Source organism: Dyella tabacisoli, from assembly GCF_003350925.1.
GTDB classification, from domain to species: domain Bacteria; phylum Pseudomonadota; class Gammaproteobacteria; order Xanthomonadales; family Rhodanobacteraceae; genus Dyella_C; species Dyella_C tabacisoli.
On record NZ_KZ857177.1, the window covers coordinates 298,340 to 413,682 of the forward strand.

Consider the following 115,343-nt stretch of genomic DNA (forward strand, 5'->3'; position numbering starts at 1 on the left):
GGGGTGATTTCGTCCTTGAATTCGCCGGCAGCGATGGCGGCGAGCGCGCGGCGATGGCTTTCCACGGCGAACGCGTCTTGCGCTTCGCGGCTGACCTTCCAGCGCTTGGCCACGTTCTCGGCGGTGATGCCCATGCCGTAGGCGATACCGATGTTTTCGTCTTTGAAAATCGCCGGGTTCATGGCGATCTTATGGCCCATCATCGGCACCATGCTCATGCTCTCGGTGCCACCGGCAAGCATCAGGTGTTCTTCACCGAGACGGATGCGGTCGGCGGCCATCGCCACGGACTGCAGGCCGGACGAGCAGAAGCGGTTGATGGTGACGCCGGGCACGGTATCGGGCAGGCCGGCCAGCAGCACGCCGATGCGCGCCACGTTCATGCCTTGCTCGGCCTCGGGCATGGCGCAGCCGATGATGGCGTCGCCGATACGGTGCGGGTCGATGCCTGGCGCTTGCGCCATCACGGCGCGAATGACATGGGCGAGCATGTCGTCGGGACGGGTGTTGCGGAATACGCCGCGCGGCGCCTTGCCCACCGGGGTGCGGGTGGCGGCGACGATGTAGGCGTCTTGCACTTGCTTGGTCATTTCGTTCTCCGTTGCCCTCGCGCTAGGCGCGGATGCGGGCGAGTGATTGGGTCGCGGAGTGGGGGACAACCATCCCCACCCTGGCCCTCCCCTTGCCGGGGAGGGAGTGGGGCGCAGTCAGTTCCTGAGCGGCTTGCCGGTGGTCATGGTGTGAGCGATACGGGCCTGGGTTTTCTCGGTTTGCGCCAGTTCCACGAAATGCTTGCGCTCCAGCGCGAGCAGCCATTCTTCATCGACCTGTGAGCCGCGCTCGATCTTGCCGCCGCACAAGGTGTCGGCGATGCGCAAGGCAATCTCGACATCGTGTTCGGAGACGAAATAACCGGCTTGCATGTTGGTCAGAGAGGCATGGAACGTCGCTGCACCGACATCGCCGGAGACCGGGATCGTGCGTGCCGGCAACGGCGGGCGCCAGCCGCTTTCGGCCAAGGAATGAGCGACCTGCTTGGCGATATAGAGCAGCTCGTAGTTGTTGAACACCACCACGTCGCTGTCGCGCAGCAGGCCAAGTTGCTTCGCCTCCAATGCGCTACCGGAGACCTTGGCCATGGCCACCGTCTCGAAGACTTTTTTCAGTGCCTCGAACGGGTCATCTGGATTGGCCTTGGCAGCGCGCACGGCGAGTTCTTTCAGGCCGCCACCGGCGGGCAGCAAGCCAACGCCGGCCTCGACCAGGCCGATATAGCTTTCCAGCGCAGCCACGGTACGCGCCGAGTGCATCTGGAACTCACAGCCGCCACCGAGCGCGAGACCGCGTACCGCCGCAACCACCGGTACCAGCGAGTGCTTGATGCGCATGCTGGTGCGCTGGAAGTTCGCCACCATCTCGTTGAACGCGTCGAGCTTGCCCGCTTGCAGCAGACCCAGCGCGCCCTTGAGATCGGCGCCGGCCGAGAACGGCTCGCTGGTCTGCCACAACACGACTGCCTTGAGCTTCTCTTCGGCGACACCAATGGCGTGCTGGATGCCGTCGAGCACTTGGTCGTTGACCGTGTTCATCTTGGTCTTGAACGACAGAATGCCGACGCCGTCGTCGCCGAGGGTCCACAGACGCACACCGTCGTTTTCCCACACGGTGGTGCCTTGTTCGAATTTTTCGCCGAGGATCGGGTCGGGAAACAGTTGGCGCGCGTAGACCGGATGCTGCGAGCGCGGCTTGTCGATCTTGGCGCTGGCCGAATAGGAGCCGGCCTTGCCATGCACGCCGCTGCGGCCGTCGGTGACCCATGCCGGCAGCGGTGCCTTGCTCATGGCTTTGCCGGCGGCGATGTCTTCGGCGATCCAGCCGGTGACCTGCTGCCAGCCGGCAGCCTGCCAGGTCTCGAACGGGCCGAGTTTCCAGCCGTAACCCCAGCGGATGGCGAAGTCCACATCGCGCGCGGTATCGGCGATATCGGCCAGGTGATAGGCGCTGTAATGGAACAGGTCGCGGAAGCTGGCCCACAGGAACTGCGCCTGCGGATCGGCGCTGGCGCGCAGCTTGCCGAATTTTTCCGCTGGATCTTTGATCGCCAGGATCGCCGCTACTTCGTCCGAAGGTTTTTGCTCGGAGACGCGGTAGTCGCGCTTGGCGACGTCCAGCACCACAATGTCTTTACCCGCTTTGCGGTAGAAGCCGGCGCCGGTCTTCTGGCCCAGCGCGCCCTGATCGATCAGGCCTTGCAGCCACACCGGCGCCTTGAAGTATTCGTGCCACGGATCGTCGGCCAGCGTATCGGCCATGGTCTTGATGACATGGGCCATGGTGTCCAGGCCGACCACGTCGGCGGTGCGATAAGTAGCGCTTTTCGGCCGGCCGACGGCGGGGCCGGTCAACGCGTCGACCGTGTCGAAGCCGAGCTTGAACTGCTCGGTGTGATACATGGTGGCCAGCATCGAGAACACGCCAATGCGGTTGCCGATAAAGTTCGGGGTGTCCTTGGCGATGACCACGCCCTTGCCCAGCGTTGTGGTCAGAAAGGCTTCGAGCCCCGCAAGCACGTTACCGTCGGTGAGCTTGGTCGGGATCAGCTCGACCAGATGCATATAGCGCGGCGGGTTGAAGAAGTGCACGCCGCTGAAGCGATGGCGCATCTCTTGCGGCAACGCTTCGGCCAGGCTATTGATCGACAGGCCCGAGGTGTTGCTGGCAATGATCGCGGTCTTGGACAAATGCGGAGCGATCTTCTTGTATAGATCCAGCTTCCAGTCCATCCGTTCGGCGATCGCCTCGATCACCAGGTCGACATCTTTGAGATGGTCCAGGTCATCGTCGTAGTTCGCGGCAATGATGGCCGCCGCGCGGTCTTTATCCGCCAATGGGGCAGGGGACAACTTCTTCAGATTCTCGATCGCCTTGAGCGCAATGCCGCTCTTGGGGCCATCTTTGGCGGGCAGATCGAACAGCACGGTTTCGACGTCGGCATTGGTCAGGTGCGCGGCGATCTGCGCGCCCATAACGCCGGCACCGAGTACCGCGGCCTTGCGGATGCGTAGCGGTGTTGTAGTCATTGGCTTCTCCGATATTGCGGACACGAATGGTCTGGGGTGAGTAATTCTGGGTGAGTAATCAGGGGTGGCTCAGGCCGGCGGCGGCAAAGCGGATCAGGTGCGAGGCGGCCTGTTCGCGATGGGTGCGCTCGGTCACATCGCTTTTGCGCTGGATCATGCCGAAGCCGGACATGGCGTGCGTTAGCGCGCCTGTCACCAGATCCACGCGCCAGTACAGCTCTTCTTTGCTCAGATGCGGCAGCAGGCGGGCAAATTCAGCGGTGAACTGGCGCATTACATGGCCGTAGTTTTCCGACAAGAACTTGCGCAAGGTGTCGTCGTGCTCGGCGAAGGCGCGCGCCAGCACCCGCATGAACAACGAGCCGTTGCCGTCGTGCGAAAGCTCCAGTGCCGGGCGGATAAAGGCGCCCAGCACATCCTCCAGCGTGGTTTCTTCGAGCCCGGCAATACGGGCCAAGCCCGCCATGCGGCGGCCGTTGAGCTCGTCGAGGCGGCGGCGGAAAACCTCTTCGATCAGCCGGTCTTTCGAGCCAAAGTGATAATTCACCGCCGCCAGGTTCACCCCGGCCGCCGCGGTGAGCTGGCGCAGCGAGGCGCCATCGAAGCCATGCTGGGCAAACAAGACCTCGGCGGCGCCGAGAATGCGTTCTTTGGTCGACTGCGGAATGCTTTGCACGTTCGGGTCCCGTGGTGGGGATAAAGTGTCAAACGATCGTTTGAGACTATCCGACCTGATTCGCCTCCGTCAAACGAACGTTTCAGGCATCGGCCCGGGTATTAGGCGGTGACTTGCGTATCAGTTAGAATCTGTCAGACTTTCATGGGCTAAATCCACGTTCTATGACGTATTTAGCCCCGAACCAGCCGGCTTAAAGATCGGCCATCACATTCTCATTTCGTTTTCCCGGAGCAGATTGACTATGGCGCTGGAGCGCACCCTTTCCATCATCAAGCCCGACGCCGTTGCCAAGAACGTGATCGGTGAAATCTACGCACGTTTTGAAAAGGCCGGCCTGAAGGTCGTCGCCGCCAAGATGAAGCACCTGTCGCGCAAAGAAGCCGAAGGCTTTTATGCCGTGCATCGCGAGCGCCCGTTCTTCAACGCGCTGGTCGAGTTCATGATCTCCGGCCCGGTAATCATCCAGGCACTGGAAGGCGAGAACGCCGTGCTCAAGCACCGCGATCTGATGGGCGCCACCAATCCGAAAGAAGCCGCGCCGGGCACGATCCGCGCCGACTTTGCCGACTCCATCGACGCGAATGCCGTACACGGTTCCGATGCCGCCGACACGGCGAAGAACGAAATCGCGTATTTCTTTGCCGAGACGGAAGTCTTTACACGCTGAGGTTTTGACGTTGTGAACCAGGTAGTGGACCAACCCACCGAGAAGGTCAACCTGCTCGATTTCGATCGCCAGGGTCTGCGTGATTTTTTCGCGCAGCTCGGTGAGAAACCCTATCGCGCCGAGCAGGTGATGAAGTGGATCTACCATCACCTGGAAGACAACTTCGAAAACATGACCGACGTAGGCAAGACGCTTCGAGCCAAGCTTGAGGCGTCTTGCTATATCGGCCCGCCAAAGACCGTATTCGACAAAGCCGCCGCCGATGGCACGCACAAGTGGCTGCTAGGCATGGATGGCGGCAACGCCATCGAAGCGGTGTATATCCCCGAGCCCACCCGCGGCACGTTGTGCGTGTCTTCGCAGGTTGGCTGTGGCCTCAATTGCCAGTTTTGCTCCACGGCGACGCAGGGCTTCAACCGCAATCTGTCTACGGCCGAGATCATCGGCCAGATGTGGGTGGCGGCGAAGTACCTGGGCAACATCACGCACCAGAATCGCCGCATCACCAATGTGGTGATGATGGGCATGGGCGAGCCGCTGTTGAATTTCGACAACGTGGTCAAGGCGATGAGCCTGATGCGCGATGACCTCGGTTTCGGTCTGGCATCCAAGCGCGTCACGCTTTCCACGGCGGGCCTGGTGCCGATGATCGATAAGCTCTCCGAGACTATCGACGTATCCCTGGCCGTGTCGCTGCACGCGGCCAACGACGAGTTGCGCACCGAGCTGGTGCCGCTCAACAAGCGCTACCCCATCGCCGAATTGATGGCTGCGTGCAATCGCTGGTTGGCGCGTAAGCCACGCACGTCGATCACCTTTGAATACACCTTGATGAAGGGCGTCAATGACCAGCCCGAGCATGCCCGTCAGCTAATCAAGCTGATGCGCCGCATGGCTAATTGCAAGGTCAACCTGATTCCGTTCAACCCGTTTCCCGGTACGCGTTTCGAGCGTTCCGATGCGACGGTTATTCGCGATTTTCAAACCCAGTTGCTCAACGCCGGTGTGTTGACCATGTTGCGTCGCACGCGCGGTGACGATATTGATGCCGCTTGCGGTCAGCTAAAGGGGCAGGTGCTGGATCGCACCCGTCGCCAGGCCGAGTTTCGCAAGCGTTTGGATGAGGGGGTCATTCATGCGGTTTGATCGGTTTCAGCTCCACACAAAATTCATTTTTGCGAGCTTGATCCTGCTATTGGCTGGTTGTGTCAGTACGGGCGGCGAGTCTTCCAGCAGACTGACGCCTGCCAACAAATCCGATCAGGCTGAAAGTGCCGCCCGCGTCCATACGGACCTGGGTCAGCAATACATGCAGAACGGCGATTTGCAGTCGGCGCTGGAAAAACTCACCAAGGCGCTGCAATTCGATCCCAATTACGTGCCGGCCCACACCGTTGTCGCGGTGTTGTACGAGCGTATCAACGATATGCCTAATGCCGAATTGCATTATCGCAAGGCGGTTACGCTAGACCCGAGCAAGGGTGCGGCGAATAACAATCTAGGTGCGTTCCTGTGTAAAACAGGCAGGAACGCCGAAGCTGTCGCGTATTTCCAGAAGGCGGTGGCTGACCCGTTCTATCAGACACCGGCTGTCGCCTGGTCCAATGCAGGCAACTGCTTGATGCGTAGCAACGACTACGCCGGGGCCGAGGCTGACTTTCGCAAGGCGATCGATGTCGATCCGCAAAATGCCGATGCGCTGTACCAGATCGCCAACTTGCTTTACCAGCGCGGCGACGCTTTCCGCGCGCGAGCTTTCGTCCAGCGCTTCGATGCACTGGGGCAGCCCAGTCCTGCTGCGCTCAAGCTCGGCCATGACGTCGAATCTCGTCTGGGCAACAGGGATGCTGCCCTCACTTATAGCAAGCGCCTGCAAAGCCAGTTCCCGGATTCGGAGCAGGCGCACGCCCTCGATGCAACTGCAAGCCCATGACCTCCAAACAGTCATCATCGATCGATCGCGCGAACCTCGGCGCGGATAAGCCGGCTCTGGATCAACCCATCATTGATCTGCCCGATATGCCAGGGGCTGGCGTAGAGACCTTGTCGTTCCACGTAGCGGCGAGTCATTTCGGCGCGCGCTTGCGTGCGGCCCGCGAAGCGCGCGGGCTGGATCTGAGCCATTGCGCGAATGCCTTGAAGTTGCCGTTGCGGGTGCTGCGCCAGCTTGAAAGCGATGATTACAGCGGTATCGACTATCAGGTCTATTTGACCGGCTATATCAGCAAATACGGCCGTTATCTCGGTGTCGACGAGATAGCCATTCAAGCGGAGCGCGCGCGCCTCAAGCCGGACGAGCCGGCCCTGGTCGCCACCGGCGGTATTTCGCATTCGCGTTACCTGCTGGAGCATTACGCGCGTGCGGCGACTTATGTCGTACTGACCGCGGCAATCGTGGTGCCGACGATTTGGCTTGGCGTGCGCGGCACCCTGGATCGCGACGTCAGTCATCTGGCGCCGCTCGATGCTGCGCCGGTCGCGCAGCAGGAGCAGGTATTGCCCGCGGCTACATCGTCCTCGGGTACGGCGGTCAGCACGGCCGTACAGACGCCGCCCGCCGCTCCGGTGCATGCCGACGAACAGCCTCTGCTTGCTTCGATGACGCCGTTTCTTGGCGGCGACAGCACGCAGCCGGCCAAGCCGACGGTGCCTGATGCGACGACGACCGGTGCCGGTGCGCACAGCTTGACGCTGAACCTGCCCAACGCCAGTTGGGTCGAGGTTACGACGCCAGCCGGCTCGCGCCTGGAATACGGCCTGCTTCCGGCCGGTAGCGCCAAAACCTACCGTAGCGACCAGCCGCTGGAAGTACGTCTCGGCAATGCCAGCGGCGCCGAAATCACGCTCGATGGTCAGCCATTGGCGTTGGATGGATACCGTCGGGCGAACGTTGCCCATTTCCGCATCGAAGTGCGCGACGGCAAGGCAACACCGGCTGCTTTCTAAGCTGGGCATTCGCCCAACGTTGTAGAGCGCAATCGGTTATGCTTGCGCACTGCCTGCTCGTGAACGAGCAGGCCGGGCTCGGCTTTTCCTCTTCCCCGCAGCAGTGCATCCCATATCAGAGCAGCCGATATAGGTGATGTCAGGTGCGCGGCCTCTTGAATGGTGATGGCATGTCATTTGAAGCATACGACGACTACGAACAGAGCGAACGCGTACAAAAGTGGCTGCGCCAGAATGGTTTGTCCATCGTCGTCGGTATTGCGCTTGGTTTAGTTGCCATCTTCGGTTGGCAGCAATGGCGCAACCACAAGTCGGGACATCAGGCTGAAGCGGCGCAGATTTATCAGCAAATTCAGAACGCGCTGTTGACCAATAAGGCCGATACCGCCGACGCGCTTATCGAACAGATGTACAAAGACTACGCCGACACGACTTATGCCGTGTTCGCCGCCAGCGGCCGCGCGCAGCGCCAGGCGCAGGCCAAGCAATGGGACAAGGCATTGGCGTCGCTAGGCTGGGCCGAGAGTCACGCTACCGACCCGCAATTGAAGTCGCTGACCCAGTTGCGGATGGCACAGGTGGCGCTTGCGCAGGGCAAGCCGGCGGATGCGCTGGCTACGCTTGATCGCATGCCGGCAAAGAGTTACGAAGTCCTCAGCCAGGAACTACGCGGCGATGTGCTGGTCAAGCTTGGTCGTGCCGACGATGCGCGACAGGCTTATCAAGCCGCCAAGTCGGCGATGGGCGAGGACGCGCCGCAAAACGGCGCCTTGCAGACCAAAATTGATGATCTGGCTACGGCCGGAAAGCAGGGTGCATGAAACCTGATGTAATGAAGCCGGATGCTATGAAGCCTGACGTTATCAAGAGCGGCGCGAAGAAGGGCATGGTTATGAAGCGGGCTTTGCTGATCGCACTGACATCGCTGGTCGCCCTTGCCGGCTGCCATTCATTCAAGAAAGAAAACGTCCAGCCGCCGACGCCGCTCGACAAGAGTTTCAAGCCCACTGTGCAGGTCACCCGCTTGTGGCGCAGCAGCGTCGGTGCGGGTGCCGGCGAGAGTGGTATTCGCCTGCGTCCTGCCTACGCCGATGGCGTGCTTTACGCGGCCAGCACCGATGGCAAGCTCGCCGCGTTCGACGCGCAGAGCGGCAAAACGCTGTGGACCAAGAGCGACCGTACCCACGGCTGGTTCGGCTGGGGCGACAAAAAACGCGCGGATGTGTTCTACGCCGGCGGCCCGATGGTTTCCGGCGACCTGCTGGTTGTCGGCACGCTCGACGGCCACGTCTACGGCCTGGGCGCGAAAGACGGCAGCCCTCGCTGGCAGGCCAAGGTGTCCTCGGAGGTCGTAGCTTCGCCGGTCATTGTCGGCAATCTGGTGGTTGCACGTACCACGGACGGCCGTTTGTACGGCCTGGACAGCAGCACCGGCGAGCGCCGCTGGGCCTACGATCAAAGCGCCGTGCCGCTGCTCAGCTTGCGCGGTAACGGCCCGCTGCTGGCCGCCAACGGCGTGGTGTTCTTCGGCAGCGACAACGGCAAGTTGGTCGCGGTGCGCATGGACAACGGTGAAAAGCTTTGGGAACAGACCCTGGCCAGCGGCGAAGGCCGTACCGAGATCGATCGCCTGAACGATGCCGACGGCGGCATTCTGCTTGACGGCAGCACGCTGTACGGCGCCGCCTATCACGGCAATTTGATTGCGGTCGACGGCCCCAGCGGTCGTCCTCTGTGGACGCGTCCGTTCTCCACCTTCACCTCGCTCGATACACTCGGTAACGCGTTGTACGGCGTCAATGAGTCATCCCAGGTGTGGGCGTTCGACAAGAACGGCGGGGCCGACATCTGGAAGAACGATAGCCTGAAGTACCGTTGGCTCACCGGCCCGGCCATTCAGGGCAACTACCTCGTCGTCGGTGACATGGAAGGTTATGTGCACTGGCTGCAAAGTGGTGATGGCGCACTAGCTGCGCGAGAGAAGCTGTCGAAGAAGCCCATCCGGGCACAGCCATTGGTGGTAGGTGACACCGTATACGTTGAAGACGAGAAGGGCCGTATTGGCGCCTATCGTCTGTCTGCGCATTAATTAGGACCGATGTTTCCATCATGCTGCCCGTTGTCGCCCTGGTCGGTCGCCCCAATGTCGGTAAATCGACCCTATTCAACGTTCTGACGCGCAGCCGTGATGCTTTGGTCGCCGATATGCCAGGCGTCACTCGTGATCGCCACTACGGTGTGTGCCGTTCTGGCGAACGATCCTTCGTGGTGGTCGATACCGGCGGTTTGTCCGGTGTCGATGAAGGCATCGATGCCTTAACCGCGCAACAAGTGCGCCTGGCGATCAGCGAGGCGCAGGTGCTGGTGTTTGTGGTCGACGCGCGCGATGGCTTGCTGCCGCAAGATATCGGCATCCTCAACGAGTTGCGCCGTAGCGGCAAGCCGATCATCGCGGCGGTCAACAAGACCGATGGGCTGGACGAGCAGAACGCCCTGGCTGAATTTGCCTCTTTCGGTCTCGCCGCGACGCTGCCGTTGTCGGCCGCACATAACCGCGGCACCGATGATCTGATCGCCCTCACGCTGCCCCTGCTGCCGGTGGAAACCGAGGAGTCGGTCGAGCAACGCGAGGACGGCAGCATCCGCGTGGCTATTGTCGGCCGCCCGAATGCCGGCAAGTCGACCCTTATCAATCGTTTGCTCGGCGAAGATCGGCTTATCGTTTCCAGCGTGGCCGGCACGACCCGCGATCCGATCCGTGTCCCGTTGGAGCGCGACGGTAAGCGGTACACCTTGATCGACACCGCCGGCGTTCGCCGCCGTGCGCGCGTCGAAGAGGCGGTAGAAAAATTCAGTGTGATTAAAACGCTGCAGTCGATGGCCGCCGCCCAGGTGGTCGTGCTGATGATCGACGCGCGCGAAAACCTGGCCGACCAGGATCTCACCCTGATCGGCCATGCCCTGGACGAGGGTAGGGCGCTGGTCATTGCCATCAACAAGTGGGACGGCATGGATGCTTACCAGCGCGAGCAGTGCCAACGTGCACTGGAGCGTCGCCTCAGTTTTGTGGAGTGGGCGAAACAGGTATTTATCTCTGCGTTGCACGGCTCAGGCTTGCGTGAGCTGATGCGAGCCGTCGTTCGAGCCCACTCGGCGGCGACCAAGGAGATCGGCTCTTCCGAGCTGACCAAGACATTGGAACGCGCCTACGAAGGCTATCAGCCGCCGTTGGTGCGCGGGCATGCGCCGAAGCTGCGCTTCGCCCATCCGGGTGGCCTCAATCCGCCCACCATCGTGATCCATGGCAGCCGCACCAAGCACATTGCACCGGCTTATCGGCGTTACCTGGAAAACTTCTTCCGCCAGCGCTTCAAGCTGGAGGGGACACCCATCCGCATCGATTTCCGCGATGGTGAAAACCCCTTCGCCGGCAAGAAAAACGTGCTTACCGAAGCTCAGCAGCGCAAACGTCAGCGTCTGGTTCGCGAGATGAAAAAGCGTCGCTAGGCTTATCGCCGCAGCAGCACGCATGATGTGCTGCCGCGTGGCTTCGATCGTCCTACACTGCCGTTCTTATGACCGAGTCACTGAACCGCGAAACTTGGCTGGCCAGCCTGCGCCAGCAGATTGCTGAACTTTCTCCTGCTGATGCCTTGTCTCGCCAGGCACAAGGTGCATTGCTGATCGATGTGCGTGAGGACGATGAGCGCGCTGCGGGTACGCCGGTAGGCGCGGTAGGGTTATCACGCGGTTTTCTTGAATTGCGCATCGAGCAGATCGAGCCGAATCGTTCGCGCAGCATCCTGACTTTATGCGGCAGTGGCCAGCGCTCGCTATTGGCCGCGGAAGCGTTGCTGCGCATGGGCTATCACCATGTCAGCTCGGTCGCCGGCGGCATGACTCGCTGGAAAAGCGACGGCCTGCCGATAGCGGCTGGCGAGCTGGATGCCGATGCGGCCGAACGTTATGCGCGCCAGCTACGTTTACCCCAGGTGGGTCAGGCCGGTCAGCAGAAACTCGCCCAGGCAAAAGTTGCCTTGCTGGGTGCCGGTGGCCTCGGTGCGCCGGTTGCGCTGTATCTGGCCGCTGCCGGGGTGGGGCTGCTCACCCTGGTCGACGACGATCGCGTCGAACGCTCCAACCTGCATCGGCAAGTCATTCATGCCGACGCGCGTGTCGGCATGGCCAAGACAGAATCGGCGCGGCTCGCCTTGGCTGCGCTCAATCCACGGGTGCAGGTCGAGGTTCGCACTGAACGGCTACAGGCCGATAACGTCGAACGACTACTGGCGAATCACGATGTCGTGGTCGACGGCGCCGATAATTTCCCGACGCGATATCTGCTCGCTGCTGCGACACGGCGTTTGATGTTGCCGATGGTGTACGGCGCGGTCGAGCGTTTTGCCGGGCAGGTCAGTGTGTTCGACCCGCGGCGCAACGATTCACCTTGTTATCGCTGCCTGTTCCCAGAACCGCCTTCGGCGGCCGAGGCACCCAATTGCAGCGAGGCCGGAGTACTAGGCGTGTTGCCGGGCATTATCGGCTTGCTGCAGGCGACCGAGGTGCTGAAGCTGATACTCGGCTTGGGTGAGCCGCTGGTTGGCCGTCTGTTGAGCTTCGATGCACTGAGCATGCGTTTTCACGAAGCGCGCTTGCTGCGCGACCCTCGCTGCCCCGGTTGCGGTGCAACGGCTCATTTCGGCGGTTATGAGGACATTGCCCGGCTTTGCGCGGCAGCGGGTTAAGCAAAGTCAGAAGGGAGCAGCGAATACATGTGCGCATCTTGCCATTGACCGCGGACGCTCAGTCGCTGCCGTGCGATCCCTTCAAAATATGCTCCAGCCCGCTCCGCACAGCACCGGCTGGCCAGGTTTTCAACGGCGACGACGATTTCCAGGCGCTGTAATTCAAAGTATGCGAAGGCATACGGGGCAAGCATTCCGATCGCCTTGGCGGCACTTCCTCGGCCTTGCCGGGACTGGCGAACCCAATAGCCGATATTTGCCATTCGATGTTCCGGCCGGAATTGGTTGATGGCAATGCATCCAATCAGCTCCCCGTTTTGTTTGTCGGTGATGGCAAGGGCACATTCGTCGCCGCGGCCTTGCCAGCTTTCACGGGTTAGTTCTATCCAATGGCGAGCATCTTCGGCCGAATAGTCGGGTATGCACCACGCTAGCCAGCGGCCGATGCTTTCCATCGACTCCTGTACGGCGTTGACCAGTGCTGCGGCATCGTCTTCATGCCAAAGACGCAGATGCAGATTTCCGCGATTCAGTCCGTAGGCAAGCAAATCTGGATGTTGTGCGGACATGGGCTATTTGTGCCTGTACGGGTGAGCCACGATAATGCAAGGTTTACGGGGCCAATATCACCATGAGCGCACGCATTCTCGACGGTAAACGCATCGCCCAGGAACTGTTGGAGCGGATCGGCAAGCGGGTCACTGAGCGTAAGGCGCAGGGGCTGGCCGAGCCGGGACTGGCCGTCGTATTGGTGGGCGATGATGCGGCTTCTTCCGTTTATGTGCGCAACAAGCGCAAGGCTTGCCATCAGGTGGGCTTTCGTTCGTTCGATTTCGACCTGCCGTCGAGTACGACGCAGGATGAGTTATTTGCGCTGATTGACCGGCTGAATGTCGATCCGGCCGTGCAAGGCATTCTGGTGCAATCGCCCTTGCCTGAGCATATCAATGAGGATGCCCTGGTCGATCGCATTGCGCCGAACAAGGATGTGGACGGATTCCAGGCGGTGAGCCTCGGTCGTTTAGTCTTGCGCCGTTTCGGCTTGCGCCCATGCACCCCCAAGGGCGTGATGACCTTGCTCGGCCATACCGATCGGCCGGTACGCGGCCAGCATGCGGTGGTGGTCGGGGTCTCCAATCATGTCGGACGTCCGCTTGCCTTGGAGTTGCTGATCGCAGGCTGTACCACCACCTGTTGTCATCGCTTTACCCGTGATCTGGAAAGCTTTGTGCGCCAGGCCGACATCGTGATCGTTGCGGTAGGCCGCCCTGGCTTGGTGAAAGGCGAATGGATCAAGCCGGGCGCGGTGGTAATCGATGTGGGCATCAATCGTCTCGATGACGGCCGTCTGGTGGGTGATGTCGATTTTGCGGCTGCCGCCGAGCACGCAAGCTGGATTACCCCGGTTCCTGGCGGTGTCGGCCCGATGACGGTGGCCACCTTGATGGAGAACACGCTGGAAGCGGCCGAGGCGGCGGATCTACTGGTGTAAAGCGGCGCGTTGCCGCTTGGGCTGGGGTGCCTTGGTGATGATTTGCCGCAGCCTGCTGGCATCGAAACGAGGCGGTGCGTATAATCCTCTCTTTGCAGCGGGACTTTTCGCATGCGGATCCTCGCCGAGGCTCTCACCTACGACGATGTTTACCTCGTTCCGGCCCATTCGGTCGTTCTACCGCGCGATGTGGATACATCCGCACGGTTGACCCGCAATCTGCGCTTGAACATTCCTATCGTGTCCGCCGCCATGGACACGGTCACCGAAGCCCGGCTTGCCATCACCATGGCGCAAAGCGGCGGCATCGGCATCATCCACAAAAACATGACCGCCGAGCAGCAGGCCGAAGAAGTACGCCTGGTGAAGAAATTCGAGGCTGGCGTGATCCGCAGCCCGATCACTGTCGGGCCGAATACTTCGATTCGCGAAGTGCTGCGGTTAACCCGTGCCCACAACATCTCCGGTGTGCCGGTGGTAGACGGCGAACAGCTAATCGGCATCGTCACCAGCCGCGATCTGCGTTTCGAGCGCAAGCACGACGATCCGGTGCGCAACATCATGACGCGCCAGGACAAGCTGGTCACGGTACGCGAGGGCGCCAGCCAGGACGAAGTGCTGCAGTTGCTGCACAAGCACCGTATCGAAAAAGTGCTGGTGGTCAACGACGACTATCAACTGCGCGGTCTGATTACCGTCAAGGATATTCAAAAGGCCCGCGACAATCCCTACGCCGCCAAAGATCGCCACGAGCGTTTGCTGGTAGGCGCGGCCGTAGGCGTCGGTGGCGACACCGAGCTGCGCGTAGCCGCCTTGGTCGATGCCGGCGTGGATGTGTTGGTGGTCGATACCGCCCATGGCCATTCGCAAGGCGTGATCGAACGTGCCGGCTGGGTCAAGAAAAACTACCCGCAGGTGCAGGTCATTGCCGGCAATATCGTTACCGGCGAAGCCGCACGCGCCTTGCTTGATGCCGGTGTCGATGCGGTCAAGGTCGGCGTGGGTCCCGGTTCGATCTGCACCACCCGCGTGGTTGCCGGTGTCGGTGTGCCGCAGATCACCGCGATCGATATGGTCGCCACCGCATTGAAAGACGAAATTCCGCTGATTGCCGACGGCGGTATCCGCTATTCGGGCGACATCCCCAAGGCGCTTGCCGCCGGTGCTTCCACCGTGATGCTGGGCTCGATGTTTGCCGGCACTGAGGAATCCCCAGGCGAGGTGGAGTTGTTCCAGGGGCGTTCGTACAAAAGCTATCGCGGCATGGGTTCCATCGGGGCGATGGCCTTGGGCTCCAAGGATCGCTACTTCCAGGATGAGGCCGACGCCGACAAGCTGGTGCCTGAAGGCATCGAAGGCCGCGTGCCGTACCGTGGGCCGTTGCGCAACATCATTCATCAGTTGATCGGTGGCCTGCGTGCCTCGATGGGCTATCTGGGTGCGGCGACCATCGAAGACGTGCGGCAGAAAGCGCAGTTCGTCAAAGTCACTTCGGCAGGCGTTACCGAGGCACATCCGCACGATATCCAGATCACCAAGGAAGCGCCGAACTATCGGCTCAATTCCTGAGATGGAATAGCCAAGGGAGCCGGGAAAGGAGTATCGCAAAGCCGATCTCGATTCCCGGCTTCAGTCGTATAGCCGCATCCACTTTTTGAAATCGACGCGGAGTGGTTTTCCATTCCCCCATCTCCATTCCCGATGCCCAGCCCCATGACCCAAATCCATAGCGACAAAATCCTCATACTCGATTTCGGCGCTCAGTACACCCAACTGATTGCCCGGCGTATTCGCGAATTGGGCGTGTACTGCGAGATCTGGGCCTGGGATCACGAGCCGACCGAAATTCTGGCCTATGGCGCCAAGGGCATTATTCTTTCCGGCGGTCCTGAATCGACCACCCTGGAAGACGCGCCGAAAGCGCCGCAGGAGGTGTTCGATGCCGGTTTGCCGATACTCGGTATCTGCTACGGCATGCAGACCCTTGCTGCACAGCTCGGTGGCGCCACCGAGGCGGCCGACGCGCGTGAATTCGGCCATGCCAAGGTCGATATCGTGGCATCGGATCGCCTGTTTGCGGGTCTTAGCGATCATCCGGGTTCGGCTCAGGCGTTAGACGTCTGGATGAGTCATGGCGATCATGTCTCTGTCGCGCCGCCAGGCTTTATCGTCACCGGTCGCACCGACCGCGTGCCGGTGGCGACGATGGCCAATGAAGACAAGCGCTGGTATGGCGTGCAATTCCACCCCGAGGTGACCCACACCAAGCAGGGCGGGGCTTTGCTCAAGCGCTTTGTCACCGAGATTTGCGGCTGCCGCACGCTGTGGACGGCCGCCAATATCATCGAAGACCAGATCGAGCGCGTGCGTGCTCAGGTCGGCAACGATCAAGTGTTGCTTGGCCTCTCTGGCGGCGTCGACTCCTCGGTCGTGGCGGCGCTGCTGCATCGGGCCATCGGCGACAAGCTGACCTGCGTATTCGTCGATACCGGCTTGTTGCGTTGGAAAGAGGGCGATCAGGTGATGGCCACCATGGCCGAGCATATGGGCGTGAAGGTGATTCGCGTGAATGCCGCCGATCGCTATTTCAGCGCGCTGGCCGGGCATTCCGATCCCGAGGCCAAACGCAAAATCATCGGCCGCTTGTTTGTGGAAATCTTCGACGAAGAATCGTCCAAGCTCACCACGGCCAGTGGCGGTCAAGTGAAGTGGTTGGCACAAGGCACTATCTATCCCGATGTGATCGAGTCGGCTGGCAGCAAGACCGGCAAGGCTCACGTCATCAAGAGCCATCACAACGTCGGTGGCCTGCCTGAGCATATGAAACTCAAGCTGGTCGAGCCGTTGCGCGAACTGTTCAAAGACGAAGTGCGCCGCATCGGCGTCGAGCTGGGACTGCCTCGCGAAATGGTTTACCGCCATCCATTCCCCGGTCCGGGCCTGGGCGTGCGCATCTTGGGCGAAGTGAAGCCCGAATACGCCGAGCTACTGGCGCGGGCCGATGCGATCTTTATGGAGGAGCTGCGTCTTTGGGATCTCTACGACAAGACCAGCCAGGCATTCGCAGTGTTTCTGCCGGTGAAATCGGTGGGTGTGGTCGGTGACGCTCGTGCCTATGAGTGGGTCATCGCCTTGCGCGCGGTGGAAACCATCGACTTCATGACCGCGCACTGGGTGCATCTGCCTTACGATTTCCTCGGCAAAGTCTCCAATCGCATCATCAACGAATTGCGCGGCGTTTCCCGCGTGGTTTATGACATCAGCGGCAAGCCACCCGCGACGATCGAGTGGGAGTAAGGGTGAGTTATTTTCCTATATAAATCATCAACTTAGAATGATGCTCAAAGAATAGTTGATTGGAGCGTAGCTACTTTAAGTTGTTGATTTTGAAGATCGTCGTGAATGAGTTCCCGCTTTTTAGCGCCCCCAGGCGGAGAATTTGACGGTAAAACTGACGGGACGTGTGAGCTCCTTTGGCTAGGCTCGACTGTTGTCGACATGGCAATACCGTCCGTGACGGTAGTGATTGATCTCAGAAACATAGGTTTCATGCGGGTTCGCGGAGATATGTAGACCTCTTGGTAGGTGACGGCAATCGGCCGTCTCTACTAGGAGACCTGTTACATGCTTACGGACCTTGCCTTACGGAACCTCAAACCACGCGCCGCCCTTTACAAAGTTGCAGACCGCGACGGCATGTACGCGGCTATTTCTCCGTCAGGAGCTATTTCCTTTCGCTACGACTATCGCCTCAATGGCCGACGCGAGACGTTGACCATTGGCCGCTATGGTTTCGATGGCATCTCTCTCGCTGCTGCTCGGGAAAAGCTCCGGAATGCCAGGCGGTTGGTAGGTGAGGGCATCTCGCCAGCGCTACAGAAGCAGCGGGAGAAAGCTCGCGGGCCTGAGACCCAGACGTTCAGCGATCATGCGAATCGATGGCTTTATGGGGCCACGATGGCTGAGTCGACGCGCTCGATGCGCAAGAGCGTATTGGATCGCGACATCCTGCCGGCTTTCGAAAAACGCCTTTTGAGCGAGATACACGGAGAGGATCTACGTTCACTGTGTATGCGGGTAAAAGCGCGAGGTGCTCCAGCGACCGCCGTTCAAATTCGCGACATTGTGAAGCAGATCTATGGCTACGCGAATACACATGGGGAGAAGGTAGCAAACCCTGCTGATAGCGTGGGTGCGGCGTCCATTGCGACGTTCGTGCCGAAGGATCGTGCCTTGTCGCCGCTAGAAATTCGCCTGATGTCCATTCAATTGGACTCTGTGGCCACTTATCCGACGATCCGGCTGGCACTACGCCTGATCCTGCTGACGATGGTGCGCAAGAGCGAACTGATTCAAGCCACTTGGGATGAGGTCGATTTCGAGGCGGCGACCTGGACGATTCCGAAGCAGCGGATGAAGGGGCGAAAGCCCCATATGATCTATCTGTCGCGGCAAGTTCTCGATATCTTCGTTGCGCTCAATATCTGTGCGGCGGGCTCAAAGTTCGTGTTGCCATCGCGCTACAACGCCGATCGCTGCATGTCGAATGCGACCTTGAACCGGGTCACACAGCTTGTGGTGGAGCGAGCCAAAATCGCGGGCTTAGCTCTAGAACCGTTCACCGTCCATGATCTGCGCCGCACCGGATCAACGCTGCTGAACGAAGTGGGCTTCAACCGGGACTGGATCGAAAAGTGCCTGGCTCATGAAGAAGGGCGCTCCTCGTGTTCGATCTACAACAAAGCCGAGTATGCCGAGCAACGACGCCACATGCTGCAAGAATGGGCAGACATGGTTGATGTTTGGATCAACGAGCAAACCTACGTGCCGAAGCTTATGCCGGAGAACGTGGTGCTACCGGTGCTGCGTGTGACCGTGTGAGAGGGGGATAGCGTGAAGATCCCAGGGCGCGTGGTACTGGCGATGGAAGGCGAATGGTTTATATTTTCAACAAAAAGATCACTTAAAGTGATCTAATTCTTCATTTATCAAACCGTTGAGTCTTGGCAGAAGTTCGAGAAAGTTATATTTTGAGCACTATGGGTGACCAAAATTCAGGGAAATTAAACCGTCTGCTAGCTGAGCTAGGTGATACGCGCTTGGTGTCCAGTCGCTGGCTACGGGCGCATGGCTATTCCAATAGCCTCGTCGCGCGCTATGTGGGCAGCGGCTGGCTCGTGTCGCCGTCTCGTGGCGTGTACATGCGCCAGGGCGGGCGCCTGCAGTGGAATGGGGTGGTGCGCAGCCTGCAGGCCGGGGAGGGGATGCCGCTCCATGTGGGGGGGCGATTCGCGCTGACCTTGCAGGGACACGAGCATTACCTGCGCTTGGGCGACGCCGGGACAATCACGCTCTATGGGGCGGAGCGGCCGCCAGGCTGGGTGAGCAAGCTACCGTTGCAGGAGCGCTTTGCGTTCCTGGGCAAGGGGCCATTCGATCTGCCTGCCATGCCGTTCACGGCCGAGGTGTCGGAGTCCGCGCTGTCTGGGCAGGGGCTGGCGTGGTATCAGGTCGGCCCCGGCACCGATGCGCTGGTGTGCTCGACCCCGGAGCGGGCCATGCTGGAGCTGTGCGACGGCGTGTCGGACGCGGCGTTGGTCTACGAGGCCGACGCGCTGATGCAGGCCATGACCACATTGCGCCCGCAGCGCGTCGGCCTGCTGCTGCGCCACTGCCGCAGCATCAAGGCGAAGCGGCTGTTCCTGGCGCTGGCCGATCGCCATCGGCATGCGTGGCTGGCGCACGTGCCGCTGGAGGACGTCGATCTGGGCCGGGGCAAGCGCGCGCTCGTGCCTGGCGGTCGCCTGCATCCGACCTACCAGATCACCTTGCCAGGAGACCTCGATGAGCACCTGGTTTGACCATTGGGATCGGCGCTACGTCGACCGGGTGCGGTTGCTGGTCGAGATCCTGCCGGTGCTCGCGCAGGAGCCACGTTTCGCGCTCAAGGGCGGCACGGCCATCAATCTGTTCGAGCACGATCTGCCACGTCTGTCCGTGGACATCGATTTGGCTTGGCTGCCGGTGCACGACTATGCCGAGGATGCGAGGCTGATTGCTGAAGCCCTTGGGCGATTGGCCGATGTGCTGCGCGCCCGTCCGTTGCAACTGCAGGTCCAGACTTCGGCAGGCGAAGGTGCAGGAACGGTCACTCGGCTGGTGGCTAGCCGCGGCCGCGCGCGCGTGCAGATCGAGACGACGCCGGTAATGCGCGGCACCGTGCATCCGGTGCGTCGCATGGTAGTGCGCCCCAAGGTAGAGGAGGCATTCGGCTTCGCCGAAGTGCAGGTGATGGACTTCGCCGACCTATATGCCGGCAAGATCGCGGCGGCACTGTCGCGGCAGCATCCGCGCGATCTCTTTGATGTGGGTCTATTGCTGCAGGACGAGCGGGCGGACGAAGCGCTCTGGCGCACCTTCCTCGTATACCTGACGTGCAGCCCCAAACCAGCCTGGGAAATGTTGGCGCCCCGGATGCCAGCGGATTTCGAGGCCACCTTCGAGGCTCATTTTAAGGGCATGACGACCGAGCCCATTGAGGTCGGGGCCTTGCTGCAGAGTCGCGAGCGTTTGGTGTCGCGCGTGGCATCGTGGCTGGATGAGCCGTCGTGCGCGTTCCTGCGGTCCGTGGAGAGCGAGCAGCCGGACTTTGGCCTGATCGGGCTTGCGCATGCGGCGGAGTTGCCGGGTGTGCGGCGTAAGCTGCACAACCTTGCGCAGCGCACGGCAGGCAAGCGTGCGGCGGATCGCCAGGCGCTTGAAGAAACGCTGGCGCGGATCGCTGGTACCAGATGACGAGTGAGATCGGCGCGATGGTTCATGATTTTATATTGGCCTATGGGTTAGGCAAACGCATGGATTGCACGATGATGCTCTGTGCCGACAGGCAGACAGCGCGTGCACCGTCGCCCTGGTGGGCTGGGAACGGAGCCGATCATGAATGACAACGATACGGGCACAGCGCCGATAGAAATCGACAAAGTTCGCGCATCCAAGGCGGGCCATGCCTTTCATGAAGCTTGGGCCGCGCGTACCGCTCTTGAGCTCTTGCCGCCGTCGACCGACCTTACCGCGATCACGCTCGAGGGATTCGATGAACGAGACGAGCAGAGCTTGGGAACCGGTGCGGTCGAGATTGCCGATCTCGTTCGGTACCACGGTGCCACCGATGTTGCTCAAGCGCATCGAGTCTCGGTCGTTCAGTTCAAGTACTCGATCGCAAGCGCCGACACGGCCGTTCGAGCGGTGGACCTTGCATCCACGCTTGCCAAATTTGCCGTGACCGATGCCGAGCTTCGGGCGACGCATGGCGACGATCATGTTCTCGCCGTGGTGCGCTATGAGTTTGCGACGAACAGGCCCATCCACCAGAACCTTGGGAAGGCGATCACCGCGGTTATCGCGGGCACGCAAGAAGCCGGTGATGTAGCCCGTCAAGCCGGCCAGATCGCAGAAGCGCTGAAAGACTATCCCCATCCCTTTTCTGATCTGCTGCGACGATTGGAATTGGTCGGCAGCAAGGGGAGCTTGACCGAGGCGGAGCGAGCGATTTCAACCATCCTCGCCGCATGGAGCGAACCAGGGGATCCGGATGCGGAGAAACGCCTGCTCAAGTTGCGGAATCTCATCAGGATCAAGGCCGGTCCTGGTAGCGAGACGGACAAACGCATTGATCGCGTAGCGGTTTTGGCTGAGCTGGAAGTGGAGCATGAGGACCGCCTATATCCCACGCCGGACGCGTTCCCCGAGGTTGAGGTCGTCATTCAGCGCGACGCGCTCGACGACCTTGCAATCCTCGCCCGTGAAGCGGGTCTTCCTCTCATCGTCCACGCCGCAGGAGGCATGGGTAAGACCGTTTTGATGCAAGGCCTCGCGGATCGATTGCAAGCCGATGGACCCGTGGTGCTCTTCGATGGCTTCGGCGCCGGTCGCTGGCGGGATCCCGCCGACGGTCGGCACCTCCCGGAAAGGACACTTGTCCACCTTGCCAATCTCATGGCCGGGCAAGGACTGTGCGACATTCTGTTGCCTCTGGCGGATGTCACGGGCTTGCTAAGGGCATTCCGCCGACGGCTCGCGCAATCGGTGGAAACGGCTCGGCGAACTCGCGGCGATGCCTGTGTTTCACTGGTGCTCGATGCGATCGATCACGCCGGGCTTGCCGCGCGGGAAACGGTGACATCATCGTTCGCACACCTGCTCATGCGCAGCCTAAGCGTTGATCCCATCGATGGCGTTCGTGTCGTTGCATCGTGCCGGACTGAACGGCTCGCGCTGGCGACCGGCAATGCCTCACACCGTCTTTTTACTGTTCCACTGTTCACTGACGCGGAAGTACGTTCCCTCGTTGAACGACGCGTGCCGGATGCATCGGCCGACGAGATCGCCGCGCTGCTGACGCGGTCCGGTCGCAATCCGCGCTGTCTCGACAACCTGATTGCGACCGGACGGCCGTTTGATCCCGTGTCTTTCCCGGACGCCCCGGAAGAGCCGCACGATCTGCTCGACGCGTTGCTTCGCAAGCGTCTTGCCGACGCGCGCGAAACGGCACGCGCGCGTGGTGCTAGCGATGCGGACATTGACCTCCTGCTCACGGGCATCGCCTTGCTGGCGCCGCCCGTTCCCATTCAAGAGCTTGCTGCGGCTCACGGCTTGATCGCGGAGCAGGTGGAGAGCTTCGCGGCTGACCTCGCTCCCTTGCTTGAGCGAACGCCACACGGCCTGATGTTCCGCGATGAACCGACCGAGACCCTGATCCGATCGAGCTACGGCGCGAGTCAGGCCGGTCGAGATCGCGTTATCGCCGCGCTCCAAGAACGTCAGCTCACCTCAAACTATGCCGCCAGGGCACTGCCCGCGTTGCTTACCTCGCTACGCGATGCCGACCAACTCATCCAACTGGCCTACGACCTGCGCGTTCCCCGGGGCGCTTCACAGGTAAGCACACGCGACATCCGGCTATCGCGGATCACGGCCGCGATAGCCCAGGTGGGCGAGCTGAACCGGCGCGACGATCTTCTGCGCCTACTGCTGGAAGCGTCGCTCGTTGCAGCGGGTCATGAGCGATCCGATCGCTTCCTATACGAGCATCCTGATCTCGCCGCTGTGGCTGGGGATCCCGAAGTCTTGCGACGGCTTTCCGCAACCACGGTCGGCTGGCCTGGGGGAAAACACGCCGCGCTAGCACTGGCCAACGCATTCGCAGGCGACCGAGATGAGGCCCGTCGTCACGCTCGGCGCTCAATCGATTGGCACAATTGGGCTGCGCATTCCAAACGCAGCGCGCGCTTTAGCGAATCGAGCACCTCAAGGCAGTGGGACGATATTGGCTTCGCCTATGTCGAGATGCTGGCGGGCAATGACGTGCGCGTTGCCGAGTTCTTCGCCCGTCGAGACGACGCTGTGGCCTTCGCCAAGTTTCAGGACTTGTTCGAGCTTCTGGATCGACACCAGCGTTCGGCCCATCCGCCCCAGACGCGCATCGCAACGCGGCTGTTGCGCTGCCGACTGCCATCTCGCGCACTCTACGCCGCCGCGCTTCCCTTTGTCGGCCGTGATCCCGCCTACGCCAGAGGACTTGTTGCGGCACTTGCGGCGGCATCTTCTGCGAATGGCAAAAGGGAGGGCTTGGCGATGGCCAGCGTGCTGGCATCGGCACGGGCGATAGAGCTCGGCATGGAGAGCGAGGCAGCCAGCATCCTCGCGGGAGCGGCACTTACACCGCCTAGCGTGTATGACTATTCCAGTCAGTATTCGAGCGACCGCGCGATTCACGTGACTGTCCTGGCTGCTGGCGCTCGCGCCGCCTTGAGCCGGAAGCGCGCCACCTTGATGGACATGGTGCCGGCGGAATTCATCGGGTTGGTGCCTGCTAGCGCGCGATCGCGGGGCGCAGCGACGTTCAGTCGGGTGCTTACCCAGAAGCTGGCGGCTCCGACGTACGATGGAACTCGGCGCCGACGCAAGAGGCGCGGTGACATCGACGAGGAAAAGCGATCGGACTACGCGCGTGCGCTCAGCGGCCGGATCCTGCCGATGCTGAACTATGCGCAGGATGTCGCCGACATCATTCGTCCGCCGAGTGGAACGACACGGGACGAGATGGTGGCGGCCGCCTTTGACCGACTGGTCCGTGATGTCGAGCAGTCATCCAACTATCCGTATCGGGATGAGAAGGCTTATCTCGCGCGAACCGGATTTCGAGTGATGTTCGACCTTGCCGACGCGCTAGGTGCGCTCAACGCCGCACTTGCGAAGCGTATGGTCGAGTGGGCAGCGAGTGCACCGGGCCTGTTCACGCCGGAACTGACCCATGTGGTAACTCGACTATCGCGCCTCCCCCCGTGCCATGATGCTGCGCTCCTCCTCGCTGGCCAGATCGAGCGCAAGATCCAACTCGACACCGATGTCGGATCCCGCATTTCATCCTACGGCAATCTCGCTCGCGCAGCCTGGCGAGTGAGCACCGAGGAGGCGGCGGCCTATTTTCGTCGTGCGCTCGATCTTGCCGAGGCCATTGGATCGGATGACTTCGATCGTACCAATCACTTGCTGGAGCTGACCGGCCACTATTCGGGGCCCGAACTGTCGCCGGCGGCGGCGCACACTCTGGCACGTATCCTCGAACTGAATCAGAACGAGGACGGCAAATTCCCCTGGACGGAATACGCGGAATCGATGGTGCCGATGGCTGGTCGGGCGACATTGGCGACGCTGGCACGGTTGGACGATCGCGACGCTGCGCGGCTCGGACTGTCGCTCGGTCCCGCGTTAACGGTTCTCGTTCGTGATGCGAAGCTTTCTGTTGAAGCGGCCGTCGCTCTGTTTGGATTGGCTGCTCCAATCGAAACGTGGACGTGGCGGATCGCGGATTTCGCGTCGGAGGTCATAGACCGGCTACCTCAACAGCGACGGGAATGGCTCTTCGATCTCCTTCTGGTCGAGATGGATCGCGAGGATCAACTGTCGCCTGGACGGGAGACCATCGAAAGGCTCCATGACCTCGTTGAGCGCAGCCTGCCTGTCGCTTCTCCTGCTCGAACACGCATCGCGGGCCTGCTCGCTCGCCTTGGACCCACATCCGAATCGCGGACGGTCCTGTTGCCGTCCACCGTGCCGGAGCCACCTCCCGTCTTCCCGGTGGACCTCACGGACTCAGACAACATCGACCGTCAGATACTCGACCAGGAGATTGACCAGTCGGGGCGGCGCTGGCCCGTTCGGACACTGATAGATTTGGCCAAGCAAGCCAACTCTCCGGCCGAGCGCCTTGGGTTCGTTCGTGCTGTCGTGGAAGCAACGGCTGCCACGCTTGCCGACAAGATCCACGCCCTAGACGACTACTTGGAGGCGTGGGGTAAGTCGTCGGCGGCGATGCGTGATGCGCTGCCTGCCTTGGGACTGCGCCTGGCGACCAAGCATGCCGCCGAGCTCGCCAGTTCAAGCACCGACGCGTGGGGCGGCTGGCGGGGGCTGGAGCAGCATTTTCATGCCGATCGCGCCACCCTTGTCGAGCACGTAGTCGCCGCGCTCCGGAGCACGGCGGATAACCTTGGTGGTAACGCCTGGCTCGCCCTTGCCGCGCGACTGGCGCCTGACGTCAGTGCCAGCGCCATGGCGGAAGGCCTCGAACGGTTTCTGGCCAATACTGGTGAGAAGCTGCCGCCCGAAGTTGGGGATGGACCGTGGGACGCGCGTTTTGCCGTTCCCGTTGACGAGGCGACATTCGTCGCCGGACTCGTGTGGGCGAGGCTTGGCCATCCCATCGCTGCCATGCGCTGGCGCGCAGCCCATGCGGTGAGGCGCCTGGTGGTGGCGGGGCGCTCCGATGTGGTTGAACGACTGATGGCGCGCTTTGGGTCTGCGCCGAGCGTGCCGTTCGGCGATGCGAAGCTGCCTTTCTATGCCATGCATGCGGAGCTCTGGCTGTTGATTGCGCTCGCTCGCGTCGCGAAAGACGCGGCTCCCGCATTGGCCTCGCATCGCGCCTTCTTCGAGCGAATTGCCTTTTCTGCTGAGTTTCCGCACGTCGTCATGCGTGCGTTCGCGATAGACATACTGCGCGAGCTTGCGCATGCACTGGCACCCGAGGAGCGCGAAGCACTTATCGCCAAGCTCGACGCGGCCAATCAGTCGCCCTTCCCAGCGACCCCTCGCGCCGATTATCGCGAGCTCCGGTATGCCCCCAGGCCAGATGCCTCGCCGCAACCTGAGGATGGCTTCCATCTCGACTACGACTTCAACAAATATCAGGTCGAGCGTTTGTGCCGCGTCTTCGCTTGTCCAGGGTGGGAGGTGGAAGATCGCATCAGCGCATGGGTGCGACAGTGGGACACCACCGTTCGCGGCATGCACGATTGCCCACGTAGCGGGAGCCATGACGCCTCTTGGTCGTCGGGCTATGTTCCGAACCGAGATCGATACGGGGGATACCTCGGATGGCACGCGCTCATGCTGGTGGCGGGTGAGTTGCTCGCGACACGAGCGGTGGTCGGCGAGGATTGGGACGGTGATGCTTGGGCCGCGTTTCTGATGGAATACACCCTGTCAAGAAACGACGGTCTCTGGCTGGCCGATCTCACCGATCCCTTTCCGCTCGACCTCACCCCGGAGGCGGACATGCCTATGCCGGAGAGCGGTGAGCGCAACGCCGTCCGCGAAGACAGTAAGCTGCTCGCGCCGTTGCTCGGCGTGCTGGACGGCAAGGTGGCGGCGGATTGGCTTCCGGTCGCAGGACGTTGGTCGATCGGGCGAGACACCACGGTCACGCTGCAAAGCGTGCTGGCGAACGCTGGCGATGCGCGAGCGGCGGTCATGGCCGTGCTGTCAGCGGAAGCCTTCTTTCGATGGTTGCCTGACGATGAAGATGAGATCGCTCGTCAGTTCGGCGATGGCGGTCACACGGTTCAGCCGTGGGTCGCGAAGACACCGAACACCGAGCGCCAACTCGATCGGTATGATCCTTATGGCGGCGCCACCGCACTCGATCGGCCTTTCCCAGCGGATTGGACGCGAGACCTGTTGGGGACGGTCGCGGATGATGAGGTGGTCCGCCGCTGGTCAGTCGACGGCAGAACCGCCTATCGTGCCGAAGCCTGGGGTGCGGAGGGCGGTCGGGGTGAGTACGCGTGGAGCGAGACGGGATACCGTTTGCTCGTCAGTCCTGGCACATTGCTTGCCCTGCTCAAGGTTTCCGAGCGTCGTCTTGTCGTTGCATTGACGCTCCAGAAATACCATCGAGGGAAGTCGAGCGGACGTGCCGGGGACACCAGCGGCTTTACCCATCGGTCGCTGGTAATCGTCATCGACGAACGCGGCCAGATTTGGTCGCCACGAGGCCTCTCTCGACAAGCTAAGGAAGCGCTTGCGACGCTCGATCCCGATCGGCGGCGCGATTTCTATCCGCGGTTCCGCGCGATCGCTGGCCTGCCCGATGAATGGCTAGCTCGGCGCAACGATCCACCGATGAGCGAAGAGCAGTATCGAATCATCATCGAACGTCTATCGTCTGACTAAGAGGGCGGTGTCACCCCTCACGCGAGCCCGCCCGAACAGGGCGGGATTTTCGTAGGTGGACATCCGGTTTTGAAATGCCGCCGCGCGGGGGGCTTGCGCGCGTCGAGGGGACGCGCGTCTGGGCGCGGCACGCCGATCGGTCGCCGCTGGCGCGGGTGAGGTGTCAATGGCGCCCCACCGCCATGGGCGGCGGGGTGGGCACGCCCCGACCTGCCGCAGCCGGTTGTGTCAAAGCATGCCGTCCTCGACCGCTACGCCATGTTGCACACGCAGACCTACGGCGAGGCAGTCGATGCGACAACACTGATTCCGCACATGCTGGAAGCATTCATGGCAGGCGATCGGGGTTCAGACGGGGGGGAGGGCTGTTGCGACGGAAAATAGGAAAGTAAAGGCGGGTATCTAAAAAGTTACAATTGCTCCTGTGAATCCGCCAAAAATATGGAGGGCATGTGCTTCAAATCGCGACAGGAAAGCTCTTTTCGAACGCAGTGGGGAGAGAAAACCGCTTGCGAGGCATGCTCTACACAAACGCGATTTTTGCGCGAGAGGAATCGATAGACACTGCTGCTGGGTGTCTTTTGCCGTCATCAAGTTATTCGATTCGTCCTCACGTTCTGATATACGAATTCCTTGAACGAATGGAGGGTGAGGGGGAAGCGGCTGGCGTGCTGGTTTCATCGACCGTCGATCCCTACCTTCAGGATTTTTCGGTAGTTGTTTCATTTGCGTTGAACTGCACGTGCACGCCAGACGTTGATTTGGCACGGCGGCTAACAAGCGGCGGACGTGGGCTGGCCACGAGGGTCGCTCCGAAGGAACTTGTTCGCCGGTTCTTCGACCAGGAATATTGGTGCCGACCGGAGGACAATGCGTTCCTCAGCGACTTTACCAACAGGCTGATCGGATTGCCGCGAAGCACCTTTCTTGGTGTGATGCGGGCGCTTCGTACCTATGTCAATGGGATGCACCGCATCGCAGATGATCTGGAGCTTGCATACACGCTACTGGTGGCTTCCGTGGAGTCGCTTGCTCAGGACTTTGACGGTCATGAAAGTGACTGGGACTCGTTTGATGAGCGAAAGCGCAAAGCAGTGGATGAGGCATTGTCTGCGGCTGACGAAGTCACGGCCCAGCGCGTCAGAGAAGCGCTTTTAAGCGTTGAGCATGTCGCCTTGGGCCGTCGTTTCCGGGAGTTCGCGATTGCACATACGACGCCCGCCTATTTCCGTGAGTCGTCCGGGGGAGATGGACTTCGGCTGGCTAGATCTGATCTGGCGGAAGTTCTCGGCTTGGCTTATCAATCACGGTCAAAGTACGTGCATCAACTCCGGCGACTGCCGGACATGGTGACCATGGGGCACGGTTACGCGGAAACCGCACTAGATGGACGCTCAACGCATCTAACTTTGCAGGGCTTGGCTCGCTTGATGCGCAGCATCATTATTGAATTTGTGATGAGGCAAGCGCCAGTCGACCGTGAACCATACGACTATCATCTGGAACGAAGCGGCATTATGCAGATGCAGTTGGCTCCTCAGTACTGGGTCGGGCGTGCAGAGGGGGATATTACAAAGGCTGGCAGGGACAAGCTGGAGGGATTTCTTCAACAACTAGCGTCTTGTCTCCTCAAACAGCCTGGCGCGGTCATCACTGATATGCGCGAAGTGCTGACAAAGGTTGCTGAGCTCGCAGCCACTATAAAGAAGCCTCTTAGGCTGCCGTATTTGGCTTTACATTTCTTGTTCAATTGGCATGTGTCAGAAAATGACTCTGCTGCGACATCTCCCGCTCTCAAGGCATTGATCGAAAGTGAACTCGGTGAACCCGGTTCTGAATCGCTGATTGCCCACAATTTGTCTGGCCAAACGATTGACTGGCCTTGGAGGTACATCGGCGGACCGTGGATGGCTATCTACGGCGTCGAGCGGCCGCGAGCGGCTTGCGATTCCCGAGAGTTTTCGAGACAGGAATCATCCTTGATCTGGCTGAAAGGTACCGCCTGGTTGGTGACATGGATGCTTGTAGGGCGATGGTGGCGCTGGCGGTCGAAAACCATCCTGGACATGCGGGCCTGTTGGCGTTCGAGAGAGATTTTCAAGACGTGAGCCCGATCCGCTGGGGCCATGTCATGCTCCCGACGTCTAAGGAGCCTATGAACGAACCATCGGCATCGGTGTGACAAGGATTTCCTGTTTTCGGTATCCTTCGAGATGGTTGACAATACGGTTGCTAGAGTCGTCGCTCTGCAAATTGCCCCATCTCCCGCGTCGGCAAAAAGCCCGCGCGCGTGACGGTAAAGACGACGGTAAAGGCCCATATTGAGCACAGCCAAATCCTTTTACCACGGGGGTTTGGGCGGTCTGTTGATGATCGAATGGGAGTGAATCCAGCTCAACGATGTATTGATGTATTGAAATGACAGACGAAAACATAAGTCAGCCAGCGCCGTTCTCAGAGCAGGATGGGAGCTATATGCGGCGCGCGCTGCAGTTGGCCGCGCATGCGCGCGACGCCGAAAATGAAGTGCCCGTGGGCGCGGTGCTGGTGCAGGGCGACGACATCATCGGCCTGGGCTGGAACCGTAATATCACCTTGAACGACCCCACCGCGCATGCGGAGATTCAAGCGCTACGCGCCGCTGGCGAGAAGCTGGCGAACTACCGCATGCCTGGCGCCACCCTGTACGTGACGCTGGAGCCATGCGCGATGTGCGCGATGGCCTTGGTGCACGCGCGTATCGGCAGGGTCGTCTATGCCGCTACCGACCCCAAGACCGGCGCCGCCGGCAGCGTTTTCGATATCTTGATTTCCGAGCGCCACAATCACCGCATTGAAGTGCAGGGCGGGCTGTTGGCCGAGGAATCGGCTGCGATGCTGCGCGACTTTTTCCGTTCGCGGCGTTAAGTCACATCGATGCAAGCACCGATGCGCATGGTTGCTCGATCTTCAAGCTGAGTAGGGCATCGGCACGGGTCTGGCCCATGTTGAGCGCTGCGATGGGCTTGCCCTGTCGGGCAGCGGCGAGCACAAACCGATAGCCGGAATAAACCATCAGCGATGAGCCGACCACCAGCATGGCGTCCGCGCTTTGCACGGCCTGCATGGCTGTTTCGACACGCTCACGCGGCACGTTCTCGCCGAAGAACACCACATCGGGTTTCAACAGGCCATCGCAGTAAGGGCAGGGCGGTACCTGGAAGCTGGAGAAATCCAGCTCATCGAGATCGGCGTCGCCATCGGGCGCATCGTTAGCTTCGAGCCTTGCCCAGTCGGGATTCAGACGCGTCAATTCGGCCTGAAAAGCTTCACGGGGCAGGCGAGTTTCGCAACTCATGCAACGCACGCGATCCAGGCGGCCATGTAAATCGATGACGTTGTTGCTGCCTGCGGCTTGATGCAGGCGGTCAACATTCTGTGTCACCAGACATGGCAGAGTGCCGGCCGCCTCGAGTTTGGCCAGGGCATGATGGCTTGTGTTGGGGCGTGCGCGTCCAAACCGGCGCCAGCCAACCAGGCTGCGTGCCCAGTAACGCTGGCGGGTTTGCTGCTCGCCCATAAAGGCTTGGTAAGTCACCGGCTGCGGTCGTTTCCAGCCGCCTTGGCTATCGCGATAATCGGGGATGCCGGAGTCGGTGCTGCAGCCGGCGCCGGTCAGCACGAAGAGCCGGGTATGGCTCTGAATGAAATCACGCAGTCGCTGCCGATCTCGTTCGAGGCCACTGTCCAAAAGGGATGGCAGGTGGAGATTCATGCCGCTCGCGCGTCCAGCATGGATAGCGCGCCAACAATGCCATCGGGCGCTGCAACTTGGACCACGCGCGATGATTCCGCAGCGAAATCGGTATCCGCTTCGTGTGCCCAGGTCACGTGGTAAGGCATGTAAATACCCCAGCCGCCCATCTTTACCACCGGTGCGATATCCGAACGCAGCGAGTTACCCACCATGACGAACTGCTCAGCACGGACCGCGCATTCGGTGAATACACGTTGATAAGCACGTTCGTCTTTTTCCGAAACGATCTCGATGCGATGAAACAAATCGCTCAGCCCGCAACTGTCCACTTTTTGTTCCTGATGAAACAGGTCGCCCTTGGTAATCAGCACCACGCGATGCCGCGTCGCAACCGCCTCGACTGCCGCGCGAATGCCGGGCAATAATTCGACCGGATGAGAAAGTACGTCTTTGCCGATGCTGATGATGCGATGCAGGTCGGCGGCGCTGATACGCGACTCAGTGATTTCGATCGCGGCCTCAAGCATCGACAATGTCATACCTTTGGCGCCATAGCCGAACAGCCTAAGGTTGCGACGTTCAGTGGCCAGCAGTCGATCATGCAGATGCGTGTCGGTCAGATCGACATAGCGCGCCAGGATCCGTTCGAATTCGCCATTGGCAGCCTGGTAGTAACCCTCGCTATGCCATAGCGTGTCATCGCCATCAAAACCCACCAACTCAATCACGTGAGGTATCTGCCGTTTGAAGGGGAGCGCACACGATAACGCATGGCTTAAATACGTGGTGAGCGAGCATCGCAGGTCAGTACTGCGATGGGCATTGCTTTACACGAGCGAGTCAACCTGATAAAAGGCCAAACGTTTGGTTTTGTGCCGGTTCGGCACAGTCAGGCACAGGGGGAAATCTATATGCCTACGCAGATGGTTGATTTGGATCAACCTCGCAGGAAGGCCGTGGCCGTTATGCGGGCGAGCCTTAGCGAGAAGGATTGGCAGCGCAACGCGTTATTCGTTGAAAGCTTGCGACAACTGATCGCTCAACACCCGGTCGCCAGGCATCCTGCTATCGAGACACTCAATAGCGGCACGCTCGGTCGCACTACGATGCAACGCATCCATCTGGAATATCGCCACGCGATTGTGCAGATATTCACCGACGCCTTGCTGGCCGCTCAACTGCAAAGCCGTCAGCTTGAGCCGCGCCTGCACCCCGGTGCCAAGTTGGCGCCGCGGTTTCTGCTCACGCTCAATGATCTGGATGAGTTCGGCTTTCGCCCTGGGCTTGACGCCGAAGGTTACTACCGTGGCAATCCGGCCTATGCGCACTACCCGCTCTTTGAACGTGTGCTTGATGACTATGGAATAACGCCGCAGGCACGGGCGTCCTATAAGCCGAGCGAGTCTGCGCAAAGCGTGCGTGAATATCTCGACCAGAGCTACGGCAACTATCTCGATGTCGTGGTGCTTTTAGCGGCAGCCGAGGAGGAGGTCATCCTTTTCAGTCCGCCCTTGCGCGAGGCGACGCGAGCGCTAGGCATCGACGTTAACGACGGTTATTACTTTGTCCATGGCATCAGCGAGGACGAGACCGCGGAAGCCGCCGATGACGATCACGAAAACGATCTGTGGCTGATCCTGACCCAGGCACTCACTCCCGATCAATATTCCCGAGTGCAAGCGCTTTGCCTACGCTATTGCGATCTGTGGGCTGAATTCTGGACAGTTCAGTTGACACAGGCCAGGGTATCGAATGTCGCGCCGAGTGAGGCTGTCTTGGCTGTGGCGATGTAATGCGATGGCTCCAGGCAGGGGTCGGTACAAGGCATATCTTGTTTATCGGCTCTTGCGATCGCCTTTCTTGCGGTGTTGATCTTCACCCGGCAGTGCGGCGTTGTGAGCTTGTCTCAGAGCTGGTTTGTAGCCTCGGTTTGTAGCACCGGCCGCGCCATATAGTCAATCCCGCATGGCCTATTAGGCGGTGTAGGATGGTCTGCGTTCGTTAGCGCGAATGGTGTGCGGCGCTATCCCTATAAGCCGAGGCAGATCCCGATCCGATCTATGCACTCCCCACCGCTTAGCCATCCGCTTCAGTCGGGACAGCAGCTTCAGCATCTGCAGAATAAAGCGTTTGCCTATTTTCAGTTCGAAACCCATCCGCTTAACGGGCTGGTGGCAGACAAGACCGCGCAGAACTGGCCGGCCAGCATCGCGGCCACGGGACTGGCGCTGACCAGCTATCCGGTTGCGGTCGAACGCGGCTTGCTGAGCAAGCAGGCGGCGATCAAGCGCACGCTGACCACGCTGCGGTTTTTCCGTGACAGTCCGCAAGGCGAAGAGCCTGATGCGACCGGCTATCGCGGCTTCTACTATCACTTTCTCGATATGCAGAGCGGTCGTCGTGCGTGGCAGTGCGAGTTGTCCACGGTGGACAGTGCCTTTCTGTTTGCCGGCATGTTGGCGGCAGCGGCGTATTTCAATGACGACACCCCGGCTCAGCGCGAGATTCGTGATCTGGCCCATGCGTTATACGCGCGTGCCGACTGGCCATGGATGCAGGCCGCGGACGGCACGATCGGCCACGGTTGGCGTCCTGAAAGCGGCTTTATTCCACATCGCTGGCAAGGCTATGACGAGGGTCTGCTGCTCTATGTGTTGGCGCTCGGCTCGCCGACCCACCCATTGGCGCCGAGCGCCTTTACGGCATGGGCCTGCACCTATGAGTGGAAGCGTTGCTACGATATCGATTACCTGTATTGCGGGCCGCTGTTCACGCACCAGCTATCGCATATCTGGCTGGACCTTCGCGGTATCCAAGATGTGTTCATGCGCGGCAAGGGCATTGATTATTTTGAGAACAGCCGACGCGCGACGCAGATTCAGCAGCGCTATGCGATCGACAATCCGCTTGGGTTCAAGGGTTATGCCGCCGAGTGCTGGGGCATTTCGGCCAGCGATGGCCCCGGGCCGATGACGCTGAAGATCGACGGTGTCGGACGCCAGTTCTACGACTACGAAGGCCGCGGTGCACCGTATGGCCTCGATGACGGCACACTGGCACCGTGGGCGGTAGTGGCATCGCTGCCGTTTGCGCCGGAGATCGTGCTGCCGACCGTGCACCATTTCATCCACAGCTTGCAGTTGCACGAGCAGCATCCTTACGGCTTCAAGGCGAGCTTCAACCAGACCTGGGTCGACCCTGCGGGCGGTGGCGCATCCGATGGCTGGGAGTCGCCGTACTTTTTCGGATTGGATCAAGGCCCGATCCTGCTGATGGTGGAAAACCATCGCAGTGGAATGCTATGGCAACTGATGCGCGGTTGCCGCTGGGTAGTCGATGGCCTGCAGCGCGCCGGTTTTGAAGGCGGCTGGCTGGCCAAGGCGACGAAGTCTCGATCTTGATCTGCATGCGCGAGTCGCGCATAAGCAAGGCGGCACGCGGATTTTTCGACATCTTTATACCTATTTGTTGTGGAGCAGGGAGTAGGCGCAATGAAACTTGGCATGGTGGGTTTGGGGCGTATGGGCGCCAATATGGCAGAGCGACTGCTGCGCGGCGGCCATGAAGTCGTCGGCTTCGATCCGAATGCTGACGCGCGCAAGGCATTGGAAGCGAATGGTGCTGGCTCCGCCGATTCATTGCAGGCGCTGGTCAAAGCATTACCGCTGCCACGGGTGGTGTGGCTGATGGTGCCGTCGGGCAAGATCACCGATGACACCGTGGATGCGCTGCTGTCATTGCTGGCCCCAGGCGATACCGTGATCGATGGCGGCAATTCCAATTACAAGGACAGCATGCGTCGAGCCAAGCTGTATGCCGACAAGGGGCTGCACTACGTCGACTGCGGTACCAGTGGTGGTGTGTGGGGCCTCAAGGAGGGCTACAGCATGATGATTGGCGGTGACGAGCAGGCGGTGGAGGCTTTGCGGCCGATCTTCGAGACGCTGGCGCCAGGCAAGAATCAGGGCTGGGGACGAGTCGGCCCGGTCGGTTCGGGCCACTTCACCAAGATGGTTCATAACGGTATCGAGTACGGCCTGATGCAGGCATACGCGGAAGGCTTTTCGATCTTGCAGCACAAGCAGGAATTCGGCCTCGATCTTCATCAGATCGGCGAGATCTGGCGCACCGGCAGCGTCGTGCGCTCATGGCTGCTCGATCTGACCACCGATGCGCTGGGCAAGAATCCGACCATGGCCGGCATTGCGCCGTATGTAGTCGATTCCGGCGAAGGTCGCTGGACCGTGGACGAGGCCGTCGCTCTCAATGTGCCTGCGCCGGTGATTACGCTGTCGCTGATCGAGCGGCTACGTTCGCGTGACACCGAATCGTTCTCGGACAAGCTGCTGGCGGCGATGCGAAACGAGTTCGGTGGACACGAGATCAAAACCGAGCCGAAGTAACGCGTACCACCTTGGCAGCGGTACGAGGGCACCGGGTGGCTATCGGGCCAGCAATGCCTTCGCTCGCGCTACCACGTTATCGACCGTGAAGCCGTATTCGCGCAGCAGGGTTTCGGCGGGAGCAGACGCGCCGAAGCGTTCGACGCCGAGCATGTCGCCACGGTCTCCGACGTAGCGTTGCCAGCCCTGGGCGACGCCCAATTCCACGGCCAGCCTTGCGCTCACGCTAGGCGGCAGCACTTCGTCGCGATAGCTTTGCGGCTGGGCTTCGAACAGTTCCCAACTAGGCATCGATACGCAACGCACTGCGATGCCTTCACTGTGCAGGCGTTCGGCAGCAGCCAGAATCAGGCCGACCTCGGAACCGCTGGCTAGCAAGATCAGCGCAGGCAATGGATTCTTGGTATCGCTCTTCGGGTAATCCCGCAGCACGTACGCGCCACGGCGCAGGCCCTCGGCGCTGGCATGGAGAGTACGGTCGAGCGTGGCGACATCTTGGCGGGTCAGCGCCAGCAATACCGGGCGGTCGCGGGTTTCTAGCGCAACCTTCCACGCTATCGCGGTTTCGTTGGCATCGGCGGGGCGAATCAAGGTGAGGTTGGGGATGGCGCGCAGGCTGGCCAGTTGCTCGACCGGTTGATGGGTGGGGCCGTCTTCACCAAGCGCGATGCTGTCATGAGTAAAAACATGCAAAACGTGCAAGCCGGTTAGTGCGGCAAGCCGGATCGCAGGGCGCATATAGTCGGAGAAAATCAGGAAGGTCGAGCCATACGGTATGAAACCGCCATGCGCCGCCAAGCCGTTGGCGATCGCGCCCATCGCATGTTCGCGCACCCCGAAATGCAGGTTGCGCCCGGCGTAGCTCCAGCCGGCACTGTCCGAGCCCTGGGTGTCCTCATTCACCGCCACGATCGGGTTGAAGTCGCCAAGCCCTTTCAATGCGGTATGGGTGGACGGGTCCAGATCGGCCGAGCCGCCACCGAGCGCCGGCAGTTTCGCAGCGATGGCATTCATCACCTTGCCGCCGGCGACACGGGTGGCAAGGCCTTTGGTATCGGCAGGAAATACCGGGATATCAGTATCCCAGCCGGCGGGAAGCTCGCCAGTCAGTCGGTCCTGCAGCTCCTTCGCCAAGGTAGGGTATGCCTTTGTATAGGCATCTAGACGTCCATTCCATTCGGCCTCGGCCTTGGCGCCACGGGTGATTGCCTGGCGAAAATGCGTCAATGCTGCTTGCGGCAGCAGAAAGGGCGGCTCGACGGGCCAGCCGAGTTTCTCCTTGGTCTTTTTTACGCCATCGACGCCAAGCGGTGAACCATGCGCCTTGTAGCTGTCTTGCTCGGGCGAACCAAAGCCAAGATGCGTGCGTACCAGGATCAGCGATGGGCGGGTGGTGTCGGCGCGGGCGGCCTCCAATGCCGCATTGATGGCGGCAAGATCGTTGCCGTCGGTCACGCTGATGGTTTGCCAGCCATAGGCCTCGAATCGTTTGGCGCGATCTTCCGAAAAGGTGATATCGGTGGCGCCGGCCAGCGTCACGTAATTGTCGTCATATAGGCAGATCAGCTTGCCGAGCTTGAGGTGTCCGGCCAGCGAGGCGGCCTCGGAGGCCACGCCTTCCATCAGGTCGCCATCGCTGACGATGGCCCAGGTGTGGTGATCGATCAGGGTATGGCCGTCGCGGTTGTAGCTTGCGGCAAGATGCGCTTCGCCAATAGCCATGCCGACGGCATGGGCCAGGCCCTGGCCGAGTGGTCCGGTGGTCACTTCGACACCGGGAGTGTGGCCTCGCTCGGGATGCCCGGGCGTCTTGCTGCCCCACTGGCGAAATTGCTTGAGGTCATCCAGCGACAGCTCGTAACCAGTCACATGCAGCAGGCTGTACAGCAGCGCCGAACCGTGTCCGGCCGACAGCACAAAGCGATCACGGTCGATCCAGTGCGGGTTGGCCGGGTGATGCTTGAGCTGGCGCGTCCACAGCGCATAGGCCATCGGCGCGGCCCCCAGCGGCAGGCCGGGGTGGCCGCTGTTGGCCTGTTGCACCATATCCACCGACAAGAACCGAAGCGTGTTGATGCATTGCTGATCGAGTGGGTCGGACATGGCTATTCCTTCAATGGGTCAAGCGGCGCTGGCGTGCTACGCCAGCGCCGCGTCAACAATGCTTTGCGCTTCCTTCAGAATGCTTTGCAGATGCTCTTCGCCGTTGAAACTCTCGGCATAGATTTTGTAGATCGCCTCGGTGCCGGATGGCCGCGCGGCAAACCAGCCGTTGGCGGTGATCGCCTTGATGCCGCCGATCGCGCTGTGGTTGCCCGGTGCTCGATCAAGCACTTGTTCGATCTTTTCACCGGCCAGTTGGTCGCTATGCAATTGATCGGGCGACAACTTGGCCAGCTTGGCCTTTTGCTCGGGAGTAGCGGCGGCTTCAACACGATCGGCGGCCGGGCTGCCCAATTCGCGGGTCAGTTGCTCGTACAACTCGCCGGGATCCTTGCCTTGGCGTGCGGTGATTTCAGCCGACAGCAATGCCGGTACCAGGCCATCCTTGTCGGTGGTCCACACCGTGCCGTCATGGCGCAGCAGTGAAGCGCCGGCGCTTTCCTCACAGCCGAAACCAAGCGAGCCATCGAACAGGCCCGCCGAGAACCATTTAAAGCCGACTGGCACTTCGTACAGTTGGCGGTCGAGCCGTTTGACCACGCGGTCGATCAGCGCGGTGCTTACCACCGTCTTGCCGATCGCGATCTGCTTGCCCCACTGCGGCCGATGCCGAAACAAGTAGTCGATCAGTACGGACAGATAATGATTGGGCTCCATCAATCCGTTGCTGCGGGTGACGATACCGTGGCGGTCATGATCGGTGTCGCAGGCGAAGGCGACATCGTAAGTACTCTTCAACCCGATCAGTCGCTGCATCGCAAACGACGACGATGGGTCCATGCGAATTTTGCCGTCCCAGTCCAGCGTCATAAAGGCGAATTGCGGGTCGATCACGTTGCTGACCACCGTCAGGTCAAGCTTGTAGCGCTCGGCAATCGGTGCCCAATAATTCACCCCGGCACCACCCAGCGGATCGACACCCATGCGGATGCCGGCGCCACGGATCACGTCGAAGTCGATGACGTTGCCGAGGTCGGCGACATAGGCATTGAGGTAATCGTGCTCGTGCGTGGTGCCGGCTTGGCGAGCCTGTGCCAGCGACACGCGCTTGACCTCTTTCAAGCCGCCTTCTAGCAGGGCATTGGCGCGGTTTTGCACCCAGTTGGTAACGTCGGTGTCGGCCGGGCCGCCGTTGGGCGGGTTGTACTTAAAGCCGCCGTTATCCGGTGGATTATGCGATGGCGTGATGACGATGCCATCGGCAAGCCCGGTTTTACGGCCACGGTTATAGACCAGGATCGCGTGCGAAATCGCTGGCGTCGGAGTGTATTCGCCACGGCTGGCAATCATCGTTTCCACGCCGTTCGCGGCTAATACTTCCAATGCATTCTCGAACGCCGGCTGTGACAGCGCGTGAGTATCGATGCCCATGAAGAGTGGGCCGTCGATGCCTTGATTTCGACGGTATTCGCAGATCGCCTGACTGATCGCCAGGATGTGCCACTCGTTGAAGCTGCGCTCGAACGAACTGCCGCGATGACCGGAGGTACCAAACGCAACCCGCTGTGCCGGAACGCTGGGGTCGGGCCTCAGGTCGACATAGGCGGCCAGCAGTTTGGACACATCGACGAGAGCCGATGTCGGTGCCGGTTTGCCGGCAAGAGCGCTGATTCGCTGGCTCATGCGATAAATCCATCGCGCAGATGGCGATAGCGGCGGATCAAGGTATTGGTCGAACTGTCGTGGTTGAGTTCGGGCTCGTCTTTTGCAATGAGTTCGGCAATGGTGGTCTTGGCCAATTGCTTGCCAAGCTCTACGCCCCATTGGTCAAACGAATCGATATTCCAGATCACGCCCTGTACGAACACACTGTGCTCGTATAACGCGATCAGCGTACCCAAGGCGTGCGGTGTCAATTTCGCGGCGAGGATGGTGCTGCTGGGTCGATTGCCATCGAAGGTGCGGTGCGGCACCAGGCTTTCGGCGGTGCCTTCGGCTCGTACTTCTTGGGCGCTTTTGCCGAAGGCCAACGCTTCGCCTTGGGCAATCAGATTAGCCATCAAAAGATCATGCTGGTCGCCGCCGTGTTGCGCGGGCAGAGGGTTTAGCGGCTGGCCGAAGCCGATAAAGTCGCACGGTACGATGCGCGTGCCCTGATGAATCAGTTGGTAGAACGAATGCTGCCCATTGGTGCCCGGCTCGCCCCAGTAGATCGGCCCGGTGGCGTAATCCACCTCGGCACCGTCCAGCGTGACGTGCTTGCCGTTGCTCTCCATCGTCAGTTGTTGCAAGTAGGCGGGGAATCGTTTCAGGTACTGCTCGTACGGCAGCACGGCAACGGTGGCGGCATCGAGAAAGTTGTTATTCCAGATGCCCAGCAAGCCCATGAGCACCGGCAGATTGTTTTCCCAAGGGGTCTGGCGGAAGTGCTGGTCCATGGCATGAAAGCCGGCCAGCATCTCGCGGAATCGATCCGGCCCAATCGCCAGCACGGTCGACAGGCCGACCGAGGCATCCATCGAATAGCGGCCACCGACCCAGTCCCAGAAGCCGAACATATGCGCGGTATCGATACCGAATTTGCTGACCTCCGCGGCATTAGTGGAGACAGCGACGAAATGCTTGGCGATGGCCTGGTCATCGCCAAGCGTCTGCAGGCACCAACTGCGTGCGGCATGCGCGTTGCTCAGTGTTTCCAGTGTGGTGAAGGTTTTCGAGCAGACGATGAATAGGGTTTCGGCGGCATCCAGGTCGCGGGTGGCCTCGGCGAAATCGGTGCCATCGACATTCGATACGAAACGGAAAGTCATGTCGCGCTGGCTATAGTCGCGCAATGCCTCATAAGCCATGACCGGGCCCAGATCCGAGCCGCCGATGCCGATGCTGATGACGTTGCGGATGCGCTTGCCGGTGTGGCCGGTCCATGCGCCGCTACGGACTTGTTCGGCGAACGCGACCATGCTGTCGAGTACCGCGTGCACGTCGGGTACTACATCGTGGCCATCAACCAGAATCTGCTCGCCGGCCGGCGCGCGCAACGCGACATGCAGCACCGCACGTTGTTCGGTAGTGTTGATCTTGTCGCCACTGAACATCGCCGCGATATGTTGTTGCAAGTCGCAGCTCTCGGCCAGTTCGCGCAGCAGGCGCAAGGTCTCGGCGTTGACGCGTTGCTTGGAGTAGTCCAGATACAGGCCAACACCTTCGGCGGTCAGTTGCTCGCCGCGTTTGGGGTCGGCGGCAAACAGCTCACGCAGATGCTGCCGACCGATCTGCGAAAAGTGTTGTTGCAGTGCCTGCCACTGCGGTTGCGTGGTGAGGTTGGGGCGGCTCATCGTGCAGTGGATCCTTGTGACTTTATTTTTGGCGCGGTCGATTTTTTGGCGGTAAGCAGGAAGTCGTCGAGCGTGTATTCGCACAGCTCGCCGATGCAGGCGATGTCGATGTCGGGGGCAGGGCTGATCTCAGCCGTGGCCGCAGCCGCGTAATGTCCTTGATGAACGAATACCGTGGTCAGTTTTTCGCCGAGACTTTGTTTCATCTTGGCCAGCAGATTCGGTTTGTCGTCGACCATTACGTAGTGCGTGGCCGGATAACGCCGCTGCATGGCCGCGAGCATGCGCTCCTTGTGCAGATAGATCAGCACCTCGCCGTGAAACGCATCCCATAGCCCGGCGCGCTGGATCTTGCGTGGCTGGAACACGACGTCGCCATCGGACAAAATCACCGGCTGGCCCAGCGTATGCAGGTGCGTGATGACGTCGAGTGCCTGCGGGTACAGCCGTTCGGCAAACGGATACTCAAGCAGGAAGGCCGACATCTGCAACAGTGCCGGATCGTTGTCCAGGCCATCGCGGAAGCGCTGCAGGGCCGCCAGGTAATCGGCATAGCCCGATGCGTCGCGCAGCTCGTTATAGATCGCCCAGTAACGCTCGCGCTGGGCACGACCGAAGGCCTGCTCCAGCCGTGCGCTGACGTCGTCGGCGAAGCGGTCGTTATCAAGCAAGGTGTTGTCGACGTCGAGTAGAAAGACGACCGAACCGGTTTGTACTGGATTCATTCGATTAGATTCACGTTAGCAGGGCCTGCTCAGCTCAGGCTCGGGATCGTGCCAGCCATCGGCGCCGCTGACTAGCCGTGCCGCTGCTGGGGGCCCCCAGCTACCGGGTTCGTAAATACTCACTATGCCTTCATGGCTTAGCACCTGGTCGACGACGGCCCAGGCCGCCTCGACACATTCGTCGCTGCTGAACAAGGAGTTATCGCCGCGAACCGCATCGCCGAGCAGTCGTTCGTACGGTGATTTCTCCGGCTCCGCATGATGCCGGGCAACCAATTCCACCGGTTCGCCCTGCATCAGCTCGCCGGGCTGTTTGACCATGGCGCCTTCGGCAATGACCACCTCCGGGCTAAGCCGGAAACGGAAGTAGTTCGATTGCGCCGGGCCGATCTGGTCGAAGATCGGCAGCGGCGGCGCTTTCATCTTTACCATCACCTCGGTGGTGGTGATCGGCAGATTCTTGCCGGCGCGGATATAGAACGGCACGCCAGCCCAGCGCCAAGTGTCGATGTGCAGACATAGCGCCACGAAGGTCTCCCTATTGGAATCGGCCGCGACACCTTCGACCTCAAGGTAGCCTTTGAACTGGCCGCGCACGACCTGCTGCGGATCGATCGGGCGCATCGCGCGAAACAAGCGCAGTTTTTCCGCGCGTAACGATTCGGGGTCATGGCCGACCGGCGAATCCATCGCCAATAGCGAGGTCACCTGCAGTAGATGGTTCTGCAGCACGTCTCGAATCGCACCGATATCGTCATAGAACGCGCCACGGCCGGCCACGCCGAAGTTTTCGGCCATGGTGATCTGCACGCTGTCGACGTAGTTGCGGTTCCAGATCGGTTCGAGAAAGGTGTTGGCGAAGCGGAAATACAGCAGGTTTTGTACCGCCTCTTTGCCCAGATAGTGATCGATGCGGAAGATCGCCGACTCGGGGAATACCTCGTGCAGCATGCGGTTGAGCTGTTGTGACGAGGCCAGGTCGCGGCCAAACGGCTTTTCCACCACCACCCGCGCGTTCTCGGCGCAGCCGGCTTGCTGCAAGCCCTTGGTGACGGTTCCAAACAGGCTCGGCGGTATCGCCAGGTAATGCAGGGGGCGGCTGGCGCGGCCGAGCATCTGCTTCAACTGCGCAAACGTGGCAGGGTCGTTGTAATCGCCGTCGATATATTGCAGTTGTGCCGAGAGCTTTGCGAAGGCGGCCTCATCCATGTCGCGGCCTTGATCCTTCGCCGATTGCAGCAGACTGTCATGGGCGCGCTGACGCAATTGATCCAGCGTCCAGCCCGAGTGGGCGACGCCGATAATCGGCAGGTCCAGCCCGTCGTGGAGCACCATGGCCTGCAGGGCGGGAAAGATCTTCTTGTAGGCCAGGTCGCCGGTGGCGCCGAAAAAAACCAGGGCATCCGATTGAGATATCGCCATGACGATGGCTCTTTCCTATGGGCGGTAAGGTTGCTGTGGGTGAAGTTCAAGATATGCAAGGGTGATTGAGTTCGATGTTGTGCTCAAGCCCGTCATCGACCAGGGTGATGCGGCCATCGGCTTGTATTACGCCATCGAGCCACACGGTGCCGGTCGTGCCAACGGCACTTTGTCGTACGTTGACCTGATACAGGGTGTCCCGATAGCGGTAATTCAAGGTGAAATGGTCCCAGTCGGCGGGCAGTACCGGGGCAAAGCGCAAACGCCCCGCCTCCAGCCGCAAGCCGAGCAGCGACTCGATGATTAAGCGGTACATCCAGCCAGCCGAGCCGGTATACCAGCTCCAGCCGCCGCGGCCGACGTGCGGTTCGGCCGCATAAACGTCGGCGCTGACGACATAGGGCTCGACCTTGTAGATGTCCAGTTTCGCGGCGTCGCTGCTATGGCTGATCGGGTTAATCATGCGCAGCAGCTCCCATGCGCGCGCACTGTCGCCCAGCTCGGCGAAGGCCATCGTCGCCCAGATCGCGGCATGGGTGTACTGACCGCCGTTTTCACGCACGCCGGGCACATAACCCTTGATGTAGCCGGGGTCGAGCGCGGAACGGTCGAAGGGCGGGTCGAGCAATTGCACCAGGCCGGCATCGCGGCGCACCAGGTGCTGATCGAGCGCCGCCATCGCCTGATGCTGGCGGGCCGGTTCGGCCGCGCCGGACAGCACCGACCAGCTCTGCGCGATCGAGTCGATGCGGCATTCGTCGTTGCTGCTCGAACCCAAAGGCGTGCCGTCGTCGAAGTAGGCGCGGCGGTACCATGCGCCATCCCAGCCATGTTGTTCCAGTGCACTGCGCAGCGCGGCGACTTCTGCTTCGCAACGCTGCGCGAAGGCTTCGTCATGGTGTAGCCGGGCCACGTCGGCGAAGCGTGTCAACACCTCGCAAGAGAAGAAGCCCAGCCATACGCTTTCGCCGCGACCGCCTTCACCGACGCGGTTCATGCCGTCGTTCCAGTCGCCACCACCCATCAGCGGCAAGCCGTGTACGCCGCGCCGCAGGCTGTGCTCGATCGCACGCACACAATGCTGGTACAGCGGCTCGCGCAAGTTCGAGGACTGGGGCAGGTCGTAATAAGACTCTTCGTCGGGTTGAACCGGGCGCCCTTCGATATAGCCGGCGATTTCATCCAGTACACCGATGTCGGCGGTGGCCAGCACATAGCGGCTGGTGGCCAGCGGCAACCACAGGAAATCATCGGAACAATGCGTGCGCACGCCGCGATTCATTGGCGGGTGCCACCAGTGCTGCACATCGCCTTCGGGGAATTGATGCGCCGCGCACAGCAGCAACTGCTGGCGTGCATTTTGTGGCGCGCTATGGATCATAGCCATCGAGTCTTGCAACTGATCGCGGAAGCCGATCGCGCCGCCGGATTGGTAATAGCCGCTGCGTGCCCAGAAGCGGCAGGCGATGGTCTGGTAAAGCAGCCAACCATTGGCAAGTACATCGACGGCCGGCTCCGGCGTTTTGACCTGCACCGTACCCAAGGTGCGATGCCAGTAATCACGCACTTTATTCAGCGCATCGGCCGCTGCGCCGTTGCTGCGGAAGCGTTGCACCAGCGAACTGGCATCGGCGGCATCGCGACCCAGCCCGAGCCGAAAGATCACTTCGCGCTGCTCGCCTTCATCTAGTTCGACTTTGACTTGGAGTGCCGCACAGGGGTCGAGTCCGGCACCAAGGCGGCCGGACAAATGGGCGTGACCGAGTTCGGCCGGCGCGCGAGCGCTACCGTTGCGGCCGAGAAAGGTGCTGCGATCGCCGCTGATGCCGCGACCGGGATCGCCCACGTCGAAAAATGCAACGCGGTTGGGAAACTCGGTGTTGTACGCGTTGCGGGCAAACAAGGCACCGCTGGACGGATCCGATTCGGTCACTACATGCATGGCGGTTTTCTCGCGCAGATCGCCCAGCAGCCATTCGACATAACCGGTGATCGACAGTTGGCGCGGCTGATCTGAATCGTTGCGCAGCAGCAGGCGCGAGAATTTGACCGATGCGTCCAGCGCCACATAAACCCAGAGTTCGGAGTAAATGCCATCCTCGCTATGCTCAAAGACGCTGTAGCCGAAGCCGTGCCGAGTCACATAATCACCGCTGCCGCGGCAAGGCAGCGGTGTGGGCGACCACACGTGGCCGGTTTCCTCGTCGCGCAGGTATAGCGCCTCGCCGCTGGCATCGCTGACCGGATCGTTGTGCCAGGGCGAGAGTCGAAACTCGTGCGCGTTCTCGCCCCAGCTATAGGCACCGCCGCTTTCGGAAATCACCGTACCGAAGTTCGGGTTGGTCAGTACGTTGGCCCATGGCGCAGGGGTGGTCTGGCCGGCGCGCAGGGTAATCACATACTCGCGGCCATCCGCACTGAAGCCGCCGTATGGATGGCTTAGTCGCAGGGTATTCGCGCGCTGCTCGGTCAATGCGAGCGCCCCCGGCACGGGCATCGTCGTATGCCGCGCGCGACTGGGCCGGAAGCGTGGAGCCTGCGTTTCGATTCGGCGCCGATTGATCTGCTCGACCAGGCTGCCTCGACTGTCGGACAAGATGATCCGCGCGCTCGCCTGCACCACGATGCGGTCTTCGCTGGATAGTTGTTGGGCCGGACGCACGAAAATGCCACCGGGGCGATCCAGCAAACTGGCCTCGCTGCCGGAGGCGATCAACCCCATGATCTGATCTTGTAACTCCTGCCGATAGCCGACGCGATCCTCGTTCCAGATCACCAGATCCACCGCCAGCCCCTTGAGCCGCCAGTAGGCGTGCGCTTGCACGAGCAGGCGCACCAGTTCGATACGTGCCGGGTCGGCAATTTGCAGCAGCACGATCGGCAGGTCGCCGGAGATCGCCTGGCCCCACAAGCCAGACTGCCCGCGGCGGTTGCTCAGCAGGATGCCTGGCTCGGCGCGCAGGCTTGCATGGGGATAAATGATCGAGGTCGCCATGTGTTCGTATAACTGGGCATCGGCCAGGCTGGCGTTGAGCTGCCGCAGCATCACCTGGCTATGCGTCCAGGCCAGATCGAACACGCGGTCGGCGAGATGGCGGTCGCGGTATTTCTCGATCAGGTGGAGGCAATCGGCACGGCTGTCGCTCAAGCCGGTGACCATGTCCACCGTAACCGACTGCTCGGGGTCCAGCGTGATGCGGCAGCGAATCGCCACGACGGGGTCGAGTACCGAGCCTGCGCTGTTGGATAGCCGTGGATGCGAGTCCTCCGCGGTACCCATGGCGAGTGGCTGCGCCACGCTGCGGCCGCGGCCGATGAAGCGGGCGCGATCGGTTTCGTAGGAAATCTCATCAATGTCGGCATCGTGGACCGCAAGCAGATGGCACATCCACGGTATCGCTTCGTCGTTGGAGCGTGGCCGTCGGCTGCATACGATGGCTTGCAACTCAGGTATGAGTTCAGTCTGCACGAACAACTTGCTGAAAGCGGGGTGCACCGTATCGGTCATCGGTGGCGCCAGCACCACTTCGGCATAGCTGGTCAGCTCGATCGTGCGCCGGGTGCGGCTGCGATTGGTGATGCGGGTACGGCGCAGCTCGATGTCGTCTTCGGGTGACACCACGATTTCGGTGTGCGCGTCGAAGTCGCGTTCGCGTACCCGGAACTCGGCGCGGGCATCGGAGAAGATCGCCTCGAACAACTCGGTTTTTTTCAACGTCGGTTGATACGCGGTAGCCCAGTAAGCACCGCTGGCTACATCGCGCAGGTAACAGAACATGCCCCAGTTATCGCTGGTGATGTCCTCGCGCCAGCGTGTCACCGCCAGGTCGCGGCACCGGCTGTAGCCGCCGCCGGCGCTGCTGACCATGACGTGGTAACGGCCGTTCGACAGCAATTGCAAGGCAGGTTGCGATCGATCGGGGTCGGTGAATACGCGCAATCGGGCTTCGGTCACGTGCGGATTCCCGTTCATTTCGGGGAAAAGGGATGCGTGCAGATATTCCGACGCAGTCCGCGGAATACGTTCTTGCAGCAGCAAGCTGGTGGCACGAAATGGCGGATCGGATTCAAAGCGCCGCTGCATCGGTCGATCCAGCAGCGCGTAGTCCAGCGCCAGCAAGCTCATGCCCTGGTGATGCGCCATAAACGAGCGCACCAGGGCCGAGCTTTGCCCGAGTGGCAGTCGCGCCGGGGTGTAATCGATGGCCTCGTACAGGCCGAAGCGGCCTTGCGCGCCGGTTTCGGCCAATCGCTGCAGATTACGAGTGGCTGCTGCTGGCGCCACCATCATCGCCAGCGCGGTGGCGTAGGGGGCAATCACCAGGTCGTCGCCGAGCCCGCGCTTGAGTCCCAGGCCCGGTACGCCGAATGCGCGGTACTGATAAGTGAAGTGAGCATCGAGCATGTTGTAGCCCGACTCGGAAACGCCCCACGGCACATTCAACTGATTGCCGTACTCGATTTGCCGCGCCACCGCCGCGCGACAGGTCTGGTCGAGCAGGGTGCCTTCGTAGCTGGGCATCACCAGCATGGGCATCAGATATTCGAACATCGAGCCGGACCACGACAGCAACACCGGTTCGCCACCGCTGGTGGTCAGCAGTCGACCCAATGAAAACCAGTTGTCTTGCGGTATCTGGCCTTGGGCGATCGCTACAAAACTGGCCAGTCGCGCTTCCGACGCGAGCAAGTCGTAGTAACTCGCGTCGAGCCTGCGCTCGTCGACGTTGTAACCGATGGCCAGCAAGTCGCGCGCGCTGTCATACAGAAAACGGTAATCCATCAGCGCCAATTTGCCGGCCTGCTGCGCGAGTTGTTTCAGCCTGGCGATGCGTTCGCGTGCCCGAGTACGCAGCGCTTCGACACCCGCTTCAGCAGGCCATTGCAATGGCTCGATCTGGGCCAGTTGGAGCAGGGTAAAGTGACCGCTGACGTTGGCGTTATCGCCCGGCCTCGGAGGGAGATGGAAGGCCACGGCCTCATCGCACAAGTCATGGCATTGGCTGACCAGCGCGTCGAGCCAGAATTCCGCATCGCTGCCGGGCAGGGTGGTGAGCGTTTTCGCCAGTGCAACGGCACGGTCCAGTTGCCGCTGCAGTAGTGGCATGACCGCCTGGCTGGTGGCGGGTGGTATGACCAGCGCTTCTTGCAGCTCCTGATGCCATGGATTCAACGCTACGGCATCGGCGTTATCGAGTGTCTCGCGCAGCACATCGAGTGTATCGAGCAGACCTTGCAGTACGCGCGGCTGGAACACCGGCTCATCGATCAGCGCGAGCAGGCCGGGGCGTAACGTCAGCAGATGTCCGGCCAGGTTGCCGCTATCCACTGCCGAGACATACAGCGGCGCCAGCGGCTGCAAGCTCAGCGTGTCGTACCAGTTGTAATAATGCCCGCGATGACGCGCTAACTTTTCCATCGTGGCGAGAGTCCCTGACGTGCGTTCAAGCAGACGCCCGGTGCTGAGGAAGCCAAAATCGTAGCTGGCCAGATTGGCCAGCAGCGCCAATCCGATATTGGTCGGCGAGGTGCGGTGCGCCAAGGCGAGTACGGGTTGCTCCTGCAGGTTATCCGGCGGCAGCCAGTGATCGGCTGGACCGACATGCGTATCGAAGAACGCCCAGGTCTTGCGTGCGAGGGTGCGCAGAAATCGCTGCTGGGTTGCGCTCGGTACGAACTCCACCTGTGCGCGTGGCTTGCTTATCCGCCATGCGATCCAGGGCGAAAGCAGCCATAGCAGTAGCAACGGCCCAGCCAGCGTCAGCACCCATGGGCGATGCAGTGCCAAGACCACGCTCAATAGTAAGGCCGACGACGGGCCGATCCACATCACGCGTAAGAGCGAGTTCAACGTGTTGCTGCTATGCCGTTCGACATCGCTGGAGGTTTGCCACTGCAATAAGTGGCGTCGGCTGACCAGCATGCGCCACAGCGTGCGGATGATGGCATCGAGGTGGTAGAGCGCTTCGTGCGGCAGCCACGCCAGCGCCAGCGCCATGCGTGCAAGATGTTGACCCGTGGCGCGCAGCGCGGCGCGCAGGTGTTGATCCAACTGTACCTCGCGCGGCTTTTGCAATAGGTCCAGCAACGCGGACAGCGCGGGTGGAATCAACACCATCGCCAACACGGCCAGCGTCCACGAAAGAACCGGTGTCAAAGTCAGCCAGCCAAGTATCAATAATGCCAGCAGCGCCGGCGATACCAGGCTGCGGCGCAGGTTGTCGAGAATCTTCCAGCGCGACAGTGCGGTCAGCGCATTTTTTCGCCAGCCCTCATGGGCACTGGGAGCCCACGGCAGCAGCCATGGCAGTAATTGCCAGTCGCCGCGAATCCAGCGGTGCCGTCGTTTGACATCGGCGCTGTAGCGAGCCGGATATTCCTCATACAGTTGTACGTCGCTAATCAGGCCCGAGCGGGCATGGCAACCTTCGATCAGGTCATGGCTGAGAATACTGTTCTCGGGAAAACGGCCTTCCAGCGTAAGCTCGAATGCATCGATGTTGTAGATGCCTTTGCCGATGAACGAGCCTTCCTTGAAGACGTCTTGATAGACGTCAGACACCATTTGCGTATAGGGGTCGATGCCCGCATCGCTGCCATACAATTGCGCATAGCGTGAGCGTGCCGTGCTGGGCAGGCTGATGCCCACACGTGGCTGCAAGATCGCGTAGCCGGCGATCACTCGGCGACGTTCAGGGTCGTAGACCGCGCGATTGAGCGGATGATCGATCGTGCCGATGAACTCATGCGCCGAGTCGCGTGGGAGCTGGGTGTCGGTGTCCAGGGTGATGATGTATTTCACCGCGGGGAGCGTCGCGATGTTGCCGACGATCAGCGCGTAGCGATCATGCGGGTTACCGCGCAGCAGCGCGTTGAGTTCGGCCAGCTTGCCGCGCTTGCGCTCGTGGCCCATCCAGCATCGTTCGGTGGCATTCCACTGCCGAGGGCGATGAAACAGAAAAAATCGATCGATACCGGTGCGAACATACTTTTCGTTGAGCGCGTCAATGCGTTGTCGCGCCAGCCGCATCAGCGCGGCGTCTTCAGGCAGTGTTTCACTGGCCGCATCGGTGAAATCGGTGAGCAGGGCAAAGTGCAGGTTGGGGTCTCGATTGCCGAGAAAACGTACCTCCAGTGCTTCGACCAGATCCTCGATATCTTGCGTACTGGCAAGCATGCTGGGAACCACCACCATAGTGCGTGCGCTCGCCGGGATGCCTTTGGAATAATCAATACGTGGCAACAGTCGCGGAGTGATCGTCAGGGTGGCCAGCCAATTGAGCAGGCTCTGCGCCAACTGGCTGGCGAGAATGGCCGCGGGAATCGCGATTCCCAGCAACGGCCATATCCGCAGTTGATCGTGCGTGGCGGCGAGTACCAGCGATCGCGCCAACAAAAACGTCAGTAGCGCCAACAGGCCCAGGTAGATCGATAACGGTGCTCTATCGAATAGCCGGTGCAGCATTTCGGTTGGCGTAGGTCGCAGGCCAAGTTTTTGCTCCAGTAGGCGACGCCCTTGATCGATCAGATAAAACCCGACGTGTCGATCCGGTGACGCCGTGGCCGTGGTTACTGTGCCGGCCCGACATAATTCGATGGCTGCCGCGGCAACCTCTTGCTCGGACAGTGGGGTGTTGCGCGCCAGGGTTTCCACCACGTGGCGATAACGGTCGCGCGTAGCGAAATCCATCGTCGCGTAGATGCCGGCGGGGTCTTCGCGCAGCCGCTCTTCAATCGCGCTGGTGTGTTCGACAAAGTCGCGCCAGTCGATGGCCGACAAGGCACGCAAGCTGCCAATGCTGTTGCCGATGGACACTTGATCGGCGGCTTGCTGTTGCGCCTCCAACTGCACCAGATGTTCGATGCTCTGACCGGACTCGGACAAGCGTTGTTCGATCCAGCTCAGCGGCAACGCCAGCGCCGGGCTCTGCCCTTGTAACCGGCGCGCCATTTCGGCAACGAATGGTCCTGTCATGGGTGGCTTTGAGCGGGCCATGTCGGCGACCACCAGCACCACACTCTTGGGGTCGCTCTCGGCGATGGCGATCATGCTGTCGGCCCAGCGTGCAGCTCTACCGCGGTAGCGCCAATCTGCCATCACGCGCGCGGCAACCCGGCGCAGATTTTCGATCAGCGCCAACCGCAGCATGATCGGAATGGCCCACAACTCGCCCAGCTTGAGCGGGGTGACGGTTTGGTAGGCGCCGACGAAGCGAGTCAGGCTGGCGGTGTCGACACGGCCATCGCCGTGCGAAATGATTTCCAGCGCGATGTCGTATACCCGCGGAAGGCCGGTCGAAGGCCCGTGTTCCAGCCGTGGCAGTTCGCGACTGTAGCCGTGCGGCAGATGTCGCCGCGCAATGCGTACTTGTTCTTCGATCAGATAGAAATTGTCCAGCAGCCATTCACCTGCCGGAGTGATCCGCCGCTTGCGCCGGGTTGCCGCCGTAAGCCCTTCGCAGGTATGAATCAGCACCGCTTCGTTGTCGGCCAGCCGAGCCAGCAACAGGTTGGCGCTGGCACGTGGACTCAATCGATGCTGGCCGGCCAGCGTCTGGCCGTGCCGCTCCATCTGGTCCGCGCTGAACAGCTCCGAGCGCAGTGCCGGCTCTTGTTCGGGTTTGGTGCGTGATGCAGCACGGCGGCGGCGAAAGGCATTCAAGCGCCGCAGCTTGAGAAAATCGAGTGCGCTGCTAATCATCGAAGCCAACTTTCCTTTCGAGGTGTATGGCGACCTTTCCACTCGCGCGTGGACCGCAAGCGATAGCTACATAGCGTCGGCGAACTTGTCTGACTTACCGGTAAATACGTGAAAATTCTGTTGAATGCTGGGCACGATGCATGCTTTACGAGGACATGGGTCTGTATGCCGAGGCGAACGCCGAAGTTCGTGCCGACATCGTCGCGATGGGCAGAAGGCTAAGCAGTAAGGGGCAGGAGAGGGCAGGCAACCGGATGGAGGTTGCGACTTCACGAGCACTGTCCTGACACTACAGCAAGATCACTTCAACACGCGGTATTTCTGTTGCTTGATCTTGCGTGGCCGACAAACCTGAAGCGCTATAGCGGCCATCGAAAGGCGGCAAGTGCTGTCAATATCGGGTTCCCCATGAACTGGGGATTCACAAGGGCGACCAGGGGAGGCTGGTGGTTAGCCGCCACCCTTGCGGTGCCGCGGCCTTGGAGTGCGGCCGATACGTTTCCGGTTACTAGACGACCGGTCTAATCTAGGATAAAGTGCGTCGCCATGAACGTTGCCGCCGTACCTTCCGATATCCGCCTACACCTCCTGCAGACCGCCCAGTTAATCATGGGGCGCAAGGGATTCTCAGCGGTGGGCCTGACCGAGATCCTGAGTGTGGCGAAGGTTCCCAAGGGTTCCTTCTACCATTACTTCGAATCCAAAGAGGCGTTCGGCGAGGCGCTGCTCGAGGCCTATTTCTCGGAGTACATGGGGTATCTCGATGCTTTGCTGACCAAGCCTGGGACGACCGCTGCCGATCGCTTGCTGAATTACTTTTCGTATTGGCTCGAAACGCAGGCCAGCGACGATCCTGAAGGTAAATGCCTGGCGGTGAAACTCGGGGCGGAGGTCAGCGATCTTTCCGAAGCGATGCGTACCGTGCTGCAGCGGGGCACCCAGCAGATTGTTGAACGATTGGCTGCTTGCATCGAGGCAGGCGTCGCCGACGGTTCGCTCATGGGTACCTGGAACGCTCACAGCCATGCGATGGCGCTTTATGAGCTTTGGTTGGGCGCCAGTCTGCTCGCCAAGATCACTCGCAACCGTAATCCACTCGTGACAGCGATGGCTACGACGCGACAACTCTTACTTATCCCTGGCGGCACTTAACGCTGAAGCATCGCGCTGCGGTGTGGTGCCATGTTTTCGAGTAGCCCTGTTTTATCCAATGAATAGACGACTGGTCTATTTTTGTATGCGCAAACCGTAAGCAGGTACCTGTTCGACGCCGGATCTCCGATCTTCCTCTCCGATCTCTCTCGCCAATCGAGTTAATAGCCATGTCGAAAACTGAAGTCATCAATCGCCGGATTGTCTTGAATGCGCGCCCTGTCGGTGTGCCTACCGCTGAGGATTTCCGCCTTGAGCGCACGGCAGTGCCGGCGCCAGCCGATAGTCAGGTGCTGCTGCGCACCCTGTATTTATCGCTGGACCCGTATATGCGCGGACGCATGAGCGATCGGCCGTCGTACGCCCCGCCGGTAGAACTGGACGCGGTGATGGTCGGCGGCACGGTCAGCCGGGTCGAGGCATCGAATCACGCAGATTTTCAGGTGGGCGACTTGGTACTCAATGAGGGCGGGTGGCAGGACTACGCACTTTCCGATGGTAATGGCGTGATGAAATTGGGATCGAAGATCAGCCATCCTTCCTATGCACTCAGCGTACTGGGCATGCCGGGCTTCACTGCTTACTACGGTCTCTTGACGATCGGTAAGCCCAAGGCGGGGGAGACCGTAGTCGTCGCTTCCGCCAGTGGTGCCGTGGGTTCAGTGGTGGGGCAGATCGCCAAGCTCAAAGGCTGTCGTGTGGTGGGTATTGCCAGCGGTGAAGAGAAGTGTCGCTACGTCGTCGACACGCTGGGTTTCGATGTCTGCATCGATCGTCGCGATCCGGCGTTTGCCGAAAAGCTTGCCGTCGCGTGTCCAGGCGGCATCGACGTGTATTTCGAAAACGTGGGTGGTGCCGTTTTCGATGCGGTGTTGCCGCTACTCAATAACGGTGCCCGTATACCGGTGTGCGGACTGATCGCCAACTACAACGATACGGCGCTGCCGCCGGGACCGAATCGGTTGCCGTTACTGGCCTCGGTGATCCTGACCAAGCGCATCACGATGCAGGGTTTCATCATTCTGGATCATTACGCCACGGAGTTCGCGGGTTTCTTTCGCGAGATGAGCGGGTGGGTTGCCGAAGGCAAGGTGCAGATCCGCGAAGACCTTGTCGATGGCCTGGAGCAAGCGCCGCAAGCCTTTATCGGCCTGCTCGCCGGCGAGAATTTCGGCAAGGTCGTGGTGCGCGTCGCCGATCGTTGATGCAGCCCTGATTCAATCAAACACGGTCACCGGCTTCGAGTGTGAAGCGGTGACTTCGTACATCGATTCACCTGGATACCGACATGAAAATACTGATGGTGTTGACCTCGCACGACCAGCTCGGCCATACCGGCGAAAAGACCGGCTTCTGGCTGGAGGAGTTTGCTGCTCCTTATTACGCGTTCAAGGATGCCGGCGCACAGATCACCTTGGCGTCACCCAAGGGTGGGCAGCCGCCGCTCGATCCGAAGAGCAACGAGCCGGCATCTCAAACCGATACCACTCGCCGCTTCGAAGCCGATTCAGCCGCCAAGACGGCTTTGGCCCATACGCAGAAGCTCGCCGAGATTTCCGCCGAAGACTACGACGCCGTGTTTTATCCGGGCGGACACGGCCCGCTATGGGATCTAGCCGAAGATGCGGCTTCCATCGCCTTGATTGAAACAACCATTGCTGCCGGCAAGCCGGTCGCGGCTGTCTGTCATGCGCCCGGCGTATTGCGTCACGCCAAAACAGCCGATGGCAAGCCGCTGGTGCAGGGCAAGGCGGTAACCGGCTTCACCAATACCGAAGAGGCAGCGGTGGGCCTGACCAAGATCGTGCCATTTCTGGTGGAGGACATGCTTACCCAGCATGGCGGTATTTATTCCAAGAAAGAGGATTGGCAATCCTATGTCGTGACCGACGGCCTGTTGATTACCGGGCAGAACCCGGCATCGTCGGAAGCGGCGGCGCAGGCAATGCTCAAACAGCTTGTCTGAGCGAGTTTGCCCCGCCAGTACTTCATCTACCGGGCCAGGCTAGGGGTCACATAGGTATGCGTCGCCGATAACGTCGGCTGGCGCGTACCACCGTGCCGTCTTTGAGCGTAACCAAAGCATCCCGCGAGGGGAGCAGGTTGTATCCGCTCAATCTGTTCAGCGCAATCATGGTGGAGCGGTGAATGCGGATGAATCTGGCGGGGTCTAGTTGCCGCTCCAATGAATCCATTGTTTCTCGTATCAAATAAGATCGCTTGCCGGCATGCAGGGTTACATAATCGCCGGAGGCCTCGATCCAATCGACGTCACTGTGTTCAAGCATGAATGTTTTTGTGCCGGACTTGGTGACGAAATGGTCCGGCCGGGTTTGGCTTTTCTGCTCGGCGTCTTTAGCCAGTAGCAGCCCCTTGATGCTGGCCAGTTGCTCGCCGGCACGTCGGTCGGCAAGCCGTGTTCGCGCCGAATCGAGTGCTTTATCGAAGCGTTGATCGTCTATCGGTTTAAGCACGTAGTCCATGGCATGTACCGAGAAAGCCTGCAGCGCATAGTCATCGTGGGCCGTCAGAAAAATAATCAACGGCATCGCATCAGAAGGGAGCTTGGCCAGCATCTCGAAGCCGTCCATACCCGGCATCTGCACATCGAGAAATATAAGGTCGGGCTTGAACGCGGTGATTTTCTCGATCGCATCCCAGCCTGAGTCTGCCTCGGCGACAACCTGCACATCGAGCGCATGTCGCAGGCAGACACGAACGCCTCTTCGTGCGAGTGATTCATCGTCGACGATGATCGTCTTTATCATGAGTGCAGTTTTTCAGTGGTGTCACGAGGAACATCCAACACAACGCTCCATCCGTCAGACGGGTCACCCGAGGCCGAGAAGTAATGAGCGGTGCCGTAGCGGGTCATCAGCCGTTCGCGAGTGTTGGCGAGGCCGACTCCGGCGGGTGCGGAGATAGCACGCCGATGTATTTCCTGCCTGGGAACATAGGTGTTGTGTATGCGCATCCGCGCGAACGGGCCTTCTGCGGAAATAACCAGCGATAGCTTGCCGCCATTGACCAGCGGGGCGATGCCGTGCCTGATTGCGTTTTCAACCAATGGCTGCAACAGGAGATGCGGTACTGCAACGTCCATCAGATCCGGGTCGGCATCGATCGAAACGTGCATACGGTCGCCCAGACGGATCTGCTCGATGGCGATGTACTGCCGTACCTGCCTCAATTCCTCCGCGATGGTTACATCGCCACGATCGGTCGGCTCCAGCGTGGATCGAAGGAACTCCGCGAGAAGCGAGATCATATTGCGGGCGGGTTGGATCTCTCCTTCGCCAACGAGTGTCGAGATTCCGTTCAACGTATTGAATAGAAAATGCGGAGTGATCTGGTAGCGCAGCGCTCTCAATTCAGCGTCTCGCGCGAGAGCTTCGCTGCGCAGGGTGCGTCGTTCTTGCTTGCCGGCCTCTTCCCATTGGCGCAGGCCGAAGTAAATGCCGGCCCATGCGATGAGCATAATCATGGGCGCGATGGCATTGGTAACCCCCACAAAGAGTACCGAGCGCCACGTGCCGGCCTGCGCCGGGTGTCCGAGCCAGGCTTCAAGGATAGCGCCGGTCAACGAGCACACCGCCCCCAGCACGTAGCAGGATCCCACCGTGAGCAAAATAATCTTGGTCCAGGACATCCCCGACTTGGAGAGCCATCGACAAAAGGCCAGTAGCGGAAACGTTGCCCAATAGCCGGCCCATGTCATACCGGCGAAGTAGATGAGTAGTGGGCGGGCGTTCTTGAACTGCAGCGCGGCAAGTGCACTTATCAGGCCGAATCCTAGCCACCCGATGATTTGAAGTAACCAGAGCCGCTTAGGGCTGGATTTGAATGCGTCGATCATGGTGGCGCACAGAGTGCACTTTTGTGCGGTCATCAGGAAGGGGGTTGGGTACCGCTCGACCGACATTTCCGGTCCGCTCGCCGATGTTTGATTGCATCGGGCCAGGCCAATAAATACGTTCTGTCTGACGGTCGCGCCAGGTCTGTACGGGCGCATATCGTCTATCGCAGATTCTTAGATAAACATCGATGGTGCGCAGCAAAGCTATGAACTCCAAAAATAATTTGAAACGTAATAGTCCAGAGAGTGGCTTGCCGGCTTGGTCCGTCATCGCCATGGGCAGCGCCTTGGCCGGTGCTGTGGATCTTACCTATGCGATCTTGGCGGGGGCGATGAGAGGCGTTCCGATGATCGCCATACCGCAATCGGTCGCCAGCGGCCTTCTGGGTATGAAAGCATTTCGCGAAGGCATCGCATCGGCGGCGCTAGGTTGCGCGTTGCATTTCTCGATCATCTTTGTCGCCGCCTCGATCTATTTCCTCGCGAGTCGCAGGCTGGGCGCGTTGGTTCGGCGGCCGCTCATGGGAGGGCTTTTTTATGGCCTTATCATCTATGCCGTCATGCATGAAATCGTCCTCCCGCTATCGTTCGCTCCTGCATTCAAGAGCACCACGATGTCCTTCATCGCAGAGCTTGCCATGCATATCGTCGTCATCGGGCCGATCATCGCTTTCAGTGCATCTCGTGCATCTATCAGGCGGATAGGCCAATCTCTTGAAGGCCTCGCGTCGACCGCCGATTAGCGGCTTGCGTCAGGTCAGCACTTCGTTGGCCGCGACGATGACGGCGCAGCATTGCGCCGCGTATTCCAAGGCCATGAGATGGCGATCGAGCGAAAAATCCGCGATGGCGTCGCCGACAATAAAGGTCTCGATATCGTTGGAGAAGGCTTCGGCCGCGGTCATCAATACGCCGATATGCGCGTAGACGCCGCAGATGATAAGTTGATCGCGGCCTGCATTTCGCATGCGTTGCAACAGGTCTGATTGCCAGAACGCGCTGTAGCGCCACTTCGTCAACAGCCAGTCTTCGCGGCTGGGCATGAGTTCGTCGACGACCCCGCGATCAAGCGGGTCCATGTCCATGCCGGGTCCCCAGAAGTCCTTCAAAAGGCCACGTTGGCTTACGGTCATGCCGCCAGGCTGAGCGGCGAACGCCGTTGGGACACCCAGCGACAGGCAGCGCCGGCGAAGGATGGCTGTATTGCGCAAAAGCGTGGAGCGCGGGTTATCGAAGGGGATCGGCCGAATAAAATACCGTTGCATATCGTGCACGAGTAATACGGCCCGCTGCGGATCTATCTTCCAACTGGCGATATTGATCGGCAGCAAAGAGCGGGCCGGCATGGAATACGGCTCAATCCGCGGAATTCCTGGCATGGTGCGTTCCATGGTCGAAGGATGGCTCTCGACAAGAGGCTTAGGTTGAATGGCGGTCGGATAGATAAGTCGCCGTAACGATGTATTCGTCAAAGACGACGTAACGCACACTGATGCGCTTACCGGTGTCCCAGCATGACGACCAATCGCATGTCAGTCGAAATTCGAGCACCTGTGCGTCGGCCTGGATGAGTTCGGCCGCATCGAAATCCAGAATGCGCCGCACCTGTGGATAGAGTGCTTTGTAAAGCGATTCTTTCGCGGAAAAAACCAGCAGTAACCGGGTGACTGCGTCAAAGCTTTCCAGTTGCGCCAATTCGCCGGGCTGCGCGACGAGGGATTGAGTACCCATCAGCGCCTTTAACGCGACTCGTTGCTGTATATCGATGCCCAGGGCGATACAGGTCGACTGCGGAGCTGCCGCAGCCATCGCATAGTCGCCGCTATGGCTGATGCTGCCCAGCCAGCCGTTCGGCCATAGCGGCAAACGATCCTCGCCCATGTCTGGGTAGGCGTCATGCGGATAGCCCGCATTGCGCAGCGCCGCGCAGGCGCAGAGTCGGCCCGTCTGATATTCGCGGCGACGTTTATTTACTGCTCTGCTCAACGTAGACGGGAGCTGCGGGTAGACCGGAAGGGGCTGATCCAGCACGCTCAGCGGCAGCGACGACAGCCCCACCGTTGCTGGAAGGGACAGGTGTTGGCGTAGTGCCTCGGAGCTAAGCGGCGGCGACCATGCTTGAGGTGATGCTGGCAGGCCGGCAGCGTCGTGCATGGGATACCTTAAAGCAGCATGTGATTTTGAACGCATGCTAAAAACAATCGGGATGATGCGCCGTCGAAAGTCATACGACTACAAGCCGCGTGATGTCGTTGTGATGCTGTTATCGAGCGGGCTACCCAGAGATCTTGAGCAGGCTTTTACGCGTTGGCTTCGGGAAGCGCCGCATGCTCGATGCGATCGCGGCCGTTGCGCTTGGCTTCGTACAGAGCCTTGTCGGCGCGCGCCAGCAGGTCGGTATGAGTTTCATCGGCACTCATGACAGAAACGGCGATGCCGATACTGACGGTGACGATGTCATGGCGGCTGTCGGGGTTGGCAATGGCCTGCGCACGAACCCCGGTACGGACCAGCGCCGCCACGGCCTGTGCGCCAGCCAGATCCGTGTCAGGCAACAAGATCGCAAATTCTTCGCCGCCAAAGCGGGCCAGTAAGTCGGTAGGCCGGCGTAACGCCTTGCGTAGTTCACTTGCGATCATGCGCAGGCATTGATCGCCGACCAAATGGCCGAAACGGTCGTTGATGGCCTTGAAATGGTCGATGTCGATCATCAGCAGACTGACCGGCTGGCCGGAGCGGGCCGCGCGGGCGCACTCCCGTTGCAACGCCAGGTCGAACGCGCGCCGGTTCGGCGTCTGGGTGAGGCTGTCTTCCAGCGCCAGGTCTTCCAGCTCATCGCGGTCGTGACGCAAGGCATCTTCGACGGCGATATGACGCGCCTGAGTCAGCGTGCTGCGTACGCCATAACCAATCAGCGCGACGATCACGCCGATCACACCAAGATAGAAATGGCTGTTGAGCACGAACAGCGAGGTGAGCAGCACCGCCAGTGCCAGCATCAGGGGACTGCCGCTACGAATCACGCGAATCAACATGGGGCTCCGAGGCGTCATGCTGGCCGGTAAGGCATATCGCCAGCCGAGCACGAAAACCAGCAGGAAAGGCATCTCGATGACCCACAGCGCGGGATAGCTGCCGACATTGGCCTGATCGAGCGCAAGCACGTGGTTGTAATAAATGGCCGCGATCAGATAGGCGATGGTATAGGCCGCCAATATGCTGAACAGCCGCCGTGCCTGATACGTTTCGGCGGCGAAATAGCGAATCGTGCAACAGACGGCAAGAAACAGGTTTTCCAGATCGAACATCAGCACGACTAACTGCGCATGTTTCGAATCCGGCGCCCCGTGCAAGCTGGTCAGCGAGAAGGTGTACAGGTAAAACAGATAGCCCAATGAGATCGCCATGATGGCGTCGGCTGTTCTAACCACGAGCGATTCGCGCTCCTCATTGGCTCCTGAGGCGGCATAGGTAATCGGTACGCCGTACAGGATATAGACCAGCATGATGGCCCCCGGCGTCAGATTATGAGTGTCCAGGAGTAGCTCCGAAGCGGCACTCATCAGCATGCCGATGGTCCAGAGCAGCATGCTTGCCCCCGCCAGAATCCAGCCCTTGTCGAGCGCGAACCCGTCAATAAGGCCACGTCGCAGCATGGTGCCGGTGGCCAGCAACGGGGCGGCGATCAGGAATGGATAGGACACCGCCATCAGGTGCTGCGGAAAGACAGCGATGGCTAGCGCGTGGAGCGCGAGAAATGCACAAGCAAGGGCCAGTTCGATCTTCGGCAGAGGCATTCCAGCGTCCATAGCAGTCAGATAAGGCTTCGAACGGCTGACCGCCGAAGGCAGCTTTCGCGATAAACCCGGCAAACTCGATGCAAAGGTCAGTGAGGTGCTTATGGGTCTATGGTTTTGAACAGGCTCCAGGCCACGGGTACTTTTTGTTACATCCTCAGGGTGGGGTTTGGCAACACTTTAATGAACAAAAGCCGGGTCATCCACACCGGTACGTGACACAGACGGCATCCCGGTCGCCATGGCGGACGCGGTATGCACCGCCCTCGGCGGCCTGTGTATCAATCGTTTGAATCGACTGGCGTAACCTATTCCGTCACCGCCGGATCAGGCTTCGAACAGATAAACCGCGTAGCCGGACGCAAGCATGGGCAGGACGTTGAGCAAGAATCGCGGCAGTCTTATCAGCCCCAATTCAATGGCGCCGCGGGATATCGAGGTCATATAAAGCATCCGATAACTCTGGGTATCGAAAAGCCGCTCGGGTTCATCCACCGCCGTCAGCGTAGCGCCGATGGCGGAAATTTTGCTTCGCATCGATCGTCCGTAGGTGTTCAAAAACCTCCGGGTCATCAGGTCGCAGATCAGCTTGTGCTTGGGAAATACGCTGCGCAGGACATGTACAAGATGCTGGCTCGCCGATGGGTCGAGGTAGCTTAGAACGCCCTCGACGACGCATACGATCGACCCGTGCCCTGAAAAGGGCGCCAGCTTCTCAGCGAGGGAGTCGCTTGCAAAATCGATCGCAATGCGTTGCAGCCGATTTGGGCAGTCGGCCACGGGAAGCCGCTGGTTCTTGTAGGAGATAACCGCGGGCTCGTCCAATTCCAGCCACATGCCGCCAGTCAACCGGAACGGTCTGCTGTCGAAGCCCGCGCCGATGGTGACGACGAGAAGATCGGGGTTGGAAGCGAGCTCGCGGCGCAGGTGGTCGTCGATCAATCGCGCACGTGCAACACAGTTCGCGTTAGCCATCTTTTCTGCTTTGAAAGCTTCGAAGATCTGTAGGCCGCGCTCGTTCATGAATAGCTTGGCGTAATGATCGCCGCATACCGGGGCAGGGCTTTGCGCGTCCTGCATTCTCACGCCGCAACAATAGAACGCGGTCTTTGAAATGGGCTTCATGACGACTCGGCTTTTCGGGTAGTGCGGTAGTGCCGTCACAGACGGCAACCGGCAAAGGAACGATGGCGCGGCGATTCGGTGACCCGGTTGGCCGGCGTTCTACGCGGCTGGTTTTCCCATGCGTGGTTCAAGACGCCATCCTCCGCCAAGTGCCTTGTTGAGCGCTATCCATTGCGTCAAGGCGGTTTCGGTGGCGGCAAGCTGGCGGCTTTGCAGAGCGTACATGCGGCGTTGGGCGTCCAGAACGGGGAGCAGGTCGATCAGGCCAAGCCGGTAGCGATAGGCGGCTAAATCGGCGCTGTCGGTCGCCGCGGCACAAGCGGTTTCAAGATCGTGGATCTGCCGATGGGTCTGGTGCAGACGAATAGCTGAGGTTTCGACTTCCTCCACGGCGCGGGATGCGGCAGCGGCGTATGCGGCGACGGCCTGGTCGAGGCGTGCGTTCGCAGCGTCGATGCGTGGCCCGATGGCAGGGTCCCATAGCGGCAGGGTCACTCGCAGGCCGGCGTTCCAGATTTTTGTCGGCGCGCTGAAAAGGTCGCTGCTATTGATAGTCAATGAGCCGAGCCCGCCGATCAGGCCGAGGTGGGGATAGCGAGCTGCGGCAGCGCTACCGGCCTGGGCGACGCTGGCCATCAGTGATTGTTCGACCGCGCGCAGGTCCGGTCGACGTTCGAGCAAGGCTGCAGGTACAGCCATGGGAGGGCCTGGCGGTTCGGGCGACAGCACCGAAGCGGCGATCAGTCGGTTGTCGAGGTCGCGCGATGACAGGCCGGTCAGTGTGGCGAGCCGGCGGATTTCGATCTGCTCCGCGCTGTCGTAGTCCGCGCGACCGGACTCCAGCGAGGACAGCATTTCGGTTGCTTGCAAACGATCCAGGTCGTTGACCAGGCCGGCGTGATTACGGACCTCGACGAGCTTTAGCGTTTCGCGGGCGAGTTCGATTTGATGTCCGAGGGCTGCGCCTTGTACCCGCGCGCCGCGGAGTCTGATATAGCTGGCGGCGACTTCCGCCGACAGACTCAGGGCAAAATCTTCACGGCGGTATAGCGTGGACTGCGCCTGAAAGACCGCACTGTCGCGCTCGTGCGTGTTGGCGCCGAACAGATCCAGTTCCCAGGATGCGTCGAATCCGGCGCGATAAAGACCGAATGGATTGGTGTGCGAGGGAGGCAGCGGATAGACGTCTTCTTTGGAAAGCCGCTGGCGTGAAGCGGTCGTGCTCAGATCGAGTCGTGGCAGCAGGCTTGCTCCAGCGGCGTTTGCCATGGCGCGTGCTTCACGCAGGCGGGCCGTGGCCGCAGCCAGGTCGTGGTTATTGTGTTGCGCCTGGTCGATCAATGCATCGAGGGTCTCGTCGCCGAGGGCGCGCCACCAGTCGGGTGCAATGGTCCCGGCGGCTGTCGTCACTTCCGCCGGAATGTTCCATGCCGCGGGCAGTGGCGCGGAGGCTGGCTGCTTTTGCTCGGTCATGACGGCGCAGCCAGATAGCCAGGACATGGCTCCCAGCAGTGCAAACGCGACCACCAAGGGCCAGCCTTTCACGATGAACGTCCACGCGGTGAATTTTCTTTCGCCACCGGGCGCGGCTCCGCCTGAATGAAAACATCCATCTGCTCGCCGACATGTACACGGGCCGGGCTGGGCTTGAGCAGATACACCACTTGCAGGACACGGGTGTCTACGCGCTCGGTGCTTTCGCCGGTCAGCGAATGCTTTGGAATCACCAGTGGTTCGGTGCGTACATACTCCAGCGGTATTTCAACGGCGGCATTGCCTTTGAGATGGGCGACGGCGGGGACGCCGGCTTTGAAGCGCCAGGCTTCCGCCTCGTCGATATCGACGCGCAGATGCAGTTGGCGGGTGTCGCCAAATATGAGTGGAGCGAGTTGCTGGCCGGGACTGACCTGCTCGCCGACGCGGATATTTAGCTGCAGCACTTCACCGTCGCCCGGCGCTTTGACGACAAGCCGATCAAGTTCGACACGACTCTGGGCGACGGCGGCACGGGCCTGGGCAAGCGCGGCCTTGGCCGTGCCGATACGAGCCAGCGCGGCTTCGACGGCGCGCGTACGTAGTGATACTTCCTCCTTGCTGACGGCGCGCGCATCGCTTAGATGACTGACCTTGGCCAGTTTTTCGCGGGCCTCGGCAAGCTCGACTTGCGTTTCGGCCAGCCGCGCCGAGGCGACGTCTACGGCGCTCTCTCGCATCAGGCATTCCGCTGCCAGAGAGCGGCTGTCGATGGAGAACAGCCGGTCGCCTTTGCTCACGTGGCTTCCGGCGGCTACCCATAGCTGCTCGACGACACCGGGAACCGCCGTGGCAACAGCAATGTTCTGGCTCAACGGTTCGACCAGGCCGGCGCCGGCCAATGTTTCCGTGAACTCGCTGCGCGGCGGTTCGGCCATCGGCTTGTTGACGGGATAATTCGTATCGCCCATGGCGACGGTGTAGACCATGACTCCGATGCCGACAAGCGCCACGGCCGGAATCACCCAGCGGGAAGAAAATTTCATAGAGGTCCTGGAGCCGCCGCTGCGATACCTTGCCTGATCTCAGTAACTCGACCGTCATCCATCTGCGCTATCAGATCGGCGTATTCGAAAATACGCGAATCATGGGTGACGACAACCAGCGCGCGATCGCCCTCGTTAGCCACCTCCCGCAGCAGCAGCATGATTTGCTGACCTGTTTCATGGTCGAGCGCACTGGTCGGCTCATCGCAGACGACCAGGCGTGGGCTGTGCACCAGTGCGCGAGCAATGGCCACCCGTTGTTGTTGACCGCCGGAGAGTTCGCCAGGTAACGACGACAAGCGATGTCCCAGGCCGACACGGTTGAGCATGGCGGCGGCGCCGGCCAATGCCTTGCTGCGTCCAACGCCCTGAATCAGCAACGGTATGGCGGCGTTCTCCACCGCAGTGAGCGTAGGCATCAGGTGGAAGGACTGAAACACAAAGCCGACCTGGTCACGACGCCATCGGGTTTTCTGCGGCGCCGAAAGGTTGCCCATGTCCTGGCCCAGCACCACACAGTCGCCTGCGGTTTTGTCGAGAATCCCCGCCAACACCGAAATGAGGGTGGTTTTGCCGCAACCGGAAGGGCCGACCAGCATGCTCAGTCCGCCAAGCGGTATGTCCAGGTCGATGCCGCGCAACGCGTGGACGGCCGTTTCGCTGGCCCCATACACCTTGCTCAGACGGCGGCAGGAAATCGCCGATAAAGTCTTGGTTGCTGAAGTTGTGGGCGCCGAAGTTATGGGCGCCGAAGTTATCGGTGCCGAAGTTACGGGCGCTGAAGTTGCCGCAGAGTTCATCGGCTACCCCCGGAAGACCACGGCGGGTTCAAGCTTGAACACGCGCCGCAAAGATAGCCACGCCGCCAACGCGCAAACCGAGATGATCGACGCGAAGGCAAAGGCCGGGATCTGCCAGGGCATCGAGAAAGCCAGCCCGCCTGCACGTAGACCCCAGCCGATGATCGAGCCCATGCCCACGCCGATGCCGTAGCCCAGAACAGCCACTGTCCCAGCTTGCAGCCATACCATTCGCGCCAGCGTGCCGTCGGAAACGCCCATGGCTTTGAGTGCGCCGTAATGGCGAAGATTGTCGAGCGTAAAGTTGTAAAAGGTCTGGCCGGCGACCAGTGAGCCGATCACCACACCGAGGATCACGGCCAGTCCAAAGTTGACGAGGATGCCGGTGGCTTTGAGGATGTAATCGGCGGTGACGTCGATGAACTGGTCATTCGTCAGTACCTTCAGGCCGGTTCGATCGACCAGGTTTTTCTGTACCGCGCGGATGTCCTGTCCAGGCCTGATCTTGACCAGCACGAAGGACATCGTGTTGTGATCGGAGGACGACAAAGTCAGCGCGCGCGAGTACGTGGTGTAGATCACCGGCTCCCAGAAAAAGGATTCGCGACCGCGATAGGCGCCGGTCGCGACGACTTCCTGATCGTTGATAGTGAATCGATCACCCAACCGGATCGCCCGGCCGCCGCCGCGTTTCATCATCAGCTTGGTCGCAGCGGTATCACCATCAATGAAGATCGCCTTGTCGCGCCGAAGATCCGCGAATTTTCCGAGCTCCATCTGCGGTGGCGCACCGATCATGGTGGCATCGTCTATACCGACCAGTATCAGCGTGAAACTGGTGCCGTCCGGCATATGGCCGCGATTGAAACCCTGATAGAGGGGGACCGCCCAGTCGACGCCATCGGTGCCGCGCACCCTTTGCAGCACCGTGCTGCGCAACGGTACCTGGTCCTGCGAGAAACGGACCTGCGGGTCCATGACCCAAAGATCGGCCTGTGCGGTGTCGCGGATAAAGGCGCCTGTCTGGCGTGTCAGGCCAACCAGGATCGACGCCTGCTGCACGATAAGCATCGCCGCGAAAGCTATGCCCGCGATGAGTCCGAAGTACTTCAGGCGGTCTCCTGTGAGCATCTTTAGGGCGACCGAATACATGTGAATATCCTAGACGTGCACTATAGAAGTGGTCGCTGATGGGCTCTGACTTCAGGCGGCGATAGCCGTTACCTCCCATTCTCGAATCTGTTTAGCCATGAGTAACCCGCACACCGTTCCGCCGATGCGTTGGTGAGTCGTACATGCGGCTCAAGCCTCGGGGGCATTCGCCATCATGTCGGCGGTCGAGATCTTGGTCTTGTGCTTCGCGCGATAGTCGGCCTTGAACTTGGTATAGACGCTATAGATCTGCTCTGGCTCGGCAATCTCCACGCCGGCCAACTTGCCGATGCGCGACACGATTTGCTTGCGGATCTTTTTGATGACCGCCTCACCCAGGATCGAGTCGAGATTGCGCACCGTCTCGAATACCGGATGGTTGATGAATTGCTCTCCCTGCAGGAAAACCCAGGCCGATCGCAGCACAATGCCTTTCTCGTAATCGGGATCGGCCGACTCGGCGATGGTCTTTCGGGTGTAGTTTTCAAAGCCGACGGAATGACGCATTTCATCCTTTGCCAGCTTGCTCGCAATGTCCTTTAAAACCGGCTCCGTTACGGTGTCGGCGGTCGCCAGATACATGTTTCCGGCGACAATCTCGGAAATGACATTGAAGGTCAGCATTTCCGTCTTGGATTTCGTCATCGGCGTGATCGTGCGGCCGTCCATCAAGTATTTTCCGGACAGCTTTTCGCCGTTCATGGCCAGCCATTTGGTCAAGGCATGAGGGTGTTTGGTTTCCTCATACAGCCACACGGCAAGCCACTGGGTGAAGTCGATATCATCCTCGAACATGGTCATGAACGAACGGGTGGCCGAGTAGGTGGTCAGTTCGCCGAAGGTGATGATCTTCACCATTTCGATCAACTCCGGCGTCACCACGGATTTATCGATATGCTCCCAGTCGATGTCGCGCATCAGCCAGCGTGCTTTTTCAGCGACGTCGAATAACGAGTAGTAGGACAGATCGTTAAAAATATCCTTCACTTGTGCGGTCATGAAAGTTTCCTCAACGATGGATGGAATCTGCAGGTTTGATAGGGCAGGTTGTGCGATCACGCCAACTTCGATCCAGGTCAGGTCCAAACAGGCGGCAGCGTCAATCGTCAGGCCATTCCGCCGTTCACGCTAATGATCTGGCCGGTGATGTAGCTCGCCGCGTCGGAAGCAAGAAAGCCGACCAGCGCCGAGACCTCCTCGACGCGTCCGGCGCGTTGCATGGGTACGATGGCCTTGAGCAGTGCGGCGTCGAACTTACCCTTGGCCATGCCGCCGTCGATGACGCCGGGCGCGACGGCATTGACGGTGATATTGCGATTGGCGAGCTCGTGAGCCAATGACTTGGTGGCGCCGTGCAAGCCGCTTTTCGCCGCGGCATAGTTAGTTTGTCCACGAACGCCGGTGATGCCGGCAACGGATGACATATTGATGATGCGGCCCTTGCGCTTGCGTATCATCGGCATCAGCAAAGGCTTGGTGACATTGAAAAACCCGTGCAAGGTCGTGTTGACGATCCTGCTCCAGGCATCGAATTCCATACCGGCCATCGGAGCGTCGTGGAGGGTGCCGGCATTGTTCACAAGCACATCGATCGGCGTGGTTTCGGACAGCTCCGACAGCAGTTGTTGCGTGTGCGCGGTATCGTTGATATCGAACACGATCACCTGGGCCTTGCCGCCCGCCTTGCGGATCTGTCGAGCGACCGCCTCCGCTTTTTCCGGATTCTTATGCGCATGGACATAGACCAGCAGGCCTTGCTTGGCCAGTTGGAGACAGATGGCTGCGCCGATATCGCCACTCCCGCCGGTTACTAATGCAGTTTGCATAGCTGGAACCTTTCAGAGTTAATCTTCGATGTCATCGGTAACCAGCGAAATCGTGCCTTCGGCTACGGTTTTTCCATTTATCGTGCCGTTGACGCGGTACTGATATATACGCGGGCCGACCAGGACAACTTCCGACGTCAGCATCAGGCGGGTGTCTGGATGAGCATCCAGATAACCTTCCTCGAAGCTGAAGTTACGAGTGACGGCGAGATAAGCCGTAGCGACCGGTGCCAGTTTCTTATGGCCTACCATCGGTGTTTTGGTGTCGACGGCATTGATCGCCAGATGAATCGCCGCGGCCTGGGCGCCGTACTCGATCACATGGATATACGACAGCCGGCCATTCACCTTCAACGGATTGTGCTCGTCCAGGTGCGAGGTAGCGCTGCAGACGATTTTCGCACCGTCCCACGCCTCCACGCGATCGAGCAACATCATCGGCCCCTGATGCGGAATAAGGGCGTAAAGCTGCTTGGCTTCGATCTGCTGAGGCAGGGCTAGCATGGTGTGACCTCGACACTCAAAACCTGTTGATTGGAATAGGGCAGCACGACGGTTTCCTGCTGTTGTTTGGCGAGCGCAATCATCAGCGGCAATACGCCCGCAGCGGACGAACGCGTACTGACCCGCGACAGATTCGCGTTTTCGACTGGGGTGATCTGGGTTCCGTCTTGCAGGCTCAGGCGAATCGATGCGATCGACCGCTTGCTTGGGCTGGGGCTCAGCAGAAAGCCTACAGAAAACGGATCGATCGGTGCCGCGTCCGGGTCGATTTTCAACAGCGCCGGGGCGTCGTAAGCAACATAGAGAATCGGTGTCGATTCGGTTAGCGAGGTGGTGTAGGACTGCAACAATCCGACGGCCAGGCTGTGAGATGCAGCGGTGACGGTGGTGGCACTGGCGGTATTTTTCATAAGAATGCCGAGGTGCCCCGCCGCCGCGTTCAAAATCACGTTCTGGAACTTGGTCGGCGATACCGGCTTGCCTTCCAGTGTCAGCGAATAGCAGATGTGGTGGGCTATATTCAGATCGCCTTCGGAACTGGCGAAGACGAATTCGATATCGTTGGGGTCGGTATCGGTACCTTCCAGTGCTTTGTCGGCCGCATAGATGGCCAATTGCATGTGCTGGCTGGTTTTGCGTTTGATCCCGGAAGAAAGAAACGTCGATTGCAGCGGGCCGACCATGTCTTCGCGGTAGGTTTCCGGCGCCAGCAGAGTAAGCGCCGCCTCTTGCCAGCTTGGCAAGCCTGGACCGTAAAGGCTGATGGTTTCGATATACAGCGGCTTCAATGCGTTCTCCCAAAAATGAGCGTGGCGTTATTGCCGCCGAAGCCCATGGAATTGGTCAGTCCGTAACGGATCGGGCGAGACTGATTGTCGAGAGCGATATTGCATTTGAGTGTGGCGTCGACGGTTCCGGTGTTGAGGCTTCCAGGGACCAAGTCGTTTTCCATGCCGAGCATCAGGATGATGGCTTCGGTAATTCCGGCGGCGCCCTGGGTGTGGCCTGTCCAACCCTTGGTTGAACTGACCGGTACTTCGGCGCCAAAAATCCGATGCATGGCCGCATCTTCCGCACCGTCATTCATCGGCGTGCCGCTGCCGTGCGCGTTGATGTAGTCAATATCTTTTGCGTCCAGGCCTGCGCGTTTCAGCGCCAGCAACATGGATGCCTCAATGCCCTTGCCTTCAGGGTGCGGCGCGGTCATGTCGTAGCCATCGGTCGTTTCGCCGTAGCCCAGCAGCTCCATCTTGCCGGGTCGGCCGGCGGTTTCGGCGGGCAGTTTTTCAAGCAGGGCGAATCCGGCGGCCGCGCCGATGCTGATGCCGTCGCGCTTGCTGTCCCACGGTTTGCAAGGCTGGGTCGATAGCACTCCCAGCGAGCGAAAGCCGTTGACCAGCGTTTCGCTATACGTTTCAACCCCGGCGACAATGGCGGCGTCGCATAAGCCCATCTGCAGATAGCGGTAAGCGGTTGCAAATACCTTTGCGCTGGATGAACAAGCCGTGCCGATCGTTGCATAAGGGCCAGTGATATCCAGGCTCTTACGCACGTACTGCACCGTGGCATCAAGACTTCCGCTACGGGTGTAATTGTTTTCGGGGGCGAGATCCGGCGCGACAGGTTTGACCTGATAGTCCTCCTCGATAAGGCAGATGCTGCCGGTGATCGTCCCTAGAAAGCAGGCGACGCGGCTTTTGCCATATTTGCTTTTGGCTTGTTCGACAGCATTTGTGAAGCCGTCTTGTTGCAGGGCGGTTTGAATCATGCGATTGCATTGGTTGTCGTAGCCAGCCAGCTCACCCGCAATCGGATACAGCGACACCGGATTGACGAAACCGAACCAGGTGTGGCCAAGATCGCCCATGGAATGCTTGCTCAGACCGCCGGTCTTGCTCTTTATAGAATCGAGCGTGGCTTTATTGCCGACGCCCAACGCACTGGTAAGGGTGAAGGCCGTCACGTAGGTCGGTAAAATTGCCATGTCCTGAAACTCCAACGACGCTAGACATTCAAAACGTGTCCGATTCAGCCAACCGCGTACGCAACAGCCGCCTTCGCGCCGCCGCCTGTCAGTTTTATCGGGTTGCTACTGCCAGAGGCGCCGAGCGGAAATCTCCCGCAGCTATTTCGTTGTCGTCGCCATCGCGGCAGACAAAGCTATAGCTATCCTCGCTCTTGGCGCGAATCCTGACGATAAGGGTTTTTCCAGGTTTCAAGACCGACAGGTTCTTCACCTTGGTTATACGTCTTAGATGCAAATCGCCCCGAAATTGCGCGAAGGCGATGCGCACATGCTCCATAATCACTGCGCCTGGAATAATCGGATTTCCAATAAAATGTCCGTTAGATGCAGGGTGATTATCGGCAATGGCCGTGGTGTATTCGAAATCGGCCGGGTCAGGCAGCATTGGCTTCCTTCGCTTCGATTTTTTGCCTCATTTTGTCGGTGACAAAGATATACAGGCTGCGGACGTTGGCGTACGCCTGTCGCGTCGCTTCATCCTCTACCTTTAGCTCGACCTTGAAGCGCTGATTGATGACCGCGCCGATTTCCAGTGCGTCGATGGAATTAAGATCGAGATTGCCGCCGAAAAGTGCGGTTTCCGCAGTAATTTCGACATCGCTATCCAGATTGAGCGTTTCAATGATGAGTTCGAGGAACTCGTGTTCGGTTGGAATTACCATGACGCCTCCTTCGCAGGTCGGGTGTATCTCGAAGACTTTCACCCCATCTTCACTTTCGATTGATGGATGTATTTAGACGTAGGTTTAATCAGTATCTTGGTATCGGTAATGTGATTCTTTTGTGATGGGTTCGAGGCTTCTGCATTAGTCAATTTGTATTCGTGATGTGAATTTTCACAAAAGCTGCATGAGGGGCATTGGATATTCGACGTCAGTGTTGCGGCCTGATTCGTCATGCACCTGACATCAATAAGCCGAACACTTTGCCAGCCGTGCAGGGGCGGCGGGTTGCGTATTGTTTAAGTCGCGCTGTATCGATACAGCGCTTTTTCATTGGCGAGCAAGGACAACCATGAAACCTCTATACCTATCTATTGCCTTGGCGAGCGCCGTAGCCGCGGGTCTGCTTGGGTCTTCCTTTGGCCATGCCGCTACGCTGGGCGGGGAAAGCCATGCGTCGACATTTCCCTGCGACGACAATCATTTTCTCAACGACCAGAAGCTGTTCGAAAACGGACAGTTGTTTCAAGATGTGGCGGAGAACGTCTGCGGCACGGTCACCTATGTGTATCCGAAAAAGAAAACCAGGAGCGGCTGGCACGGTTATTTTCTAGTGCAGGTGGCCCCTAATACGGTGATCGAAATCGTCTCCGATCTCGGCCAGATGAATGCGCCTTCCTGGCCGTGGGTTGCCGTAGGCAACTACGTCACGGTGCGTGGCCGCTACTATTACGACAACGAATCCAGCCAGGGTATCGATTGGACACACCATGGCACCGGCAGTAGCTGGGGCACACCGGGTTACGTGGTAGTGAACGGCGTCGAATATCAATAAGCAGCCGCTGGCCGGGGCCGGATATCCGCGCCCCAGCCAGCGCTGCTTTGGCGCCGGCGGCCGATTTTCACTAAATGGCGCCGGCGGCCGATCTTCACAAAATAAAGACAACGCCGAACGACGTATGCAACACTCGCGCCTTGTAAACATAAGGAGCGCGTGTGCACGGAAGCAGAGAGGCTTTTCTTATCGGCATCCCCTTTCGGTGGAATGCGATAGCCGTTTGTTTTTTGCTGTTGCCGCTTTTCGGTTGCTCCAACGAGCAGTCGCTCGGCAAACCGGAAAAGATCGGGCCCTTTACTTTCGAGCGTTTCCGCAACTCCTATTCCAGCGAGTCAGGGCCCACTGTCTATGAGTATTACAAGATCTCTTACGGGTCTTATTTTCCTAGCGCCATTCATTTTCCAAACGATGCCTGGGTACGCATAGACCAGATCACCCGGCTGCCGTCCGCTCAGCCGGCGTGGATGATCCGCACTGGAAACAGCGTGGCGATGTTGACGGAAAGAGCAGGGCGGCTTGCTCTCGACCCTCTTTGGAATGTGGACTACGACAAGGGCCAAGAGCAAGTACAGCGAGTCGACGACAAGCATTGGTATATCCCCGATTTCGATAGGGTTGGCGAGTACCCGAATTTCACCTATCGCAGCGGGCGATTGTTTAACGGCGTGACGCTGACGCAACGATGGTTGCCTGTATGGCCGGTGCTCGACGGACAGCCGGGCACTATTGCCCCCAGTCGTACTCAGTTCTTGGCGATCTCCCCCGATGAGACAACGTCGGCATGGCTTTTCACGACATTTCCAGACGATGGACCCGATAGCGTGCGGCAGTACGAGGTACGGGTTTTGGATGAGCGCACGCCAACCCTGCCGCCGGTCGCCCTCGATGCAAAGTTCATGGAACACCGTCCGCTGCCCGATAGCGACTACTACAAAGAAACGCGGCCTTTGTATCAAGCATGGTTCGATGCCGCATTCCGTTGGAACCGGACACCTGATGGCCGCTGGCAATTGAGCCGTCGTTATTAAAGCCAGTTCAAAGTCTCCCCGTGGCCTGCTGCCCACCTTAAGTCGACCTGATGTCTCTCTGTGGATGCCTATGAATATTCGTGATGTGAAGCTGTGGCTGGCCGGTATCGTTTGCGTGAGTGCGAGCATGAGTGGTGTATTGCAAGCTCAGCCCACTACGGCACCATTGATGCCTTATCTGGATGCCAACGGCCGCTACGGCTTCGTCGACGCCAGCGGAACGCTGGTCATTCCCGCGCGCTACGTCGACGCCAAGCCGTTTTCCGACGGGCGCGCGGCGGTTGTTGCCGATGATATGTGGGGATACATCGATACCGCTGGCCGGTGGGTTGTAAAGCCGCGCTACTCATCGGCGGAGAATTATGACCGTGGCGAGGCTGTCGCAAGGATCCAGGTGGATTCCAATCTGAAAAGCAGCAAAGGCGGTTGGATCGCCCTGCCGAACCCTAGCAATGCGCTTCCATGGCGTCACGATGCCTACACCACCATACATCGGTTAGATACCGCAGGCCGCGTGCTGGAACGATGGAAAAGCGGCGATGATCTGAGGTCGGATAAGCCCGAGAAAACGCCTGCGGCGTTAGACAAACTGCTTGGCACGCCGGCCTACCAAGGATCCTTCGTGACACAGTTTGTGCCGCCGCTGTATCCGGTCGGGCATGGCTGCGAGCACGACACTCCCGCTAAGTTTTACGCCGCGCTTAACCGCGGTGACTGTCGTATCGTCTTTTTCGATGCCCAAGCCCGAGCGTTGAACTCACAGGTTTACAGCTACTACGACGTCAGTAGAGGCTTTACCGACGATCGTTTGATGGTCACGCGCGACGGCAAGTCCGGCTATATCGATTCGCATGGCGTTGAAGTCATTCCCTGCACATTCGACGCCGCCTATTGGTTTGAAAATGGCTACGCCGTGGTGCGGTCGAAAGATCGCGGCATGGGCGTCATCGACACCCAGGGGCGCATGCTGATCGACTTCGGTCAGGGCGATCTCATGTATGACCATCTGACCTACCCGCCGACGACGCATGGTTACTTCGTCGGTCATCGCAAGAGCGGCTGGGGTGTTGTCGATCCCTCGCAAAATCGCGATGTCGTTCCATTTACCTATGCCCATGAGGCTGACCTCAAGGTCCTAGGCAGTGGCGGTACCCAGTTGGCGGTCGCCGCGCGTGACGATAAGCAAGGCTGGTGCGTATTGGATAGCCAGGGCCATACGCTGAGCTGCGGCTACAAACAAGTGGCGAGCGCCCGTGAAGGCGTGATTGCCGTGCAGGGCAGCAACGGAAGCTGGGGGGCTATCGATCTCACCGGGAAAATGATTCTTTCGCCTCGCTACGATGAGCGCTTTGTTTTCTCCAACGGGCTGGCTCGGGTCCGCCGTGGAGAGTACAGGTTCTATATCGACGCACTCGGCAAAGAGTATGTCGCCCCCGCCCTGGTAAATCCCTAAGAGCCTGTTCAAAGGAAAGATGTCGTTATGAAGATCGTGTTGGTAGCTGCATTTGTGCTGGTGATTTTTCTCACTGGCCGTATCGGTTTTTGGCTGGCCTTACTCTCAGGCCTGGGCTTCGTAGTCGGGGCCGTGATGGTGCTGCTCGTTGCCGGGCGGATGCTGGGTAAGAAAGCGGCGCCGGCCAGTGAACAGCCCGCCGGGGCGGTAGAGGCTTCTGATGCGTCCCCCGCGTCTTCAGCGGAGTCCGTGGCATCGGCTGCCGACCCGGTGGAGCTGACTCCCGCGATTGAGGCGCTGCAGGCTGGACATCATCAACAGGCCATCCAACTTGCGCAGCCGTATGTCGATGATCCGCGCAGTAAGGTTCGTATCGATGCCTTGCGCCTGACCGGGTTTGGACATGCCGGGCTGGGGCAATACGCGCTGGCCTATCCATGCTGGCTGGCGATCGCCGAAGCCGAGCCGACGTCGCTGAATTATTTGAATGTGACGTCCACGGCGGCAGTGATCGGTCGCTTCGATGAGGCGGAAGCCGCCTACGCGCAATGCGAGCGATTGGTGACTCAGGAAGGCGGTGGAGATCCCGCGCAAGGCCTGATCTTCCATGGCCAGAACCAGGCCAATTTTCTGGCATCGCTGGCCCAGGCAGAGCGCCCGGATCTGGCATTCAAGTATCTGCAGCCGCTGGCGAATTTTTACCGCAGCCTGCACATCACCGATTCGCATTTTCTCTACGTGCGGAACATGCCGTTTTTTGAAGTTTTTCTGGAGCAGTCTTTGCCGCTGGTGCGCAAGGTACTCGATGAATCCGCGCTGGTCGCGTGGTATCGCACGGTCTACGACGCCGTCGATGAAGAAGGCAAGGCGCTGTTCGCAACGTATCAGGTACCCCATTGAGACTTTGAGCAGGCTCTCAGGTACCTGCCTTCTTGCCCTTGGTTGCGGTGGCTTTCGCCGGTGTGCGCATTTGTTGCAGCACGGTCTGGCAGGTGTTCGGGGCATTGTTCTGGCTGGTGACAACCAGTGGCAACAGGGCGGCGGCGGGGGCGGCGAAGACAGCAAGGGCCACCACTGCGCCGCCACGCATCAGCAACGTGCCGGTATGCACGCCGATGTCGGGGTTTTTCAGCGTGCCCTTGATATACAGCGGCGAGCGTAGCGAGAACACCCGGATACCCTTGCTGTGCGGCTTCACATCCAGGTCGAGTTTTTCGTTGGCGAAGTTCACCGTGCCGTCGACATTGATGATGGCGTCCTCGGTGTCGAACACGAAAAGCTGAGTCTTGAACAAGCCATTGTTGGCGATCAAGTCGGATGCGGCGCAGTTGATCTTTACGGTTTTGTCGCCGAACAATTTTCCGATGACGACGTTGCCGATATTGAGTCCGGCGGTTTCAAGCAGGGTTTTGCTGATCGCGCCGTCGTTCATGAGCAGCTTCACTTCGCCGTTTGCGCTGCCGAGCAGGGCCGCCACCGAATTGCCATGGGCGCGGATCGCGGCGTCGCCATTGATCTCGCCCAAGCTGGTACTCATCGCTTCGAAGGTGGGAAACAATTGCTTGAGTTTGAGGTGACGCGCATTGAGCTTGAGCGTGCCTTGCATGGGCTCGCGGCTGCCGTCCAGGCGGATAGCGCTGTTCACCGTGCCGCCAGCCAGGCCAAAGCTCAATGGCTCCAATTGCAGCACGCCGTCGTTCATAACCAGATGTGCGTTTAACGTATCGACCGGTAGTTGCTTCTCGCGCACGATACGGGCGCCGACGAAGCTTACGTCGGCGTCCATCGCTTTCCAGCGCTCGGTACGAAACGGTTCCACCGGCAGTACTTTGTCGGCAGGCTGCACGGTGGCATCGCCGCGCTGTTGTTTCTCGGCATGGGAGTCGGCGCCGATCAACGGCGCCAGGTCGGCGAATTGCAATAGCTGGGATTTCAGCGTGCCGCTCAGTTTGGGCCGCGCTGCCATGGTGTCGAAATCGAGGTTGCCGGCGATATCGCTGCCGCCGACTCTGCCACGGAAATTCTGGTAGCTGAAATGACTGCCACGGCGATGCAGCTCGGCCTTGAGATGACCTTCGGTGGCATACGGCGATGTATCGGGCAGCGTCACGCCGGTGATCGCGTAGAGCTTGGCCATGCTGCTGCCGGAAAACCACAGGCGCACATCCAGCGCCGCCAGATGCGCCGGATCGGTCAGGGTGCCGACCAAGGCGATATGACTGTCGCCGATGCGCAGATCGGCTTGCACCGGAAACGGCCGGTTCGTCTCTTGCAATGCCAGCACGCCGCCGCTTTTGCCGCTGCCGCTCAACGACGCGCCTTGATAGCTTCCCGTGGCTTGCCAGGCAAACACATACGAGGTGTTTGCCGGCGCGGGCAACTTGCTTTCGTCGTCGTTCTTGTCCTTGCCGGCGAGTGTCTTCTTTGCCGCGCTGCCAGCGGTTTTACCGGCCTGCTCGCGGGCATCGGCGGATTGTTGCGCGACGATCTGATCGTAGGGAATCGCTTGCTGCAAAGGTTCGATAGCGACCTGTAATTTCACTTTGCCGGTAGCATCGTCCAGGCCGATGCCACCACGGTCGAACCCGATCGAGCCTAGATCTAACTGCCAGGCCGATGGTGCATCGCTTGGCGGCAGCGCGAAATCCCAATTGGCGCGGCCCTGCTTGTCGCGCTCCAGGTCGATCGTCGGATGTACCAGTTGCAGCGTCGGGATCACGATGCGATGCGTCAGCAAGGGCAGCGGCGAGAGCCGGAAGCGCAAGGCTTGCAACTGGGCGAACTGCGGCTGTTGCGCCCAGTCTGGATTCGCTATGCGAATGTCGTTCGCCACAAACTCGGGCCACGGCACCATGGCGGCCAGACCACTTTCGGACGGTTCGCGTTGCCAGCTTACGCTGAGGTCGCCATCGATCGCGAACGGGCGGCCGATGGCCTGGCTGACCTTGTCGTTGATGGTGGGCTTGAGACGGTTCCAGTCGAAGGTAGCGATGACGATCAGTGCGGTCGCGACCAACACCAAGAGCACGGCGACGATCCAGATCAATATTTTCCGACTGCGTTTCAAGTGCATCTCCTTTGCAGCCTACAGCCGCAATGCGATCAGTAGGGTAACCGACACTGGATTGATGCATGGCCATGCCTTTGTGGCCAGTTGAGATTCGATTCATGCACGGATGGCTGCGATTCATCGTCCGGCAGTTTGTGATGACCGGTATTCAAGGCCCTCGCTCGATGTCGCGAGCATTCAGGCGACTTTGCCGTATTTGTGCATGCGCTTGCCGATTTCGCATAGGAGACATCGATTCACGGTTCTATGGCCTGCCTGCTGCTTTATTAATGGCTACGGTTGAATGCCCATTAGTAAGGAGTTTAGTAAGGAGTACAGACGGTGTTGCAGTAATGCCTGTTGCCGCTACGGACATTTAGACGTCTTTGCCGTATTCGTGCATATGTGTGCCGTATTTGCCCGTCGCCTTGCCGATATCACATAAGCGAGTGCCGAATTAGCCCATCGCGCCGCGGTCGCAACCAGTCCAATAGAGCCTCGCAAATCCCGCATGGCGCGGCTCGATGTCGAGTGCGCCTTTTACATCTCGGGAATGGGGGGCTGTATGAATCACATCTATCGTCTGGTCTGGAACCGGAGTCTCAACGCGCTGGTCGTGGCCTCCGAATTCGCCTCTTCTAATTGCCGCGGCGGCTCGTCAGGCGCCAGCGGTCAGGTCAGGGTGCGCAGAGTTCCCATCCTGGCCTTTTCTTTACTTGCGTCGTTGGTCCTGTTGGCTATTGCAGTGCCGCTGCCTGGCTATGCAAGCACGATCTCTACCAATGGCGGTTCTGCCTGCGGCGGTATCGGTGGCACCGGGACCGGGCCTGACGGCGTGACGACTTACACCAATGCAGCCCAGGTCGATGGCAATGGCTATTACTCGACGGTAGCCGGTTGCTCCGCTAATGGCGGCCTCAACATCGGTGTCACGCTGTACGGCAACTTCACCAAGGTGACCGGTGATGGCGGTTCCGCCTTCGGCTTTGGATCAGTAGCAGCGAAATGGGCTGCGGCGATCGGCCTGCAGGCAAAAGCGACCGGCCAAAGCACCTTTGCCGCGGGTTTCAATGCCAATGCCGCGGCGTTGTCATCGGTAGCCATCGGCAGCGCGGCGCAGGCCACCAATACCACGCTGGCCACGCTTGGCCAGCGGCGTACCGACGGTCTGGGTTTCCCCACAACCAATGCCGCCGGCGGCGCTACGGAGATTTCCTTTAGCCCCATGGCGCTCGGCAACGATGCACAGGCCACCGGCAGCGGCGATAACGCGATCGGTTCCAGTAGCCGTGCCACCGGCGGTGTCGGTGTTGCCTTGGGCGACGGCGCCAATGCCAGCAATAACAGCGCTATCGCGATCGGACCGGCGGGTTATGCCAGCGGCAATAGCTCGATCACTATCAGCCGCATGGGTGTAGCGTCCGGTGACTTCAGCATGGCATTCGGCAATGTCTCCACCGCGCTTGGCAACAGCAGCATGGCGATCGGCAACTCCGCCTATGCCACCGGCAATCGTGCGATTGCTTTCGGTGCTTCAGCCACCGGAGCAAAGACCCAGGACACCACCACCAATACGCAAGCCGTCGGAGTGGATTCGATCGCTCTCGGCACGACGGCGGTGGCCTTTAATAACAATGCATTGGCCTTTGGCCTGAACTCGGTAGCCGGCGTCAGCGGTTCCGGCACGGTGCTCAACGATGCCGCGATCGGCAACGGCGCCAAGGCAACGGGAGGTAATTCAATTGCCTTCGGTACGGGTGCGACTGCCAATGCGGCAGGTGCGGTGGCGATCGGTCAGACGGCTGTTGCTACCGGCGGCAAAGCGATTTCGATCGGCGTCGGCAATACGGCGACAGGTAATGGCGCCGTAGCCATCGGCGATCCAAACGTCGCGACCGGTGTCGGCGCGGTGGCCATGGGTGCGAACAATACGGCGAACGGCCAGGGAGCGGCCGCGATCGGCAATACGAATGTGGCCACGGGGCAGGGCTCGGTGGCGATGGGCAATACAAGCCAGGCAAATGCGGCCGGCTCCCTGGCGCTAGGCGATACCGCTATCGCCGGCGGTAACAACAGCATCGCGCTGGGCACGAATGCGAGCGCCAGCAAGAATTTCGGTATCTCCATCGGCAATGGTGCGAAGTCCAGTGGCGCAAGCGGCGGTTCGGTGGCTATAGGCAACATCGCCAACGCCAGCGGTATCGGTGCGATTTCGGTCAGTAACACTGGGTCATTTGCTGTCAGTTCGACGGTTTCCGGCACCGATGCGATCGGTATCGGCAATGGCACTTCAGCGGTCGGCGTGTCATCCATCGCATTGGGTTCAGCCGCCGGCACTACGGTAGCCGGTGCCTATGGTCTGGCCTTCGGCGACGGCTCGGCTTCCTCGGCCGCGCAGGGCATCGCTATCGGTCGTCAGGCCAACGCCAGCACGGCGAACGGTATCGCCCTGGGCAGCTTTTCCGCCGCGACTCGCGGTGCGCTCGTCGGCTATACCGGCTATGCCGTCGGCAGCAGCAACTCGGGCGGCGAATTGAATATCGCCAACGCCGGTAGCGGTCGTCAGATCACCGGTGTCGCCCCTGGCCGCGACGCGACCGATGCGGTCAACGTCAGCCAACTCAACCAGGTCGGCCAGAATGCGGCGACCTCGTTCGGCGGTGGCGCTTCGCTCAACGGAGTAACCGGCGTGTACACCCCGCCGTCCTACACCATCAACACGATCAGCACGACCGGTGCCAACACCGGCAGCGCCGCCAATAATAATGTGGGTGCGGCGCTCACGGCATTGAATACCGACGTGGTGAACACCGCGGCGATCGCGGTGAAATACGACGCGGTGGGCGGCAACACCATCACCCTGGGTGCGACGGGCGGTGTCGGTGGGCCAGTGGGTGGCGTGAAGATCACCAACCTGACTCCGGCTACGCTGAGTGCGGTCAGTACCGATGCGGTGAATGGTTCGCAGCTTTTCGCTACCAACAGCATCGTCAACAACATCACCAGCGGTGGTGGCATCAAGTACTTCCACACTAATTCGACCAAGGCCGACAGCAACGCCGCCGGCACGGACAGCACAGCGATAGGCCCGGTTGCCAATGCGTATGGCAACAGCTCGGTTGCGCAAGGCCTCAATGCCGTCGCGGGTGTAAACGGTACGCCGACCACGGCCAACGATATCGCGCTGGGCAATGGCGCCCAGGCCACCGGTGGCAACTCGATTGCGCAGGGCACGGGCGCGATCGCCAACGCCGCGGGTGCGGTGGCGATTGGTCAAACGGCAACGGCGACGGGCGGCAAGGCGATTTCGATAGGCGTCGGCAATACGGCGACGGGTGACGGAGCCATAGCCATGGGCGATCCCAATGTCGCCAACGGCGTTGGTGCGGTGGCCTTGGGTGCGAATAACACGGCGGCCGGCAATATAGCGGGCACTAAGGCCGCCAATGGCGCGATAGCCATTGGCAACAGCAATACCGCCATCGGTGAGGGAAGCGTCGCTTTAGGCAACACCAGCAATGTCGCTGCTCAGCATTCGATAGCGATCGGCAAGGCAGCTACCAGCAATAGCGAAGAAGATATAGCCATTGGCCTCAACTCGGTCGCCGGCACGGTGGGCTCCCCAGGCACTATTCGGAATATTGCCATCGGCTCCAGTGCGCAAGCGACGGGTAACGATTCCATCGCCCTGGGCGACTTCAGTAGTTCGACCGGTGCATTCTCTACGGCCGTTGGCGAAGCTGCTTCGGCGACCGCTCAAAGTACGGCCATAGGCGTGCAAAGCAAGGCGTCTGGCTTGAACAGTCTGGCTGCAGGCGCTAATGCAACTGCAAGTGGCTCTACTTCAGTAGCTTTGGGCTCAGGGGCGACCGCGACAAACGCAGGCGATGTGGCGCTGGGTTCAAGCTCGACGACGGCCGCGCCGCATGCAGGTACTTTCGCCGAATACGGCGGCACGGCGGCAGCGACAGCACCGACCTCAGTGGTGTCGATTGGCGCGGCAGGCGCGGAGCGTCAATTGCAGAATGTCGCTGCCGGTGTGCTCTCGGCGGCTTCGACCGATGCGATCAACGGCTCGCAACTCTTCAGTGTCGTGACCGGCGTGAACAATCTCGGCACATCGGTAGCCAACACCTTCGGCGGCACCAGCGCCTACGACCCGACAACGGGCAAGGTCACGGGTGGCTTTACGTATGCGGGTAATCCCTATACCAGCGTGCAGAACGTATTCAACGCGATCACTGGCGGTGGCACTACGCCGGGCATCAAGTACTTCCATACCAACTCAACGTTGGCAGATTCGAATCCGGTAGGCACTAACGCGATCGGTGTCGGTCCCGTCGCCAATGCCTACGGTAACGCTTCGATCGCACAGGGCTTTAATGCGGTGGCTGGCGTATCGGGCTCATCGGCGACGGTCGTCAACGATGTCGCCATGGGTAACGCCGCTAAAGCCACCGGCGGTTCTTCCATTGCACTAGGCGACACGGCCGTCGCTAATGCGGCCGGTGCCATTGCTATCGGCCAGACGGCGACGGCTACCGGCGGCAAGGCGGTATCGATCGGTGTCGGTAATACAGCCAGCGGCAATGGCGCGGTGGCGATTGGCGATCCGAACTCGGCAACCGGCGTTGGCGCGATAGCCATGGGCGCGAACAATACGTCGAATGGTCAGGGTGCGGTGGCCTTGGGCAATACCAATACGGCGACCGGGCAGGGCTCGGTCGCGCTGGGCAATGCATCGACGGCGTCGGCGGCGGGCTCGCTGGCTTTCGGCGACACCGCGAATGCGGTGGCTGCTAAGGGCGTAGCCCTGGGTTCGGGTGCGAAGGCGGCGAATGCCAATGACGTCGCGCTGGGTTCGAGTTCAGTCACCGCCGCACCGCATGCCGGCACTTTCGCCGAATACGGCGGCATCGCGGCGGCGACAGCGCCGAGCTCGGTGGTATCGATTGGCGCGGCAGGCGCGGAGCGTCAATTGCAGAATGTCGCGGCGGGTGTGCTCTCGGCGGCCTCGACCGATGCGATCAACGGCTCGCAACTCTTCAGCGTCGTGACTGGCGTGAACAATCTCGGCACATCGGTAGCCAATACGTTCGGCGGCACCAGCGCCTACGACCCGACGACGGGCAAGGTCACGGGTGGCTTTACCTATGCGGGTAATCCCTATACCAGCGTGCAGAACGTATTCAACGCGATCACTGGCGGCGGTACCACGCCGGGTATCAAGTACTTCCATGCCAATTCGACCGGGCCTGATTCCACGGCGACCGGTACGGATGCCGTAGCTATCGGCATGAGTGCCTCGGCGACCAATATCGGTGGCGTCGCCCTCGGTGCGAACTCGAAGGACACGGCGGCCAATACCACCAATGGCACGGTGACGCTGGCTACGGCCGGCCCGGTCACGTTGCCGTTCAACAACGCCGGCAATACGGTGGCCGGTTCGGTTTCGGTGGGTTCGGGTGTGGGCGCCAATGCCAACCGGCAAATCTCGAATGTGGCCGATGGCTCGGCGCCGCATGACTCGGTGAATGTCGAGCAGTTGTCGAACGTCGCCAGCCAGACCAATAACGCGATCAACGGCATTGCCAGCGGCAAGGTCGGCCCGTTTGTTTCCGATAATTCGATCACGGCGGTGCAGCCGGTGTCGTCGGGCGCGAATGCTTCGGCCGGCGGCTTCGGTGCTTCGGCCACCGGCAAGGCCTCGACGGTGGTGGGTAATGCGGCGACCGACAACGGTGTCGCCAACTCCACCGTGCTGGGTCAGGGCGCAAGTATCACGGCGGCCACACCCGGTTCAAACGTTGCCTTGGGTCAAGGCTCGGCCGTGACGGCGGCGGCGGTGCCGACGGCCAGCACGGTCATCGGCGGCACGACGTACAACTTTGCCGGTGTCACCCCGGCCGGCGTTGTCAGTGTCGGCGCGGCAGGCAACGAGCGGCAGCTCACTAACGTAGCGGCAGGTCAGCTCTCGGCCGCCTCGACCGATGCGGTCAACGGCTCGCAATTGTTCGCTACCAATAGCGCCGTCAACAACATCGCCAACGGTGGCGGCATCAAGTATTTCCATACCAACTCGGCGTTGGCTGATTCGAACGCTGTAGGCACGAATGCGACCGCGGTGGGTCCCGTCGCCAATGCCTACGGTAATGCGTCGATCGCACAGGGCTTTAATGCGGTGGCGGGTGTCAATGGCACGCCGACGACAGCTAACGATATCGCCTTGGGCAACGGTGCCCAGGCGACAGGCGGCAATTCGATTGCCCAGGGTAACGGTGCGATCGCCAATGCGGCCGGTGCCATCGCTATCGGTCAGACGGCGACCGCTACCGGCGGCAAGGCGGTATCGATCGGTGTCGGTAATACGGCCAGCGGCAATGGCGCCGTGGCGATTGGCGATCCGAACTCGGCAACCGGTGTGGGTGCCGTTGCGATGGGCGCGAACAATACGTCGAACGGCCAAGGTGCGGTGGCCTTGGGCAATACCAATACAGCGACCGGGCAGGGTTCGGTCGCACTAGGCAATGCATCGACGGCGTCGGCGGCGGGCTCGCTGGCTTTCGGCGACACCGCGAATGCGGTGGCCGCCAATGGCGTGGCGTTAGGCTCGGGCGCGAAGGCGGCCAATGCCAATGACGTCGCGCTGGGTTCGAGTTCAGTCACCGCCGCACCGCATGCCGGCACTTTCGCCGAATACGGTGGCACCGCAGCGGCGACAGCACCGACCTCGGTGGTGTCGATTGGCGCGGCAGGTGCGGAGCGTCAGTTGCAGAATGTCGCGGCGGGTGTGCTCTCGGCGGCCTCGACCGATGCGATCAACGGCTCGCAACTCTTCAGTGTCGTGACCGGGGTGAACAATCTCGGCACATCGGTAGCCAATACCTTCGGCGGCACCAGCGCCTACGACCCGACGACGGGCAAGGTCACGGGTGGCTTTACCTATGCGGGCAACCCCTATACCAGTGTGCAGAACGTATTCAATGCGATCACTGGCGGCAGTACCACGCCGGGCATCAAGTACTTCCATGCCAATTCGACCGGGCCTGATTCCACCGCGACCGGCACGGATGCCGTAGCTATCGGCATGAGCGCCTCGGCGACCAATATCGGTGGCGTCGCCCTCGGTGCGAACTCGCAGGACACGGCGGCCAATACCACCAATGGCACCGTGACGCTAGCTACCACCGGCCCGGTAACACTGCCGTTCAACAACGCCGGCAATACGGTGGCCGGTTCGGTTTCGGTGGGTTCGGGTGCGGGAGCGAATGCCTATCGGCAGATTTCGAATGTGGCCGATGGCTCGGCGCCGCACGATGCGGTGAACGTCGAGCAGTTGTCGAACGTCGCCAGCCAGACCAATAACGCGATCAACGGTATCACCAGCGGCAAGGTCGGCCCGTTTGTTTCCGATAATTCGATCACGGCGGTGCAGCCGGTATCGTCGGGCGCGAATGCTTCGGCCGGTGGCTTCGGTGCTTCGGCCACTGGCAATGCCTCGACGGTGGTGGGTAATGCGGCGACCGACAACGGTGTCGCCAACTCCACCGTGCTGGGTCAGGGCGCAAGTATCACGGCGGCCACACCCGGTTCGAATGTTGCCTTGGGTCAAGGCTCGGCCGTGACGGCGGCGGCGGTGCCGACGGCCAGCACGGTCATCGGCGGCACGACGTACAACTTTGCCGGTGTCACCCCGGCCGGCGTTGTCAGCGTCGGCACGGCAGGCAACGAGCGGCAGCTCACTAACGTAGCGGCAGGCCAACTCTCGGCCGCCTCGACCGATGCGGTCAACGGCTCGCAATTGTTCGCTACCAATAGCGCCGTCAACAACATCGCCAACGGCGGCGGCATCAAGTATTTCCACGCCAATTCCAAGCTGCCCGATTCGCAGGCGCTGGGTGTGGATTCGGTCGCTATCGGTCCCAATGCCAAGGCCGCCAATGCCAGCGATGTCGCGCTGGGTTCGGGCTCGATAACGGCGGCGCCGCATGCGGGCACGTTCGCCGAATACGGCGGTACGGCAGCAGCGACGACGCCGGCCTCGGTGGTGTCGATCGGTGCGGCAGGCAGCGAGCGTCAGTTGCAGAATGTCGCGGCCGGTGTGCTCTCGGCGGCCTCGACCGATGCGATCAATGGTTCGCAACTTTTCAGTGTCGTCACCGGCGTGAACAATCTCGGCACGTCAGTAGCCAATACCTTCGGCGGTACTAGCTCTTACGATCCAACCACCGGCAAGGTCACCGGCGGCATCAGCTACGGCGGCAACACGTATAACAGCGTGCAGAACGTGGTCAACGCGCTGACCGGCGGTGGCACGACACCCGGTATCAAGTACTTCCATGCCAACTCGACCCTGGGCGATTCGAACCCGGCCGGTGCCAACGCCATCGGCATCGGACCGGTAGCCAATGCTTACGGTGACGGTTCGATCGCACAGGGCTTCAATGCCGTGGCTGGCGTGTCAGGCTCATCGGCTACGGTCGTCAACGATGTCGCTATCGGTAATGCAGCCCAGGCTATCGGCGGTTCTTCCATTGCCATCGGCGACACCGCCCTTGCCAATGCGGCCGGTGCGATCGCCATCGGGCAAACGGCGACGGCCACCGGCGGCCAGGCTGTGTCGATCGGTGTCGGCAATACCGCCAGCGGCAATGGCGCGGTGGCGATTGGCGACCCGAACTCGGCGACCGGTACCGGCGCCATCGCGATGGGTGCCAACAACACATCGAACGGCCAGGGCGCGGTAGCGCTAGGCAATGCCAACACTGCTACCGGTCAGGGCTCGGTGGCGCTGGGCAATGCCTCGACGGCCGCGGGGGCAGGTTCGCTTGCCTTGGGCGACACGGCCAATGCGGCGGCTGCTACAGGTGTGGCTTTGGGCTCCGGCGCGAGCGCCAACTTTGCCAATGACGTTGCTCTGGGCGCGGGTTCGATCACTGCGGCAGCGGTAGGCACGGCGAGTGCCAGCATCAACGGCACGACGTACAACTTTGCCGGTACCGCACCGACCTCGACGGTCAGCGTGGGCAGCGCGGGCAATGAGCGCACGATCACCAACGTGGCGGCAGGGCGCTTGAGCGCGACCAGTACCGATGCCACGAACGGTAGCCAGTTGTTTGCGACCAATAATGCGGTAACCAGCCTGGGTAACACGGTCAACAACATCAACAACGGCGGCGGCATCAAGTACTTCCACGCCAATTCGACGCTGGCCGATTCGTCGGCGACGGGTACCAATAGCGTAGCGGTGGGGCCGCAAGCCGTTTCGGGCGGAGCCAGTAGTGTGGCTATCGGTAATGCCGCCGCTGCGGCTAACGGCAACTCAGTGGCATTGGGCGCCAATTCGACCACCTCGGTGGGTGCGCAAAGTGGCTACAACGGTGCCTTCAAGGCTCCCGGCAGCAGCAATTCGGTGGGCGAGGTTTCGGTGGGTTCGGCCGGCAGTGCCCGCAAGATCACCAATGTGGCGGATGGTTCGGCACCGGCCGATGCGGTCAATGTGAGCCAGTTGCAGGCCGGTGTGACCAACGCGGTCACGCAGGCGAATAGTTATACCGATCAGCAAGTGAATAACTTAATCATCACGGCCGGCCCGACCGAGTTCAAGTCCAACAGCAAGGGCGCGCGCAGTGCCGGGCCGAATGCGGCAGGCCCCGACTCGGCGGCCGGCGGCGCTGGTGCGTTTGCCTCGGGCAGCAACAGTACGGCGGTGGGTAACAACTCGACGGCAAGCGCGGATAATTCGGTTGCGATCGGGCAGGCCTCGGTAGCTGATCGCGCCAACACCGTATCGGTCGGTACGGTCGGTGGCGAGCGGCAGATCGCGAACGTTGCCGCCGGCACGCAAGGTACCGATGCCGTGAATGTCACTCAGTTGAAGGCCGCGCAGGCGGGCAGTGTGCAGTACGACACCAATGCCGACGGTAGCGTCAACAACAGCAGCATAACGCTGGGCAATGGCGGTGGCCCGACCACTATCCACAACGTGGCGCCCGGCACGGCCACCACCGATGCGGTCAACGTGGGGCAGCTCAACGCGGTGAAGGACTGGTCCAAGAGCTATACCGATCAGCGCTTCAACAGCATCAATCAAAATCTGAACAAGATCGGCAATCGCGCTAACGCCGGCGTGGCTTCGGCGATGGCGATGTCGGGTCTGCCGCAGGCTTATCAGCCGAACCAGAGTTCGGCCGCCGTAGCGTTGGGCAGTTTCCATGGCGAGACCGGTATCGCTATCGGTGTATCGACGATTTCTGAAAGTGGCCGCTGGGTCTACAAGCTCAACGCGACGTCGAACACTCGCGGCGACGCCGGTGTCTCCGTTGGCGCGGCGATGGTCTGGTAACGCCGCCGCTGCTCGGTATCCCGACCACGTATGTGGTCGGGTGCGGCGACGATTCACAACCTACCCATGGGGGCTCTGGTCATGAATGTAGAAACGAAGAAATGGATGCTGGCGCTGACCTTGGGAGCGACGGTTGCGGCGCTCACCGGTTGCGGCACTGTCAGCAAGCAGGTGGCGAGCGATGGCAGCAAGGCGGAAACGATCGTTTTTCCAGACGCTAAAGAGGCCAGGCCCAAGGGTGGAATCTTTCCTAGTCTGGACAACCTGCGCAAGATCGAGTCGGGCGTGACCAAGGCACAGGTGCAAAACCTGCTCGGCCCGCCACATTTCCATGAAGGCATCTGGGATGTGCGCGAATGGGACTATTTGTTCAACTTCCGCAAAGACGGTCAGGTGCTGGTGTGCCAATACAAAGTGCTGTTCGACAAAGACAAAGTGGCGCGCAGTTTTTACTGGTCGCCGGAATCGTGCGCCGACTTGCTCAAGCACAAACATGCTGAGCCGATGAAGCCCAAGGAGCTCAAAGAGCCGCTGCGGCTGTCCGCCGATGCGCTGTTCGATTTCGACCGCGCGGATCTGAAACCGCAGGGGCGCGAACGCTTGGCCGGGCTGTTGGATCAACTGCGTACGGCCAGTGAGGTGCAAAACATTCGCGTGGTGGGCTATACCGATCGCATCGGCAGCGATAGCTACAACATGAAATTGTCGGAGCATCGCGCCGAGACGGTTCGCGATTACCTGACCAGCAACGGTATGGCGAGTGCGGCGATCCAGGTCGAAGGCCGCGGCAAGGCCGATCCGGTGGTCGATTGCAAAAACAATATGCATCGCGCGGAGTTGATTGCCTGCCTGGCGCCCAATCGCCGGGTCGAACTGACAGGAGTTGCCAAGCCATAAGACAAAGTCGGCCCTGATCGGCACCGTGGGAGACACATGTCCACGTCCCGGTGTCGCATAACGCGGGCTAACCGCCCCCCTGGTGCCCAAGTAACCCACGGTGTCGATCAGGGCCGACTTGTTTTGAAGTCAAACTTGAAAAATCGAAGCGGAATGTGCGGACAGGCGAAAGATGATGTCGCCGAAAGCGGTAGCAAGTCGATACAGTGATGGCGCTGTGTGTTGGCGCTTCTTGGTAAGAGCCCAGACTCTTAAGAACCCAGACTCTTGGGAAGTCGGCTTTGATCGGCACCGTGAGAGGACACACATTCTGTTGTGCCGTTTTACGTGGGTCCCCCACCCTCCGGAGCCCAGGTAACTCACGGTGTCGACCAGAGCTGATTTTTACCGAGTGGTTGACAGCCACAGTAACTGACGAAGTGCGCTCATGCCGAAAGCAGGGCGTGGGTATGCAGCCACTGCAGGGCCTTGCGGGTGTGCTCATCGGCCGTGCGGATCAGTTCGTCCGGGTCGACGATACGCTGCCCCTCGCGCAGAAAATTCAGCTCATTTTGCTTGGCACTGAGATGGATCGCCGCACTCAGTTCGTTGATGTCGCGCTGACCGTCGAGCAGGGGCAGCAGTGTCTGCTCGACTACGCCTAGTTGCGCGATGGTTTCATGCCAGAGGTTGAACAGCGAGATCGGCGGGCGTTCGCTACCTTGAAATAAACCCAGGCGGCGCAGCGGTTCCGGCACCAGCGGGTGTTCGGAGGTTTGCTTCGGGACACTGACCCGGTCGAGTCGAAAGCGTATTGCGCTGGCGATAATCAGCCGCTGGATGAAGTTCAGCACTTCATGTTCGTTGGCGCCGACCTCGCTGACCAGAACACTCACAGGCATCGTCGATGGCCACGCGGCAGTCAGTGACCGCATGATTTTCTGCACAATTTCGGTGGGTGCGTCGATCGTTACGCCATGCTCCGAGTGCCAGCTCTCGTGCGGGTTTTCGGGAGAGCTGAAGCGACCGCCGATATGGAAGTTGCGAATGCGCTCGTTATCGATGCGGTAACGAATATCAGCAGCCCGCGCGGTATGTACGAGCAGGGTCTGGCGAAAGGTGCGATTAGTGAGAAAGTCCAGCAATTGTTCCAGCGTCTGCTGACTGTTGTCGCATTCGCGCAGCAGCGGCTGGGCGGCACTGGGATGGTAGTTGGATGCAAACATCGAGGCGATATCCGCTTCCGCCAGATAGCTCAGGCCATGGCGGCCTGCGGCAGCGACAAAGTCGCGGAAGTAGCAAGGTGCATTGCACAGCTCCAGAAACTCATGCACCAGATAGTTGGGATGACCGTGACGGATGATCTCGATATTTTCGTCCATGACTTTCTTCAACACGCTGCCCTCGCGTGCCATGTCGTGCAAGAAGTCGATCATGCCGCGCGCGTAGGCCAGTTTTTCCGCCGGGTTGTCGCGCGTGCCGCCGCGCAACAACATGGCATCGCGCACGATCTCCTTCGCCTTCCAGCCCGGATAAACGTTGTAGCTGATATAGGCCAGCCCTTCAGGGCTCAGGCATGCTTGCGATACGCGAAGAATGGCTTCACGCACCTCCTCGGGCACCCAGCTATAGACCCCATGGCAAATGATGTAGTCGAACTGGCCGAAGTTTTTGTCGAGATCGTTGATGCTGCTATGGATCAAGTGAATATTGTCCAGACCCATAGCCTGGATAGCTCGTTGACCCGCCTTGATCTGCACCTGTGACAGATCGACGCCAACCACCTTGGCGCCAGGATGGCGAATCGCAAACGGAATGATATTGCCGCCGGCGGCGCAACCCAGCTCAAGCACTCGCGCATGTTCGAGCGGTGGCGCATCGAGCCCGAAAAGATGGGCCGTGGCACGTAGATGCTCGGGCGTGCTCTGCGGAAAAGCCGACGAGGTATAAGGCAGATCGTCATAGGCTTTGCTGATTTGTTCGACCATGGTCACCATTTAAAACACTCCTGGTGTAGGTTGTCAGCGACAGTCGATTATCTTGGCGGGCACGTCAATACACCAGTTGCACTCGATGACACTGCAGCGACTGCAAATCCACGGTGGTTTGGCCCAGGTCCAGGCCAAGCGTGTTCTGCAGCACCGGCGTGAGTATCAGCGAACCGATCTGGTCGAGCGGCCCCTGCAAGGCCTGAGTGAGGAAGCTGAGCAAGCCGAGAAAAGCATTCGAGTTGGCCCCGGCGCCGCCGCCCGACATCGCGCCGCTGATGACCCCGATGCATGCTGTTTGACTGCCAAGCGCGCATCCCAGGTTGTTGAGTACGCCCGACAAAGTATTGCCCACGCTGTTTAGAAGGCTGCCCACGTCACCGAGTAATCCCGGCACATTCAGTTGCACGGTATTGCCAAGCAGATCGAGCACGCTGCCGGTCACATTGCCGAGCAAGCCTTGCAAGCCCTGCGATGCGGTTTGCACCTCGTCCAGCGCTTGCTGGGCTCTTGCCGGATAACTCAGGCTTTTGTTGGTGCCGTTCCAAAGGTCGGTAGCGGTTTGGGTGGCTGCCGTCGATGGGTTGGCTGGCGGCTGCGTGCCCGTATTGGCGATCAAGGCGGTAGTCAGAGCGGTAACCAGGTTGTTCACCGTCGTGCCGATGGCAAGCGGATTGCCGCCTCCGGGGATGATGGCGGTCTGCCCTGCTATCAGCGTTCCGGTTCCGTTGGCTGGTAGGGGATTGGTCGCGAAAGATGTGTTCAAGCTGAGCAGATTGATCCCCGCCGCGCTCAAGCCGAGCAGTTTCAGCGGGGTGTTCGCACCGGGAATCTGGTCGCAACCGGCGGCGGTCGAGAAGGCATTGGCCTGGGTGATATTGCCGACACAGGCTTTGAGTATGGACGAGGTTACCGCGATGGTGGCCTGCGACTGACCGGTACTGTCAGTGGTGTCGCATAAGCCGGTCAGCTTGGCCTGGGCATCGACCAGATCGATGGCAATCGGCAGATTGACGTATAAGTTGATGACGCCGCCAAGCAGCGGAACGCTGGCCGGATTGGGTGTGGTGATATGGATAAAGGTGCGCACTTGCGCTGTGTAGGCGGTGGTGCCGACACCGCCGACGCCCATCGAAGGTGGCTCGATAACGCTCGTCACCGCATTGATATTCAACAGGCCGAGATTGAGGTTGGTGGTGTTCTGGATCGCATGTTGCCCGGTCGCCACGCCGATGGCTGTGTTCAATAGCTGCAACGCATTCACCTGCGCATTGAGTGCGCTTTGCGCGGCGCCATCGGGCGCCACGATTTGCGCGAACAGGCCGCCCGGACTATTCGTAGTCGAGCCCAGAACCACGTTCAAGGGGATGTTGCCGAGCTGGGCGGTGATCGCATTAATCAGGCTTATATTCGCGCTGGTCAGAGCCTGTTGCCCGGCCAGGGTGACGATGGCATTCAACACATCGATCAACGCATGCGCCTGCAATTGCGCGGCTAGCAAGATATTGAGATCGCCAACGCCGATGTTGGCTGGCACGGTCACGCCCAGTTGCTTAAGCAGACCCGCCGGCGTGATGGTGACATTGGCCAGGCCTTGGTAGCCGACCAACGAGGTGCCGCCGGCATTGAGGCCGATGCTTTGCAGAAATTGCGGCAGCGTGGCAGCGCCATTGACGCTGAGCAAGGTGGTGCCGACCGAAAACGCCGCAACCGGCGGCAGCCCTGATGCGACCGCTTCGGTACTGACATTGGGCAGGGCCGTCGCGCCAAAAAAGGGCAATACCGAGCGACTCGCGATCACTTTTACCGCATTAGCAGCCACACCGTTGGCGACCGGCGAGAACGCATCCGTGATGCCGGCGTTGGCGATAGGGTCCCAGGTGCCGCAGGTAATCGTCAGGGTGCCGCTGAAGCTATTTTCGGTGACGGCATTGCCGCGCGCGGCACGGTTGTCGGCATTGCCGGCGGTGACGCAAAGCTGCAACTGCTGTGCACCGGCAAGTGCAGCCAGGTCAGCCACTTTCTGCGTATCGCGCTTGGCCCAATAGAGATAGCCGACTTCGATCAAGCCCAGCATGCCCAGCAAACCGATCAGCATCAGCATCATGGCGATGGCGGTTCCGCCACGCTGGCGTAGACCGTTCGGGTGAGCGAAGAGCGGTGTTGCCGTCATCGACTTATCTCCCGTTGTTGGAGTTCTTCCCGACGGTGGTCTGGTAGTACTCGGGAATCGGGTGCTCGAAGCTCTTCAGGTAACGCCGATAGCTGGCGCTTGCTTCGTCGCCCAGCATGGGTAGGTGCTTGCCCGCCTGGGTGCCGTCGGCCTGCAGTTGCAGCAGGTGTCGCGTGGTATCGCCGACTTGCGCGGCGTAGTAAGTCTTCGCCGATGGATCTTGCGGGGCAGGGGACGTACCGGTATCGGCGGCCGCCTGTTGTGCATGAACCAAGGCCGGGACCGATAGCGCGAGCGCCAGGGCGATGATGTTGATGCGCAGGGCTGGCGTATTCATGGGCGGACCTCGCTGGACGCTGGTGTGGTGCCGCGGTCGAGCAGCATGCCGGGGATGCTGGCAGTTTGCGGCAGCGCGCTGTGCGGTGTGGCCTGCTTGACGGAGGCCGTGGGGGCATCGGTGACGGATCTCGTTGCTGCGGTCGGACGCAATTGGACGGCTAATTTCTGTATCGCGTCGCGAGTGGCTTGCGGCAAGTTTGCGCGCTGCATGATGGCGTCGGCCTGCGCATCATCGCCTTGCAACAAGACCCACAAGGCCAAATTGGAAATGACCTTGACGTTGGCGGGTTCCAGCTCGGCGGCTTTCGCCAGTGGCTCGCGCGCCTCCTCGATCCGGCCTGCGGATAGCCGCGCGTAGCCCAGGTCGCTCAAGAAGGCGACGTTGATGGGGTCGAGCTGGACGGCTTGCTGAAGATCCTGCTCGGCCAGGTCGTATTGCTTGCCGGTAGCCGCGATCAGGCCCAGGCCATGCCAGGCAGCGGCAGCCTGGTTGCCGTGAAGCAGGCTTTGATAAGCCTTGCTGGCTGCCTCGGTCTGGCCGGTTTCACGCAAGGCATCGGCTTGCAGTCGTTGCAGTTCGGGCGGGTTGCCGAAGCGCAGCCGAAAGGCGTCGATATGTGCCAGCGAGGCGTAATACGCACCCTGCTGCTGCATCTGCCGTATCAGCTCCAGATACATTGTTTTACTGTCGCTGGCCGGTGTGGCCGGCCCGGCCAGGCTTGGCGCGATCGTGTGATGAGGATAGCCGTCGCGAAAGATCGAACAGGCGCTCAACAGCAGGCAGGTGAGTGCGATAAAAAGTGATTCGCGAACAGGCCATCGCAGGAATGCAGTCACGATCTGTACCCCTAGAATTTCGCCATCGTGCCGATCAACGAGACCACCGCCGGTCCCGCCAATACCAACATCAGTGCAGGCAGCAGGGTGACCATCATCACCACGGTCATCTTCACCGAAAGCTTGCCGGTCTTCTCTTTCATGCTCATCTTGCGTTGCTCGCGCAAGCGTTCGGCGAACTGGCGCAGCGGCTCTTGCACCGCGCCACCGTGCTCATGTACCTGCACGATGATTTGCACCAGGCTCTGCAGATCGTGATTGCCGAACGATTCGGCCAGGCGCCGCAACGATTGCGCGCGCGGGCGGCCGTGAATATAGGCGGCGTTGGCATCGCGAAGCTCTCTGCCCAGCACCGGCAATACGGTTTGAAAGCGCTCTGCAATGGTCTGCAAACTCTGATCCATGCTGAAGCCGACACCTTGCAGCAGGCGCAGCAGATCGATCAGTAGCGGCAATTCGTCCTCGACCCGTTTGCGCAGGCGGTTAGCCCAGCCGTTGAGTGCGAATTTGGGCAGCAGCAGGCCCACCGCTAGCGCGCTTAGCAGCGCGACGATCGTCTTGGCGCTGTCGGCGCGATACCACAAAGCCAGCAATACCGGTAAGAGCAATGCCAGCACCAGCCGCATGCCGAGAAAGGTGGCGCGTCCGGTGGCGGTGTTCCAGTTGGTTTGTTCGAGCAGCAGGCGATCTTCCGGCGCCAGCAGGATGTGGCCGATGCGGCCGTTTTCAAAACGGCGGCCGATCGATTCCAGGCTGTCCAGTCCGCGACGCCACAGTGCCCGTCCGCTATCGGCGGCGGCGCTGCCATGTCCGCCAGACTGACGCAGCAGTGCGCGATCGATCACCCGTGTTTGCTGTGCATCGTGGCGGGATCGCTGCAACGCATTGACGCCGAACAGCGCCAGGCCCGATGCCAGGGCAAGTACGGCCAGCACAAACAGCACCGTGACGCTCATAGCGATTTGGCCAGGCGATACAGCAGGAAGCCGCCGACCGACTCCAGCGCCAGCGCTATCAGCAGCAATTTATGGCCTAGCGGATGGGTGAACATCGGCATAAAGAAAGTCGGATTGCACAACGTCATGAAGGCAGCCACGATCAGCGGCAGCAATCCGAGTACCCACGCCGATAGCCGCGTTTCCGAGGTAATGGCGTGCAGCTCCTGCCGCGCATGACTGAGGTCGCGCATGAAATCGCTCATGCGCTGCAGAATCTGATCCGCGCGACCGCCCATGCGCATGCCTGTACCCAGCACCACGTGCAGAAGTTCCAGCGCTTCGACCCGATACGGTTGCGACGCCAGTTGCAAGGCGCGGTCCAGATCCAGCCCGCTGCGCGCCGATTGCATGGTGCGGTCCAATACGGCGCGCAACGGCATCTGCACTGAGGTCGTCGTGGCTTGAAAGGCCATCGGCAAACTGTTGCCGATGCTCGCCATGCGCACCAGGCCATCAAGGAAGTCCGGTAGCTGCCGCAGTATTTGCTTCTGCTGCTTTTCGATGCGCGCGCGTAGCCACAGCCAGACCACGGCGACATACACGACAAGCATCAAGGGCACGGCCAGGATGCTGCCGATGCGCCACCATCCCGCCAGTACCAGCGCAAGGCCGGCCAGCAAAAGCATGATGGGTATGCGCCAGCCTGTCGGCAAAGCAGCACGCAGGAGCAGCGCGTCCAGGTGCTGTTCGCCGCGCTTGCGTAGCGGGGTTTTTGGAGCGAGCGCGATGGCGGGCACTGGCAGGGGCGGCGTACCGGCAAGGCTGTGTTCGATATGCGCCATGCTCTTGCGCTGCTGCTGGCGAGCCGCGCTGCCCCACCACAGCTCGATGGCGCCGGCCAGTAACAGCAAGGTCAGGCTCAGCAATGCCAGTGCCTGAATCATGACAATGCTGCCCCGGCATCGTGCAGGAACTGGCGGAACGACTCCAGTTTGTGCGTGTGCGGATGGAAGCCTAAACCAGGCCAGCGATCGTGCTCTCGGCCGTTGATGTCGACAAAGGTTTCGTGCCGGTACATTTCCTGCGTGGCGATAATGTTGTCGCTGACTCCGGTGACCTCGGTGATCGATGAGATCACCCGACGGCCACTGCCGAGACGGGCGATCTGGACGATGAAGTCGAGCGCGCTGGCGATCTGTCGGCGCAGGCTGGTCTCACTGCCTTGAAAGCCGGCGAAGCCGGACAGCATTTCGAGCCGATACAGCGCATCGCGCGGTGAGTTGGCGTGGATGGTGGACATCGAGCCGTCATGGCCGGTATTCATCGCCTGCAGCATTTCCAGCACCTCGGCGCCGCGTACCTCGCCGACCGCGATGCGATCGGGCCGCATGCGCAAGCTGTTGCGCACCAGGTCGCGAATGCTCACCGCGCCGCCGCCATCGAATCCGCCCAGGCGGCTCTCCAGCCGCACCACATGCGGGTGATTGAGCGAAAGTTCGGCGGTGTCTTCTACCGTAATGACGCGCTCGTTATGCGGGATGAAACTGGCCAGGGCGTTAAGCAGCGAGGTCTTGCCCGAGCTGGTGCCGCCCGAAATCATGATGTTGCAGCGCCCGAGCACGGCAGCCTGCAGCAAGGCATGGATCGGACGATCGAAGGTGCCGCGCGCCAGCAGGTCGTCCGGTGTGAAGGGATCCTTGCGGAACTTGCGGATGGATATGCTTGGCCCGGTCACCGAAAGCGGCTCGATGATCGCGTTCAGGCGGCCGCCATTGGGCAGCCGCGCATCGACCATCGGATTGGATTCGTCGAGTCTGCGGCCCAATGGCGCGAGGATACGGCGCACGATGCGCAACAGGTGCCGGTTATCGCTGAAGCGTACGGTTTCGCGTTGCAGGATGCCGCCGCGCGATACGTATACGTCTTGATAGCCGTTGATAAGAATGTCTTCGACTTCCGGGTCCAGCAGCAGATCATCCAGGGGGCCGAAACCTGTCAGTTCCTTGACCAGTGCGCTGGATACTTTGCGCATCTCCGCTTCGTTGATCGGAATGCGCCACTCCTGCACGAAACTCGCCGTCTCGGTATCGACATAGTGGACGACGACGTCTTGTGTCCACGAGCCGATATCGAGGTGCTGGTCCTCGATGCGGTTCAGCAGAAATTCGTGCGCGGCCGCCAGCACGTCGTGAAACTGCTGAGTGTGTTCGAAGGGCATGCTGGGTATATCAGCGTGAGTGGTGGACATATCGATACTCCGCGGCGCAGCAGGCAGGTAAGCCGGTTAAATTCATGGTGTCTTCCATCGAAAGCCTCCTGCGCGACGGATGAGTTTTTTCCAGGTGGGCGAATCGTCGTGCGGTTGCGGCCCGGTATGCAGTTTTGCCAGCAGCGGGCTCAGCGCGCGGATATACGGATCGCGCGGCGCCGTTTGATGCAAGAGCAAGCCCTGATTCGCACAGGTACGCAGCGCGTGGGCGCGATCGGGCAAGGTAGCCAGCAGCGGCAATTCAAAGCGATCCGCGATCTGGCGGGCGCCGATACCGCATTCTTCATCATGGCGATTGATAATCAACGACAACCGCTGGTCGCGCACCTGCAATTGTTCGAGCTGGCGCAGGCAGCTATTAAGCGATACCACCGAGGCGATCCCTTGATCGGCGATCAGCCAGATCTCATCGGCGGCACGCAGCAGGCTCGATGGAATCTGCCCGCATGGCTGGCCGCCGAGATCGCATAACAACAGGCTGGAAATATTCAGCAGGCGATCGATCAGCACGCTTGCCTCGATGTTGTCGGCGAGCGGCTCGGGCGCATCCGGCGCTTGCGAAAGCAGCGCCAGGTGGCTGGCGTGATGCGGCAATGCCGTGCGGATCAAGGTGGGGTCGATGCGGTCGGCATGGCGCAGCGCATCGCCGTAGTGGAAATCGCCGGCCAGGCCGAGGTAAAGCGCGGCGTCGCCGGCGGGATGTCCAAGGTCGAGCAGTAGCGCCTGCGGTGAGGTGGTATCGGTGGCGGCATCGATGGCGGTGATCGCCGGCATCGCCAGTACACCCAGATGCGCGGCCAGCGTACTGGTGCCGACACCCGGTCTGACGCCGAGCAGAATCATCAGTCGCCCGCGCTTGCGCGGCGCGGCTGCAGGGTGTTTCGAGCTAGGCGTTGCCGGCTGCAGCACATGATTGAGCAGCGTGCGGATTTCCTCATCGGTGGCATCCATGTCGACGAAATCACGCACGCCGGCACGCAACGCGGCCAGCACGCCAGTGGCCCGGTCGGCAGCCGTGGAGCCGACGCCGAGCAAGGGGATATCGGGTGTCAATGCACTCAGTTGATGGGCCAGCGCCGTCGAGGCATCGGCGTTATCGCGGGCGTAGTCCAGCAATACCAGCCGTTGCCCTTGCTGCTGTTGCGCCCAGCGTTCGGGCGAAAAAATCCGGCTGTCTTCCCAATGCACGCTGGCCAGACTCCGCAATCGGGCGGCCAGTCGTTGCGCGCGCTTTTCGTCGGGCGAATAGAACAGCAGAGTCACGCCGGGCTCCAGCTTGCTGATAGGTGATATGGAGGCGGTTGTCGGCATGATGCGCCCCTTCAGCGGGAGAATCCCGGCAGTTGGTCCGAGCCGGCCGGGCTTAGCAGCCAGGCCCCCCATACCGGCAGGTGGTTTTCTGCCTCGCGCTGTCCGGGTAGCGGCAGCACCGCATCGCGAGCTATCGGCTGCACCAGATGCGGCGTGACCATAATCACCAGCTCCTTGTCTTTGCGGCTGTATTGAAGGTCGCGGAAAAACGCACCGAGAATCGGGATGTCGCCGAGCAGCGGAATCTTGTTGATCTGACTGCTGATGGATTGGCTTACCAGTCCGCCGATGACGAAGGTTTCACCATCGCCCAGCTCCACCGTGGTGTCGGCGCGGCGCGTGGTGATGGCCGGCACCGATACGCCGCTTATCACCACCGCATTGGTGTAATCCAGATCGCTTGCCTCCGGCGCGACTTTCAAGGCGATCCGGTCGGGGCCCAGTACCGTTGGGGTGACGGTGAGGCCGATGCCGAATGATTTGTAGACGATGGTGGTGGTGCCTAATCCCTGTGGCTCGGGAATAGGCAGTTCGCCACCGGCGAGAAAGCTGGCGCTCTGGCCGGACAGCGCGACCAGGGTAGGCTCGGCCAGCACGCGGGCGAGGCCGTCGCCTTGCAATATGTCGACATTGCTACTCCAGAAATGTTTTCCGTTGGCGCTTACATGGCTCATGACCAGATTGAAGGCCGATGAAATGACGCCATTCGGGCCCTGGTTCGTCGGGCTGGTGAAGCCATAGTTGAAACCGTTATTACCGGCCTTGAAACTCAGGCCGATCTGACTCATCGCCGTTTTATCGAACTCCACCACTTTCACGTCCACCTGCACCACGCCGCCGCTGGCGACGGTCGATACGTCGGTGACTGCCGTGCCTTTGCCGCCGGTGGCATCAGCCGCCGCGGCCAGGGTCTGTTCGTGGTCGAGCAGGGTAGGCGCGCTGCCATGTAGCAATGCTTTGCCATCCTGGATGGCGAGTTGGGCGCCGCTGCCGGTCTGCAGTTGCGCTTGGATGGCACTGTTTACCTGCACCAGTAGCCGCTGCGGCGAGGCCTGGCCGCGATGCCATAACAGCAAGGTGGTCTGTCCCGCTTGCTTGCCGACAAGCAGATAAGGGGTTCGCCCTTTGATCCTGATTAGATCGGCCACGCTGGGGTCGGCGATAGCTACCCGCTCGACGCTGGAAGGCAAGCTCCACGGTCGCTGTTCGTGTGTCTGCAGGACGATATCCGCACCATCGGCCGCCGTGACGGGAACGGCGATCATCATCGTCAACACGACGGCGCAGAGCAGGTTGCACAGTGCACGAAAAGTCATGGCGGGTATCCGTGGCCTCATAGCGGGTGGTTCCCGGTGGCGCTGGCCGCATTACTTGGCGTGCCGCGGATGATCTCTACGCCCTGCGCGGTACTTCTGCGATGCAAGGTGCCGCTGCGTACCGTGCCGATCGAGCGGCCGCTGAGTCCCGGACCATCGATGCCTGCGTAGGCGTGATTCTCCGGTGAGGCAAGTAGCTGCTGTTGCTCGCTGGTCAGACTGGTCAGCGGCGCCAACACACTGGATGGCTGCGTGAACAACGTATCGTTCGGTTGGCCGTCATCGCTGGGATGACGCAGCGCCAAGGCCAACTTGCCGTTCTGCGCACCCAGCAGCAGCCGGTCGACTTCGGCCACCGGAACCGCCAATACCGCCGTCCGCGGTGGTTGCGGCCCGTTGCTGGCGGACTTGGTCGAGGCTTGATCGGGGCGGGGCGAGTTGGCCTGCTTGCTCGCCGACGGCGGCGCAGCGGGTAGATCCTGTTCGCCATAAGCCAATACGCGCAGGCGCGATAGCAGCAAGCGTGTTTGAGTCTGGTCTTCTTTAGATGTATTCATGCCGGCGGGCTGGGTGTCCTTCAAGCTGAGAAATACATCGACGTAATCGCCTGGAAATATCCGATGGCCGGCACCCGCCAGTTCGTCGACGGGCACGGCCAGCGCTCGCTCGCCGGGCCGCAGCGCCAACGCCACGCCATGCGCGAGTAGCCCGGCCGTGATGGCGGCTCCTTTGGGGACATCCACCAGCGGTACTTCGCCGGCCACGGCATCGACGCTTGCATAGCTGGCAGGCGGGCGCTGCGCTGAACCGACCACTTGCAGCGAGGATGGCGAAATCGGTTGGCCCGCAGGCAAGGTATCGGCGGCCACGACCATCGACGACTCCGTCGTAAGTGTCGCCTTGGGGTCGGGCGCTGCCGTGGCGTTGACAGCCACCGGTGTGTCGGCCGGCTTTATCGCGCGACGGCCCAGGCCGAAGGCAAGCAGGGCCAGCAACACGGCAATGACGACCAGCAGCAGAGCGACGATGCGGGTGATTTTCTGCATCGGTAAGGTCTCCGGGTTGAGGGCGACAGGCCCTCAGTTCCCTACAAGGTCGAGTTGGACAGTGGCCGAACTGCTGAGGGTCTCGTGCAATAGCCAGCCGTAGACCACGGCAGTGCCGGGGATAAAGGGGTGGTTGTCGTAATCGAAGGATGTCTGCACAGTCATGCACTGCAGCGTCGGTGTACTCGGGCAAGCGGTTTCCACGGAGACCGTGATGGGAGCGTAGGTACCGCCTGGCGCCGGCGGGGCAGTGCAATCGGTCGTCTCGCCGGAGAACGTCAGCAGCCATTGCATCGCTCTCTGCGCTGCCTGGCATGCATAGGTCTCGCGCTGGGCCTGGGTGCCGTAATGCAGTGCGGCGCGCGCCCCTTCGGCGGCGGCCAGGGTCAACGATTGTTTGGCCGCGAAAATCAATACGCCGGAAAAAGTGATTAAGAGCAGGGGCAGCATGCCGAACAGGAACACCAGCGCAAACTCGATCGCCGCCACACCGCGTTGCCGGCGCACGCTGCGTGCTAGCGAGCGGACATACGAGCGATGTCGGCGGTTTGCGGTGTTCATGGCTTTGGCCAATACAACAACGCTGGAACGAACGCCGTCATCAACGCACCGATAGCCAGATAGGCGGCATACGGCAATCCCTGTCGCCCCTGGCGGGCCGATGCGATACGTCGCCCCAGCGGCGAGGTCGTCCACCAGGTTGGCGTGCCATCCCCTGCGGTCGTGGCCTGGCGCAGCCAGTAACGCGACATCAGTATCGCCATGGCGTGCATGCCCGCCAGCAGGCTGCCGATGATCCAGATCGGCAGCAATGCTTTGGCGCCGAGCAAAAAGCCCAACGTAGCAAAGAGCTTCACATCGCCGGCGCCCATCCAGCCGAAGGCGTACATCGGCAAAAACACCGCCAGCCCCAGCAACAGGCCGAACAATGCCGGCCACGGTGGGCCGGCATCGCCCCGCACCCAGCTCATTCCCATCCAGCAGGTTCCCAACAGCAGCGCTGCCAACAGGCACACGTTAGGCACTCGCCGCGAATAGAGGTCGCTGGCGATGACGAAGGTGCATAGCAGTACGGCCAGTGCTGGTAAAGGAGCGGGCATCAGTGGATTTCCATCCATAACCCATCAGTTCAAGCACATCGAATTACGGGAGTTGGTAACTCATTTGGATCGATTAAATCGGAATGAGTTATCCCGCCCGAGTCGCTGTGCTATCGGGTTTAGTTAGCGCCTGGAGGCTGAATAAAGGTCGCCAGTTGACCTTCAGTCAGCGGCTATATTCCAGTTTTTGTTGTTATATAAGTGAAGAGGGTAGTGAAAAAGGTTGAAAGCTGCGGCCCGACCGTAACCACAATGATGCCTGCCACGATGGCTGCAAGAATTCCATATTCCAGTGCAGTAATGCCGTCTTCTTCAGTCAGAAACTTGCGAATGGATGTGAACGTATTCATTGCACGCCTCCTTTAAATGAAGCCAAAGCCTCATGAATTACCTTTGCCTACACATCACCTTCACACCTCTATTTCGAAGGAAATAAAGGGCGTGGCGGTTTGATTCAGAGCTTGCGGTGAGCAGGCGCAGGACGCCCGTCCAGGCCAGTGCTGAAGCCGGATCAACTGGTTTCAGTGGATTCCAGTGGTGCTGGAATGTATCGGTGGGATAAGCGCAATGCACAGAAGCGCGGGCTAACGGAGTAGCCTTGCATAAATGCGGCAGCCCGTACTCCGGCCGATGGGCCGTAGTTATTGCGACGTCCATGATGTCCCCCCTGCAACCGGTAGAACGCATTAATTCTGACCGTTGTTAGGCACAAGTCTCACCTTCCACGTGGTGACACAATGCACAAAAACGGCAATACCGTTCAATATTAAAGTGATTTACATCACATTTTCATGTCGCGTATTCTGCTTATACACCTGTTTTGCCGATTATGAGTGTCGGTGAGAGGACGTCTGATATATAAATGTGTTCGCGTGGGGACGTGTAAGCAAAAAAAGTAGTTACGGCCAGTAGGGACCCGTAGACCCTGTTGAAGGGTGTGCGGACTCGTCGCGCAGGGGGGCTTGGCGCATGATGGCAGCCAAAAGTGACGGCACTTTGCGAGCATGTAACCTGATTTCCCTTAGCGGGATGCTCAGGATCTGTGAGATGGAAATGGTGTTGTTGGGCTCCAGTGGCCCAAGGGCTGCCATTGGCTCGCATGCGCTGAACGAGGCGATCTTTTGCAGCGGCGAAATCGATTTCCCCTTCCGCGGGCGCTTTGTATTGCCGGAAGACTGGTGCCTGCTTGGCTATATCCACCACACCCCCGCCGGTAGCTGGTGCCATGGCACATCGCTTGGATCGGGCATGGCCTTCACCATCTTGCCCGAGGGCATCAGTGAATTCATGTTGTGTGCCGGCAGCCAGATCACCGTGATGCTGATTCCGCTGGAGCAACTGCAACGCAAGCTGGTCGAGCTGGTGCCTCATCAGGGCGAAATTCCGACACGGCTGCTGTCGCTGTTCAATTTGTCCGATGAGCCATCGGCGCTGAAGCTGCATACGCAGTTCGAACGGATCCGCCAGCACCTGATCTTCGATCACCTTCCGGCCGAAGTGCCGCCCTTGCTGGACGAAGATGCGAACGCCTTATTGGAAAGCCATCTGCTGGCGGGCTTGTCCGCATCGGCCGAAGACCGGCCGCAATGCTCGCGCGGGCGTCGTACTCATTATTTGATCGTGCAGCGCACCGAGCAATTTATGCGCGCCAATATGCGCCATGACATTTACAACAATGAAATGTGCAATGCGGCCGGGGTGAGCGAACGTGCGCTGCGCTACGCCTTCGAGGATCTGCTGGGCCTTTCGCCGAACCGCTATCTGTCCATGTTGCGGCTGTGCACGGCTTGCCGAAGCCTGAGCATGTCCGACGCCAGCCGGCGATCGGTGAAGTCGGTGGCGCTGAGCTGCGGATTTTGGGATCTGTCCCGTTTCGCCGATCACTATCGGCGCGTGTTCGGCGAGTTGCCCAGGGACACCTTGATGCGGGCGCCGCCTATCGACGCGATGTCGGTTGCCTGACCCGGCGCGCTCCGGGCTATGTCCATATAAATGACGGCCAACGCGGTATCGGCGGTCCCTTCGATCCTGGTTTCTGAATGCCCGAAGCATGTCTTCTCAGGCAACCATTTTTTGGTTGTCGTCATTCAGGTTCGTGCTTCTAGTCTTTTCGTGCAGGCTTGTACTGCCTGCCGCAAAATACGACATGGCTTATTACCTCGAACACCTGGAGATCCGGCATGAAACGCGCCCTCATCGCAATTGCATCGTTGTCGATGCTTGCACTTTCGGTCCCTGCCTTGGCCACTCCACTGCAGGGCTTCTCTTCACCGCAGGACTATGGCCATGACCGCGGCAGAGGCGATGACGATCGCGGCAACGATCATGACCGCGGCCATGGGCACGACAAGGATCGCGGCCACGGCCGGGACGATGATGACCGTCGTGGCGAGGATTACGGCCGGCACGACAACGGTCGGCATCGCGGCTGGGACAAGCACTATGAGCGTGGCGAGCGACTGCCGGAGCAGTACCGGGTCCGCGAGTACTACGTCGACGACTACGCTCGTTACCATCTGCACGAGCCGCGCCGCGGTTATCGTTGGGTTCGCGGCGACAACGATGGCGAGTTCGTGCTGATCGCCATCACCACCGGTGTCATTGTCGAAATACTCAACGGTCGGTAAAAAAAGCTGCCCCTGCGACGAGGCGGCGTTGGTTAAAGTGAGCGTTGGGGCGTAGGTTGGGGTGAGCAAAGCGAACCCCAACGTTGCGCTACGTTGGTATCACCGCGTTCAAACTAACCTACGTAAGCGCATGTGAATCAACGCCGTGCGATGTTGGGTATCACCGCGTTCAAACTAACCTACGTAAGCGCAAGCGAATCAACGTTGCGCTACGTTGGTATCACCGCGTTCAAGCTAACCTACGTAAGCGCAAGCGAACCAACGCCGCGCGACGTTGGGTATCACTGCGTTCAACCCAACCTACGTGAGCAGCGCTGATCTGGCTGCCTTGGCTTGTCCAAACGCAATGACCGGGTCACCGATTTCTCATGAATGACACTTCCCCCATTGGCCCGGCGACGGCTGATCCAAGTACGCTTTTCGAAGGCTTCATGGCTGCTGTCGGCATCAGTGCCGTATTGGTCGTGATCTACGGGTCCGTGCTGGCTGGCGGCCTTATGGCGCACAGCCTCGCGGCGATTTTCTTGTGGCTTCTACCGTTGTTGATTCTTGCGGTGGTGCTCAAGCTACGTGCGCTGGCAAAGCGTGGGCGACAGCGCGCGTTCAATAGTTTTGCCGTCACCATGACCGCTATATGGGTCCCGCTGATCGCCATGTTTGCCTGGATCATGCACGACATCGCCACGCATGGATTAGGCGTCATGCGGTTGTAGGTTGGGGTGAGCAAAGCGAACCCCAACGTGGCGCTACGTAGGGGTTCGCTTCATTCAACCTAACTTATATAAGCGCAAGCGAACCGACGCCGCGCGATGTTGGGTATCACTGCGTGCAACCCAACCTACGTGAGTACAAGCGAACTTTAGCGCCGCGCCTACGCCATTTTGCGATCACATTGCATCGGAGGGGCCGGGCGCTAGTACCTCGCGCACGCCATTGGTGCCCATCGCCGAAACCAGTCCGGCAGCCTCCATGCTCTCGACCAGTCGCGCGGCTCGGTTGTAGCCGATGCGGAACTGTCGTTGCACAAACGAGATCGACGCGCGTCGGCTGCGCAGCACGAAGACGACCGCCTCGTCGTAGAGCGGATCGAGTTCGGCATCGACGGCTTCCTCGCCGAAAAGGTCGGCTGCTTCGGATGGCGGGCCGGCGAGAATTTCCTCGCGGTAATCCGGCGCGCCGTATTGCTTGAGGTGAGCGACGACACGATGCACTTCCTCGTCGGCGACGAAGGCGCCGTGCACGCGCTGGGGGTAGCCGGTGCCCGGCGGCAAGAACAGCATGTCGCCCTGGCCGAGCAGGGATTCCGCGCCCATCTGGTCGAGAATGGTGCGCGAGTCGATTTTCGAGGACACCTGAAAGGCGACGCGGGTGGGAATATTCGCCTTGATAAGGCCGGTGATGACATCGACCGAAGGGCGCTGGGTGGCAAGAATCAAATGAATGCCGGCGGCGCGCGCTTTCTGCGCCAAACGGGCGATCAGTTCTTCGATCTTCTTGCCGGCGACCATCATCAGATCGGCCAGCTCGTCGATCAGCACCACGATCAGCGGCAAGGTGTCGAGCAGCTCAGGCGTTTCGACATGGATGGGGAAGGGATTAAGCAGCGGCGTGCCGGCAGCGCGGGCGTCGCGGATCTTCTGGTTGTAACCGGCGAGGTTGCGTACCCGCAGCTCCGACATCAGCCGATAGCGGTTTTCCATCTCAGCCACGCACCAGTTAAGCGCGTTGGCGGCAAGCTTCATATCGGTGACGACAGGCGCGAGCAGATGCGGAATACCCTCATAGACCGAGAGTTCAAGCATCTTCGGGTCGATCATAATCATCCGTACTTCTTCGGGCGTGGCCCGATATAGCAGCGAGAGAATCATGGCGTTGATCGCCACCGACTTGCCCGATCCGGTAGTGCCGGCGACCAGCATATGCGGCGCACGGGCGAGGTCGGTGACTACCGGCTCGCCAGTAATGTCCTTGCCCATCGCCAATGCCAGCGGGGAGTCGTGGTGACGGTAGGCGTCGGAGCGGAAGATGTCGGCCAGGCCAATCATCTGCCGCCGTTCGTTGGGTAGCTCCAGGCCCATACAGGTCTTGCCGGGAATGGTCTCGACCACGCGAATCGAGGTGCGGCCGAGGCCGCGGGCAAGATCCTTCATCAGCGCGACGATCTGGTTGCCGCGCACGCCGACAGCGGGTTCCACCTCGTAGCGCGTAATGACCGGACCGGCGGACGCGCCGACCACCGACACCGGCACCTTGAACTCGCGCAAGCGCTGTTCGATCAACTCGCCGGTTTCGGCCAGTGATTCGGCCGGTTCCAGGTCGACTATCTCCGACATCGTCGCGAGCAAGTCCAGTGGCGGCAAATCGATCGACTTGCGTCGGGCCGGGGCAGCCACCGGAATCAATGCTGCCGTATGGCTTGGAGTCGCCAGTACCGCAGGTATAACCGGTTCGTCGTCGTTGGACGCGCTGAGCAGTACGGCCGGCATGGCAGCTATCGGCGGCGCGGGTCGTTCCACTCGCGCGGCAGCCGGCGTTGCCGTCGGCAAGGCAGGGGCAGGCGGCGTGCGCTGGGGAAAGGCAATCAGTACGGGATCGGCATCGGTCGGTATGTGAGCTTCGATCGGTTGCGATTGCGATTGCGGCTGCGGTGTTGGCACCGGCGGTGCACGGTCGGTGCTGGCGTCGGACATGCCGCTCAACGCGCGGACGATGCCGGCCGTCGAGGTCGCTGGCGGACGCATCCGGGTGCTCATCGGCGCGTCCCCAGCGGCCGGCAGTTGCCTTGGCGGTGCCGGGCGATGCGATCGCCATGGCTCGGTAGTCATGCTTTCAGCGGCTGTGCGCCTGTCCGCTACGGCTGGGCTGCGTTGAATCGGCTCCGCTGCGCTACGCGCGGCCCTTGCCTTACTTGCATGGGTCCGCCGCGCCTGTGCGGACAAGCGATCCGTTCTGCGCGTATTACGCCCGCGACCGCGTCGGGAGCGTTGCCAATAGGAGAACATGAACCAAAGAGCCGACAGAACAAGCGCGGCGAAAACTAACATATACATGTGTGATTACGAGGCCGGGTCATTCGAGGCAACTGCGAATCTTAACGCATGCGGCTGCCAGCTCCGAATCGGCGGCCAGGGATGCGCTGAATAGGTCAGCGCATCCCTGGAGACATTACGGCCGAACGGCGATCACCTCGATTTCGACACGAAAGCCTGGATTGCCCAGCGCCGCTATCTGGAAGGCCGAGCGTGCCGGCAGGTTGGGTTGTTCCTTGGTGCCGAAGAACTGCGTATAGCCCGCCATGAAACCGGCGAAATCCATGTGCCCGCCGTGGCTCTCGTCGCCCACCAGGAAGACCTGCATCTTTACGACGTCGCGCATGCTCATGTGCATGCTCTTGAGCTGTTTCTCGATGGAGGTCAGCACACCGATGGTTTGTGTCTTGGTGTCGCCGTAGGCAGCGACGGAATCCTTGGCTGCCTTGGGCTCGACTACCGGCGGCACGTTGCCGCTGACATAGACCGTAGCTTTGCCGGCCGGTACTTCCACTGCCGCTGAAATGGGGAAGTCGCTGTCGGGAATTTTGTAACGCACCACGTCCTGCGCGGACGCTCCGAGCGAAGCCGCAAGCAACAGCACGGACATGATGGCGCAGACGATCTTTCGCATGAGCAGATTCCTTGGCTTGTCAGTGGGCGTAAGAGACTTTGAACAGACTCTTGGGGAGCGGCTTTATCGCATCAGCGATGGGCTGGACGCAATCTTCCTCACGTTGATGCGGCTGACTTGTCGTTCGGTGCTACAGGCTTTGGTGGGCCAGTTTTGTTGTGGATCGCGGCGGCGAGGTGGACATCGAGAGCGGATCGTTTATTGGAAGTGGTTTGCGCTGATTGAATCGGAAACATGCATTACCAGATATATATGGAATAGCGGCAATGATTTTCTTTCACGTGAATTTCATCTCAATGGGTATGTAATTAAAGTAATGTCTGCGTAGCAGACGGCGGTAGCTGCGTAAATTATTTCGACGCAATTAATATAATAAAATAGTAAATGGAGTTTATTTATCGACGATGCAACAGGTGACTATCTGAATGACTGGCTGAATGACGGTGGCTGCAAAGAGCAGTAACGTAGTCATTAGATGACGTAATGTAATGAGATTATTTGAAAAATAGTCCATTTATGAAAATGAATGCATAAACCGATTTACATTAGCTCTTGGATAAGCTACGGTACTTTGACAAGAGCGGGCGACGGCAGTGCAAGGGCAGATAGTCCATTAATGATGCGACTATCCCCCTACACTCAGTAAACACATACGTTGCGGCAATATCTTGCCCTTGTACGTCGGAGCATCTACCGGGGGCGGTCGAGGTGCTAAATCCGGCGAGCCATTGACTCGAGCTGCAACAGCCCCGTCACGGTAACGTGATTATGTCGAAATATTTAGTGCTTTTAAGTCTCTTCGTATCAGGCATGCACATGCAATGTGAGGTGTGCCTGGTCGGAAGGTGGGACGTCATGACGCAGTTGATCCAGTTTTTTGGTCGGTAACTTTTCGCAAGTAACCCCAGAGCAGGAGTAACTAACATGAGCAGCACAGAACCCGGCGTAAGTGGCAAAAGCAACTTGGGTAGCCATGCCTCTACTAATCCACAGAACTACAATCAATATATGAATATTGCTTTGCAGATCAGCGGCACCTCGGCAGGGCCGACGATCAACGTTTATCTCAAGTCCAAGACCAGCGGCTCTCCGGTTGCCTGGAGCCTGGGCAATGAAGACGACGAGTCGAGTGGACTTACGCTGTTGGTTAACAGCGGCGGAACGCTGCCGCTTTCTCAAGTCAGCATAACCCCGAGCAATGCCATCTTTACGACCGCCTCCAGCGGTGGTGGCGGCAATACATGGAACTTCGAGTCGCAGTGCTTTCTGGCCGGTGAGAAAAGCCTGCAGCAGTTCGAGCTATATACGGATGCCGATAATAGTACGGCGGTTTCCGTTTCGTTCAATAGCGGCAAATGGCATGTGCTGAATAACTCGCCTAGCTATTTCCCATGGTCGCCGGTTTCATAACGCCTTCGGTTAGAAAAATCAGCTTTTGAGGTGATCGTGTCAACCGATCGACGCGGCCGGAATATCCGGCCGCGTGGAGGCTTATTGCCTGACCAGGCAGGGCGTCGCGTTTGGTTAACCGGGTTGGCCCGGATCGCGCACGGCAGGATGCCAATCATCTCCACGATACAGCCGTGCATCGCCGCAGATGCAGGCACCGCTGCGCACGACCATACCGTGACATCGTGGTATGCCGGCGCGAGGGGGGCCGTACGTCTGCTTTCGTAGTTGCCAGCAAAAACACTTGGGGATACCCAGGAGGATGCCATGCAAGCCGCGCAGAAGTATCAGGTCGCCTTTAAATTCCAGTTTGAGCAAGACATCAGCAATCAAGCGATTCAGATCGATATCGTCGATACCAACAGCTTCCTGATTACCAAGGGTGAAAAGGCGCAGCTCCAGCCCTACCTGGCCAACAGCACGCCACCGTTGATGAGTTTTAGTGTGTCGAGCCAGCAGCTCTTCCTCAATATCAGCAAAGGTGGCGAGGATGAGGGCATGGAAGGCGTTGTTTGGGCGACCTTTACCAATGGGGGCGGCGACCCGACGCTGACCATCAATTTGGCCGCCACCCCCGCGATCAATTCGTCTTATACGGTGATGGGAACTCAGACAAGTGGTGCCTTGAAGGCTGGAAAGAACGTTATTTCGATCGGTTCGTGATCGTCATGGATGATCCAAAGAAACAGTCAGAGAGCAAGGCTTCGCGCAAGTCGCCTGCTCGCTCTGGCGATGCGATGGAAACCGGCACGGACGTACCGGTCGACGAGGCATTGGCTTCCGATGCAGACGATGCATCCACCCTGACGCCTGCCCAACAGAAGCATCTTCGTTCGCATTTGAACGAGGCGGCGCTGGCGAGCCGCATCTTTCAAGCTGACGAGCCGGTGCCTTACCAGCCCGTCAGCATCGTTTTGCAGAATGTACGAGCCAATAGCAAAGTGTTCGTGACCATCCGCGACGATCAGGCTGCCGCATGGAGTGAAGGCGACGGCAAGGGGCTGGTGGGTCTTAGTTTTTCCACGACGCGCGACCAGGCGCTGTATTTGAGCAATTTTCTAATCAATGTGCGGGAATTCTACGTGCAGACGTATAACGACAGCCAAGAGATCCTGGTGCAGCTCTATGTGCGGACGGCTCAGCACGACTTGCGGGGGCGCGTGGATCTACCCCCCGGCGCGATAGCGACACTGCAGTCACGTACCGATCGAACCAGCGTCGTGGGCCTGAGTGCCTTCGCCATCGACTTCTGACCCCACACGAAGGAGCGAGGATCGTGCATCGCACTGTGATTCCCGTCGTACTGCAGTTCAGTAATGTTGCGGCCAACTCCAGCCTCAACTTCACCTTCACTACGCCTGGCGTGAAGTGGTCGTTGGGCAGGCGCATGGGCGACAGTCTGGGATTCTCGTATAACGTGCTGCCGGACGGCGTCTATGGCAGCACCCCGACGCTGCAAAGCGTGTCATTCAATGACGACGTGCTGGCGCTGCGCACGTCGAGTATTGCGCCGTCACTGAGCGACTTCACGTTGACGTTGTTTCTGGATGTCGCCCCCGATACGACGTTCTTGCAAGGTTATTGCACGCTCAATAACGAGGCCGTCATCGAGGCTTATCTGGGCAACGAGCGCCCGGTGCAATGGCGCAACGGGCGTATCAGCGCGGTGATACAAGCACCGATCAGCGATTATCGCAGTGTGCTGTTCACCATCAGCGGGCTCAAACCAAACAAGCAAGTGGACATCGGGGTCGCTACCGATCCGCGGCAGGGCAAGGTGGTCTGGGCGCTTGGGCCGAGGTCGGGCGAATCACTCGGTGTTTCATTGAGCAGCACCAATGGCGGCAGCATTCCGCTATCCCTGCTGTCCTACACCAATAATCAAATCCTGATGCAGACCGGTGCGGCCGAAGGATCCAGCGCGACGGATGTCGTCATGCTGGCCTATGTGTCATGGCAACCCGAAGATCTGCCTTTCATCTATTTGAAGGTGGCCGGCGATCCCGACATTTCGGTGTATGCGCAAGTGGGAACGCGTCAGCCGCAGTGGGTGAGTCCCGCCTATACGTTATTTACCCTGTAGCAGGGATGCCGATGCCGACGACTTCCACTTCATCAGCGCTTTCCGGCCAAGGCGACGATGAGCCGGCGGCTAAAAAACCGGCTGACTACGACAGCAGCCAGGTCATCCGTTGGGTAAGCGAGTCGCTGCGCAAGCTGGTGCGCGAACATATTCCACTGCTGTCGGCGGAATCGGCCGTGGTGTTCGAGTCGCCGGCCGAGATCGAAGCGGTCGGCGAAAACAAGCTGTCGCTGTATCTGTATCAAATCGAACACAACGTGTGGCTGCGCAATCTGCCGCCGACCTTGAGTCATCGCCAGCCGGTGTCCGCCGGGCCAAATACGCTGCAGGTGACACCCGCGCCGCTGGTCGTCGATCTCGTCTACATGATGGTGCCTTATGCCAAGTCGGCGGAATTGGAGCTGGTGCTTGCGGATGAATTGCTGCGCTTGTTTCACGACGTTGCGGCGCTGGAAGGCCCTTTGCTGCATCCAGGCCTGCAACAGACCGGCAATCAATGTATCGACATCGTGCCGCGCGACAGCTCCATCGAGGCATTGCGCGAACTATGGGCGGGCTTCGGTGGCAAGCCCTATAAGCTGACCAAGCTCTACCTGCTCTCTCCGGTGCGCATTCCTTCGGGTCGGCCGTTCGACACCGATATGGTTACCCAGACCGAGCTGTCCATCGTCAATACCCGACCGTTGCCGGAGAACTTCAACCCGGAGACGCCATGCACCACCTGAGTGTCGTGATCGAGCTGGTGGATCGTCACCGAGATCAGCCGGCGCTGGGAGCGGCACCGCGTTTTCGGTTGAATGGCCTGCCGGTAAAACCTTTGGCAAAACCGCAGGCGCGCTATGCGTTGCTGGATCTCGCGCCCGGCCATTACCTGCTCGATGTGTGGACGGCGGCATTCAAGCCTTATCAGCTCGACTTCAGCGTGCACGATAAGGCCGAGTTGTCCGAACGGTGCTTGCAGTGCGCGCTGGAGCCCGGACCGTGCTATGAGTATCCGGCGCATTCGACTTTGATTCGCGGCCGGTTGGGATCGGCCGTGCGGGGCGAGGTGACCATCAGCGCCGATTACTGCTCGGTACGCGGGCGGCCGCGCCGTGTACAGACGCGTTGCGCACGCGATCAGCCTTACACGCTGGCATTGCCGGGCAAGCTGGCCAGCCCGACCCAAGTCACCTTGCGCTTCGAGGTCGCCGGGCGTATCCGCCAAGAGCGCTTGATCGCGGTGACCTCCGGGCGCGTGCAGCAAGTCGCTGGGGTATTCGAGGTTTAGTGATCGATTGAATCAACATCGCGAGGAAGAGGATAGTGGCCAATTATCTGCACCCCGGTATCTATATCGAAGAAATACCGGGCACCCGTAGCATCCAGGGTGCCTCCACCTCGGTCGCTGCCTTCGTTGGTGTGGTCGAGAACGGGCCACCCGATACGCCCACGCTCATCACCAGTTGGAACGCCTTCACCCGCCAGTTCGGCAGTCTCATCTGGTATGGCTTTACCTCATGGGCGGTGTATGAGTTCTTCCAGGAGGGCGGCACTAGCTGCTATGTGGTGCGGGTTAAAGACGCCGGCACCGGCAAAGCCGCCACCGCTTCGGTTGGCAGCAGTAAGTTCAAAGCTGCCAGCCTGGGGATCTGGGGCAACAGCCTGCAGGTCTGCATCAGCAACAATACGGTCGTCACCAATAGCGGCGGCGGCGCGCCGCCTCCGACACCGGTATTCAACCTGCAGGTCGTCGTGGATGCCGGGGTGATCGACGGCACCGGCGGTGGAACGCCGAATCTTCCCACCCAGTTGCTGACCGCCTACGTACGGCAGAACGGCATCACCAGCACGCTCATCAACAATAAGAACTATTACGTACTTGAGGCATTCAACGGCTTCACCGACGCCGGATTAACTTTTACGCAGCGCATCAATACGCAGTCGATGTTTATTCGCGTCGCCAGCAGTGACGGCAAGCGCCCACCGAACACCCAGACACCGACGACCCTTTCCGGCGGCGCAGCGGCCAACTGGGATCTCGGTAGCGGCCTGAACACGCTCAAGACGGTGCAGGCATTAAGCCTGCTGGCAATGCCGGACACGGTGACCATTACCGATAGCAACGGCAACACCGATGCGGTGAAACAGGGCCAGGCGATCAATCAGGGATTGCTGCTGTGTCAGGATCTGGCAAGTCTGTTCTATGCCGCCGATCCGCCGTACAACCAGAACGTGCAGGAAATTATCGCCTTCAAGACCGGCACGCTGACCGGAAGCCAGGCGATCAACTCCAGCTACGGTGCGCTTTATTATCCGTGGGCGTGGATTTTTAATCCGCTCAGCAATAGCAATGTGCCGATTCCACCCTCGGGGCCTTCGTTGGGCCGCTACGCCTACACCGATGGTTCCATCGGAGTGTGGAAGTCGCCGGCGGGCGTCAACGATGGCGCTATGCGCACGGTAGTGGCGTTGATGGCCCAGCTTACCGATGCCGATCAAGACAGCTTGAACCCCAATGGCATCAACACGCTGCGTAACCTGATTAATTACGGCAACGTCATCTATGGCGCACGTACCGTATCGCAGGACACGCAGTGGACCTATGTCAGCGTGCGACGGCTTTTCATCTTTGTCGAGCAAAGCCTGAAGAACAGTTTGCAATGGGTTGTATTCGAGCCCAACGACCAGGCGCTGTGGTCGGCGGTGACACGGGATGTCGATGCCTTTCTCACGACGTTGTGGAATCAGGGCGCGTTGTTCGGCGCCACTCCGCAAGAAGCCTTCTTCGTTACTTGCGACGCATCGAACAACCCGCCAGAGACGCGTATGCTGGGTCAGCTCTATATCGACATCGGCCTGGCGCCGGTCTATCCGGCTGAATTCGTCATCATCCGTATTACGCAGAAGACCGCTGGCCCGGATTCGGGCAGCTAAGCTGGAGTTGACATATGGCCACCCAACTGACCGACCCCTACCGCGGCTTCCGCTTTCGCGTCGAGATCGCCGGCATCCAGATCGCCGCGTTTTCGGAAGCCAGCGTGCCCGATATCACTGTCGACACGGTCGATTATCGCGAAGGCACCGATCCGATCTACAAGCGCCCGCTGTCGGGGCTGACCACTTACGGCCGGCTCAGCCTCAAGAAAGGGCTGACCGACAGCATGGACCTGTACAACTGGCAGCAGCAGGTTTCGCAACTGGGCTCAGGCAGTCCGAGTGCGCAAAAAAATATCTCGCTGGTACTGATGGGGGCCGACAGTACCGAGAAGGTGCGTTGGAACATCATCAATGCATGGCCGGTGAAATATGAAACCAGCGGACTCAATGCCAGCAGCAGCGATGTGCTGGTGGAGACACTGGAGCTGGCGATGGATTACATGAACCGCATCAAATGATGTCCACCCGTGATGCTTACGATTTCTTGTTGACGATTTTTGCAGACCGAGGGCAACACCATGAGCGTGATAAGTACGGAAGTCGAATTCACCCTGCCGATCGGCTACCGCGATAGCGACGGCACGCTGCATCGCCAGGGCGTGATGCGGCTCGCCACGGCCGGCGACGAAATTCTGCCGTTGAAAGATCACCGCGTGCAGGCCAATCCGAGCTACCTGGCCATCATCGTGCTCTCGCGCGTGGTGGTGAAGCTGGGCACGCTGGAGATG

The 115,343-nt window shown here is 60.2% G+C and carries 86 protein-coding genes and 2 pseudogenes (2 of these 88 running past the window's edge); 43 read left to right on the plus strand and 45 right to left on the minus strand.

The window, feature by feature from the left end:
- The 3 genes from DVJ77_RS13225 to DVJ77_RS13235 form a co-directional block, all read right to left on the minus strand.
- Positions 1-590: the beginning of an acetyl-CoA C-acyltransferase gene (locus DVJ77_RS13225; RefSeq protein WP_114845982.1), read on the minus strand. It extends 616 nt beyond the left edge of the window; the window shows 590 of its 1,206 coding nt (coding positions 1-590); the start codon lies at positions 588-590; its stop codon lies beyond the left edge, outside the window.
- 117 nt (positions 591-707) lie between these two features.
- The gene (locus DVJ77_RS13230) at positions 708-3,080 is read right to left on the minus strand and encodes a 3-hydroxyacyl-CoA dehydrogenase/enoyl-CoA hydratase family protein (protein WP_114845983.1); all 2,373 of its coding nucleotides are present in this window, start codon (positions 3,078-3,080) and stop codon (positions 708-710) included.
- Between the two features lie 58 nt (positions 3,081-3,138).
- Positions 3,139-3,756, minus strand: coding sequence for a TetR/AcrR family transcriptional regulator (locus DVJ77_RS13235; protein WP_114845984.1), 618 nt, complete (start codon positions 3,754-3,756; stop codon positions 3,139-3,141).
- A gap of 244 nt (positions 3,757-4,000) precedes the next feature.
- On the opposite strand from DVJ77_RS13235, the gene ndk reads away from it, so the two are divergent.
- From ndk to moeB, 8 genes are all read left to right on the plus strand, one after another.
- Entirely contained in the window at positions 4,001-4,426 is a 426-nt protein-coding gene (gene ndk, locus DVJ77_RS13240; RefSeq protein WP_114845985.1) for a nucleoside-diphosphate kinase, read from the plus strand.
- Positions 4,427-4,438: 12 nt separating this feature from the next.
- Positions 4,439-5,572, plus strand: coding sequence for a dual-specificity RNA methyltransferase RlmN (gene rlmN / locus DVJ77_RS13245; RefSeq protein ID WP_114845986.1), 1,134 nt, complete (start codon positions 4,439-4,441; stop codon positions 5,570-5,572).
- Positions 5,562-6,359, plus strand: a complete 798-nt coding sequence (pilW, locus tag DVJ77_RS13250; RefSeq protein ID WP_114845987.1) for a type IV pilus biogenesis/stability protein PilW — start codon at positions 5,562-5,564, stop codon at positions 6,357-6,359. Before rlmN ends, pilW begins: the two co-directional genes overlap by 11 nt.
- Positions 6,356-7,372 carry a helix-turn-helix domain-containing protein gene (locus DVJ77_RS13255; protein WP_114845988.1) on the plus strand — a complete coding sequence of 339 codons (1,017 nt, stop codon included), beginning with the start codon at positions 6,356-6,358 and terminating at the stop codon, positions 7,370-7,372. Before pilW ends, DVJ77_RS13255 begins: the two co-directional genes overlap by 4 nt.
- A gap of 170 nt (positions 7,373-7,542) precedes the next feature.
- Positions 7,543-8,193: a YfgM family protein gene (locus DVJ77_RS13260; RefSeq protein WP_114845989.1), complete on the plus strand. Its 651-nt coding sequence runs from the start codon at positions 7,543-7,545 to the stop codon at positions 8,191-8,193.
- Between the two features lie 71 nt (positions 8,194-8,264).
- The gene (gene bamB, locus DVJ77_RS13265; RefSeq protein ID WP_191983697.1) at positions 8,265-9,461 is read left to right on the plus strand and encodes an outer membrane protein assembly factor BamB; all 1,197 of its coding nucleotides are present in this window, start codon (positions 8,265-8,267) and stop codon (positions 9,459-9,461) included.
- A gap of 20 nt (positions 9,462-9,481) precedes the next feature.
- Positions 9,482-10,879 carry a ribosome biogenesis GTPase Der gene (gene der / locus DVJ77_RS13270; protein ID WP_114845990.1) on the plus strand — a complete coding sequence of 466 codons (1,398 nt, stop codon included), beginning with the start codon at positions 9,482-9,484 and terminating at the stop codon, positions 10,877-10,879.
- A gap of 68 nt (positions 10,880-10,947) precedes the next feature.
- Positions 10,948-12,117 carry a molybdopterin-synthase adenylyltransferase MoeB gene (gene moeB / locus DVJ77_RS13275; RefSeq protein ID WP_114845991.1) on the plus strand — a complete coding sequence of 390 codons (1,170 nt, stop codon included), beginning with the start codon at positions 10,948-10,950 and terminating at the stop codon, positions 12,115-12,117.
- Here moeB and DVJ77_RS13280 read toward each other — a convergent pair.
- A complete protein-coding gene (locus DVJ77_RS13280; protein ID WP_114845992.1) occupies positions 12,114-12,686 on the minus strand; it encodes a GNAT family N-acetyltransferase in 573 nt (190 codons plus the stop codon). The genes moeB and DVJ77_RS13280 overlap by 4 nt on opposite strands.
- A gap of 62 nt (positions 12,687-12,748) precedes the next feature.
- On the opposite strand from DVJ77_RS13280, the gene folD reads away from it, so the two are divergent.
- The 10 genes from folD to tadA all read left to right on the plus strand — a co-directional run bounded on the left by folD (position 12,749) and on the right by tadA (position 30,031).
- Positions 12,749-13,609 carry a bifunctional methylenetetrahydrofolate dehydrogenase/methenyltetrahydrofolate cyclohydrolase FolD gene (gene folD / locus DVJ77_RS13285; RefSeq protein WP_114845993.1) on the plus strand — a complete coding sequence of 287 codons (861 nt, stop codon included), beginning with the start codon at positions 12,749-12,751 and terminating at the stop codon, positions 13,607-13,609.
- A 111-nt stretch (positions 13,610-13,720) separates the two neighbouring features.
- A complete protein-coding gene (guaB, locus tag DVJ77_RS13290; protein WP_114845994.1) occupies positions 13,721-15,178 on the plus strand; it encodes an IMP dehydrogenase in 1,458 nt (485 codons plus the stop codon).
- A gap of 144 nt (positions 15,179-15,322) precedes the next feature.
- Positions 15,323-16,906 (plus strand): glutamine-hydrolyzing GMP synthase, encoded by a 1,584-nt coding sequence (gene guaA, locus DVJ77_RS13295; RefSeq protein WP_114846111.1) that lies wholly within the window; start codon positions 15,323-15,325, stop codon positions 16,904-16,906.
- 327 nt (positions 16,907-17,233) lie between these two features.
- Entirely contained in the window at positions 17,234-18,490 is a 1,257-nt protein-coding gene (locus tag DVJ77_RS13300; protein WP_114845995.1) for a tyrosine-type recombinase/integrase, read from the plus strand.
- A 158-nt stretch (positions 18,491-18,648) separates the two neighbouring features.
- Positions 18,649-19,470, plus strand: coding sequence for a type IV toxin-antitoxin system AbiEi family antitoxin domain-containing protein (locus DVJ77_RS13305; protein WP_114845996.1), 822 nt, complete (start codon positions 18,649-18,651; stop codon positions 19,468-19,470).
- Entirely contained in the window at positions 19,454-20,404 is a 951-nt protein-coding gene (locus DVJ77_RS13310) for a nucleotidyl transferase AbiEii/AbiGii toxin family protein (protein WP_114845997.1), read from the plus strand. The genes DVJ77_RS13305 and DVJ77_RS13310 overlap by 17 nt, the downstream gene beginning before the upstream one ends.
- Positions 20,405-20,545: 141 nt before the next feature.
- Positions 20,546-27,124: a hypothetical protein gene (locus DVJ77_RS13315; RefSeq protein WP_114845998.1), complete on the plus strand. Its 6,579-nt coding sequence runs from the start codon at positions 20,546-20,548 to the stop codon at positions 27,122-27,124.
- 210 nt (positions 27,125-27,334) lie between these two features.
- Positions 27,335-27,508: a DUF2274 domain-containing protein gene (locus DVJ77_RS13325; RefSeq protein WP_343126352.1), complete on the plus strand. Its 174-nt coding sequence runs from the start codon at positions 27,335-27,337 to the stop codon at positions 27,506-27,508.
- A 68-nt stretch (positions 27,509-27,576) separates the two neighbouring features.
- Positions 27,577-29,232: a hypothetical protein gene (locus DVJ77_RS13330; protein ID WP_225427987.1), complete on the plus strand. Its 1,656-nt coding sequence runs from the start codon at positions 27,577-27,579 to the stop codon at positions 29,230-29,232.
- Between the two features lie 310 nt (positions 29,233-29,542).
- Positions 29,543-30,031: a tRNA adenosine(34) deaminase TadA gene (tadA, locus tag DVJ77_RS13335; protein WP_114845999.1), complete on the plus strand. Its 489-nt coding sequence runs from the start codon at positions 29,543-29,545 to the stop codon at positions 30,029-30,031.
- A gap of 10 nt (positions 30,032-30,041) precedes the next feature.
- Here tadA and DVJ77_RS13340 read toward each other — a convergent pair.
- Together DVJ77_RS13340 and DVJ77_RS13345 are read right to left on the minus strand one after the other, a co-directional pair.
- Positions 30,042-30,878, minus strand: a pseudogene (locus tag DVJ77_RS13340) (NAD-dependent protein deacetylase); the annotation flags it as partial.
- Entirely contained in the window at positions 30,875-31,588 is a 714-nt protein-coding gene (locus tag DVJ77_RS13345; protein ID WP_114846001.1) for an HAD family hydrolase, read from the minus strand. The gene DVJ77_RS13345 and the pseudogene DVJ77_RS13340, both read right to left, overlap by 4 nt.
- Before the next feature lie 228 nt (positions 31,589-31,816).
- Here DVJ77_RS13345 and DVJ77_RS13350 point away from each other — a divergent pair, with 228 nt between their 5' ends.
- From DVJ77_RS13350 to gnd, 3 genes are all read left to right on the plus strand, one after another.
- Positions 31,817-32,653: a hypothetical protein gene (locus DVJ77_RS13350; protein ID WP_343126351.1), complete on the plus strand. Its 837-nt coding sequence runs from the start codon at positions 31,817-31,819 to the stop codon at positions 32,651-32,653.
- Between the two features lie 267 nt (positions 32,654-32,920).
- The gene (locus DVJ77_RS13355) at positions 32,921-34,261 is read left to right on the plus strand and encodes a glucoamylase family protein (protein ID WP_114846002.1); all 1,341 of its coding nucleotides are present in this window, start codon (positions 32,921-32,923) and stop codon (positions 34,259-34,261) included.
- A gap of 90 nt (positions 34,262-34,351) precedes the next feature.
- Positions 34,352-35,263 (plus strand): phosphogluconate dehydrogenase (NAD(+)-dependent, decarboxylating), encoded by a 912-nt coding sequence (gnd, locus tag DVJ77_RS13360; RefSeq protein WP_114846003.1) that lies wholly within the window; start codon positions 34,352-34,354, stop codon positions 35,261-35,263.
- 39 nt (positions 35,264-35,302) lie between these two features.
- On the opposite strand, the gene tkt is transcribed toward gnd, so the two are convergent.
- Genes tkt through DVJ77_RS13390 form a run of 6 tightly spaced genes read right to left on the minus strand, consistent with a single transcriptional unit; the run spans position 35,303 to position 51,549 of the window.
- The gene (gene tkt, locus DVJ77_RS13365) at positions 35,303-37,366 is read right to left on the minus strand and encodes a transketolase (protein ID WP_114846004.1); all 2,064 of its coding nucleotides are present in this window, start codon (positions 37,364-37,366) and stop codon (positions 35,303-35,305) included.
- 36 nt (positions 37,367-37,402) lie between these two features.
- Positions 37,403-39,049: a phosphoglucomutase (alpha-D-glucose-1,6-bisphosphate-dependent) gene (gene pgm, locus DVJ77_RS13370; RefSeq protein ID WP_114846005.1), complete on the minus strand. Its 1,647-nt coding sequence runs from the start codon at positions 39,047-39,049 to the stop codon at positions 37,403-37,405.
- On the minus strand, positions 39,046-40,701 hold the full coding sequence (gene pgi / locus DVJ77_RS13375; protein WP_114846006.1) for a glucose-6-phosphate isomerase: 1,656 nt from the start codon (positions 40,699-40,701) through the stop codon (positions 39,046-39,048). The genes pgm and pgi overlap by 4 nt, the downstream gene beginning before the upstream one ends.
- Positions 40,698-41,426 (minus strand): HAD family hydrolase, encoded by a 729-nt coding sequence (locus tag DVJ77_RS13380; RefSeq protein ID WP_114846007.1) that lies wholly within the window; start codon positions 41,424-41,426, stop codon positions 40,698-40,700. Before DVJ77_RS13380 ends, pgi begins: the two co-directional genes overlap by 4 nt.
- A 15-nt stretch (positions 41,427-41,441) precedes the next feature.
- On the minus strand, positions 41,442-42,848 hold the full coding sequence (gene zwf, locus DVJ77_RS13385) for a glucose-6-phosphate dehydrogenase (protein ID WP_114846008.1): 1,407 nt from the start codon (positions 42,846-42,848) through the stop codon (positions 41,442-41,444).
- 46 nt (positions 42,849-42,894) lie between these two features.
- Positions 42,895-51,549, minus strand: a complete 8,655-nt coding sequence (locus DVJ77_RS13390; RefSeq protein WP_114846009.1) for a glycoside hydrolase family 94 protein — start codon at positions 51,547-51,549, stop codon at positions 42,895-42,897.
- Between the two features lie 546 nt (positions 51,550-52,095).
- Here DVJ77_RS13390 and DVJ77_RS13395 point away from each other — a divergent pair.
- The 3 genes from DVJ77_RS13395 to DVJ77_RS13405 all read left to right on the plus strand — a co-directional run bounded on the left by DVJ77_RS13395 (position 52,096) and on the right by DVJ77_RS13405 (position 54,667).
- Entirely contained in the window at positions 52,096-52,701 is a 606-nt protein-coding gene (locus DVJ77_RS13395) for a TetR/AcrR family transcriptional regulator (RefSeq protein ID WP_114846010.1), read from the plus strand.
- A gap of 170 nt (positions 52,702-52,871) precedes the next feature.
- A complete protein-coding gene (locus tag DVJ77_RS13400) occupies positions 52,872-53,906 on the plus strand; it encodes an NADP-dependent oxidoreductase (protein ID WP_114846011.1) in 1,035 nt (344 codons plus the stop codon).
- 83 nt (positions 53,907-53,989) lie between these two features.
- Positions 53,990-54,667: a type 1 glutamine amidotransferase domain-containing protein gene (locus DVJ77_RS13405; protein WP_114846012.1), complete on the plus strand. Its 678-nt coding sequence runs from the start codon at positions 53,990-53,992 to the stop codon at positions 54,665-54,667.
- Positions 54,668-54,713: 46 nt separating this feature from the next.
- Here the strand turns inward: DVJ77_RS13405 and DVJ77_RS13410 are convergent, their stop codons facing one another.
- Positions 54,714-55,469, minus strand: a complete 756-nt coding sequence (locus DVJ77_RS13410; protein ID WP_114846013.1) for a LytR/AlgR family response regulator transcription factor — start codon at positions 55,467-55,469, stop codon at positions 54,714-54,716.
- On the minus strand, positions 55,466-56,557 hold the full coding sequence (locus DVJ77_RS13415) for a sensor histidine kinase (RefSeq protein WP_162791479.1): 1,092 nt from the start codon (positions 56,555-56,557) through the stop codon (positions 55,466-55,468). The genes DVJ77_RS13410 and DVJ77_RS13415 overlap by 4 nt, the downstream gene beginning before the upstream one ends.
- 206 nt (positions 56,558-56,763) lie before the next feature.
- On the opposite strand from DVJ77_RS13415, the gene DVJ77_RS13420 reads away from it, so the two are divergent.
- A complete protein-coding gene (locus tag DVJ77_RS13420) occupies positions 56,764-57,300 on the plus strand; it encodes a hypothetical protein (protein ID WP_191983695.1) in 537 nt (178 codons plus the stop codon).
- A gap of 9 nt (positions 57,301-57,309) precedes the next feature.
- Here the strand turns inward: DVJ77_RS13420 and DVJ77_RS13425 are convergent, their stop codons facing one another.
- The 15 genes from DVJ77_RS13425 to DVJ77_RS13495 all read right to left on the minus strand — a co-directional run bounded on the left by DVJ77_RS13425 (position 57,310) and on the right by DVJ77_RS13495 (position 70,968).
- Positions 57,310-57,948 (minus strand): isochorismatase family protein, encoded by a 639-nt coding sequence (locus tag DVJ77_RS13425; RefSeq protein WP_318530921.1) that lies wholly within the window; start codon positions 57,946-57,948, stop codon positions 57,310-57,312.
- 28 nt (positions 57,949-57,976) lie between these two features.
- The gene (locus tag DVJ77_RS13430) at positions 57,977-58,711 is read right to left on the minus strand and encodes a 4'-phosphopantetheinyl transferase family protein (protein WP_162791480.1); all 735 of its coding nucleotides are present in this window, start codon (positions 58,709-58,711) and stop codon (positions 57,977-57,979) included.
- Between the two features lie 146 nt (positions 58,712-58,857).
- Positions 58,858-60,354 (minus strand): GGDEF domain-containing protein, encoded by a 1,497-nt coding sequence (locus tag DVJ77_RS13435; protein WP_162791481.1) that lies wholly within the window; start codon positions 60,352-60,354, stop codon positions 58,858-58,860.
- Positions 60,355-60,681: 327 nt separating this feature from the next.
- A complete protein-coding gene (locus tag DVJ77_RS13440; RefSeq protein WP_114846018.1) occupies positions 60,682-61,479 on the minus strand; it encodes a class I SAM-dependent methyltransferase in 798 nt (265 codons plus the stop codon).
- A 99-nt stretch (positions 61,480-61,578) separates the two neighbouring features.
- Complete coding sequence (locus DVJ77_RS13445; protein WP_114846019.1) at positions 61,579-63,024, minus strand: efflux transporter outer membrane subunit; 1,446 nt, start codon at positions 63,022-63,024, stop codon at positions 61,579-61,581.
- Positions 63,021-63,998, minus strand: coding sequence for an efflux RND transporter periplasmic adaptor subunit (locus tag DVJ77_RS13450; RefSeq protein WP_114846020.1), 978 nt, complete (start codon positions 63,996-63,998; stop codon positions 63,021-63,023). Before DVJ77_RS13450 ends, DVJ77_RS13445 begins: the two co-directional genes overlap by 4 nt.
- Positions 63,995-64,672, minus strand: a complete 678-nt coding sequence (locus tag DVJ77_RS13455; RefSeq protein ID WP_225427988.1) for an ABC transporter ATP-binding protein — start codon at positions 64,670-64,672, stop codon at positions 63,995-63,997. The genes DVJ77_RS13450 and DVJ77_RS13455 overlap by 4 nt, the downstream gene beginning before the upstream one ends.
- A 129-nt stretch (positions 64,673-64,801) precedes the next feature.
- Positions 64,802-65,950: an ABC transporter permease gene (locus DVJ77_RS13460; protein WP_114846022.1), complete on the minus strand. Its 1,149-nt coding sequence runs from the start codon at positions 65,948-65,950 to the stop codon at positions 64,802-64,804.
- A 150-nt stretch (positions 65,951-66,100) separates the two neighbouring features.
- A complete protein-coding gene (locus tag DVJ77_RS13465; RefSeq protein WP_162791482.1) occupies positions 66,101-66,949 on the minus strand; it encodes a ferritin-like domain-containing protein in 849 nt (282 codons plus the stop codon).
- A gap of 107 nt (positions 66,950-67,056) precedes the next feature.
- The gene (gene fabG, locus DVJ77_RS13470) at positions 67,057-67,776 is read right to left on the minus strand and encodes a 3-oxoacyl-ACP reductase FabG (RefSeq protein WP_114846024.1); all 720 of its coding nucleotides are present in this window, start codon (positions 67,774-67,776) and stop codon (positions 67,057-67,059) included.
- An 18-nt stretch (positions 67,777-67,794) separates the two neighbouring features.
- Positions 67,795-68,280 carry a hotdog family protein gene (locus DVJ77_RS13475; protein ID WP_114846025.1) on the minus strand — a complete coding sequence of 162 codons (486 nt, stop codon included), beginning with the start codon at positions 68,278-68,280 and terminating at the stop codon, positions 67,795-67,797.
- On the minus strand, positions 68,274-69,068 hold the full coding sequence (locus tag DVJ77_RS13480; protein ID WP_114846026.1) for a beta-ketoacyl synthase chain length factor: 795 nt from the start codon (positions 69,066-69,068) through the stop codon (positions 68,274-68,276). Before DVJ77_RS13480 ends, DVJ77_RS13475 begins: the two co-directional genes overlap by 7 nt.
- Positions 69,065-70,264 carry a beta-ketoacyl synthase N-terminal-like domain-containing protein gene (locus DVJ77_RS13485; RefSeq protein WP_114846027.1) on the minus strand — a complete coding sequence of 400 codons (1,200 nt, stop codon included), beginning with the start codon at positions 70,262-70,264 and terminating at the stop codon, positions 69,065-69,067. The genes DVJ77_RS13480 and DVJ77_RS13485 overlap by 4 nt, the downstream gene beginning before the upstream one ends.
- Positions 70,265-70,358: 94 nt before the next feature.
- Complete coding sequence (locus DVJ77_RS13490; RefSeq protein WP_114846028.1) at positions 70,359-70,691, minus strand: ApeI family dehydratase; 333 nt, start codon at positions 70,689-70,691, stop codon at positions 70,359-70,361.
- Positions 70,681-70,968 (minus strand): phosphopantetheine-binding protein, encoded by a 288-nt coding sequence (locus DVJ77_RS13495; RefSeq protein ID WP_114846029.1) that lies wholly within the window; start codon positions 70,966-70,968, stop codon positions 70,681-70,683. The genes DVJ77_RS13490 and DVJ77_RS13495 overlap by 11 nt, the downstream gene beginning before the upstream one ends.
- A gap of 352 nt (positions 70,969-71,320) precedes the next feature.
- Between DVJ77_RS13495 and DVJ77_RS13500 the strand changes: the two genes are divergently transcribed.
- The 4 genes from DVJ77_RS13500 (at position 71,321) to DVJ77_RS13515 (ending at position 75,187) form a co-directional block, all read left to right on the plus strand.
- Complete coding sequence (locus DVJ77_RS13500; RefSeq protein ID WP_114846030.1) at positions 71,321-71,803, plus strand: DUF3465 domain-containing protein; 483 nt, start codon at positions 71,321-71,323, stop codon at positions 71,801-71,803.
- A gap of 161 nt (positions 71,804-71,964) precedes the next feature.
- On the plus strand, positions 71,965-72,834 hold the full coding sequence (locus tag DVJ77_RS13505; RefSeq protein ID WP_162791483.1) for a hypothetical protein: 870 nt from the start codon (positions 71,965-71,967) through the stop codon (positions 72,832-72,834).
- Positions 72,835-72,904: 70 nt separating this feature from the next.
- On the plus strand, positions 72,905-74,287 hold the full coding sequence (locus DVJ77_RS13510) for a WG repeat-containing protein (RefSeq protein ID WP_162791484.1): 1,383 nt from the start codon (positions 72,905-72,907) through the stop codon (positions 74,285-74,287).
- 27 nt (positions 74,288-74,314) lie between these two features.
- Positions 74,315-75,187 (plus strand): hypothetical protein, encoded by an 873-nt coding sequence (locus DVJ77_RS13515; RefSeq protein WP_114846033.1) that lies wholly within the window; start codon positions 74,315-74,317, stop codon positions 75,185-75,187.
- Positions 75,188-75,203: 16 nt separating this feature from the next.
- Here DVJ77_RS13515 and DVJ77_RS13520 read toward each other — a convergent pair whose 3' ends face one another.
- On the minus strand, positions 75,204-77,354 hold the full coding sequence (locus DVJ77_RS13520; RefSeq protein ID WP_114846034.1) for an AsmA family protein: 2,151 nt from the start codon (positions 77,352-77,354) through the stop codon (positions 75,204-75,206).
- Positions 77,355-77,901: 547 nt separating this feature from the next.
- On the opposite strand from DVJ77_RS13520, the gene DVJ77_RS21125 reads away from it, so the two are divergent.
- Complete coding sequence (locus tag DVJ77_RS21125) at positions 77,902-87,681, plus strand: ESPR-type extended signal peptide-containing protein (RefSeq protein WP_162791485.1); 9,780 nt, start codon at positions 77,902-77,904, stop codon at positions 87,679-87,681.
- A gap of 81 nt (positions 87,682-87,762) precedes the next feature.
- Entirely contained in the window at positions 87,763-88,578 is an 816-nt protein-coding gene (locus tag DVJ77_RS13605) for an OmpA family protein (RefSeq protein WP_114846035.1), read from the plus strand.
- 425 nt (positions 88,579-89,003) lie between these two features.
- On the opposite strand, the gene DVJ77_RS13610 is transcribed toward DVJ77_RS13605, so the two are convergent.
- The 13 genes from DVJ77_RS13610 to DVJ77_RS13670 form a co-directional block, all read right to left on the minus strand.
- Complete coding sequence (locus DVJ77_RS13610; protein ID WP_114846036.1) at positions 89,004-90,554, minus strand: methyltransferase regulatory domain-containing protein; 1,551 nt, start codon at positions 90,552-90,554, stop codon at positions 89,004-89,006.
- A gap of 55 nt (positions 90,555-90,609) precedes the next feature.
- Positions 90,610-92,718 carry a TadG family pilus assembly protein gene (locus DVJ77_RS13615; protein ID WP_114846037.1) on the minus strand — a complete coding sequence of 703 codons (2,109 nt, stop codon included), beginning with the start codon at positions 92,716-92,718 and terminating at the stop codon, positions 90,610-90,612.
- Between the two features lie 4 nt (positions 92,719-92,722).
- Entirely contained in the window at positions 92,723-93,055 is a 333-nt protein-coding gene (locus tag DVJ77_RS13620) for a DUF3613 domain-containing protein (protein ID WP_114846038.1), read from the minus strand.
- Positions 93,052-93,894, minus strand: coding sequence for a tetratricopeptide repeat protein (locus DVJ77_RS13625; RefSeq protein ID WP_225427989.1), 843 nt, complete (start codon positions 93,892-93,894; stop codon positions 93,052-93,054). Before DVJ77_RS13625 ends, DVJ77_RS13620 begins: the two co-directional genes overlap by 4 nt.
- Positions 93,895-93,905: 11 nt before the next feature.
- A complete protein-coding gene (locus DVJ77_RS13630; RefSeq protein ID WP_114846039.1) occupies positions 93,906-94,850 on the minus strand; it encodes a type II secretion system F family protein in 945 nt (314 codons plus the stop codon).
- Positions 94,847-95,776: a type II secretion system F family protein gene (locus DVJ77_RS13635; protein WP_114846040.1), complete on the minus strand. Its 930-nt coding sequence runs from the start codon at positions 95,774-95,776 to the stop codon at positions 94,847-94,849. The genes DVJ77_RS13630 and DVJ77_RS13635 overlap by 4 nt, the downstream gene beginning before the upstream one ends.
- Positions 95,773-97,080, minus strand: a complete 1,308-nt coding sequence (locus tag DVJ77_RS13640) for a TadA family conjugal transfer-associated ATPase (RefSeq protein ID WP_114846041.1) — start codon at positions 97,078-97,080, stop codon at positions 95,773-95,775. The genes DVJ77_RS13635 and DVJ77_RS13640 overlap by 4 nt, the downstream gene beginning before the upstream one ends.
- Before the next feature lie 42 nt (positions 97,081-97,122).
- Entirely contained in the window at positions 97,123-98,412 is a 1,290-nt protein-coding gene (locus DVJ77_RS13645; RefSeq protein WP_114846042.1) for a CpaE/TadZ family protein, read from the minus strand.
- Between the two features lie 11 nt (positions 98,413-98,423).
- Positions 98,424-99,728, minus strand: coding sequence for a type II and III secretion system protein family protein (locus DVJ77_RS13650; RefSeq protein ID WP_380039263.1), 1,305 nt, complete (start codon positions 99,726-99,728; stop codon positions 98,424-98,426).
- A gap of 17 nt (positions 99,729-99,745) precedes the next feature.
- Positions 99,746-100,774 (minus strand): Flp pilus assembly protein CpaB, encoded by a 1,029-nt coding sequence (cpaB, locus tag DVJ77_RS13655; protein ID WP_114846044.1) that lies wholly within the window; start codon positions 100,772-100,774, stop codon positions 99,746-99,748.
- A 33-nt stretch (positions 100,775-100,807) separates the two neighbouring features.
- A complete protein-coding gene (locus DVJ77_RS13660; protein ID WP_114846045.1) occupies positions 100,808-101,335 on the minus strand; it encodes a TadE/TadG family type IV pilus assembly protein in 528 nt (175 codons plus the stop codon).
- Positions 101,332-101,874, minus strand: coding sequence for an A24 family peptidase (locus tag DVJ77_RS13665; protein WP_162791486.1), 543 nt, complete (start codon positions 101,872-101,874; stop codon positions 101,332-101,334). The genes DVJ77_RS13660 and DVJ77_RS13665 overlap by 4 nt, the downstream gene beginning before the upstream one ends.
- A 173-nt stretch (positions 101,875-102,047) precedes the next feature.
- On the minus strand, positions 102,048-102,224 hold the full coding sequence (locus DVJ77_RS13670) for a Flp family type IVb pilin (RefSeq protein WP_114846047.1): 177 nt from the start codon (positions 102,222-102,224) through the stop codon (positions 102,048-102,050).
- Between the two features lie 697 nt (positions 102,225-102,921).
- On the opposite strand from DVJ77_RS13670, the gene DVJ77_RS13675 reads away from it, so the two are divergent.
- From DVJ77_RS13675 to DVJ77_RS13685, 3 genes are all read left to right on the plus strand, one after another.
- Positions 102,922-103,836, plus strand: coding sequence for an AraC family transcriptional regulator (locus DVJ77_RS13675; RefSeq protein ID WP_225427990.1), 915 nt, complete (start codon positions 102,922-102,924; stop codon positions 103,834-103,836).
- A gap of 218 nt (positions 103,837-104,054) precedes the next feature.
- Positions 104,055-104,501 carry an RcnB family protein gene (locus DVJ77_RS13680; RefSeq protein WP_225427991.1) on the plus strand — a complete coding sequence of 149 codons (447 nt, stop codon included), beginning with the start codon at positions 104,055-104,057 and terminating at the stop codon, positions 104,499-104,501.
- A gap of 368 nt (positions 104,502-104,869) precedes the next feature.
- Positions 104,870-105,214: a hypothetical protein gene (locus tag DVJ77_RS13685; protein ID WP_114846048.1), complete on the plus strand. Its 345-nt coding sequence runs from the start codon at positions 104,870-104,872 to the stop codon at positions 105,212-105,214.
- Between the two features lie 174 nt (positions 105,215-105,388).
- Here the strand turns inward: DVJ77_RS13685 and DVJ77_RS13690 are convergent.
- Positions 105,389-106,861 (minus strand): annotated as a pseudogene (locus DVJ77_RS13690) (DNA translocase FtsK); the annotation flags it as partial.
- Positions 106,862-107,666: 805 nt separating this feature from the next.
- Complete coding sequence (locus DVJ77_RS13695; protein WP_114846049.1) at positions 107,667-108,164, minus strand: RidA family protein; 498 nt, start codon at positions 108,162-108,164, stop codon at positions 107,667-107,669.
- Positions 108,165-109,088: 924 nt separating this feature from the next.
- Here DVJ77_RS13695 and DVJ77_RS13700 point away from each other — a divergent pair.
- From DVJ77_RS13700 to DVJ77_RS13740, 9 genes are all read left to right on the plus strand, one after another.
- On the plus strand, positions 109,089-109,574 hold the full coding sequence (locus DVJ77_RS13700; protein ID WP_114846050.1) for a hypothetical protein: 486 nt from the start codon (positions 109,089-109,091) through the stop codon (positions 109,572-109,574).
- A 306-nt stretch (positions 109,575-109,880) separates the two neighbouring features.
- Positions 109,881-110,276: a hypothetical protein gene (locus DVJ77_RS13705; RefSeq protein WP_114846051.1), complete on the plus strand. Its 396-nt coding sequence runs from the start codon at positions 109,881-109,883 to the stop codon at positions 110,274-110,276.
- A 5-nt stretch (positions 110,277-110,281) separates the two neighbouring features.
- Positions 110,282-110,866 carry a hypothetical protein gene (locus DVJ77_RS13710; protein ID WP_114846052.1) on the plus strand — a complete coding sequence of 195 codons (585 nt, stop codon included), beginning with the start codon at positions 110,282-110,284 and terminating at the stop codon, positions 110,864-110,866.
- Between the two features lie 23 nt (positions 110,867-110,889).
- Positions 110,890-111,696 (plus strand): hypothetical protein, encoded by an 807-nt coding sequence (locus DVJ77_RS13715; protein ID WP_114846053.1) that lies wholly within the window; start codon positions 110,890-110,892, stop codon positions 111,694-111,696.
- Between the two features lie 11 nt (positions 111,697-111,707).
- Entirely contained in the window at positions 111,708-112,421 is a 714-nt protein-coding gene (locus DVJ77_RS13720) for a Pvc16 family protein (protein ID WP_114846120.1), read from the plus strand.
- Positions 112,409-112,966 carry a hypothetical protein gene (locus tag DVJ77_RS13725; protein ID WP_114846054.1) on the plus strand — a complete coding sequence of 186 codons (558 nt, stop codon included), beginning with the start codon at positions 112,409-112,411 and terminating at the stop codon, positions 112,964-112,966. Before DVJ77_RS13720 ends, DVJ77_RS13725 begins: the two co-directional genes overlap by 13 nt.
- A gap of 35 nt (positions 112,967-113,001) precedes the next feature.
- Positions 113,002-114,612 carry a phage tail sheath family protein gene (locus DVJ77_RS13730; RefSeq protein WP_225427992.1) on the plus strand — a complete coding sequence of 537 codons (1,611 nt, stop codon included), beginning with the start codon at positions 113,002-113,004 and terminating at the stop codon, positions 114,610-114,612.
- A 14-nt stretch (positions 114,613-114,626) separates the two neighbouring features.
- The gene (locus DVJ77_RS13735; RefSeq protein ID WP_114846056.1) at positions 114,627-115,073 is read left to right on the plus strand and encodes a phage tail protein; all 447 of its coding nucleotides are present in this window, start codon (positions 114,627-114,629) and stop codon (positions 115,071-115,073) included.
- A gap of 60 nt (positions 115,074-115,133) precedes the next feature.
- Positions 115,134-115,343 carry the 5' portion of a hypothetical protein gene (locus DVJ77_RS13740; protein ID WP_225427993.1) on the plus strand. Its footprint extends 177 nt past the window's final position, so the window shows 210 of its 387 coding nt (coding positions 1-210); its start codon is at positions 115,134-115,136; its stop codon lies off the right edge, out of view.

Bases quoted from the DNA above. Each gene is read 5' to 3' on its own strand.
- DVJ77_RS13230 (WP_114845983.1), bottom strand. From the start codon at position 3,080: ATGACTACAACACCGCTACGCATCCGCAAGGCCGCGGTACTCGGTGCC.
- ndk (WP_114845985.1), top strand. From the start codon at position 4,001: ATGGCGCTGGAGCGCACCCTTTCCATCATCAAGCCCGACGCCGTTGCC.
- pilW (WP_114845987.1), top strand. From the start codon at position 5,562: ATGCGGTTTGATCGGTTTCAGCTCCACACAAAATTCATTTTTGCGAGC.
- DVJ77_RS13255 (WP_114845988.1), top strand. From the start codon at position 6,356: ATGACCTCCAAACAGTCATCATCGATCGATCGCGCGAACCTCGGCGCG.
- DVJ77_RS13260 (WP_114845989.1), top strand. From the start codon at position 7,543: ATGTCATTTGAAGCATACGACGACTACGAACAGAGCGAACGCGTACAA.
- bamB (WP_191983697.1), top strand. From the start codon at position 8,265: ATGAAGCGGGCTTTGCTGATCGCACTGACATCGCTGGTCGCCCTTGCC.
- der (WP_114845990.1), top strand. From the start codon at position 9,482: ATGCTGCCCGTTGTCGCCCTGGTCGGTCGCCCCAATGTCGGTAAATCG.
- moeB (WP_114845991.1), top strand. From the start codon at position 10,948: ATGACCGAGTCACTGAACCGCGAAACTTGGCTGGCCAGCCTGCGCCAG.
- DVJ77_RS13280 (WP_114845992.1), bottom strand. From the start codon at position 12,686: ATGTCCGCACAACATCCAGATTTGCTTGCCTACGGACTGAATCGCGGA.
- folD (WP_114845993.1), top strand. From the start codon at position 12,749: ATGAGCGCACGCATTCTCGACGGTAAACGCATCGCCCAGGAACTGTTG.
- guaB (WP_114845994.1), top strand. From the start codon at position 13,721: ATGCGGATCCTCGCCGAGGCTCTCACCTACGACGATGTTTACCTCGTT.
- guaA (WP_114846111.1), top strand. From the start codon at position 15,323: ATGACCCAAATCCATAGCGACAAAATCCTCATACTCGATTTCGGCGCT.
- DVJ77_RS13300 (WP_114845995.1), top strand. From the start codon at position 17,234: ATGCTTACGGACCTTGCCTTACGGAACCTCAAACCACGCGCCGCCCTT.
- DVJ77_RS13305 (WP_114845996.1), top strand. From the start codon at position 18,649: ATGGGTGACCAAAATTCAGGGAAATTAAACCGTCTGCTAGCTGAGCTA.
- DVJ77_RS13310 (WP_114845997.1), top strand. From the start codon at position 19,454: ATGAGCACCTGGTTTGACCATTGGGATCGGCGCTACGTCGACCGGGTG.
- DVJ77_RS13315 (WP_114845998.1), top strand. From the start codon at position 20,546: ATGAATGACAACGATACGGGCACAGCGCCGATAGAAATCGACAAAGTT.
- tadA (WP_114845999.1), top strand. From the start codon at position 29,543: ATGACAGACGAAAACATAAGTCAGCCAGCGCCGTTCTCAGAGCAGGAT.
- DVJ77_RS13355 (WP_114846002.1), top strand. From the start codon at position 32,921: ATGCACTCCCCACCGCTTAGCCATCCGCTTCAGTCGGGACAGCAGCTT.
- gnd (WP_114846003.1), top strand. From the start codon at position 34,352: ATGAAACTTGGCATGGTGGGTTTGGGGCGTATGGGCGCCAATATGGCA.
- tkt (WP_114846004.1), bottom strand. From the start codon at position 37,366: ATGTCCGACCCACTCGATCAGCAATGCATCAACACGCTTCGGTTCTTG.
- pgm (WP_114846005.1), bottom strand. From the start codon at position 39,049: ATGAGCCAGCGAATCAGCGCTCTTGCCGGCAAACCGGCACCGACATCG.
- pgi (WP_114846006.1), bottom strand. From the start codon at position 40,701: ATGAGCCGCCCCAACCTCACCACGCAACCGCAGTGGCAGGCACTGCAA.
- DVJ77_RS13380 (WP_114846007.1), bottom strand. From the start codon at position 41,426: ATGAATCCAGTACAAACCGGTTCGGTCGTCTTTCTACTCGACGTCGAC.
- zwf (WP_114846008.1), bottom strand. From the start codon at position 42,848: ATGGCGATATCTCAATCGGATGCCCTGGTTTTTTTCGGCGCCACCGGC.
- DVJ77_RS13390 (WP_114846009.1), bottom strand. From the start codon at position 51,549: ATGATTAGCAGCGCACTCGATTTTCTCAAGCTGCGGCGCTTGAATGCC.
- DVJ77_RS13395 (WP_114846010.1), top strand. From the start codon at position 52,096: ATGAACGTTGCCGCCGTACCTTCCGATATCCGCCTACACCTCCTGCAG.
- DVJ77_RS13400 (WP_114846011.1), top strand. From the start codon at position 52,872: ATGTCGAAAACTGAAGTCATCAATCGCCGGATTGTCTTGAATGCGCGC.
- DVJ77_RS13405 (WP_114846012.1), top strand. From the start codon at position 53,990: ATGAAAATACTGATGGTGTTGACCTCGCACGACCAGCTCGGCCATACC.
- DVJ77_RS13410 (WP_114846013.1), bottom strand. From the start codon at position 55,469: ATGATAAAGACGATCATCGTCGACGATGAATCACTCGCACGAAGAGGC.
- DVJ77_RS13415 (WP_162791479.1), bottom strand. From the start codon at position 56,557: ATGATCGACGCATTCAAATCCAGCCCTAAGCGGCTCTGGTTACTTCAA.
- DVJ77_RS13420 (WP_191983695.1), top strand. From the start codon at position 56,764: ATGAACTCCAAAAATAATTTGAAACGTAATAGTCCAGAGAGTGGCTTG.
- DVJ77_RS13425 (WP_318530921.1), bottom strand. From the start codon at position 57,948: ATGGAACGCACCATGCCAGGAATTCCGCGGATTGAGCCGTATTCCATG.
- DVJ77_RS13430 (WP_162791480.1), bottom strand. From the start codon at position 58,711: ATGCACGACGCTGCCGGCCTGCCAGCATCACCTCAAGCATGGTCGCCG.
- DVJ77_RS13435 (WP_162791481.1), bottom strand. From the start codon at position 60,354: ATGCCTCTGCCGAAGATCGAACTGGCCCTTGCTTGTGCATTTCTCGCG.
- DVJ77_RS13440 (WP_114846018.1), bottom strand. From the start codon at position 61,479: ATGAAGCCCATTTCAAAGACCGCGTTCTATTGTTGCGGCGTGAGAATG.
- DVJ77_RS13450 (WP_114846020.1), bottom strand. From the start codon at position 63,998: ATGAAATTTTCTTCCCGCTGGGTGATTCCGGCCGTGGCGCTTGTCGGC.
- DVJ77_RS13460 (WP_114846022.1), bottom strand. From the start codon at position 65,950: ATGTATTCGGTCGCCCTAAAGATGCTCACAGGAGACCGCCTGAAGTAC.
- DVJ77_RS13465 (WP_162791482.1), bottom strand. From the start codon at position 66,949: ATGACCGCACAAGTGAAGGATATTTTTAACGATCTGTCCTACTACTCG.
- fabG (WP_114846024.1), bottom strand. From the start codon at position 67,776: ATGCAAACTGCATTAGTAACCGGCGGGAGTGGCGATATCGGCGCAGCC.
- DVJ77_RS13475 (WP_114846025.1), bottom strand. From the start codon at position 68,280: ATGCTAGCCCTGCCTCAGCAGATCGAAGCCAAGCAGCTTTACGCCCTT.
- DVJ77_RS13485 (WP_114846027.1), bottom strand. From the start codon at position 70,264: ATGGCAATTTTACCGACCTACGTGACGGCCTTCACCCTTACCAGTGCG.
- DVJ77_RS13490 (WP_114846028.1), bottom strand. From the start codon at position 70,691: ATGCTGCCTGACCCGGCCGATTTCGAATACACCACGGCCATTGCCGAT.
- DVJ77_RS13495 (WP_114846029.1), bottom strand. From the start codon at position 70,968: ATGGTAATTCCAACCGAACACGAGTTCCTCGAACTCATCATTGAAACG.
- DVJ77_RS13500 (WP_114846030.1), top strand. From the start codon at position 71,321: ATGAAACCTCTATACCTATCTATTGCCTTGGCGAGCGCCGTAGCCGCG.
- DVJ77_RS13510 (WP_162791484.1), top strand. From the start codon at position 72,905: ATGAATATTCGTGATGTGAAGCTGTGGCTGGCCGGTATCGTTTGCGTG.
- DVJ77_RS13515 (WP_114846033.1), top strand. From the start codon at position 74,315: ATGAAGATCGTGTTGGTAGCTGCATTTGTGCTGGTGATTTTTCTCACT.
- DVJ77_RS21125 (WP_162791485.1), top strand. From the start codon at position 77,902: ATGAATCACATCTATCGTCTGGTCTGGAACCGGAGTCTCAACGCGCTG.
- DVJ77_RS13605 (WP_114846035.1), top strand. From the start codon at position 87,763: ATGAATGTAGAAACGAAGAAATGGATGCTGGCGCTGACCTTGGGAGCG.
- DVJ77_RS13610 (WP_114846036.1), bottom strand. From the start codon at position 90,554: ATGGTGACCATGGTCGAACAAATCAGCAAAGCCTATGACGATCTGCCT.
- DVJ77_RS13615 (WP_114846037.1), bottom strand. From the start codon at position 92,718: ATGACGGCAACACCGCTCTTCGCTCACCCGAACGGTCTACGCCAGCGT.
- DVJ77_RS13620 (WP_114846038.1), bottom strand. From the start codon at position 93,055: ATGAATACGCCAGCCCTGCGCATCAACATCATCGCCCTGGCGCTCGCG.
- DVJ77_RS13630 (WP_114846039.1), bottom strand. From the start codon at position 94,850: ATGAGCGTCACGGTGCTGTTTGTGCTGGCCGTACTTGCCCTGGCATCG.
- DVJ77_RS13635 (WP_114846040.1), bottom strand. From the start codon at position 95,776: ATGATTCAGGCACTGGCATTGCTGAGCCTGACCTTGCTGTTACTGGCC.
- DVJ77_RS13640 (WP_114846041.1), bottom strand. From the start codon at position 97,080: ATGTCCACCACTCACGCTGATATACCCAGCATGCCCTTCGAACACACT.
- DVJ77_RS13645 (WP_114846042.1), bottom strand. From the start codon at position 98,412: ATGCCGACAACCGCCTCCATATCACCTATCAGCAAGCTGGAGCCCGGC.
- DVJ77_RS13650 (WP_380039263.1), bottom strand. From the start codon at position 99,728: ATGACTTTTCGTGCACTGTGCAACCTGCTCTGCGCCGTCGTGTTGACG.
- cpaB (WP_114846044.1), bottom strand. From the start codon at position 100,774: ATGCAGAAAATCACCCGCATCGTCGCTCTGCTGCTGGTCGTCATTGCC.
- DVJ77_RS13660 (WP_114846045.1), bottom strand. From the start codon at position 101,335: ATGAACACCGCAAACCGCCGACATCGCTCGTATGTCCGCTCGCTAGCA.
- DVJ77_RS13665 (WP_162791486.1), bottom strand. From the start codon at position 101,874: ATGCCCGCTCCTTTACCAGCACTGGCCGTACTGCTATGCACCTTCGTC.
- DVJ77_RS13670 (WP_114846047.1), bottom strand. From the start codon at position 102,224: ATGAATACGTTCACATCCATTCGCAAGTTTCTGACTGAAGAAGACGGC.
- DVJ77_RS13675 (WP_225427990.1), top strand. From the start codon at position 102,922: ATGGAAATGGTGTTGTTGGGCTCCAGTGGCCCAAGGGCTGCCATTGGC.
- DVJ77_RS13680 (WP_225427991.1), top strand. From the start codon at position 104,055: ATGAAACGCGCCCTCATCGCAATTGCATCGTTGTCGATGCTTGCACTT.
- DVJ77_RS13685 (WP_114846048.1), top strand. From the start codon at position 104,870: ATGAATGACACTTCCCCCATTGGCCCGGCGACGGCTGATCCAAGTACG.
- DVJ77_RS13695 (WP_114846049.1), bottom strand. From the start codon at position 108,164: ATGCGAAAGATCGTCTGCGCCATCATGTCCGTGCTGTTGCTTGCGGCT.
- DVJ77_RS13700 (WP_114846050.1), top strand. From the start codon at position 109,089: ATGAGCAGCACAGAACCCGGCGTAAGTGGCAAAAGCAACTTGGGTAGC.
- DVJ77_RS13705 (WP_114846051.1), top strand. From the start codon at position 109,881: ATGCAAGCCGCGCAGAAGTATCAGGTCGCCTTTAAATTCCAGTTTGAG.
- DVJ77_RS13710 (WP_114846052.1), top strand. From the start codon at position 110,282: ATGGATGATCCAAAGAAACAGTCAGAGAGCAAGGCTTCGCGCAAGTCG.
- DVJ77_RS13720 (WP_114846120.1), top strand. From the start codon at position 111,708: ATGCCGACGACTTCCACTTCATCAGCGCTTTCCGGCCAAGGCGACGAT.
- DVJ77_RS13725 (WP_114846054.1), top strand. From the start codon at position 112,409: ATGCACCACCTGAGTGTCGTGATCGAGCTGGTGGATCGTCACCGAGAT.
- DVJ77_RS13735 (WP_114846056.1), top strand. From the start codon at position 114,627: ATGGCCACCCAACTGACCGACCCCTACCGCGGCTTCCGCTTTCGCGTC.